The sequence below is a fragment of the Streptomyces sp. NBC_00094 genome, assembly GCF_026343125.1.
Lineage (GTDB): Bacteria > Actinomycetota > Actinomycetes > Streptomycetales > Streptomycetaceae > Streptomyces.
In genome coordinates, this window is record NZ_JAPEMB010000001.1 from 7,955,072 (window position 1) to 8,067,123 (window position 112,052).

The 112,052-nt window shown below is 71.5% G+C and carries 105 protein-coding genes, 1 tRNA gene and 4 pseudogenes (2 of these 110 running past the window's edge); 49 read left to right on the forward strand and 61 right to left on the reverse strand.

Features of this window, described 5'->3' with window-relative positions:
- Positions 1-1,291, reverse strand: the 5' portion of a protein-coding gene (gene katG, locus OG580_RS35070) for a catalase/peroxidase HPI (RefSeq protein WP_267047690.1). Its footprint begins 941 nt before the window's first position; the window shows 1,291 of its 2,232 coding nt (coding positions 1-1,291); the start codon lies at positions 1,289-1,291; its stop codon lies beyond the left edge, outside the window.
- A 289-nt stretch (positions 1,292-1,580) separates the two neighbouring features.
- Between katG and OG580_RS35075 the strand changes: the two genes are divergently transcribed.
- A complete protein-coding gene (locus tag OG580_RS35075) occupies positions 1,581-1,991 on the forward strand; it encodes a Fur family transcriptional regulator (protein WP_267047691.1) in 411 nt (136 codons plus the stop codon).
- 128 nt (positions 1,992-2,119) lie between these two features.
- On the opposite strand, the gene tpx is transcribed toward OG580_RS35075, so the two are convergent.
- Positions 2,120-2,620: a thiol peroxidase gene (gene tpx, locus OG580_RS35080; RefSeq protein ID WP_267047692.1), complete on the reverse strand. Its 501-nt coding sequence runs from the start codon at positions 2,618-2,620 to the stop codon at positions 2,120-2,122.
- 284 nt (positions 2,621-2,904) lie between these two features.
- Here tpx and OG580_RS35085 point away from each other — a divergent pair, with 284 nt between their 5' ends.
- Entirely contained in the window at positions 2,905-4,095 is a 1,191-nt protein-coding gene (locus OG580_RS35085; RefSeq protein WP_267047693.1) for an alginate lyase family protein, read from the forward strand.
- Between the two features lie 58 nt (positions 4,096-4,153).
- Here the strand turns inward: OG580_RS35085 and OG580_RS35090 are convergent, their stop codons facing one another.
- A complete protein-coding gene (locus OG580_RS35090; RefSeq protein WP_267047694.1) occupies positions 4,154-4,933 on the reverse strand; it encodes a helix-turn-helix domain-containing protein in 780 nt (259 codons plus the stop codon).
- A gap of 85 nt (positions 4,934-5,018) precedes the next feature.
- Here OG580_RS35090 and OG580_RS35095 point away from each other — a divergent pair, with 85 nt between their 5' ends.
- Both OG580_RS35095 and OG580_RS35100 read left to right on the forward strand, forming a co-directional pair.
- The gene (locus OG580_RS35095; RefSeq protein WP_267047695.1) at positions 5,019-5,855 is read left to right on the forward strand and encodes a sulfite exporter TauE/SafE family protein; all 837 of its coding nucleotides are present in this window, start codon (positions 5,019-5,021) and stop codon (positions 5,853-5,855) included.
- Between the two features lie 78 nt (positions 5,856-5,933).
- Positions 5,934-8,012 carry a hypothetical protein gene (locus OG580_RS35100; protein ID WP_267047696.1) on the forward strand — a complete coding sequence of 693 codons (2,079 nt, stop codon included), beginning with the start codon at positions 5,934-5,936 and terminating at the stop codon, positions 8,010-8,012.
- Positions 8,013-8,066: 54 nt separating this feature from the next.
- Here OG580_RS35100 and OG580_RS35105 read toward each other — a convergent pair whose 3' ends face one another.
- From OG580_RS35105 to OG580_RS35140, 8 genes are read right to left on the reverse strand one after another with little or no spacing between them, the layout of a single operon-like run.
- The gene (locus OG580_RS35105; RefSeq protein WP_267047697.1) at positions 8,067-9,287 is read right to left on the reverse strand and encodes a hypothetical protein; all 1,221 of its coding nucleotides are present in this window, start codon (positions 9,285-9,287) and stop codon (positions 8,067-8,069) included.
- 5 nt (positions 9,288-9,292) lie between these two features.
- On the reverse strand, positions 9,293-9,862 hold the full coding sequence (locus OG580_RS35110; protein ID WP_267047698.1) for a phage tail protein: 570 nt from the start codon (positions 9,860-9,862) through the stop codon (positions 9,293-9,295).
- The gene (locus OG580_RS35115; RefSeq protein WP_267047699.1) at positions 9,859-11,847 is read right to left on the reverse strand and encodes a putative baseplate assembly protein; all 1,989 of its coding nucleotides are present in this window, start codon (positions 11,845-11,847) and stop codon (positions 9,859-9,861) included. The genes OG580_RS35110 and OG580_RS35115 overlap by 4 nt, the downstream gene beginning before the upstream one ends.
- Positions 11,848-11,857: 10 nt before the next feature.
- Positions 11,858-12,256, reverse strand: coding sequence for a GPW/gp25 family protein (locus tag OG580_RS35120; RefSeq protein ID WP_267047700.1), 399 nt, complete (start codon positions 12,254-12,256; stop codon positions 11,858-11,860).
- Between the two features lie 13 nt (positions 12,257-12,269).
- Positions 12,270-14,084 (reverse strand): VgrG-related protein, encoded by a 1,815-nt coding sequence (locus OG580_RS35125; RefSeq protein ID WP_267047701.1) that lies wholly within the window; start codon positions 14,082-14,084, stop codon positions 12,270-12,272.
- Positions 14,081-14,821, reverse strand: coding sequence for a LysM peptidoglycan-binding domain-containing protein (locus tag OG580_RS35130; protein WP_267047702.1), 741 nt, complete (start codon positions 14,819-14,821; stop codon positions 14,081-14,083). Before OG580_RS35130 ends, OG580_RS35125 begins: the two co-directional genes overlap by 4 nt.
- Before the next feature lies 1 nt (position 14,822).
- Complete coding sequence (locus OG580_RS35135; protein WP_267047703.1) at positions 14,823-15,260, reverse strand: phage tail protein; 438 nt, start codon at positions 15,258-15,260, stop codon at positions 14,823-14,825.
- A gap of 59 nt (positions 15,261-15,319) precedes the next feature.
- Entirely contained in the window at positions 15,320-16,087 is a 768-nt protein-coding gene (locus OG580_RS35140; protein WP_267047704.1) for a hypothetical protein, read from the reverse strand.
- A gap of 379 nt (positions 16,088-16,466) precedes the next feature.
- On the opposite strand from OG580_RS35140, the gene OG580_RS35145 reads away from it, so the two are divergent.
- Positions 16,467-17,465: a hypothetical protein gene (locus OG580_RS35145; protein WP_267047705.1), complete on the forward strand. Its 999-nt coding sequence runs from the start codon at positions 16,467-16,469 to the stop codon at positions 17,463-17,465.
- 974 nt (positions 17,466-18,439) lie between these two features.
- Here OG580_RS35145 and OG580_RS35150 read toward each other — a convergent pair.
- The 4 genes from OG580_RS35150 to OG580_RS35165 form a co-directional block, all read right to left on the reverse strand.
- Entirely contained in the window at positions 18,440-18,592 is a 153-nt protein-coding gene (locus OG580_RS35150) for a DUF6760 family protein (RefSeq protein WP_167346856.1), read from the reverse strand.
- Entirely contained in the window at positions 18,589-19,008 is a 420-nt protein-coding gene (locus tag OG580_RS35155) for a hypothetical protein (RefSeq protein WP_267047706.1), read from the reverse strand. The genes OG580_RS35150 and OG580_RS35155 overlap by 4 nt, the downstream gene beginning before the upstream one ends.
- Entirely contained in the window at positions 19,008-19,451 is a 444-nt protein-coding gene (locus tag OG580_RS35160; RefSeq protein ID WP_267047707.1) for a phage tail protein, read from the reverse strand. Before OG580_RS35160 ends, OG580_RS35155 begins: the two co-directional genes overlap by 1 nt.
- A 119-nt stretch (positions 19,452-19,570) precedes the next feature.
- Positions 19,571-21,151 (reverse strand): phage tail sheath subtilisin-like domain-containing protein, encoded by a 1,581-nt coding sequence (locus tag OG580_RS35165; RefSeq protein WP_267047708.1) that lies wholly within the window; start codon positions 21,149-21,151, stop codon positions 19,571-19,573.
- 420 nt (positions 21,152-21,571) lie between these two features.
- Here OG580_RS35165 and OG580_RS35170 point away from each other — a divergent pair, with 420 nt between their 5' ends.
- Positions 21,572-23,269, forward strand: a complete 1,698-nt coding sequence (locus OG580_RS35170; protein ID WP_267047709.1) for a peptidoglycan-binding protein — start codon at positions 21,572-21,574, stop codon at positions 23,267-23,269.
- Positions 23,270-23,406: 137 nt separating this feature from the next.
- Here the strand turns inward: OG580_RS35170 and OG580_RS35175 are convergent, their stop codons facing one another.
- From OG580_RS35175 to rox, 4 genes are all read right to left on the reverse strand, one after another.
- A complete protein-coding gene (locus OG580_RS35175) occupies positions 23,407-25,449 on the reverse strand; it encodes an ATP-binding protein (protein ID WP_267047710.1) in 2,043 nt (680 codons plus the stop codon).
- On the reverse strand, positions 25,446-26,096 hold the full coding sequence (locus tag OG580_RS35180; protein WP_267047711.1) for a DUF4255 domain-containing protein: 651 nt from the start codon (positions 26,094-26,096) through the stop codon (positions 25,446-25,448). The genes OG580_RS35175 and OG580_RS35180 overlap by 4 nt, the downstream gene beginning before the upstream one ends.
- Positions 26,096-26,746 (reverse strand): response regulator transcription factor, encoded by a 651-nt coding sequence (locus tag OG580_RS35185; protein ID WP_267047712.1) that lies wholly within the window; start codon positions 26,744-26,746, stop codon positions 26,096-26,098. Before OG580_RS35185 ends, OG580_RS35180 begins: the two co-directional genes overlap by 1 nt.
- A 322-nt stretch (positions 26,747-27,068) precedes the next feature.
- Positions 27,069-28,511: a rifampin monooxygenase gene (gene rox, locus OG580_RS35190; RefSeq protein WP_267048231.1), complete on the reverse strand. Its 1,443-nt coding sequence runs from the start codon at positions 28,509-28,511 to the stop codon at positions 27,069-27,071.
- Between the two features lie 160 nt (positions 28,512-28,671).
- Between rox and OG580_RS35195 the strand changes: the two genes are divergently transcribed.
- The 5 genes and pseudogenes from OG580_RS35195 (at position 28,672) to OG580_RS35210 (ending at position 33,134) form a co-directional block, all read left to right on the forward strand.
- Positions 28,672-29,181: a GNAT family N-acetyltransferase gene (locus tag OG580_RS35195; protein ID WP_267047713.1), complete on the forward strand. Its 510-nt coding sequence runs from the start codon at positions 28,672-28,674 to the stop codon at positions 29,179-29,181.
- A 60-nt stretch (positions 29,182-29,241) separates the two neighbouring features.
- A pseudogene (locus tag OG580_RS36300) lies at positions 29,242-29,301 on the forward strand (DUF6221 family protein); the annotation flags it as partial.
- A 102-nt stretch (positions 29,302-29,403) separates the two neighbouring features.
- Positions 29,404-30,570, forward strand: coding sequence for a hypothetical protein (locus OG580_RS35200; protein ID WP_267047714.1), 1,167 nt, complete (start codon positions 29,404-29,406; stop codon positions 30,568-30,570).
- A gap of 532 nt (positions 30,571-31,102) precedes the next feature.
- Entirely contained in the window at positions 31,103-32,827 is a 1,725-nt protein-coding gene (locus OG580_RS35205) for a S8 family serine peptidase (RefSeq protein ID WP_267047715.1), read from the forward strand.
- A gap of 10 nt (positions 32,828-32,837) precedes the next feature.
- Positions 32,838-33,134, forward strand: a complete 297-nt coding sequence (locus tag OG580_RS35210) for a hypothetical protein (RefSeq protein WP_267047716.1) — start codon at positions 32,838-32,840, stop codon at positions 33,132-33,134.
- 261 nt (positions 33,135-33,395) lie between these two features.
- Here the strand turns inward: OG580_RS35210 and OG580_RS35215 are convergent, their stop codons facing one another.
- From OG580_RS35215 to OG580_RS35230, 4 genes are read right to left on the reverse strand one after another with little or no spacing between them, the layout of a single operon-like run.
- Positions 33,396-33,938 (reverse strand): DUF6262 family protein, encoded by a 543-nt coding sequence (locus OG580_RS35215; protein WP_267047717.1) that lies wholly within the window; start codon positions 33,936-33,938, stop codon positions 33,396-33,398.
- A 3-nt stretch (positions 33,939-33,941) separates the two neighbouring features.
- Positions 33,942-34,832, reverse strand: a complete 891-nt coding sequence (locus tag OG580_RS35220) for a hypothetical protein (RefSeq protein WP_267047718.1) — start codon at positions 34,830-34,832, stop codon at positions 33,942-33,944.
- Complete coding sequence (locus OG580_RS35225; protein ID WP_267047719.1) at positions 34,816-36,387, reverse strand: hypothetical protein; 1,572 nt, start codon at positions 36,385-36,387, stop codon at positions 34,816-34,818. The genes OG580_RS35220 and OG580_RS35225 overlap by 17 nt, the downstream gene beginning before the upstream one ends.
- Before the next feature lie 20 nt (positions 36,388-36,407).
- Positions 36,408-37,595 (reverse strand): tyrosine-type recombinase/integrase, encoded by a 1,188-nt coding sequence (locus OG580_RS35230; RefSeq protein ID WP_267047720.1) that lies wholly within the window; start codon positions 37,593-37,595, stop codon positions 36,408-36,410.
- Between the two features lie 127 nt (positions 37,596-37,722).
- On the opposite strand from OG580_RS35230, the gene OG580_RS35235 reads away from it, so the two are divergent.
- From OG580_RS35235 to OG580_RS35245, 3 genes are all read left to right on the forward strand, one after another.
- A complete protein-coding gene (locus OG580_RS35235; protein WP_267048232.1) occupies positions 37,723-38,682 on the forward strand; it encodes a helix-hairpin-helix domain-containing protein in 960 nt (319 codons plus the stop codon).
- 156 nt (positions 38,683-38,838) lie between these two features.
- Entirely contained in the window at positions 38,839-39,486 is a 648-nt protein-coding gene (locus OG580_RS35240) for a TetR/AcrR family transcriptional regulator (RefSeq protein ID WP_267047721.1), read from the forward strand.
- Between the two features lie 309 nt (positions 39,487-39,795).
- A complete protein-coding gene (locus OG580_RS35245) occupies positions 39,796-41,421 on the forward strand; it encodes an MFS transporter (RefSeq protein WP_267047722.1) in 1,626 nt (541 codons plus the stop codon).
- Positions 41,422-41,444: 23 nt separating this feature from the next.
- Here the strand turns inward: OG580_RS35245 and OG580_RS35250 are convergent, their stop codons facing one another.
- Entirely contained in the window at positions 41,445-42,176 is a 732-nt protein-coding gene (locus tag OG580_RS35250) for a TetR/AcrR family transcriptional regulator (RefSeq protein ID WP_267047723.1), read from the reverse strand.
- A 120-nt stretch (positions 42,177-42,296) separates the two neighbouring features.
- Here OG580_RS35250 and OG580_RS35255 point away from each other — a divergent pair, with 120 nt between their 5' ends.
- Together OG580_RS35255 and OG580_RS35260 are read left to right on the forward strand one after the other, a co-directional pair.
- A complete protein-coding gene (locus OG580_RS35255) occupies positions 42,297-43,517 on the forward strand; it encodes a saccharopine dehydrogenase family protein (RefSeq protein WP_267047724.1) in 1,221 nt (406 codons plus the stop codon).
- Between the two features lie 131 nt (positions 43,518-43,648).
- Positions 43,649-44,332 (forward strand): DNA alkylation repair protein, encoded by a 684-nt coding sequence (locus OG580_RS35260; RefSeq protein ID WP_267047725.1) that lies wholly within the window; start codon positions 43,649-43,651, stop codon positions 44,330-44,332.
- A gap of 139 nt (positions 44,333-44,471) precedes the next feature.
- Here OG580_RS35260 and OG580_RS35265 read toward each other — a convergent pair whose 3' ends face one another.
- Together OG580_RS35265 and OG580_RS35270 are read right to left on the reverse strand one after the other, a co-directional pair.
- Complete coding sequence (locus OG580_RS35265) at positions 44,472-45,551, reverse strand: CU044_5270 family protein (RefSeq protein ID WP_267047726.1); 1,080 nt, start codon at positions 45,549-45,551, stop codon at positions 44,472-44,474.
- Positions 45,548-46,183 (reverse strand): RNA polymerase sigma factor, encoded by a 636-nt coding sequence (locus OG580_RS35270; RefSeq protein WP_267047727.1) that lies wholly within the window; start codon positions 46,181-46,183, stop codon positions 45,548-45,550. The genes OG580_RS35265 and OG580_RS35270 overlap by 4 nt, the downstream gene beginning before the upstream one ends.
- An 89-nt stretch (positions 46,184-46,272) precedes the next feature.
- Between OG580_RS35270 and OG580_RS35275 the strand changes: the two are divergent.
- Both OG580_RS35275 and OG580_RS35280 read left to right on the forward strand, forming a co-directional pair.
- Positions 46,273-46,485, forward strand: a pseudogene (locus OG580_RS35275) (alkene reductase); the annotation flags it as partial.
- A gap of 72 nt (positions 46,486-46,557) precedes the next feature.
- A complete protein-coding gene (locus OG580_RS35280) occupies positions 46,558-47,970 on the forward strand; it encodes an amidase (protein WP_267047728.1) in 1,413 nt (470 codons plus the stop codon).
- A gap of 123 nt (positions 47,971-48,093) precedes the next feature.
- Here OG580_RS35280 and OG580_RS35285 read toward each other — a convergent pair whose 3' ends face one another.
- The 3 genes from OG580_RS35285 to OG580_RS35295 form a co-directional block, all read right to left on the reverse strand.
- On the reverse strand, positions 48,094-48,867 hold the full coding sequence (locus tag OG580_RS35285) for a hypothetical protein (protein ID WP_267047729.1): 774 nt from the start codon (positions 48,865-48,867) through the stop codon (positions 48,094-48,096).
- Positions 48,864-49,856, reverse strand: a complete 993-nt coding sequence (locus tag OG580_RS35290) for a DUF6083 domain-containing protein (protein WP_267047730.1) — start codon at positions 49,854-49,856, stop codon at positions 48,864-48,866. Before OG580_RS35290 ends, OG580_RS35285 begins: the two co-directional genes overlap by 4 nt.
- A gap of 141 nt (positions 49,857-49,997) precedes the next feature.
- Positions 49,998-51,233 carry a glycosyltransferase gene (locus OG580_RS35295; protein WP_267047731.1) on the reverse strand — a complete coding sequence of 412 codons (1,236 nt, stop codon included), beginning with the start codon at positions 51,231-51,233 and terminating at the stop codon, positions 49,998-50,000.
- 464 nt (positions 51,234-51,697) lie between these two features.
- On the opposite strand from OG580_RS35295, the gene OG580_RS35300 reads away from it, so the two are divergent.
- From OG580_RS35300 to OG580_RS35310, 3 genes are all read left to right on the forward strand, one after another.
- On the forward strand, positions 51,698-53,686 hold the full coding sequence (locus tag OG580_RS35300) for a SpoIIE family protein phosphatase (RefSeq protein ID WP_267047732.1): 1,989 nt from the start codon (positions 51,698-51,700) through the stop codon (positions 53,684-53,686).
- Positions 53,687-53,829: 143 nt separating this feature from the next.
- Positions 53,830-54,225, forward strand: coding sequence for an SHOCT domain-containing protein (locus tag OG580_RS35305; RefSeq protein ID WP_267047733.1), 396 nt, complete (start codon positions 53,830-53,832; stop codon positions 54,223-54,225).
- A gap of 157 nt (positions 54,226-54,382) precedes the next feature.
- Positions 54,383-55,252, forward strand: coding sequence for a YhjD/YihY/BrkB family envelope integrity protein (locus tag OG580_RS35310; protein WP_267047734.1), 870 nt, complete (start codon positions 54,383-54,385; stop codon positions 55,250-55,252).
- Between the two features lie 95 nt (positions 55,253-55,347).
- On the opposite strand, the gene OG580_RS35315 is transcribed toward OG580_RS35310, so the two are convergent.
- Positions 55,348-56,370 carry a TIGR00341 family protein gene (locus OG580_RS35315; RefSeq protein ID WP_267047735.1) on the reverse strand — a complete coding sequence of 341 codons (1,023 nt, stop codon included), beginning with the start codon at positions 56,368-56,370 and terminating at the stop codon, positions 55,348-55,350.
- 446 nt (positions 56,371-56,816) lie between these two features.
- Between OG580_RS35315 and OG580_RS35320 the strand changes: the two genes are divergently transcribed.
- From OG580_RS35320 to OG580_RS35335, 4 genes are all read left to right on the forward strand, one after another.
- Positions 56,817-57,044 (forward strand): hypothetical protein, encoded by a 228-nt coding sequence (locus OG580_RS35320; protein WP_267047736.1) that lies wholly within the window; start codon positions 56,817-56,819, stop codon positions 57,042-57,044.
- A gap of 13 nt (positions 57,045-57,057) precedes the next feature.
- Positions 57,058-57,429 (forward strand): fic family toxin-antitoxin system, toxin component, encoded by a 372-nt coding sequence (locus OG580_RS35325; RefSeq protein WP_267047737.1) that lies wholly within the window; start codon positions 57,058-57,060, stop codon positions 57,427-57,429.
- Between the two features lie 53 nt (positions 57,430-57,482).
- Complete coding sequence (locus tag OG580_RS35330) at positions 57,483-58,100, forward strand: TOPRIM nucleotidyl transferase/hydrolase domain-containing protein (RefSeq protein WP_267047738.1); 618 nt, start codon at positions 57,483-57,485, stop codon at positions 58,098-58,100.
- A gap of 137 nt (positions 58,101-58,237) precedes the next feature.
- Positions 58,238-58,966, forward strand: coding sequence for a VOC family protein (locus OG580_RS35335; protein WP_267047739.1), 729 nt, complete (start codon positions 58,238-58,240; stop codon positions 58,964-58,966).
- Between the two features lie 65 nt (positions 58,967-59,031).
- On the opposite strand, the gene OG580_RS35340 is transcribed toward OG580_RS35335, so the two are convergent.
- The 3 genes from OG580_RS35340 to OG580_RS35350 all read right to left on the reverse strand — a co-directional run bounded on the left by OG580_RS35340 (position 59,032) and on the right by OG580_RS35350 (position 60,786).
- Complete coding sequence (locus OG580_RS35340; protein ID WP_267047740.1) at positions 59,032-59,193, reverse strand: hypothetical protein; 162 nt, start codon at positions 59,191-59,193, stop codon at positions 59,032-59,034.
- A gap of 32 nt (positions 59,194-59,225) precedes the next feature.
- On the reverse strand, positions 59,226-60,149 hold the full coding sequence (locus tag OG580_RS35345) for an RNA polymerase sigma-70 factor (protein ID WP_267047741.1): 924 nt from the start codon (positions 60,147-60,149) through the stop codon (positions 59,226-59,228).
- A 163-nt stretch (positions 60,150-60,312) separates the two neighbouring features.
- Positions 60,313-60,786, reverse strand: a complete 474-nt coding sequence (locus OG580_RS35350; RefSeq protein WP_267047742.1) for a carboxymuconolactone decarboxylase family protein — start codon at positions 60,784-60,786, stop codon at positions 60,313-60,315.
- Positions 60,787-61,021: 235 nt separating this feature from the next.
- Here OG580_RS35350 and OG580_RS35355 point away from each other — a divergent pair, with 235 nt between their 5' ends.
- Positions 61,022-61,879: an acyl-CoA thioester hydrolase/BAAT C-terminal domain-containing protein gene (locus OG580_RS35355; protein ID WP_267047743.1), complete on the forward strand. Its 858-nt coding sequence runs from the start codon at positions 61,022-61,024 to the stop codon at positions 61,877-61,879.
- A gap of 51 nt (positions 61,880-61,930) precedes the next feature.
- On the opposite strand, the gene OG580_RS35360 is transcribed toward OG580_RS35355, so the two are convergent.
- The 4 genes from OG580_RS35360 to OG580_RS35375 form a co-directional block, all read right to left on the reverse strand.
- Positions 61,931-62,587 carry a response regulator transcription factor gene (locus OG580_RS35360; protein ID WP_267047744.1) on the reverse strand — a complete coding sequence of 219 codons (657 nt, stop codon included), beginning with the start codon at positions 62,585-62,587 and terminating at the stop codon, positions 61,931-61,933.
- Complete coding sequence (locus tag OG580_RS35365) at positions 62,584-63,726, reverse strand: sensor histidine kinase (protein WP_267047745.1); 1,143 nt, start codon at positions 63,724-63,726, stop codon at positions 62,584-62,586. The genes OG580_RS35360 and OG580_RS35365 overlap by 4 nt, the downstream gene beginning before the upstream one ends.
- A gap of 65 nt (positions 63,727-63,791) precedes the next feature.
- Entirely contained in the window at positions 63,792-65,933 is a 2,142-nt protein-coding gene (locus OG580_RS35370) for an MMPL family transporter (protein WP_267047746.1), read from the reverse strand.
- A gap of 224 nt (positions 65,934-66,157) precedes the next feature.
- Positions 66,158-66,730, reverse strand: coding sequence for a HutD family protein (locus OG580_RS35375; RefSeq protein WP_267047747.1), 573 nt, complete (start codon positions 66,728-66,730; stop codon positions 66,158-66,160).
- A gap of 295 nt (positions 66,731-67,025) precedes the next feature.
- On the opposite strand from OG580_RS35375, the gene OG580_RS35380 reads away from it, so the two are divergent.
- From OG580_RS35380 to OG580_RS35390, 3 genes are all read left to right on the forward strand, one after another.
- Entirely contained in the window at positions 67,026-69,284 is a 2,259-nt protein-coding gene (locus OG580_RS35380; protein WP_267047748.1) for a helix-turn-helix transcriptional regulator, read from the forward strand.
- Positions 69,285-69,290: 6 nt separating this feature from the next.
- Entirely contained in the window at positions 69,291-69,851 is a 561-nt protein-coding gene (locus tag OG580_RS35385; RefSeq protein ID WP_267047749.1) for an XRE family transcriptional regulator, read from the forward strand.
- Between the two features lie 310 nt (positions 69,852-70,161).
- A complete protein-coding gene (locus OG580_RS35390; RefSeq protein WP_267047750.1) occupies positions 70,162-70,863 on the forward strand; it encodes a MarR family transcriptional regulator in 702 nt (233 codons plus the stop codon).
- Positions 70,864-71,040: 177 nt separating this feature from the next.
- On the opposite strand, the gene OG580_RS35395 is transcribed toward OG580_RS35390, so the two are convergent.
- From OG580_RS35395 to OG580_RS35420, 6 genes are all read right to left on the reverse strand, one after another.
- Positions 71,041-73,113 carry an ABC transporter ATP-binding protein gene (locus OG580_RS35395; protein ID WP_267047751.1) on the reverse strand — a complete coding sequence of 691 codons (2,073 nt, stop codon included), beginning with the start codon at positions 73,111-73,113 and terminating at the stop codon, positions 71,041-71,043.
- 538 nt (positions 73,114-73,651) lie between these two features.
- Positions 73,652-74,005 (reverse strand): hypothetical protein, encoded by a 354-nt coding sequence (locus OG580_RS35400; protein WP_267047752.1) that lies wholly within the window; start codon positions 74,003-74,005, stop codon positions 73,652-73,654.
- 129 nt (positions 74,006-74,134) lie between these two features.
- Positions 74,135-75,256, reverse strand: a complete 1,122-nt coding sequence (locus OG580_RS35405) for a hypothetical protein (protein ID WP_267047753.1) — start codon at positions 75,254-75,256, stop codon at positions 74,135-74,137.
- On the reverse strand, positions 75,253-76,320 hold the full coding sequence (locus OG580_RS35410; protein ID WP_267047754.1) for a hypothetical protein: 1,068 nt from the start codon (positions 76,318-76,320) through the stop codon (positions 75,253-75,255). The genes OG580_RS35405 and OG580_RS35410 overlap by 4 nt, the downstream gene beginning before the upstream one ends.
- 328 nt (positions 76,321-76,648) lie before the next feature.
- Entirely contained in the window at positions 76,649-77,185 is a 537-nt protein-coding gene (locus OG580_RS35415; protein WP_267047755.1) for a hypothetical protein, read from the reverse strand.
- 233 nt (positions 77,186-77,418) lie between these two features.
- Complete coding sequence (locus OG580_RS35420) at positions 77,419-77,985, reverse strand: hypothetical protein (RefSeq protein WP_267047756.1); 567 nt, start codon at positions 77,983-77,985, stop codon at positions 77,419-77,421.
- A gap of 192 nt (positions 77,986-78,177) precedes the next feature.
- On the opposite strand from OG580_RS35420, the gene OG580_RS35425 reads away from it, so the two are divergent.
- Both OG580_RS35425 and OG580_RS35430 read left to right on the forward strand, forming a co-directional pair.
- Entirely contained in the window at positions 78,178-78,729 is a 552-nt protein-coding gene (locus OG580_RS35425) for a DinB family protein (protein WP_267047757.1), read from the forward strand.
- Positions 78,730-79,013: 284 nt separating this feature from the next.
- Positions 79,014-79,736: a dienelactone hydrolase family protein gene (locus OG580_RS35430; RefSeq protein WP_267047758.1), complete on the forward strand. Its 723-nt coding sequence runs from the start codon at positions 79,014-79,016 to the stop codon at positions 79,734-79,736.
- 243 nt (positions 79,737-79,979) lie between these two features.
- Here the strand turns inward: OG580_RS35430 and OG580_RS35435 are convergent, their stop codons facing one another.
- Positions 79,980-81,896 (reverse strand): transketolase, encoded by a 1,917-nt coding sequence (locus OG580_RS35435; protein ID WP_267047759.1) that lies wholly within the window; start codon positions 81,894-81,896, stop codon positions 79,980-79,982.
- Between the two features lie 147 nt (positions 81,897-82,043).
- A complete protein-coding gene (locus tag OG580_RS35440) occupies positions 82,044-82,340 on the reverse strand; it encodes a hypothetical protein (RefSeq protein ID WP_267047760.1) in 297 nt (98 codons plus the stop codon).
- An 86-nt stretch (positions 82,341-82,426) separates the two neighbouring features.
- Here OG580_RS35440 and OG580_RS35445 point away from each other — a divergent pair, with 86 nt between their 5' ends.
- Together OG580_RS35445 and OG580_RS35450 are read left to right on the forward strand one after the other, a co-directional pair.
- Positions 82,427-82,573: a hypothetical protein gene (locus OG580_RS35445; protein WP_267047761.1), complete on the forward strand. Its 147-nt coding sequence runs from the start codon at positions 82,427-82,429 to the stop codon at positions 82,571-82,573.
- 149 nt (positions 82,574-82,722) lie between these two features.
- Positions 82,723-83,037 (forward strand): hypothetical protein, encoded by a 315-nt coding sequence (locus tag OG580_RS35450; RefSeq protein ID WP_267047762.1) that lies wholly within the window; start codon positions 82,723-82,725, stop codon positions 83,035-83,037.
- Positions 83,038-83,172: 135 nt separating this feature from the next.
- Here OG580_RS35450 and OG580_RS35455 read toward each other — a convergent pair whose 3' ends face one another.
- The gene (locus OG580_RS35455; protein WP_267047763.1) at positions 83,173-83,988 is read right to left on the reverse strand and encodes an alpha/beta fold hydrolase; all 816 of its coding nucleotides are present in this window, start codon (positions 83,986-83,988) and stop codon (positions 83,173-83,175) included.
- A gap of 49 nt (positions 83,989-84,037) precedes the next feature.
- A complete protein-coding gene (locus OG580_RS35460; protein WP_267047764.1) occupies positions 84,038-84,709 on the reverse strand; it encodes a DUF4097 family beta strand repeat-containing protein in 672 nt (223 codons plus the stop codon).
- A gap of 399 nt (positions 84,710-85,108) precedes the next feature.
- On the opposite strand from OG580_RS35460, the gene OG580_RS35465 reads away from it, so the two are divergent.
- A complete protein-coding gene (locus tag OG580_RS35465; RefSeq protein ID WP_267047765.1) occupies positions 85,109-85,672 on the forward strand; it encodes a uridine kinase in 564 nt (187 codons plus the stop codon).
- A gap of 115 nt (positions 85,673-85,787) precedes the next feature.
- Positions 85,788-85,851 (forward strand) — tRNA-Trp (locus OG580_RS35470).
- A gap of 92 nt (positions 85,852-85,943) precedes the next feature.
- Here OG580_RS35470 and OG580_RS35475 read toward each other — a convergent pair.
- Positions 85,944-86,471 (reverse strand): TetR/AcrR family transcriptional regulator, encoded by a 528-nt coding sequence (locus OG580_RS35475; RefSeq protein ID WP_267047766.1) that lies wholly within the window; start codon positions 86,469-86,471, stop codon positions 85,944-85,946.
- Between the two features lie 342 nt (positions 86,472-86,813).
- Here OG580_RS35475 and OG580_RS35480 point away from each other — a divergent pair, with 342 nt between their 5' ends.
- The 6 genes and pseudogenes from OG580_RS35480 to OG580_RS35500 all read left to right on the forward strand — a co-directional run bounded on the left by OG580_RS35480 (position 86,814) and on the right by OG580_RS35500 (position 91,653).
- Positions 86,814-87,755, forward strand: a complete 942-nt coding sequence (locus OG580_RS35480) for an oxidoreductase (protein ID WP_267047767.1) — start codon at positions 86,814-86,816, stop codon at positions 87,753-87,755.
- A gap of 289 nt (positions 87,756-88,044) precedes the next feature.
- Positions 88,045-88,803: a MerR family transcriptional regulator gene (locus OG580_RS35485; protein WP_267047768.1), complete on the forward strand. Its 759-nt coding sequence runs from the start codon at positions 88,045-88,047 to the stop codon at positions 88,801-88,803.
- Positions 88,804-89,063: 260 nt separating this feature from the next.
- Complete coding sequence (locus tag OG580_RS35490; RefSeq protein WP_267047769.1) at positions 89,064-89,363, forward strand: hypothetical protein; 300 nt, start codon at positions 89,064-89,066, stop codon at positions 89,361-89,363.
- A gap of 325 nt (positions 89,364-89,688) precedes the next feature.
- Positions 89,689-89,848, forward strand: a pseudogene (locus tag OG580_RS36220) (IS630 family transposase); the annotation flags it as partial.
- Between the two features lie 364 nt (positions 89,849-90,212).
- Positions 90,213-90,860, forward strand: coding sequence for a DUF4232 domain-containing protein (locus tag OG580_RS35495; RefSeq protein ID WP_267047770.1), 648 nt, complete (start codon positions 90,213-90,215; stop codon positions 90,858-90,860).
- Positions 90,861-91,272: 412 nt separating this feature from the next.
- A complete protein-coding gene (locus OG580_RS35500; protein WP_267047771.1) occupies positions 91,273-91,653 on the forward strand; it encodes a hypothetical protein in 381 nt (126 codons plus the stop codon).
- Between the two features lie 15 nt (positions 91,654-91,668).
- Here OG580_RS35500 and OG580_RS35505 read toward each other — a convergent pair.
- Both OG580_RS35505 and OG580_RS35510 read right to left on the reverse strand, forming a co-directional pair.
- Positions 91,669-91,869, reverse strand: a pseudogene (locus OG580_RS35505) (transposase); the annotation flags it as partial.
- 160 nt (positions 91,870-92,029) lie between these two features.
- Positions 92,030-92,482 carry an Lrp/AsnC family transcriptional regulator gene (locus OG580_RS35510; protein ID WP_267047772.1) on the reverse strand — a complete coding sequence of 151 codons (453 nt, stop codon included), beginning with the start codon at positions 92,480-92,482 and terminating at the stop codon, positions 92,030-92,032.
- A gap of 111 nt (positions 92,483-92,593) precedes the next feature.
- Here OG580_RS35510 and OG580_RS35515 point away from each other — a divergent pair, with 111 nt between their 5' ends.
- Genes OG580_RS35515 through OG580_RS35525 form a run of 3 tightly spaced genes read left to right on the forward strand, consistent with a single transcriptional unit; the run spans position 92,594 to position 94,692 of the window.
- Positions 92,594-93,211, forward strand: coding sequence for a LysE family translocator (locus OG580_RS35515; RefSeq protein WP_267047773.1), 618 nt, complete (start codon positions 92,594-92,596; stop codon positions 93,209-93,211).
- Between the two features lie 48 nt (positions 93,212-93,259).
- A complete protein-coding gene (locus tag OG580_RS35520) occupies positions 93,260-93,718 on the forward strand; it encodes a PaaI family thioesterase (protein WP_267047774.1) in 459 nt (152 codons plus the stop codon).
- Positions 93,715-94,692 (forward strand): MBL fold metallo-hydrolase, encoded by a 978-nt coding sequence (locus OG580_RS35525; protein ID WP_267047775.1) that lies wholly within the window; start codon positions 93,715-93,717, stop codon positions 94,690-94,692. Before OG580_RS35520 ends, OG580_RS35525 begins: the two co-directional genes overlap by 4 nt.
- Before the next feature lie 55 nt (positions 94,693-94,747).
- On the opposite strand, the gene OG580_RS35530 is transcribed toward OG580_RS35525, so the two are convergent.
- Positions 94,748-95,932 (reverse strand): RNA polymerase sigma factor, encoded by a 1,185-nt coding sequence (locus OG580_RS35530; protein ID WP_267048233.1) that lies wholly within the window; start codon positions 95,930-95,932, stop codon positions 94,748-94,750.
- Positions 95,933-95,940: 8 nt separating this feature from the next.
- The gene (locus OG580_RS35535; RefSeq protein ID WP_267047776.1) at positions 95,941-96,348 is read right to left on the reverse strand and encodes a YciI family protein; all 408 of its coding nucleotides are present in this window, start codon (positions 96,346-96,348) and stop codon (positions 95,941-95,943) included.
- Between the two features lie 395 nt (positions 96,349-96,743).
- Between OG580_RS35535 and OG580_RS35540 the strand changes: the two genes are divergently transcribed.
- Entirely contained in the window at positions 96,744-97,172 is a 429-nt protein-coding gene (locus tag OG580_RS35540; RefSeq protein WP_267047777.1) for a hypothetical protein, read from the forward strand.
- 199 nt (positions 97,173-97,371) lie between these two features.
- Here the strand turns inward: OG580_RS35540 and OG580_RS35550 are convergent, their stop codons facing one another.
- On the reverse strand, positions 97,372-100,209 hold the full coding sequence (locus tag OG580_RS35550; protein WP_323182671.1) for a glycoside hydrolase N-terminal domain-containing protein: 2,838 nt from the start codon (positions 100,207-100,209) through the stop codon (positions 97,372-97,374).
- A 335-nt stretch (positions 100,210-100,544) separates the two neighbouring features.
- Here OG580_RS35550 and OG580_RS35555 point away from each other — a divergent pair, with 335 nt between their 5' ends.
- The 4 genes from OG580_RS35555 (at position 100,545) to OG580_RS35570 (ending at position 104,324) form a co-directional block, all read left to right on the forward strand.
- Entirely contained in the window at positions 100,545-101,312 is a 768-nt protein-coding gene (locus OG580_RS35555; RefSeq protein ID WP_267047778.1) for a (Fe-S)-binding protein, read from the forward strand.
- The gene (locus OG580_RS35560; protein WP_267047779.1) at positions 101,309-102,850 is read left to right on the forward strand and encodes a LutB/LldF family L-lactate oxidation iron-sulfur protein; all 1,542 of its coding nucleotides are present in this window, start codon (positions 101,309-101,311) and stop codon (positions 102,848-102,850) included. The genes OG580_RS35555 and OG580_RS35560 overlap by 4 nt, the downstream gene beginning before the upstream one ends.
- Positions 102,847-103,488, forward strand: coding sequence for an LUD domain-containing protein (locus tag OG580_RS35565; protein WP_267047780.1), 642 nt, complete (start codon positions 102,847-102,849; stop codon positions 103,486-103,488). The genes OG580_RS35560 and OG580_RS35565 overlap by 4 nt, the downstream gene beginning before the upstream one ends.
- Positions 103,489-103,610: 122 nt before the next feature.
- Positions 103,611-104,324, forward strand: a complete 714-nt coding sequence (locus tag OG580_RS35570; protein WP_267047781.1) for a GntR family transcriptional regulator — start codon at positions 103,611-103,613, stop codon at positions 104,322-104,324.
- A gap of 60 nt (positions 104,325-104,384) precedes the next feature.
- On the opposite strand, the gene OG580_RS35575 is transcribed toward OG580_RS35570, so the two are convergent.
- The 8 genes from OG580_RS35575 to OG580_RS35610 form a co-directional block, all read right to left on the reverse strand.
- A complete protein-coding gene (locus tag OG580_RS35575; RefSeq protein WP_267047782.1) occupies positions 104,385-105,245 on the reverse strand; it encodes an amidohydrolase in 861 nt (286 codons plus the stop codon).
- Complete coding sequence (locus OG580_RS35580; RefSeq protein ID WP_267047783.1) at positions 105,242-106,270, reverse strand: aldo/keto reductase; 1,029 nt, start codon at positions 106,268-106,270, stop codon at positions 105,242-105,244. Before OG580_RS35580 ends, OG580_RS35575 begins: the two co-directional genes overlap by 4 nt.
- On the reverse strand, positions 106,270-107,025 hold the full coding sequence (locus tag OG580_RS35585; RefSeq protein ID WP_267047784.1) for an SDR family NAD(P)-dependent oxidoreductase: 756 nt from the start codon (positions 107,023-107,025) through the stop codon (positions 106,270-106,272). Before OG580_RS35585 ends, OG580_RS35580 begins: the two co-directional genes overlap by 1 nt.
- Positions 107,022-108,380, reverse strand: a complete 1,359-nt coding sequence (locus OG580_RS35590; RefSeq protein ID WP_267047785.1) for an L-fuconate dehydratase — start codon at positions 108,378-108,380, stop codon at positions 107,022-107,024. Before OG580_RS35590 ends, OG580_RS35585 begins: the two co-directional genes overlap by 4 nt.
- 6 nt (positions 108,381-108,386) lie before the next feature.
- On the reverse strand, positions 108,387-109,238 hold the full coding sequence (locus OG580_RS35595) for a fumarylacetoacetate hydrolase family protein (protein ID WP_267047787.1): 852 nt from the start codon (positions 109,236-109,238) through the stop codon (positions 108,387-108,389).
- A 72-nt stretch (positions 109,239-109,310) separates the two neighbouring features.
- Complete coding sequence (locus tag OG580_RS35600) at positions 109,311-109,634, reverse strand: L-rhamnose mutarotase (protein ID WP_267047788.1); 324 nt, start codon at positions 109,632-109,634, stop codon at positions 109,311-109,313.
- Positions 109,631-111,175 (reverse strand): sugar ABC transporter ATP-binding protein, encoded by a 1,545-nt coding sequence (locus tag OG580_RS35605; protein WP_267047789.1) that lies wholly within the window; start codon positions 111,173-111,175, stop codon positions 109,631-109,633. Before OG580_RS35605 ends, OG580_RS35600 begins: the two co-directional genes overlap by 4 nt.
- Positions 111,172-112,052 carry the 3' portion of an ABC transporter permease gene (locus OG580_RS35610; RefSeq protein ID WP_267047790.1) on the reverse strand. Its footprint extends 202 nt past the window's final position, so only the last 881 of its 1,083 coding nucleotides appear in the window; its start codon lies off the right edge, out of view; its stop codon occupies positions 111,172-111,174. Before OG580_RS35610 ends, OG580_RS35605 begins: the two co-directional genes overlap by 4 nt.

A 112,052-nucleotide genomic window follows, 5' to 3' on the forward strand; every position in this document is an offset into this window, starting at 1 on the left:
CGAGGTAGCGGGCCACCGGGCCCATGTCACGGTGGGTGAGCTTGTACCAGGCACGCGCGAAGGCGTCGGCGAACGCCTCGGGGCTCTCGTGGAAGCGCCGCGAGATCTGCTCGTACGCCGGGTCGAAGCGGAGCGAAAGGTCGGTCGTCAGCATCGTCGGGGCGTGCGTCTTCGACGAGTCGTGGGCGTCCGGGACGGTGCCCGCGCCCGCGCCGTCCTTCGGCCGCCACTGGTGGGCGCCGGCGGGGCTCTTGAACTGCTCCCACTCGTAGCCGAAGAGGATGTCGAAGAAGCTGTTGTCCCAGGCGGTGGGGGTGTCCGTCCAGATGCCCTCGAGCCCGCTGGTGATGGCGTCGCCGCCCTTGCCGGTGCCGAAGGAGTTGCTCCAGCCGAGGCCCTGGGCCTCCAGCGGCGCGGCCTCGGGGTCGGCGCCGACGCTCTCCGCGGGGCCGGCGCCGTGGGTCTTGCCGAAGGTGTGACCGCCCGCGATGAGGGCGACCGTCTCCTCGTCGTTCATCGCCATCCGGCGGAAGGTCTCCCGGATGTCGCGGGCCGCGGCGATCGGGTCCGGAGTGCCGTTGGGGCCCTCGGGGTTGACGTAGATGAGGCCCATCTGGACCGCGCCGAGCGGGTTCTCCAGCTCGCGGTCGCCGGTGTAGCGCTCGTCGTCGAGCCAGGTGGTCTCGGGGCCCCAGTAGACGTCCTCGTCGGGCTCCCACACGTCCGCGCGGCCACCGGCGAAGCCGAAGGTCTCGAAGCCCATCGACTCCAGCGCGACGTTGCCGGCGAGGATCATGAGGTCGGCCCAGGAGATGTTCTGGCCGTACTTCTTCTTGACCGGCCACAGCAGACGGCGGGCCTTGTCCAGATTGCCGTTGTCCGGCCAGCTGTTGAGCGGCGCGAAGCGCTGCTGGCCGGCGCCGGCGCCGCCGCGGCCGTCGCTGATGCGGTACGTGCCCGCGCTGTGCCAGGCCATCCGGACCATGAACGGGCCGTAGTGGCCGAAGTCGGCGGGCCACCAGTCCTGCGAGGTCGTGAGGACCTCGGCGATGTCCCGCTTCACGGCCGGCAGGTCGAGGCTCTGGAACGCCTCCGCGTAGTCGAAGTCCCCGCCCAGCGGGTTGGCGACGGCGGGGTTCTTGGCGAGGATCTTCAGGTTGAGCCGGTTCGGCCACCACTGACTGTTGCCGCCGCCCTGGGTCGGGTGCGCGGCGCGCTCGTGTGCGACCGGGCAGCCGCCGCCGCCCTCCGTCTTCGCGTCTACGACGATTGCATCATGGTTCTCAGACATGGGAATCCTTCCGGACCTCGCGGATCACAGTGCTCAGGAAGTGCGGTCGACGCAGCGGTCGGGCGCCGGGCCCGGGTGCGGCGCCGGCCTCGTCGACGCTATGGACGAATCGTGTGTGCTGTGGACGAATCGCTCGTACGGGAGTCTTCCTGTCCCTTGGCCATCTACGAATCCGATCCTACGATGGACGTAGTCCAAGTCAAGAACCGCGCCAAACGTCCGTCCGACGGGAACCCGAACGTACGTCGCTCCATGCGGGGTCCCGCGCCGATGCCGAAGAGGTGAGTCGATGAGTGACCTGCTGGAGCGACTGCGAGCGCGGGGTTGGCGGATGACGTCCCAGCGGCGTGTCGTCGCGGAGGTCCTGGCCGGCGACCACGTGCACCTCACGGCGGACGAGGTGCACGCCCGGGCCGTGGCGCGGCTGCCGGAGATCGCGCGGGCGACGGTCTACAACACGCTGGGCGAACTGGTCGCGCTGGGCGAGGTGGTGGAGCTCTCCACGGACGGGCGGGCGAAGCGGTACGACCCGAACGCGCACCACCCGCACCAGCATCTGGTCTGCTCGGGCTGCGGCCTCATCCGGGACGTCCACCCGACGGGAGACCCGCTGGCCGTGCTCCCGTCGACGGAGCGGTTCGGCTTCACCGTGTCGAAGGCCGACGTGACGTACCGCGGGCTCTGCCCGGCGTGCTCCTGAGGGTCCCGGTCCCGTTCCCGGGGTGTGACGATCCTGAGAGTCCCGGTCCCGTTCCCGGGTGCGACGAGAGGAGCCCCTCCACCTGTCCGGTGGAGGGGCTCCTCTCGTACGCCGTGGTGCGGCGGTGACTACTTCAGGACCGCGAGGGCCTCGTCGTAGCTGGGCTCGTCGGCGATCTCGCCCACGAGCTGGGCGTGCAGCACGGTGTCGTTCTCGTCGAGGACGACGACGGCGCGCGCGGTCAGGCCGGCCAGCGGCCCGTCCGTGATCTCCACGCCGTAGTTGGTGTGGAACTCGCGGCCGCGGAGCGTCGAGAGGTTCTTGACGTTCTCCAGGCCCTCGGCGCCGCAGAAGCGGGCCTGGGCGAAGGGCAGGTCGGCGGAGATGCAGAGCACGACCGTGTTGTCCAGCTCGCCGGCCTTCTTGTTGAAGGCGCGGACGGAGGAGGCGCACGTCGGGGTGTCGACGCTCGGGAAGATGTTGAGGATCTTGCGCTGGCCGGTGAAGTCCTTCAGCGACTTGTCTGCCAGTCCTTCGGCGACGAGCGTGAAGTCGGGAGCCTGGCTGCCGGGGATCGGCAGAGCGCCGTTGACCTGTACCGGGCTGCCCTTCAGCGTGACCTGGGCCATGGGAGATCTCCTTCGGACGGTGTGAGTGGCAACGCGGGGAATCGTACGGCGTGCGGACCTGCGGGAACGACACGGGCCGCCGGTGGGGGTGGGGGAGGTGGTGAGCGTGGGGGGTGCCCGCATGTTCACGTATGTGAATCGCGAGAAGCTTTCCTGTGTGTGTCGTCGGTGACGGCGATCGCTGCCGAGCTCGAACTCCCGGTCTTGACGCCTTTGGTTCAGACCTTTAGGTTCCCCCCTCGACAGCCATTCCCCGTTCACATACATGAAGATGGGGTAACTCCATGTCTCGAAGGCGCTTCCTGCTCGCCGCACCCCTACTCCTCGCCGCTCTCCTCGCCACACTCCTCGTCGGCCCCACGGGGGGCCGCGCCGAGGCGGCCCCCGCCACCTTCGTCCACCCCGGCGTCCTGGTCTCGCGGGGCCAGCTCGACTTCACCCGAGAGAAGGTCAACTCCGGGGCGCAGCCGTGGAAGGGCGCCTTCGACCAGATGATGGCGAGCAAGTACGCCTCGCTGTCCCGGGTCCCCAAGCCCCGATCGGTCGTGGAGTGCGGCTCGTACTCGAACCCGAACCTCGGCTGCACCGACGAGCGCGAGGACGCCATCGCCGCGTACACGCTCTCCCTGGCCTGGTACATCACGCGCGACGGCCGCTACGCCCAGAAGGCGATCGAGATCATGGACGCCTGGTCCGCCGTGATCACGGACCACACCAACTCCAACGCACCCCTGCAGACAGGCTGGGCCGGCTCCTCCTGGCCGCGCGCCGCCGAGATCATCCGCTACACCTCCACTGCCTGGCCCCAGGCCCGCGTCGACCGCTTCAAGACGATGCTGCGCACCGTCTACCTCCCCGAGGTCACCAACGGCTCCCACTCCAACGGCAACTGGGAGCTCAGCATGACCGAGGCCGCGATCGGCATCGCCGTCTTCCTGGAGGACCGCGCCGCCTACGACAAGGCCGTGGCCACGTTCCGCGGCCGCGTCCCCGCGTACATCTACCTCACGAGCGACGGCGCCCTCCCGAAGGCGGCGCCCGGAAGCGGCCTCGACACCCGTGACGAGCTCGTCCGGTACTGGCAGGGGCAGACCACCTTCGTCGACGGCCTCACCCAGGAGACCTGCCGCGACCTCACCCACACCGGATACGGCCTGGCCGCCATCTCGCACATCGCCGAGACGAGCCGCATCCAGAGCCAGGACCTGTACCCCGAGGTAGCCGACCGGCTGCGCCACGCCCTCGGCCTCCAGGCGAAGTACGAGCTCGGGGAGCCGGTGCCCGGCTGGCTCTGCGGCGGCACCCTCCACGACCACCTCGGGCCGGTCACCGAGGTCGGCTTCAACGCGCTGCACCACCGCATGGGATACGGCATGACGAACACGCAGCGGCTCACCGAGGCCGGCCGGCCCGCGGGCACGAACAACCTCTTCGTCGCCTGGGGGACCCTCACCCACGCGGGCAACCCCGGCTGACCGGAAGAGGCCGGCGCCGACGGCCGGGGCGGGGCCGGATCCGGACCGGCCCCGGCGGTCAGCGCCCGCCGGACGTGCGGCTCGCGGTGAAGCGGGACGGCGGGAGGCCGAACGTCCGGGTGAAAGCGGCGGTGAACGCGGCCGGGGAGGCGTACCCGAGGCGGCCGGAGACCTCGCTGACCGAGGCGGTACGCAACAGGGGGACGGCCGCCAGGAGCCGGGCGCGGGCCCGCCAGACCGCCGGGCTCTCGCCGGTCTCCGCCCGGAAGCGACGGGTGAACGCCCGCTCGCTCAGGGCGGTCCGGGCCGCCCAGTCGGTGTTGGTGACCCCCGCGTCCGGGGCGTCCAGGTACTCCCGGCAGAGCTCCGCGAGAGCGGCGGAGGTGGGGATGTCGACGTGGAACGGGAGCGGGGCACGCGCGGCGATCTCGTGCAGGAGCAGCGTCGTGGCCGCGCCCTCCCGCCCCGAAAGGCTGTAGTCGGGTCCGAACTCGACCGCCGCGAGCAGGAGTTCACGCAGCAGCGGCGGTACGTCCACGACCGTGCACCGGTGCGGCCACCACGGGACGGCACCCGGCTCGACGTACAGGCTGCGTGTGCTCACGCCCAGCATCCGGACCCGGTGCGGGGTGGCGGCCGGGATCAGGACGGCCCGCTCGGGCGGGACGGTCCAGCTGCCGTCGGCGGTGTCGACCACCATGACGCCGGTCGCCCCGTAGAGGAACTGCGCGCGCCGGTGCTCGTGCCAGTCCAGCACCTGCCCGTCCTGATAGTCGGTGCCGATCGGCAGGACGGCCCGGTCGACGTGGTCGACGTCGTCCAGCGGAATGTTCTTCACCGGATCACCCTACTGGCCGAGACGCGAAAGAAGTGTGCCGACCATCGGATGCGGGACACGCTGCTCGGCTGATGGTCTTGACCCCATGGACATGGCGATGTTGGTGGCGATCGGGCTCCTCACCGGAGCGACGACGGTGTTGTTCGGGTTCGGCGGAGGATTCGTGGCGGTCCCGGTCGTGGTGTGGGCGGACACCGCCCTCGGTACGGACGCGATACGGGTGGCCACGGCCACCTCGGCCCTGGTGATGCTGGTGAACGCGGCCTTCGCGACGGCCGTCACCCCGCGGCGGGTGCTCCTCGCCCTGCGCGGCAGCGGCACGCTGCTTCCCCTGCTGGCCGCCGGAGCCTGCGCCGGCGCGTACGCGGCCCGCTTCGCCCCGGCGGCCCTGGCCCGCTGGGCGTTCGTCCTGTACGTCGCCGTGACGGTCCTGGACCTGCTGCTCCGCCCCGGCTTCCTCCGTACCAGGACGCGCCCAGGGACGGACAGGCCGGCCCGGGCCGACCACAGGCGGCCGCTGCCGACCACGGCGGGTGCGCCCATCGGCGCGCTCGCGGCCTTCCTCGGCGTGGGCGGCAGCGTGATGACCGTCCCCGCGATGCGCCGGGCAGGCCACCCCATGAGCGTGGCGACGGCGCTGGCCAACCCCCTCACCCTCGCCATCGCGCTCCCGGCCGCCACCGTCTCCCTCGCCGGCTCCCCGCTCCCGGTCGCCGCGTCGCACGTCGACCTCGTGGGCCTCGTCGACCCCTGGGCCGCCGGGGCGCTGCTCCTCGGAGCCCTCCCCGTCATCGCGGTCCTCCGGCGCCGTCCGCCCCACATCCCGGACCGCGTCCACGCCTGGGCGTACGTCGGCCTGCTCACCGTCGTGGCGCTCGCGATGGCCGTACCGGACCTGGCCCCGACCGTAGGCGGCGTCTGAGCGGGGCGGGCCCTCCTCACCGGCCTGCGCGCCGTATGACAGGGTGAGGCGCCGGAACGACCGTCCAAGGAGCAGCACATGACCAGCCCTCGCGCAGACGCCGCGCCCGACGGGAACCCGGCCGAGGGGCGCTCGGATCTCCACCGCGTACGGGCCTGGTGGCGCACGCTCGGCGGCGACGGGTTCGTGGTGCTTCCGCCGCCGACCCGCAGCCGCTTCACCCAGTCCGACGGTCACGAGGACGCCGCCGAGCTGTTCGCGGTGCGAGGACTCGCCACCGGCACCTCCTTCGCGTACTGGCACTGGCAGGCCCACCAGGCCTTCGACCGCTCCGGCGCCCTGAAGGGCGAGCTGATGCTGTACTGGGGCGGCACCCACGCGGCCGTCGCCGCGGGACTCGGGCCCGGCCCCGACGGCTTCCAGGTCGTCGACGGCGGCCCGCAGGGCGCCTTCCGGCTGGACCGGGTGACATCCCGGGACGGTACGGGGATGCCCGACCCCCGGGACCCCGCCGGGACACGCCAGTTCCTCGCCGCGCTCGACGAACCCGTCGACCGCACCCGACTGCCCTACCGCTACCGGCCGTTGACCGCCCCCGAGGCGGCCTGGCTGCACGACCGGCTGCGCGAACCCGTCGACCTGGCCGAGGCGTCCCGGTTCGTCACCTCGCTGGAGCGTCGGGACGCCCTCACATACGACGAGACCGATGGGCTGCTGCGCGTCTGGCGGGAGGAGTACGCCGGACGTCTCGCCGCCTGGGACGCCTGGCGCGGGCTGCTCCACGCGCTGCTCCGCCACGACCACGCCGACGCCTGGGACGTCGTCACCGCCGTCGGCCCCCAGGCGGCCGGCGTCCTCGGCGAGGTGCCGTCCGAGCGTGGCCTCACGGTCCTGCGTGGACTCGGGCAGGGCGGCGACCGCGCCGCGATCGTCCCGTGGCTGGCCGCGTACCGTGCGGTCCGCGAACCCGACGCGGTACAGGCCGCGGCCTTCCTCGCCGCCGAACTGACCGCGCACGGTGCCCCGGAGAGGGCGATGCGTGCCCTGGCGACCGCCCTCACCGGAGCCGTCACGGCCGACCGGCGGCAGGCGACGGGCGCGGACTACCAGACCGGCCGGCGCTTCTCGGCGCTCGCCGCGGTCCGCTTCAGTACGGACGAACGGCTCCCGCGCGAACTGCGCGTGTGCCTCGCGGAGACCGCGCGGGACGGGCTCGCCCACGTCCGGGAGGACGCCGCCCGGCTCGGACCCGCGTACACCGACGCCACCGGCACCGACCCGGCGGAGGCGCTGGCCGCCGCCGACCGCTACGAGGCCGTCCGCGACGAGCTGCTGGCCGGCACCGGCCCCGACCTGACCCTCGCCGAGGGCGTACTGGGCCGCGAATGGCACCGGTACCGGACCCTCACCGCCGCCGACGTCCGCTGGCTGCGGGCCCAGGTGGCCGACCCGGCCACCGGCGTCCAGGGGCTCGCGTTCTGCCTCGAACTCCTCCTGGCCCACGGGGAGGCCACCGAGGCCGAGGTGGAGGCGCTGCTGCCCCGCTGGAAGAAGGAGCTCACCAAGAAGTACCGGACCACGTACACCGAATGGCGCCACCCGCTCGTCACGCTCACCTGCCTGGCCCTCGACCTGGACCACCCGGCCGCCGACGCCCTGACCGCCTGGTGGGCCAGGCCCCGGCCCGCGTGGAAGGACGCCCTGCGCCCGCTGACCCACCTCGGCGCCCCGGACGAGACCAAGGCGGCCGAACTGTGGGACCTCGTCACCTCCGGCGCCCACGACGACGGCCAGTTGATGACCTGGGTCCTGCTCCGGGCCCGGCTCGACGGGGAGCCCCCGTTGCTCGTCGCCGACCGGCTCCTGGGCACCCCTGGCATCCGCACCCACGTCCTGGAGCAGGTGCTGATCGGCGTGGCCGACCCGGCGCAGCCCCTGTGGCATTACGCCGTGGACCTGCACAGCCGGGACTGGTGGCGGCGCGCGCAGGAGGTCGCGGACCATCCCGGACTGTCGGCGCAGGCCCGTGCGATCGGCCTCCGGACAGCCCGCGAGCACCACCTGATCCGCTACCCGGACCAGCTCCGCCCCGCCCCGACCGAGGCCGAACTCACGGCGGCCCGCGCCTGGCTCGACGGGCACGGCCCGGCGGTGTGAGGGGCTCGCGGGCCCGCGGGCTCAGGCGACCATCCTGCTCGCGGGCTCGCCGGCTCAGGTGACCGACCTGCCGAAGAACTCCAGTTCCGCGACGGCCACCTGCTTCCGCGGGTCGGCCCGCCACGCCGTGCGGAGCACGAGCTGGACCGACAGCGCGTCCCGTACCCGCAGGTCGACGCGCTGGGTGCCGCCGTCGTTGATGCGGTGGTGCGAGACGTGTGTCTCGCCCGAGGAGTCCTTGACCACGAGGTCGAAGGTGCGCGGGGTCGCCTGCCCGTCCGCCTGCGTCGTGTTCTTCGAGCTGCCGGGGGTGATGAGGAGGCTCAGCAGATCCGTCGGCTCGGCGAAGCGGGCCTCCAGGTACTGGCCCGCGGAGTCGCCCGCGTACCCCGTGCCCCACCAGGTGTTGGAGTACCCGTCACCGGCCAGCTTCGGGTCCTGCCTGGGCGCCGCATGAGAGGCGACCCAGGCGACGGGATGCACCGGGACGCGGGTGGCGAAGTGGTCCTGGACCGCGCGGGCGGCGGGCGGGCCGCCGATCACGCCGCCGACCACCACGGTCACGACCGCCGTGGCGATCAGGGCGCGGGCGATCCACCGGCTCCGGTCGCGGGCGAGTCCGGGCCGCCGTCCCGCGTACGGACCCTCGGCCGTGGAGAGCCGCTCGGGGACCATGGGGGTCGCGCAGAAGCGGCAGAAGTGGCGGCCGGGGGTGTTGGCCGTGGAACAGGCGGGGCACGGCGTGCCGCCCGCGACGGGCGCGGGCGCCGCCGCCGCCCTCGACGCGGGACGCGCGGCCTCCGGACGCGCGGGGAGCACGGGGGCGGCGACGGCCGGTTCGGCGGGCCGGTTCCCCGGGACCGGGACGAGGAGGGAGCGTACGACGGTGTCCGCCGGCGCGTCGGACGGCGTCGCACCCGCCTGGGGCGGCGTCCCACTCGCGTCGGACGCGGGCCGCGCCTCCGGGACGGCCACCGGATCGGGCTCCTCGGAGGAGGGGACCACGGCGGGCAGGGGAGCGGTGACCTCTTCGGCGGTGGGCTCGGGGCCCGGGTCCGAGCCGGGCGCGGACCGGTCCTCCGGAACGTCCCCGCTCGGCTCCTCGACGACGGGGGCAGGGCCGGCGGTCGACTCCTCCCGGTCCGGGAGGGGCGTCGTCGTTCCCGGGGTGTCCCAGCGGAGGAAGGCTCCGCAGCTGTCGCAGAACGACTGGTCCGTCGCGCGTACGGGGCTCGCGCAGTCCGGGCACGGACGGGACTGGGGCGCGTCACTCATGGGGGTCAGGCTCCTTCGGATGTACGGGAAGTGGTCACCGCGACCGTGAACGGCAGGTGAGCGGGACGGGCCGCGGCCACGACGGCGCGCAGCCGGTGCGGATCGACCGCGCCGGGGTCCGCGACCCGCAGGACGACCCGCAGCCCCGCCTCCGGCGCCCCGGGGAACGGGCCGAGCGGGCGGGCCGACCAGCTCGCCCCACCGCTCTCGGTGATCTCCGGGGGGACGCCGAAGGCGAGCCGGACCGCCGCCGCGAGACCCTGCCGGGTGCCGCGGACCCGGTGCAGCGCCACGGCCGAGGCGACCGCGTGCCGCCGCAGCGGAAGCGGCTCGGTGCCCTCCAGTTCCGCGCCGACCCAGGTCGCGAGGTAGTCGACGAAGTCGTCGGGGGCCAGCGCGGGCGAGAAGTACGCCTCCAGCGAGTCCAGGACGGTGAAGAGGGGAGCGAGGACGACGTCGAGGCCGGCCACGAATCGCTGCCCGAAGTCGTCCTCGGCGTACACGGCGGGCAGCGCCGCCCCCAGCGGGTACGGGGTCGCGAGCCCGGGGACGGTACCCCGCGCGGACCCGCTCACCGCGCCTCGATCACACGGACACGGTGGTCGAAGGGGAAGAGCAGCGCGGACGGCAGCAGCTCGATCCGGTCCGTCGTGTCGCCCCGCCGGCCGGTCAGCGGATCCGCCGGATGCAGCAGGACCTCGTCCACCAGCTCCACGCCCGGCACCCGCTGGAGCGCGGCGAAGACCTCCCCGGCCCGCAGCGGACGCCCGAACGGCCACCCCTCGCCGTGCGCCCCGCCCGTCAGCGGGTCCAGGTACGCGTACAGCACGTCCAGCGCCTCGGCGCGTACGCGCTCCGCCTCGGCCGCCCGGAAGGAGTGCAGCGTGGCCACCACCGTCACCCCCTGGTAGAACGGCGGCCCGACGGCCAGCCGCGTACCCAACGGGCGCCGCTCGTCGAGGAAACCCGTCACCCGGGACAGCAACTCCTCGCCCGGGACGAGCTGTTCGAACCGCAGCCGTCCACCCCGGTCCGGCACCGCCTGCGGCACCACCAGGACCCGGACCGCGTTGTCGCCCGCCTCCGCCGCATCCGCCGCCAGACAGGCGATGCGCGCGGCCTCCGGCGCGGCCCGCCGCGCCAGCTCCTCGTAGTCGCGGGCGGTGACGGCCCGTTCCTGCGCCCGCAGCGTGATGGGCGCGCGGGCCTTGGCCTCCTCGACGGTCTCCCCGTCGACCCCGCCCCGCGCCGCCTCGCGGTTCTCCACCCGCGCGATGTACGGGATGGAGCTGCGGAGCACGGTGATCGTGGAGCGCGCCACATTGCCGGCCCGGCCACCCCCGGTGCCGTAGCGCGCCGCCCGGATCGCCGCACCCTTCGGCGGCACGGCACCGAACTGGCGCAGGGTGCCGTCCGGTTGGCGCACGCAGGGGCCGAAGGCGATCTCACCCGTCGTCGCGTCCAGCGTGAAGTGCCGGTCACCGGGGCGCGAGGAGGCGAAGTCCCGCACCACGGTCCACTCCTGCCAGCCGGCCTCGGGGTCCGACTCGTCCACGGCGCCGTCCGCCCGCTCGGCGACCTGCACCAGCAGCGGAGGCCGGTCCACGACCGGCGCGTGCGCGAGCCGCACCCGCTGCCCCGGGACACCCTCGGACGCGCCCAACTGCTCGTTCCGCACGGTCTCGGCGTGCGCCGCGCGCACCGTGCCGCCGATCGTGAACGCACCCGCCGCCCGCACGGTCGGCGACTCGCTGTACGACGGCAGTCCGTCGGCGGGCGCCACGACCCGGCAGCGCACCCAACCCGCCGTATGCCCGCCGAGGCGCGACACGGCGTGCCCCGACGGCATGTGCAGCACCACCTCGCCCGGACGGTTGAGTCCACCCGTGGCGTCCTCGTCGACCTCGCACACCGTCCATCCCTCGGCCGCCGTCCACGCCTCCCACACCAGCGGCGGGCGGCGCGGGTCCACGCCCACGCCGTCGACCCGGCTGTCCAGGTCGAGGACCAGGACGCAGTCCGGCACCGCCGCCGACAGGCCGAGGAGCAGCAGGTCGCCGACGCGCGGCAGCGGAGAGAAGACGGAGACGTCCTCGCCGCCCAGCAGGTCCTGGGACCGGTCCTCGGGCGTGCCGCCGGCCTCCTGGCGCAGCAGCCGGGTCAACTCGCAGGGCACGACGGTGAGATCGGAGGTCGTCGCGAACACGACGGCCTCCTCCGTCTCCGTACGCCCGGTGGAGACCTCCGTGCCGGCGGGCAGCAGGACCGGCTCGGCCTGTGGCGCGGAGAGCCGGAACGTGATCTCGGCGCGGGCGGCGGCCGGCGGGAAGAGCGTCACGCCCAGCAGGTCGAGGAAGGCCAGGTGGTTCTTCTCCGGGACCCGGTTGAGGCGGTACACGAGCTGGTCCGCCATGTGCGCGACGGCCTCCACCAACGTGACGCCCGGGTCCGAGACGTTGTGGTCGGTCCACTCGGGGCACGCCTGCTGGATGTAGCGCTTGGCGTCGTCGACGAACTGCTGGAAGCGCCGGTCGTCGAGATGGGGTGCGGGCAGGGCCATGGTGGCTCTTTCAGTCCTCGGAGGGGATGACGTAGAAGGGGAAGACGAGGTTGCGCGGGTTGTTGGCGCCGCGCACCCGGTAGCGGACGTCGATGTACAGCGTGGTCGGATCCGTGGGCGCGGGGGCGACCACGACGTCCTCCACCTCGATGCGCGGTTCCCAGCGGTCGAGCGAGGACATCACCTCGTACCGGACCCGGCCCATCGTCGCGTCGTTGACCGGGGAGAACACCAACTCGTGCACAGCGCAACCGAATTCAGGCCGCATCGGCCGCTCGCCCGGCGCCGTCGCCAGGACGAGCCGCATCGACTCCTCGATCTCGCGGTCGCGCCGGACGAGGGCGATCGAGCCGTTCGGTCCGGTGCGCAGCGGGAACGCCCAGCCCGCGCCGACGAAGTGCTCACTCATGGGGCGGTCCTCCTCAGAACGGCAGGTTCGCTGCGATGGGGTTGGGCATCGGGACGGTCGAGGTGATGAAGGCCGGCGCGTTCACGACGGCCTGCGTCAGCGCCGAGACCTTGAACTTCGCGCCGGCCTTGATGTCCACGCCGAGCCCCGCGTCGAGCCGAATCCGCCCCTTCGCGGAGAGCGTCAGATCGGCCCCCGACTCGACCGTCACCCCCCGGGCCCCCGAGATGGTGACCGTGCCGTCGCTGTCGATCGTCAGCGTGGTGCGGGCCTCGTTCAACTCGACGCTCAGTCCCCCCTTCGCGGTCCGCAGCCGGATGCCGTGCGAGGCACGCATCCGGCCGCCCTCCTCGCGCAGCTCCACGGTGTGGCCCGTACGGGAGGTCAGCGCACGCCACTGGACCCGGCCGCTCGTCGGGTCCACCGGCGGTACGCGATCGGTGGCCGGGGTGTGCCGGTCGACGCCGTTGTAGAGCCCCGCCAGGACGTACGGATGCTCCAGGGAGCCCCGGTCGAAGGCGCACAGCACCTCGTCGTCCACCTCGGGCAGGACGAGACCGCCACCCCCGCGCCCGCCGAGCTGCGCGACCCGGCACCAGCCGCTCTCGTACGTCGCCGACAGCCACGGGAAGCGCAGCCTCACCCGGCCGAGCGAGAGCGGGTCCTTGGTGTTGGTGACCAGCGCCACCGCGACGCCCGGCATGGGCGGCGCGGGCTCGCCGCCGCCCGAGGCCGTCCCGTACAGCGAGCGGAACTGCCGTCCCGACACGGTCAGCCAGGTCGTGAACTGCCGCCCCGACGCGAAGACATGACGGACACCGGTGGCGGTGTAGCGCCCCTCGAAGGGGAAACCCGCGCCCTTCACGGCCACCGGTTGCCCCGGCTTCAGCGCCGGATTGCCGGTGACGGCGACCTCCACCTCCGCGAACGACCCGGTGACGTCGTCGGCGAGCGCCGCGGCCGCCTGCGTCACCTCCGACTGCGTCGTGAACGGGGTTCCCGTCGCCGCGAGTTCGGCCGTGCCGAACGGCGCCGACAGCTGCGCCGGAGTGATGTCCGAGACGATGTCCCGGCTCGCCACGGCGGGAGTCGGAGAGGACAGCGCCTGCTTCGTACGGGGGTCCCAGCCCCGCACGTCGACCTTCCCCACCTGCCCGGCCGCGGTCACGGAGACCCGGCTGTGCAGGGTGTTGGACCCGAAGTCCAGGACGTACGGGCTCTGCGCCGCCGGCGTGGTGTCGGCGGGCGCGGAGGAGGCCGGGGGCAGCGCGGCGAAGACGAGCCGGCCGGCCGGGTCCAGCGAGAGCCGCACGTCGTTCTCGCGCGCCAGCCGGGACAGGAAGTCCCAGTCGGTGATGTTGGGCTGGGTCGCCAGCTCGTACACGGTGGGCGTGGCGTCGATCCGGCCGATGGGGATGCGGTTGAGCGCGGCCAGCTTCCGGACGATGTCGGAGGCCGTCATGTTCGGATAGCCCTCGACGCGCCGGCTGCGCAGGAGCCGGTGGCCCGGGTCGTACCCGCGCACGATCAGGTACCGCCCGTGGCCGGGCGCCGCGTCCACCTCGACGGCGGTGACCTCGCCGGTGAGCATGGGCTCGCCGAGCCGTCCGTCGGTGAAGGGGGACAGCACCGCCATGGCGCCCACCTTGAGGTAGGGGAACTTCGCGGTGAGGGTGCCGTCCTTGTCGCTGAAGGTCAGCTGGAACGCGGAGGGGACGTTGACACTGGCGTCCACCCAGCCCTCCGTGAGACGGACCGCGAGCGGGTCCGGGAGCGGCGTGCCGTCGAGCTGCACGTGCAGGACGGTGGTGAAGGTCTTCTCGCTCATGAGGTGCCCTCGGTCTCCGGCGTTTCGGTGGTGGAAGGGAGCAGCAGTTCCGTGCCGGGGCGCAACCGCATCGGGTCGTCGATGCCGTTCGCCTCGGCGATGACCCGCCAGCGCGTCGCGTCGCCGTACTCCCGCCAGGCGAGCGAGGCGAGGGAGTCACCGGCGACCGTGCGATGCACACGACGGGCCGAGAGCGCGCCCGAGGTCGGGTTCTGCCCCTTGGTCGCGGTGGAGACCTCGGTGAGCGAGAGCGAGCAGGTGGCGCGGATCGGGATGCCGCTGGGGCTGAACAGGGTGTACGTCGCGGACACGGAGGTGACGTACGCGACGAACTGCACGGTCGAGAACGACCCCCAGGAGAACTTCACCCAGGGCGGTGACGGAGCCTTCGCGCTGATGCTCTGCCGGGTCACCTCGCAGCAGGAGAGCAGGAGTTCGACCTGCTGCTGCACGTCGTTGGAGGACGGGTCGTCGGAGCGGTCGAGGAAGACGTCCAGCTGGAGCTGGGCGGGCCGGCTGCCGGTGAACTTCGGGGGCGCGCCGCGGGTGTACGCGACGGCAGGCTCGGTGTGCCAGTCGGCCGACCGGCTGAGCTGCAGCTGGTCGGGGTTGAACTGGAACTTCACCTCACCGAGCCGGCCGCCCATGGAGCCGCCGAGGTCGGTCGGCGGCTGATGGATCGCGAGCGAGGCGCGGGAGAGCCCGCGGGCCGCCAGGGCGCCCAGGATGCCGGCCATCTCAGGCGCCTCCCGCGTCCGTGAAGCCGTGGTGCGCGATCTCCAGCGTCTCGGTGGCGACGGCCGGGTTGGCCGGGTCGAGCGTCGGGCCCGTCCAGCGGACCGGCAGCACCTCCACGAGGCCCCACTGGGCGACGATCGATCCGTCGGCGCGCAGGGCCGCGATCTGCGCCGTCGGACGGGTGATGCCGGTGGCCAGGGACGAGATCCAGGCGGCGACCTTGGCGGTGTCCGGGGTGAGGGGACGGGTGAGGCGGATGGTGGAGAAGGTGACGCGAGTGGGGAGCTGCCAGACGAAGCCGTTGATCCCGCCCTCCTGACGCCGCTCGATCTCCACCTCGGAGGAGAGGCCGTCGCAGCCGTTGAACAGGCCGAGGTCCTGGCCGTCGATGGCGAGCTTGAAGAAGACGGTGGATGCGGGGTCCAGCTGCGTGGGCATGGTGGCGGGTCTCTCGGGTCGTCGGTGTCGGGCGCGGAGGAGGGTGAGCTGGTACTCGGTCAGTGACCGTGGTCGCGGAGGCGGCCCACGCGCTCGCGGTCGGCGCGGAGCTCGGCGCGCAGGAGCCGCGACAGCGGGGTGACGAGCCGACGGGCCAACTCGTCCAGCTGCGTGGGCGATTCGGAATCCCCGAGGGACGGGGTGGCTGCGGCGTCGCCGGTCCGCTGCACGGAGGGCGCACCGCCGGACGCGGTGGTGCGGCTGACCGTGGTGGCGCGGGGGGCCGGCGGGGGCTGGACGGCGGGAGCGGAGGGGGCCGGTATCTGCCGGAGGGGGACGGGCGTGGAGATGACGGCGGGCGCGGTCGACGTCGTGGCCGCCGGGGCGCTCTGCCGCTGGACGACCACCGGACGGTCGACGGGCCGCGCGGCGGCGGGCGGGCCGATCGGGACGACGGGACGGGCGGGACCGGGGGCCGCGTCGGCGCGTCGCTGGACGGCGGCGGTGGCCGTGGCGAGAGGAACGGGCGCCTGGCGGACCGGGATACGGGGGCCGGTGGGCGCGGCCGCGGGGCCGGGACGACCGGGGGTGCCGGGCAGGCTCGGGGTGAGCGGCCGGGTGGTCGCGAGCGGGAGCACGGCCGCCCGCCGCTGCAGTGTGGCCGCGGTCGCCCGGGGGAGGCCGGTGACGGTGACCAGGGGGGTGGGCGCGGGCTGGACGGACTTGGCGGGTGCGGGTGCGGGTGCGGGTGCCGGTGCCGGTGCCGGTGCCGGTGCCGGTGTGGGCATGGGCGAGTCGGCGGGGGCCGGGGGCGTGGTGCGCTGCACGACGGGAAGGGGACCGGCGACGGGCTGGGCCGGCGTCGGGACGGTGGGGCGTGACGCGATGGGAGAGGGGGGCGCGCTGGAGGTGGCGGGTGCGGGTGCGGGTGCCGGTGCCGGTGCGGGTGTCGGTGACGTGACGGTACGGGGCAGGGCCGGGCGCGGCGTCGGGTTCGGCGTCGGGTCCGGCTTCGGGGTGGGTGTGTGAGGGGTCGCGGTGCGCTGGACTGCCGGGGTCTCGGCGGGGCGCGGTGTCGGGCTCGACGTGGTGCGGGGTGCGCGCGGATCGGCGGGTGCGTGCGCGGACGTGGACGTGGTGGGGGTCTTCGGCGCCTGCGGGGGCGTGGCGGTGCGGGGCTCCGAAGCGTTTGGTGGAGTGACAGGTGTGGGTGACGTGGCCGAGGCGGGCGCGTGGGGGACCGCGGTGGGCCGGCCGCCAGGTGTCTTCGGTGCGCCGGGGGCGTGCGACGTCGCCGGGGCGGCCGCAGCAGTGGTGTGCGGCGCGCCCGGGGCCTGGGGCGCCGTCGCCCGCTGGACCGGCGCCTGCTCGGGCACCGCGTTCGGAACCGGTGAGGCCGGCTGCGGTGCGGGCGCCACGGAAGCGCCCGCCGGCGGAACGGACGTGGCCGGGGTCGAGGCCCCGGGAGGCGTCGCCCCGCGCGGGAGCGGCGCACCGATCGGTGACCGTCGCGGTGCGGGGTTGGCGCGCGGGGAGGGTGCTTCGGTGGCGGAGCGCTGTACGGGTGCGCCGAGCCCCGGCCGCACCGGAGAGGTGGGCGTGCCTGCCGGGCCCGGCCGGGTGGCCGGGTTCACGCGGGGCGCGTCGGCGACCGGAGGTGCCGGAGGTACGGGCGAGTCGGCAGGCGCCGGGCTCACCTGGGGTGCCGGCGGCGGAGTGGACGCCGTCGCGCTCCAGTCGGCGCCCGGAGCACGCCGGGAACGGCGTACGGGGGCACGGCGCTGTACCGGAGTGCCGGGCGCGTTGTCGGCGGGAGTGGGCATCCCGGGCCCCGTGGGGGAAACGGGGCCCGGGACGTTCTGGGACCGCCCGGAGGCCGAGGCCCCCGGTGCGGTGGTGGGCGCGGCTCCGGTCGTGGAGGTGGCCGCGTCACTCCCGGGCGTACGCGGAGGGGCCGCCGCCCGCTGGACGTTCGCGCTGCCGGACGTGACGGTGTCACCGGGCCGGTCGGTACCGGCCGGGGTCAGGAGGCGCGGCGGCTGCACGGGCAGGGCGGAGACCAGGGGCGTACGCCGCACGGGGGCGAGCCGGACAGGGGCGCGCCGCGCGGCCCCGGCCGTCGGCGCCTCCGCCGGTGTCCGGGCCTGGCTCCCGAATGCCTCGGAGGCCGTCGACGGAGCGCTCGCGGGCGCGGCGGCACGCTGAACCGCCGGGGATTCGGCCCGAGATGAGGAGGCGGAGGGAGAGGAAGGCCGAGACGCGGACGAGGGCCTGGTCGTGGCCGGTGTCGTGGACCGAGGCGCGGACTCTGTCGCGGACGGGGCAGTGGTCGGGGTCGTGCGTCGGGGCGCGGCCGGAGGACCGGCCTGTGGCGGAGGCGCGGCCGGGGAAGCGGCCGATGGAGTGGGCCGGGGCGTGGATGAGGGCGCGGACCGGGAAGTGGACGGAAGGTCGGCCTGTGGCGTGGGCGGAGGAGTGGCCGGGGAAGCGGCCGATGGAGTGGGCCGGGGCCCGGACGAGGACGCCGACCGGGACGCCGACCCGGGCGAGGTCACAGGCGCAGCCGCCTGCGCCGGAGCCGCGGCCGATCCGGGCGCGCCCGTCGGTCCGCCCCCGCGCGGCGCACCCTCGCTCCGTACCGGAGTGGCCGTGGCCTCCCCCCGTACCGGACGAGTCGTCCCCGCGCGCGCCGCCACCGGCGCGACGGTCTCGCGCTGGACACTCGCCCGCGCGCCGCCACGTGCCCGCGACTCCCCGGCCGCGGGTCCGCCCACATCCGAGCGGGTCGCCGTCCCGGCCGTCGGCAGCCGCAGCCCCGGCAGTTCCGGCGGCTCCGACCCCGCGGGGAGCGGAGCCTCCGGGCGTACGGGCCGTACCGCGTCGAGGAGGACACCCGCCGGCGCGTCCGGTACCGCGCCGTGGCCCAGGTCGCTCTGGAAGGACGGGTTCCAGTGGGTCGCGAGGGACGCCGCGAAGCCGTGCTCCGCGATGGTGCGGGGAGCGTCGAGCACCCGCTGCACGGGCGGCAGTGCCCGCCACGCGTCCCCGGGCGCCGCCGCCGCGCGGGCGACGGGAGCCGCGCCCTCCGCAGGGGCACCGGCCGCCGCTCCGGGCGACTTCCGCGCCCGCCACTTCTCGAACATCCCCACCGTCTCCCGCCTCCCTTCCCGGTACTGCCCTTACGCCTGCGACCGCTCCACCAGCGAGGCCACCTGTGCCACGTACCGCCGCCGGTCCGCGTGCTCCAGGTCGAGGATGTCGTCCATGCCCCAGTGGAAATGGAAGGCGAGGTACGCGGTCTCCTCCTCGATCCGGTCGGCCGCGTACGTCACGATTCCCCCAGGCGGCTCCCGGCCAGCTCGACCTCGAAGGACTCCTCGCAGTGCGGGCACGCGACGGCGGCCCTGGTGTGGCCCTCCGCGTTGATCTGCCGGTAGAAGTCCTGGAGGAACGCCAGGTCGGAGGCGAACATGTTCTCCACCGTCCCGTCGTGGACCGACGGGAGCGTGCCGAGCCGGGTGATGACCCGGCCGAGCAGCACCACGGACAGGTACGCCGGGTTCTCGCGGACCCGGATGTCCCGCAGCGGGAGCAGCTCGTCCCTGGCAGTGGCCAGCCGCATCGCCCCGTCGCGGTGCACGGTGCCCGCCTCGTCGACGAACCCGCGCGGCAGCTCGAACGCGAACTCCGTGCGGAGGGGCTCCTGTTGGCGGTGTTGCTGCGGTCCCGCCGATCCTTCGCGTCGCATTAGCCGAGGGTCAGCTCTTCGAAGGTGATGGTGACCTGCTCCGTCAGGGCGGCGGCGTCGCCGGCCTTGGTCGCGCTCAACTCCACCTTGGTGCACCAGGCGTTGCGCAGGTTGTAGCGCTTCACCTCGCTGAGCTGGTAGTCGAGGAAGATGATGGACGCGTCCTTGCGGGCCGACCCCATGTCACCGGCGATGGAGGACGCGATCCACTCGGTGAACGCGGCGGACTGCGTGGCACCGCGGGTCACCGTGCACTCTCCGGCCTTCTTCACGCCGGGAAGCTTCTTGATGATCGGCTTGCCGTCCGCCGAGACCTGCTGGAACTCGATGACGTCCTGCGCCATCGAGAGGCCGCTGATCTCCTGCAGGGTCTCGACCATCACGCCGTCGATCTGCAGGCCGAAATTGTGGGTGGTGAGGGCGTCGCCGGTGTCGAGGGACATGGGGGATCACTCCTGTTCTTGTGACGGGACCCGCCCGAGGAGTTCGGTGAACTCGCCCGTGAGGCGGGGAGAGCGGGGGAGGGGTGGAGAAGGGGTGGTGCGGTCGGTGCGGCGGAGGGTCACTCCTCCAGGTCGCCGCCACCGCCCTGGAACTGCGCGAGCCGGAAGACCACGAACTCGGCCGGCTTCACCGGGGCGATGCCGATCTCGCAGACCACGCGACCGAGGTCGACCGACTCCGGCGGGTTGGTCTCGGCGTCGCACTTCACGTAGAAGGCGTCCTCGGCGCGCTGGCCGAACAGGGCGCCCTGCCGCCACTCGTTGACGAGGAAGGCCGAGATGTTGCGGCGGATACGGGCCCACAGCGACTGGTCGTTGGGCTCGAAGACGACCCACTGCGTACCGACGAGGACGGACTCCTCCAGGTAGTTGAAGTAGCGGCGGACGTTCAGGTAGCGCCAGGCCGGGTCGGAGGCCAGCGTCCGCGCGCCCCACACCCGGATGCCGCGCCCCGGGAAGGCACGGATGCAGTTCACGCCGATCGGGTTGAGCAGGTCCTGCTCGCCGCGGGTGATCTGGAGCTCCAGGTCGACCGCACCGCGCACGATCTCGTTGGCGGGGGCCTTGTGGACACCGCGCTCGGAGTCGTTGCGGGCCCAGACACCGGCCATGTGGCCGGACGGCGGCACCGTACGCGTCTGGCCGGTGGCCGGGTCGAACGACTTGATCCACGGGTAGTAGAGCGCCGCGTACCGGGAGTCGTAACCGGCCGTCTCCTGGCGCCAGGTGCGGATGTCGCGGGCGTTCAGGGCGGGCGGCGGGTCGAGGATCGCCATCCGGTCGCCCATCAGCTCGCAGTGCGCGATGAGGCCGAGCTGGACGGCCTTGACCTGCTCCAGGTCGATGAGCCCCTGCTGGTAGGCGGCCATCAGGTCGGGCACCGCGACCATGTTGATCTCGTCGTACGCCTCCAGACCGCCGAAGCCGGTGCGGTCGGCGGAGTCGCCGATGAACTGACCGGACTCCAGCGCGGCGGCCCCGCCGGCCTGCGCGGCGACGGGAACCGGTACCTGCGCGGGCGGGGCGAGGGTCACGGCCTGCGCGTCCGGCCTGGCGAGCTGCCCACCCGCCGTCGCCTCCTCCAGCACGATGGTCTTCGAGCGCTGCTTGACCTGCGCGACGACGTAGTTGCGGGCGCTCTTCTTGGCGGAGGCGTCGAAGCTCTCGACGACCTTCTCGCCGTCCTTGACGACCAGCTTGAAGCGCTCCGCGTCGCCCTCGACGTCCTGCACCTCGACGGTGAGCGCCCCGCCGGTCTCGGAACCGGCGGCGATCGCGGCGACGCGGAAGGCGCCGAGCGCGACGGCCTCGCCGGCGACGAGCTGCGGCACGGCGGGAGCGGCCGCGCCGACGGCCTGGGCGGCACCCGCCGCGTCCCCGCCGCCGACGCGCACGACGTACGCCGCGGAGCCGCCGTTGTTGAAGAACCCGTAGACGGAGTGGGCGAGGTAGTACCCGTCCGTGAAGTCGCCGAAGGACGCGACGTACTGCGACCAGTTGGTGACGAGCACCGGCTCGTTGAGCGGCCCGACGGGCGAGAAGCCGACGAACGCGGCGACGGAGGTCCCGACGCCCTCGATGGGACGGGAGCCGCTGGCGACTTCCTCGACGTAGACGCCGGGGGACAGATAGGTGGGCACGGTCGGTTGCTCCTCGCTGGTGGGGTCTGTCGGCCGGTGACCGCGCGGAGGCGGCGGTTCGTGGCTGAGGCGTCGGCGTCGTCGCGGCGCAGCGCTCCGACGAGGTCGACTCTCCCCTGACGGCGTTCGTCCGGGGAGGAGTGAAGGGGCGGGCGCGAGGGCAGGAGGGTGTGCCCGAAAGTCCCGCGCCCGACGGGCCTACCGGCCGGGGGCCGGAGGGCGTCGGTTCCGTGAGGTACGTCTCCAGCCGGTCGTCCCGCGTCAGGCCCGGCCCCCGCCGAACGCCTCGAACCGCCGGGCGCCCCGGTGCGCGACCGCGCGCCCGGTCGTCGGTGTGGTGGCACGGGGGCACGCCATGCTGCCCCCGAACAGGGACTTTCGGGCAGCCGGGCACCCACCCCGCCCCTCTAGCCTTCGCCCATGACCATGTGGACCTCTCTGGACCCGGCCGATGTGACCGTCGAGCCAGGGGCCCGGACCTCCGCCCGCCTGCGGGTACGCAACACCGGGGACACCGTCGAGGAGTACCGGCTCTCGCTCGTCGGCAAACCCTCCGGCTGGTCCCGAGTGGAGCCGGACGTCCTCCGCCTCTACCCGGGCAGCGAGGGGACCGCCGAGATCTCGTTCGCCCCGCCGCGCTCCTCGGACGTGGAGGCCGGACCCGTCGCGTACGGCATCCGCGTCGACCCCCGGGAGAACGCCGCCACCCGCGACGTGGTGGAGGGCCGGCTGACCCTCACGCCCTTCACCGAGACACGCGCCGAACTGCTCCCGCCCGCCCTCTTCGGCCGGTTCCGGGGACGGGCCCGGATCGCCGTGGACAACCTCGGCAACACCCCGCTGACCGCGTCCCTCGTGGTGCGCGACGACGCGAACCGGCTGACCTTCGACGTCAAGCCCAACGCCGTGCAGATAGCCCCGGGCCGCGCGGCCTTCGGCGAACTCGTGGTGCGGCCGCAGGCCGTGCGGTGGACCGGCGCCGAGGAGTCGCACCGGTTCACGGTGGCCGTGCGGCGGGCAGGCGACGACACCGCCCTCGACCTCGACGCCACGTTCGACCAGCGCCCCGTCCTCGGGAACTGGCTCATGGTGGCGGGCGGACTCCTGATGACCGCCCTCATCGCCTTCCTCGTGCTCTGGTTCAACTTCTCCCCGACGATCGTCAGCGCGGCCAAGGAGGCCAGGGCGACGACCGCGCCCCGACCCGCGGAGCAGGGCGGTGGGGGAGAGCTGCCCGAAGCGCCGCCCCCACCCGGCGACGGCGGAGCGCCGACGCCCGGCGCGAACCCGCCCGGCGAATCACCGCCGCCCCTCACGGACGGGGTACCGCCGCCCGCAGACGGCGGCGGCGGCGACGGTGGTGGTGGAGGTGGCGGCTCCGGCGGCGGCACCGGGGGCGGTGGCAGCGCGGGCGAAACCGCGCCGACCGACGCCGGACCGGGCGGAGTCGCGCCGACCCGGCCCCCGCAGGACGGAGCCGCGCCGACCGTCCCCGCACCGGACTCCGGCGGCGGCGCGAGCTCGCAGCCCACGGCCCCGCCCGCTCCGGTGAGGACCGCACCGCCGTGGCGCGCCGGCGACGCGCCGGAACTGGTCGTCGAGTTCGCCCAGGAGCGACTGGCCGCTCTGAACAACGCCTGCACGCTCAAACCGGGTTGGACCAGGGGAGTCATCGACGGAGCCACCCGGACGTCGCTCTCCTGCTACCAGCGAGCCGTCTACAACGACGGCGTCGAGAACGGCAAGAACTCCGCCGCGATCTTCCTCACCGACACGGAGGGCACCCTCGGCAGGGCCACCTTCACCTCGCTGTGGGCCCAGGGAATCACGCCGGACAAGGTGAAGGCGGGCGCCACCACCTGGGAGACCACCCAGCTCATGGCGGCCTTCTGGTGGGCGATCAACAAGGGCTTCGACGCCCACGACATGGACGTGGCACGCACCAACGCCCGTTACGGCATCGACCACTTCCGCTCGGCGCGGGACAAGACCAGCACGTCCAGCACCGAAGTCGCCGCGCACATCAAGGAGTACCAGTCGGCCGTCGGGCTGCAGCCGACCGGCATCGCCGACTGGGCGACCCTCAGGAAGATGATCGGCGGCAGCGTACGGCGATGAGCTGACGAGCGGGACACGCGAACGGACGAGGGGGCCACCCGCACGGGTGGCCCCCTCGACAACTCAGGGGCTCCCGTGCTCCCCGACCCCACGGCGCCCGTGGGAGCCCCCGGGCGGGGGCTCCCACGTCGATGACCTCACGGTGCCCAGGGCACTCCCGCGTCCATGACCAGCCGACCCGCCTTCTGGTACTCGCGCCGCGCCCCGGCCCGTACGTCCGCACCGGTCACGGCCGAGCCGCGCGCCGCCGCCAGGTATCCGGCCGTCACCGCGGCCGACCGGATCGCGCCGCCCGCGAGCGCGAACTCCTTGGCGCAGCGGGCGATCTCCTCGTCGACTCCCGCCGCCTTGGGCGTCCCCGCCAGGCAGGAGTGCCAGAGGGAGACGCGCTGCTCGATGTCCGGGAACGGGAAGTCCACGACCAGGTCGAGCCGGCGCGTGAACGCCTCGTCGATGTTGGCCCGGAGGTTGGTGGTCAGCACCGCGATCCCGGCGAACGCCTCAAGGCGCTGCAGCAGATACGCGCTCTCCAGGTTGGCGTACCGGTCGTGCGAGCTCTTCACCTCCGACCGCTTCCCGAAGACCGCGTCGGCCTCGTCGAACAGGAGCACGCAGTCCGTACGGTCCACCTCGACGAAGATCCGCTCCAGGTTCTTCTCGGTCTCCCCGACGTACTTGTCGACCACCGAGGACAGGTCCACCACGTAGAGGTCCAGGCCCAGTTCGCCCGCGACGACCTCGGCGCCCAGGGTCTTTCCCGTCCCCGACTCCCCGGCGAACAGGGCGACGACTCCGCGTCCCCGCCCGCCGCCGGTCCGCAGCCGCCACTCGCCGAGCACCCGGTCCCGGTTGCGGGCCCGGCCGGTCAGCTCACGCAGCAGCCCCAGCGGCTCCTCCGGCAGGACGAGATCGTCGAATCCGACGGCGGGCCGGATGCGGCGCGCGTGGCTGTCGAGGAGCGGCGCGGAGACGAGCCGGGCGCTGCGCTGCACCTGGGCGAGGGTCGGCGAGGTGCCCTCGAACGCCGCGAGCGCCCGCGCCGAACGGGCCGCCCGGCGGACCTGGTCGCCACTCAGGCGGTACGGTGCCGTGGCCTCGTCCAGATCGAAGTCACCGTCCAGAGAGCCGAGTTCGCGCTCCCACAGATCCTCCGGAGTCGCGGCGTCGCCGGGCGCGTCCAGCGCCAGCAGCTCCGCTTCCGGCGCCCACCGGGGGTCGGGCGCCTCGGTCCCGGCGAGGACCACCGTCGCACCGGCGGACGCCAACACCCGGACCAGAGGCCCGGGGCGCGGCGGCAGCGGCTCGACGACCACGGCGGCGCCACGCAGCCGCGCCTCGCGCAGCAGGGCGCGCGCCACGCCGTCGTCGACCGACTCCGGCCGGTACCGGAGCACGGGCCGCCCGGCGGCGCGCAGCGCGGCGACCACGGAGTCGGTGGCGGCGCCGGGGACACGTTCCCGCAGGTGTACGGTGACGGGCCCGGCGGCGGCGACGCGGTTACCGAGCGTCGTGCCCGCCCCGGCCGCCGCACCCGCCCCGGCAGCCGGGGGCGCCCCGTGGGGTGTCAGCAACTCCACGCCCACACCCGACAGTTCCGCGTCCAGTCGGCTGTCGTCGCCCAGCAGATGCGCCACCAGCCGCTCCGGCACGCGCAGGGCCCGTCCGGGCAGGGGGCGGTCCTCGTCCTCGACGACCAGCAGCCCCCCGGAGCGCAGCGGCGCCGCCGGGTGGAAGCGGTCACGGGCCGTCGGGTCCGCAGGGCCGGTGCCCGCGAGGTCGAGGGCCAGCGCCACGGTGGCGCGGCGCCGTCCGACGTCGTCGTTGAGGTACCCGTACAGCGTCTCGAAGCCCCGGTCCACATCGGGCGCGAGCGCCGCGATGAGGATGTGCGCGTCGAGCGGGGACAGCCCGAAAGCCCGGGCCAGGGTGGCGAGCCGGTCCGATCCGCCGATGTCCGGCAGGGGGACGGCGGTGCCGTGTCCTGCCGTACGCGCCGGATCCGCGGCGATCCGCCGGGCCGTCTCCTCGGTGACGTAGAGGCCGCGCAGCGGATCGCCCGCCGTGGGGTCCCCGGCGCTGCGGGTGTCCACGAGCGCGGCGACCCGGGCCCGGAGCGCGGCGATCAGCTCCGGAACGCCGGGTCCGCGCGTACCGTCACGGCTCTCGCGGTCGTCGCTCATGCCCCGGCCCCGCGCGTCGTGCCGGACGCGGTACCCGTGGTCACCGAGCGCCGCATCATCCGGGGCCTGGAGTCGCCGGGCGAGCCGCCGATCCCGCGCACGACGACCTCCGCGCCCTCGGTGACCGGCGGCGCCACCTCGTACACCGGGGTGACCGGGAACGGAGTGGTCACGACGACGTCGATCGAGGGCTTGAGCTCGCCGCCGAGCGCCGACCAGATGTCCGCGAGCGACCGCGACTCGGCGGGTGGCAGCGCGACGGAGAGCGGAAGGGACGTGGCGATCGGGCGCACCGACTCCGGCACCGCGTCGCCGGCCAGGACCTCGTGGGGGAGCAGCAGCGCCAGCGCGCCCGACAGGAGCCGGTGCTCGTCCTCCGGCCGGGACGTCCAGGCGGTCACCAGGTACGAGAGCCGGAACCAGCGCGGCGGCTGGCGTCGGCGCGTCACCATTCCCTGGGCGTCCCGCTCGGCGTAGGCGCCGCGCTCCCGCCGGGCCACGTCCTCCCGGATGTCGTACAGATAGGCGTTCAGCGTGGGGGCGTTGCGGCGGGCCGCCCAGTCCCGGGTCGGCGCGTCGAAGGCGATGTCGCCCGTGACGGCGGGCGCGAGCAGCCGGCGCAGTGCCTCGTCGATCTCGTGGATCATCAGATGTAACCTTCGCGGAGCGCGTACGCGACGGCATGCGCCCTGTTGGTGAGCTGGAGACGCGTCATCAGCGCGTGCAGGATGTTCTTGACCGTGCGCTCGGAATAGGCGAGCTTCTCGCTGATCTGCCGGGTGTCCAGACCCTCGGCGAGCAGCCGCAGGACGTCCACCTCGCGCGGCGCCATCCCGAACAGCGGCACCGCCCCGCCGGTGGACGTCCCCGCCGTCGTCGCCCGCTGAAGCCGCCCCACCTGGTTCAGCAGACGGCTGACGAGGTCAGGTGGCAGCTCGCCCTCGCCGCGCGCCGCGCTGTGCACGGCGCTCAGCAGCCGCTGCTCGGTGGCCTGGTGCCGCCAGATGATGGCGCGCACGCCGTACTCGACCACCGCGAGCAGGTCGGGCTCGCGGAGCTCGCGTGCGACGAGGACGACGCGCTGCTCCCGGCCGCGCAGCAGACGCCGCAGCTCGGCCGTGGTGGGTTCGTCGATCCGGTCCGCGAGCAGGACGGCGACCGCCGGGGCGTCCCGGCTGCCGTCGTCCTGCTCGGGGACGAAGTCGAGGGTCGGCTGGTGCCGCAAGTGGCTGATGAGGCCGGCCCGGCTGAGCGGGTCGGCTGCGTGGACGGAAACCGTCACCCGCTGGGTGAGCACGTCTGCTACCTGCTCTTTCCCGCGCGCCGCGTCGGTCCGTGAGTGGTCGAGCTCCCGGTCATGGCGATTAAGGCGGCCATGCCGGTGTCTCGCGGCCGCTGGTCGGCGCGCATGGTGGGTCCCCCTGTGCTCTGCTGGTCAGCGGCCGGGACACCGGCCACTGTGGTCCAGTCCAGGTTCCCTCGCGGTGCTGACGTCCCGCTGGCGTCGCGCTAACGTTCCGCTGCCGCCGTTCGGACTCCCCCCATTTCCCCCTGACATCCCTTCTCCCGTGTGGATCACGTCACGTGAGACCGGGCCGACACACCCCCGTACCACCCGCTCAACTTGCGGCGGTACCGAACCACTTCGGCAGGTGGGCGAGGAGATCTCCCTGGTCGTCACCGACCCATGCCACATGACCGTCCGGCCGCAACAGGAGCGCGGGGGCGTCCAGTTCCTCGCCGGTGCCGACGACATCCACGACGTGGTCGACCCGGTCGGCCCAGCCCTCCACGGAGAGCCGACCGCCCGTCTGATCGAGCAGGAGCCCGCGGCCGCCGTGCATCAGCTCGTACAGGCGCCCTCCCTGCTTCAGCTGCAGGTCCCGCATCCGCAGGCCGAGCAGTGCGTGACCCTCTCCGACGTCGTAGCGGACGCTGACCGCGTTGATCGACTCGGTCACGTACCGGTTGACCTCCTCGAAGTCCAGGAGTGTCGAGAACAGCTCCCGCAGCGCCTTCGCGCCCGGACTGTCCTCCAGGAGCACGCCCTGCGCGAGGGTGCTGGTCAGCACACGGTGGCCTTCCGGGTGCCGCTCGGCGTGATAGCTGTCGAGGAGGCCCTCCGGCGCCCAGCCGTTCACCTGGGCCGCCAGCTTCCAGCCGAGGTTGAACGCGTCCTGCACGCCGAGGTTGAGTCCCTGCCCGCCGGTCGGCGGATGGATGTGCGCCGCGTCGCCGGCCAGGAGCACCCGGCCGACCCGGTAGCGCTCCGCCAGCCGGCTCGCGTCGCCGAACCGGGAGAGCCAGTGCGGCGAGTGCGCGCCGAAGTCGGTACCCGCGACCTCCCGGAGCCGCTGCGTGAACTCCTCCAGGGTCGGCGTGGTCGGGCGGTCCTCGCTCACGTCCGCGGCGGGCACGATGACGCGGTACGTCCCGTCCCCGTTGGGGATGGTGCCGAACCGGACCTGGGTCTTGCGGACCTCCGCCGTCACCGCGGCCACCGTCGAGGGGTCCTCGGCGAGCTCCATCTCGCCGAGCAGCGTCTCGTTCCTGGCCGGTTCACCGGGGAAGCCGACGCCGAGCAGCTTGCGGACCGTACTGCGGCCGCCGTCGCAGCCGACGAGGTAGCGGGACCGCAGCCGGGTTCCGTCGGCGAGCTCGGCGGTCACCCCGTCCTCGTCCTGGCTCAGCCCGACCAGCTCGCTCCCGCGCCGGATCTCGACGCCGAGCTCGACGGCGTGCTCGGTGAGAAGCCGCTCGGTCACCGTCTGCGGGAGCAGGAGACCGTACGGGTGCGCCGTGTCCACCTGGTCCGGCCACGGCTTGGTGATGGCGGAGAAGAGCGCGCCGACCGAGAACGGTTCGCCGGCGGCGCGGAACCGGTCGAGCAGGCCGCGCTGGTCCATCACCTCGACGCTGCGCACGTGGATGCCGCGCGCACGCTGCTGCGCGGTCGGTTCGGTCAACTTCTCCAGTACGACGACGTGGACGCCGTGCAGCCGCAGTTCGGCGGCCAGCATCAGTCCGGTCGGTCCGCCGCCGGCAATGAGTACGTCGAGCATCATGAATATCCATTTCCGCAGTCCAGGCTTGGCCCGCTGATTCTGCGTCAGACCCGGGGCCTTGCCGCAAGTCCCCCCGTGGGCTATACCAAGGGCACTGTTAGCGGTTTCACCTCCCCTGATGTGGCCTCGCTCATGCTCATGGGCGAGGCTGGAACCCATGGAGATCAGAACGGGCCGCAGGAGCGATGCGACCGAGGTTGCCGCACTGCATGCCGAGAGTTGGCGTACGGCCTATGCGGGAATCATGCCCAGCAGTTTCTTGACCGGCCCTCTCCTCGAGAATCGACTGGAGCTTTGGCGCGGCCGACTTGACGAGCCGCATCCAGGGGCGGCGCTGTTCGTGATGGAAGGGGCGCCTGAAATAGAGGGTTTCGCGTATGTGATTCCTCAATCCGATGGTCGGCTCTTGTTGGACAACCTGCACGCTAGGCCGGGCCGCACCGGGTCCGGGTTCGGGGGCCGGCTGCTGTCGCACGCCTTGGCGTGGGCGGCCGATGAACACCCAGGCAGCGCGGTCTACCTGGAAGTGCTGCGCGCCAATACTCGCGCCATCGCCTTCTACGAGCGGCATGGTGCCCTTCGTACCGACGAGCGTGTCTGCCGGTTCGAGCAGGGCTTTGAGCTGCCCGAGCTCGAATACACCTGGCCTGTCGCCTCATCCGTGTAGGCGAGCATGGCGTGCACTCCTGGGGAGGGTCAGGGAGCCCTCCCCAGCACTTGACGCTTCCGCGTGCTCGCGCAGTCCTGGGACGAGCATCCGGATTACCGCGAGGAATGGCGCCCTTAGATCCGAGTCGAAGGTCTCCTCGGCCGCCCCGACGGCGACGTGACGGGGTGCCTTCCCCTCGTGGAAGGGGCGTTGTCAGTGCCGTGAGCAAGGATGTTCCTCATGACGACCCCTTCCGCCCTTGAGGCGTTCTCCAGCATGTCCGGCACCTCCGAGGCGTCCGGCCGTGCCGCGTACGAGGCCGCTCTCGACCACCTGCGCGAGGCGTCCCGTACGTACTACGGCGCGGGCTACAGCCTCATGGACGACGTCACGTACGACCGGCTGCGGCTGGAGGTGAAGGCCTGGGAGGAGCGCCACCCCGACGCCGTCGGCCCGGGGTCGCCCACCGACCAGGTCGCGGACGGCGCCGCTCCCACCGGAGACGTCGCGCACACCACGCGGCTGCTCAGCCTCGACAACGTCTTCACCCCCGAGGAACTCGCGGCCTGGGGCGCCTCGCTCAAGCGCCGCCTGGGCCACGAGCCGACGGGCGGCTTCACCGTCGAACCGAAGATGGACGGCGCGGCCATCGCCGCCCGCTACCGCGACGGACGTCTCGTGCAGGTCATCACCCGGGGCGACGGCACGCAGGGCGAGGACGTCAGCCACGTCATCGGCACCATCGTCGGCCTTCCCGAGCAGCTGCCCCTCCCCGTCACCTTCGAGGCCCGGGGCGAAGTCCTCTTCACCCAGCAGCAGTTCGAGGAGGCGAACGAACTGCGTACCGCGCACGGCGGCGCCGTCTTCGCCAACCCGCGCAACGGCGCGGCGGGCACCCTGCGGGCCAAGGACCGTCCGTACCAGCCGACGATGACGTTCTGGGCGTACGGCGCGGTCGAACTCGACGGCGAGGGCGAGGCGTTCCTCCCCGCCGGGGCCACGCACGCCGAGACGCTGGCCGCGGTGGCGCGGGCAGGCGTGGGGACGACGGCCGAGACCCCGGCCGGACTGCACGTCGTCGACACCCTCGACGAGGCACGGCGGAAGGTCGACGAGATCGCCGCCATGCGCGCCCGGCTGCCCTTCGGCATCGACGGCGTCGTCATCAAGGCCGACAGCGTCGCCGAGCAGACGGCCGTGGGAGTCGGCAGCCGCTTCCCGTACTGGGCCGTCGCCTACAAACTCCCCGCCGTCGAGCGGCAGACCGTGCTCCGGGACGTGATCTGGGAGGTGGGCCGGACGGGCGTGCTCGCACCCACCGCCGTGCTCGCCCCGGTGGAGCTCGACGGATCCACGGTCACCCGCGCCACCCTGCTTCTGTCGGGGAGCGCGATTCTGCGCGGCTGAGTGAGTCTCAATCGGTGCAGCTCAGATGCCTTACGCGTCGGAGGTTATCGAGTGCAACAGATGTTGTGCAAGAGTGTCACGCTAACCCCGAGAAGATGGTCGACTGCTCGACTGACGTCACCTCAGCCTCTCTTCCTCTGGTGTAGATTCCATCGGTTGCTGGGGGGCAGCAGGAGGACCGTTGGCGGCTCGACAGGGTGCCCGCTGACCGCGGCTACGACCGCAATAGATCAACGCCTGGTCCAGGCGAAGGGCATCACACCTGTCATCGCCAGGCTGTCCGGACTCGGAGCCCACCGCTGGATGGTCGGGCGGGCCATCGCCTGACTGCCACCTTCGCCGAGGACAACGCGACCCATCCCTGGCCGCCACCTCCAACGTCCTTGCGCGCCCTATCAGACCCTGGCGTGGCGCCCAGCGACGTGAAGATCAGCAGTCACATGGCTACTCTGAGAGGAGAGGGCCGCGAGGTCCTGGAAGTCAGACCGATGGTACGCGGCGCCGCCTTACCAACGGCATCCGAGGCCGAGCCATGGAATATCAAAAGCTAGCTCCGCTGCTTAGGATTGCCTACAAGGAGTACCTTGATGGGGATGTTCAAACTCTAAGAAGGCGATCCAATGCTCTAGGTTTCGCACACGTCGATGAAGCTATCGAGAATTCTCTGATGCTCATTTCTCTGGAGTGCGATCCGGGCGCCTCCCTTGATGAGCTCTGCGACGACTTTGGATTAATCCTACGGCGCGGCAGCGGTGCGTCCATACGCACGGGAATAGCACCCATCAGCTCCATCTCTGCCATTACTGACTCCCCGAGCGTGAGGTACGTCGCCTCTTCGCCGCCGCTGCGATCCAAAATAGATGATGCAGCCAGAACGATTGGGATTAATCCCTTAAGAGGCAGAGGCGATAACCCCGACCTGGATGGATCGAATGTCATCGTCGGGATCATTGACTCGGGGATTGATGCAGGCCACCCGGCCTTTCAGGGGCGAATCGACAGGGTCTGGGATCAGAGCGTCCCCGGGGATGGCGTCCCAGGGGCAGCCTATGGAGTCGAGCTGACAGGACCTCAAATCCACCAGTGCAGGGACGTCGACGGGCACGGGACACATGTGGCTGGAATTGCAGCTGGCGCCGGCCTCTATCTCGGCGTCGCACCTGCTGCGCGGCTTGTGATCGTAAAGTTGCCCGAGGTGAAGTCTGGCAATATGCTGCTAGATGGAGTCGACTACATTTTCAGGTATGCCGACCAGGTCGAGATGCCTGCCGTAGTTAACATAAGCCTCGGTAATCACTTTGGCCCCCACGATGGCACAAGCCACTTCTCAGGGCGAGTCAACGAACTGACCGAGGAGGGGCGAATTATTTGCTGTGCGGCAGGAAATGAGGGCCTCGATGTCATTCATTCTGGGCCGACGCTTGTGGATGGAAAAGTCAGCGACGTATATCTGCACCCAGTTAAGGGCGATACTTATGTTTCCGGGTGGTACTCCGCAGAGGACGACATAGGCGTGTCAGTAGTATCCCCTTCTGGGGGTACCACTGACATCGAGCATGGGCAATACTCTGCCAGCGCCTGGACGTTTCCCGATGGGACGGTGGAAATTTCCCGGGGAGATGGCCCGGGTGGCGATCGTAGTATTGAGCTAGTTTTTAAGAACGTCAGGCCTCACGATTTTATGGGCACGCAAGTCGTTTGGAACATTCGCCTACACGGCCGGGCAATTAGAAAAGGTCGAGTCGATCTTTGGGTGGAAGACGAAGGTGGGTCGCGATTCGCTGGACCTGACGCAAACTCATCCATGACGGTGTGTCAACCTGCTGACGCAAACTCCGCCGTTGCTGTTGCTGCATACACGACGAAAGTTGGGTGGACTAGCGCCAACGGCGCACGAATGAAAGCCAGGTTCAAACTTAACGACGTCTGCGATTTCAGCAGCGAGGGGCCGCGTCGCGATGGTGCTAGCAAGCCAGATGTGACAGCCCCTGGGGCGGTAATAGTTTCTTGCCGTTCGAACCATGCTCAGATGGATGCACATAGCGTGATTGACGCCGAGCATTGCGTTATGTACGGAACCAGCATGGCGGCCCCGTTTGTCTCAGGAGCCGTGGCCCTCATGCTGCAGGCGGACCCAACGCTTGCCCCTGCGGCTGTCATCAGTAAGCTTAGTGCCCTCAGCTCCGTGCCTGCCCATCCATCAGGCACGTTCCACCCTAAGTGGGGGTATGGGCTTGTGGATCTATCCCAAATCTGAGGGGCTAGACGTGAGTCAGGGGAAGCTCAGGGGGCGGCTGCGGCTAGCGTTGATGTCTCCCGCAGATGCCAGCGATGACCGGCTGCTGGTCTACATTGAGCTTGCAGACGTTCCGTCCCCTGAGCAGGTTGCTTTGCTGCGCCAGGTTGGCGCCACCGGAACGATCGAGGGCCACAAGATCATTACCGCGTCGATGAGCAAGGGCGAGATCGAGCCCCTCTCCCGCGAGCCGTGGGTGATATCAATATCACTCTCCGAAATGCTGCGGATGCTTTCTTCCGAGCCGGCCAGTCACTCGGCTACTTGAGAGCCGGGACGTCTCCTGCCCGCTCATTAGGTGGTCTGGCCGCTGCAACTGATCTTCGGGCTCTGGAGACCTGTGGATGGTCACGCATGGCGCGTCCAGTGAATCAGACCACGTAGCTTCGCATAGTAGTCACACACCGTCTCCAGGGCGAAGATGATGTGATCATCGGGCACTGCTGGCCTGGGTCGAGTCGACGGCCGTGGACCTGGGTGGAGAGCTGAGAGGGACGCCTCCCCAATGACGGGAGGCGTCCTCTGGTGGTCAGCCAGCCTGGTTGAGGGCTCGAGTCAGTTCGCGGTTGGTGGACCGGGCTGCGTCCAGATCCTCCACGGCCTCATCGAGCTTGAGCTTGAGGTCTCCCCTTTCCTGCTCAAGTTGGACGATTCTCTGCTGGAGCTTGTCTACGCCGTCGGGGGCACCGAGTCCGGATTCGCTCCAGGTCTGCTCGCCCATGAGCTGCGACAGCCGCTGCTCCAAGAGGCCGATCCGGCCCATCAGTCTTGCGTTGCGCTCATTCGCGGCGGCCAGATCGGCCATCAAGGAGGCCCGTGAGACCCCGGCTCCCTTCACAGCGCCTTCGGCAGGGCTCTGCTCAGCTGTATGGATCTGTGTCAGCAGGTCGCGGTGGCGGTAGAGGAACGTGCGGTCAACGCCCGCGCGTCGGGCCACTGCGGTCACCGATACCTCCTCGCCCGCGGCCTGGAGGTCGCGAAGCGACTGCTCGACCCGAGTGCGGCGGCGCTCGGTGTCGGCCTGCCGGCCGCGGACCATGGCGTCCGTGCGGGGGGAGCCGGTCTTGCTCATCGGTCAGGGCCTCTCCGGTCGAACGTCCGGCAACGGCTGGCGGACGCTGGGCATGCCGAGCATGACAGCCCTACTCTTGCGGATCGTCACCATCGCCTCCTGCACCTGGTCCTGTTCGTCTGGCGCGAGCTCGGCCAGCGTGTCCTTCACGTTCGCGACCAGCCGCCGGACCCGCCGGATCTCCTCGTGCGAGGGCATCGCCTCCGCCTTGGCCCACTCGTCAGCCGTGGTCATCGCGGCGATCCGCTCGCGGGTCTGCAGCAAGCTCGACAGATACGTCTCCAGCTCGGGCAAGTACGACACGTCGGTGCTGAAGTGGTCGCAGCCCGCGCAGCGGAACCGGATCGGGCAGTCGCCCCCGCCCGCCTGGACGTTGGATGGCTCGCTGCATCGGCCGAACGGCACCGCGACCGCTTCCAGGTTCTGCCGCACGTGCTCAGAGTCCAGCAGCTGCTTCGCCTCCCGCCAGATACGGTTGCCGTGGCGGTCGAAGTGGAACCTGGCGACCGCGTCCACCGCCTTGCGAGTCCGCTCCTCGGTGATCCGGTAGTACCGGCGCGTCGACTCCAGAAGATCATGGTTCATGAGCTTGCGGAGCTGGTCGATCGGCACTCCCGCGTCTGCGTGCCGCTGGGCATAGCTGTGCCGGTAGGCGTACATCACGACCTTGGACCGATCGAACTCTGTTTTGCCGTCCTCCAGCAGCAGCAGCGGCGGCATAGCGGCCACCCAGTCGACGTGCCGGTCGCCGACCGTGCCCATCGCGATGGACTTGGTGCCGCGCGGGTTGCGGATCGGCGCCGGCAACAGTGCGAGTTTGGCTGTCGGCGTGTCCGGGAACCGTTCGCGAACCCGCTGCTGTTGGGCTCGGATCAGGTCAGCGGTCGCCTGCACGATGGGCAGTCGCAGACCGAGCCGCTTGCACTTGTATGTTCGTCCAGATCAGCTCGAACTTCCCCGTCGAGTCGGTGACCAGGCAGTCCCACTCCAGTGTGCAGATCTCATCGGGCCGCCGCCCAGTATCGATCATCAAGTCGATGGCCACCCTGACTTCGGGCGAAGACATCTTCTCCAGGACGTCCAGGTATCCACAGACTTGCCGCATCACCCCTGGCGGTAGGTCCCGGGGCTTCTTGCGCTTGTCCTCCTTGGGGATGTCCACAGCGCGCAGGGCGAAGTCCTCTGAGACGCCGGCCATTGGCCCGCCTGGGCGGGTCGCGCCCAGAGCCCGGGTGCCGTTCAGGACTTTGCGCAGCATCCGGCAGGTATTCCGGCGCAGGTTCTCTGTCATGTCGTCGTCCTGGCGGCTCACCTGGAAGGTCAGTCGGCCCAGGAAGTTCTCGATGTCTGCCCGAGCCAGGCCAGTCGCCACGTCACCGCGGTCCTCGCGGTGGGCACGCAGGCTCGTCGACAGCCGCCCGGCCGAGTTGATGTGGGCCTGCAGGAACCGGGTGGCGCTCTTGCCGTGGTGGCGGGGCAGCTCGTCGACGGTCCACATCATCACTGCCTCACGCAGCCACCCCTGGCTGATGCAGGTGAAGTCCAGCACCCCTCGATGCCCCCACGCCCGCGCGTCCCAGCGGTCGGGTTTGCGTCGCTCCACCTCGGGGTCCAGTAGTGCGTGCACCACATGGTCCCGCAGCAACCGAGTGTTGAGCGCTGCGGTGTTCTTCCGGTCCGGGCCGATGTCCTCGGGGAGGCTCATCAGCGACGTCAACTCCTGGCGGCGAATCCAGTTGACCGCCGACCGCAGGATGTGGGGCGGGACCTTGATCTCGTGTCCGATGCGTTCCTGCAGAGCGAACAGCACTTGGGCCACCACCAGTGGAGCCAGCCCCAGCAGGGGCACCTCCCCGGGATACGACGGCGCCGGGGCCTCCGTCCGCACCCACCGTGCTTCGTCGGCTGCCTCCGGCTCGCCGTCCCGCACGAGCCGCTTCCACTTGGTCATGTGTGCCTGGCAGTACGGACTTGTCGTCAGTTCCCGCTCTCGCAGGCACGCGACCACCCCGCAACTCCCCAGCGGAGGCATCGGTTTGACCGACGGATGAGCGAAGAACTCCTCCTGCGGCAAGCCGAGTTTGCGGAACCGGCTGCGATGCGGCCCGCACAGTTTGGCAACTGAACTGGCCCACATCCGCGCGCAGCTGGGAACCGCACAGCGCTGCCGTGGCTGCTTCTTCTCGGCTGCCTGACTGACCAGGAAGTCCTCCATCGAGAGCTTGGATCGGTTCCAGCTCTTCTGGCAGGAGTGGCACAACCCCGACAAAAGGGTCGCCCCCGCCTCGCACTGAGAGTTGACGCACGGAGCCCACGCCAGAAGGGTGTGGCCCGGCTTGATGACCAGCGTCTGCCGGTCCTCGTCCCAGCCAGCCTCGGCCAAGAACTGCGGGTCCAAGCGCGCTCTGAAGCGTTCCAGCTCCGGCGAGGAGGTATACGACGCTTCCACGCCATGAACAGTGCCAGCCCTCATCGCTGCACCTGCGTGTCTGTGTCCAGCAGGCGCGGAGACGGGACCCGCTCGACGGCCGCACGCAGCCGTTGGGGATCCGGATGCAGATAGGGAGCAAGCGATTCGGGCGACTCATGGCCCATCAGCTCCGACAACTCGTCCCACTCCGCGCCCGCATCTCGGGCGTTGCTGGCGAAGGCGTGGCGGAGTTGGTGGGGTCGGACCCTTCGCGCCAGGCCGGCCCGTTCGCTGAGTGCGGTCAGCAGTTCGTTCACGGCCCGCGGTGGCATCGGCGCCCCCAGCGGAGCCCGGAACAGGTTCACGAGCACGAAGTCGCATGCCGCAGCTGCCCGGCAGGCCAGCCGCTCCATGGCGTAGTGGTCGTGAGCCCGCACCAGCAATCCGTCGACGGGCACGACACGCTCGCGTCGGGACTTCGCCCACGCTCCGTTCGGGTTCAACTCCCGCCGCACCACATGCAGGTGGGCTCGGGAGACCTGGCAGCCCAGCGAGGAGGAGTCGAGCAGAAAATGCATGTCCTCCCGCCGCAAGCCCACCAGCTCACCCCGCCGCAGACCGGAACGGGCCATGAGCAGGATCATCAGCCGGTCACGGGCCGACCGACAGGCTCGAAGCAGTGCCACGATCTCCTCATCGCTCGCCCGGTCCACCGGCCGCTTCGGTTCCTTCATGCGATGCCGGGCCCCGAGCCGCAGTTCCGTCCCGGCGTTCTCTCCCCGAGCCACGGCCGGCAAATCCGCCGTCGACGCAAGATCGAACAGCACGGGAAGCACCCATCCCGGGGCGTCCTTGTGCGTGACAGCCTCCGCGACCATCCCCCGCACTGCGGTCAACACTGCATTGACGCGCTTCTCGCTCCGGGCCGGCTTCGCGCCAGGACCGAGCATCAGCGCCGCCCCCAACGACGGCTCGACACCGGAGACTGATTTTGGCGCGTACCGCAGCCACGTCATGAACAGGCCCAGATCCGGCGCCGCGGTCCGCCAGTCGCGATCCGTGCGTGCGCACCAGCGCAGGAACAGTGCAAGCGCGTACGCGTACGTCTCCGTCGTCGACTCGGCCCCGTTCTTCCCGAAGCGCACGTGCCGCAGAAACCTGTCCGCAGCCGCCACCGGGACCAACGACTCGTCCAACACGGTCCAGTACCGCTGCCCTGACGGCAGGGTCACCGCGAATGCTCTCACCTGGTGTTCTCCCTCGCGTGGTGTACGTCTCGCAACGTGAGCTACACCTACACAAAGGTGTTGCGTACAGACCCTGTAGAGACTCCCATGCCACGTCACACCACAGAGCAGTGGCCCCTACAAAACCCTGCACAACCCGGCCGACATCCTGCGGCGCGACCTCCACCTCGGCGACACCGTGACCGTCCACAAGGCCGGCGACATCATCCCGCGTGTCCAGGCCGTCGTCGTCGAACTCCGCCCGCAGGACGCCACGCCGGTCCCGCTGCCCGAGCAGTGCCCCCACTGCGGCGGGGACATCGACAGGAGCCAGGAGCGGTGGCGCTGCGCGAAGGGCACCGCCTGCGCGCTCGCGCCGCTGATCGAATACGCCGCCGGGCGCGACATCCTCGACATCGACGGTCTGGGCAGGAAGTACGTCGACGCACTCATCGCCGGCGGGGACGTGCAGGACGTCGCCGACCTGTTCACCCTCACCGAGCAGCAGCTCACCGCCGCTTCCGGCAGCGCCAAGCGGGGCGCGAAGCTGGCCGAGCAGATCGAGCTCGCCAAGTCCCGCCCCCTCAGCCGGGTCTTCTGCGCACTGGGCATACCCGGCACGGGCCGCAGCATGTCCCGCCGCGTCGCCGCCCACTTCGGCACCATGGAGGCCATCCGGGCGGCCGACGCGGAGACCCTGCAGGACGTCGAGGGCATCGGCACCGAGAAGGCCCCGGTCATCGTCGAGCAGGTCGCCGCACTCGCCCCGGTGATCGACAAGCTGATCGCGGCCGGCGTCACCATGACGGAGCCGCGGCAGCCGGCGTCCGAGCAGTCCGCCGAGGGCCCGCTCACCGGCGCGACGGTCGTCGTCACTGGCAGGATGACCGGACCGCTCGACGGCTGGGGGCGCTCCGAGATGGGCGCGCTCATCGAGAAGGCGGGCGGCCGAGTGGGCAGCGGCGTCAACTCCCGGACCACCTATCTGGTCGCCGCCCCGTCAGCGAGCGGCAAGCCGAGCTCGAAGGCGGTCAAGGCCCAGGAGATCGGCGTCGAGGTCCTCACCCCGGAGGCCTTCGCCGCGCTCACCGCCGCCTACCTGGACTGAGTACGCGGAGCGCGGCCGACGGGCCCGCCCGGCACCGGCGGACGATCACGCACGGCCGAGGGCCCCCATGCCAGAATGAGGACCTCTTCGTTCGTCCCGCGGTCCGTTCGCCCGCCGTCGTGCCCCGGACACCGGCCCCACCCCACCGAGGTTCCCGTGACCAGACCCGTTGCCCGTCAGCCGCTGCGGCGCAATGCGCGGTCCAACCGGGCGCGCATCCTGGCCACGGCCCGGCGGGAGCTCGGACGGAACCCGGACATCACCCTGGAGGAGCTGGCGCGGGCCTCGGGAGTCGTACGGCGCACGCTCTTCGGCCACTTCCCCGGGCGTGAGGCCCTGTTGGAGGCCCTCGCCGAGGAGGCGTCCGAGACGCTGCGGAGTGCGCTGACGGCCGGTGCGCGGCCGGGGGAGCCGGCCGACCGGGCGCTCGGGCACTTCGTGTTCTCGATGTGGCCCGTGGGGGACCGTTACCGGATGCTGCTGGCGCTGGCCCGACGCGACCTGGGCGCCGAGCGTGTGGCCGAGATCCTGGCCCCGGCCCGCGCCGTGTGCACGGCCATCCTGGAGCGGGGCCAGCGGGACGGAGTCTTCCCGGCACACCTTCCGCCCGCCGTGATGAGCGCCGGGCTGGAAGGCCTGATGGTCGCGCTCCTGGAGGCGGTCAACACCGGGGAGCTGACGGACGCGGGGGCCCCGGTCGCCGTTGCCGTACTCGTCGCCGCCGGTGTGCCGGAGGAGAAGGCGCGTGTCGTGGTCGACGACATGGCGCCGGTGGCGCTCCCGGAGATGCCCGCCGCCGAGTGATCCGCGGCCGGCCCGGCCGTGGGATCCGCCCGTTGTCGCCCCAGCCCCGACCCATCCGCCCGCTGTCGACTCTGCCCCGGCCCATCCGCCCACTGTCGACTCAGCCCCGACCCATCCGCCCGCTGTCGCCCCATCCCGGCTCATCCGCACCCAGTCGACTCCCTGCCCCGGCCCATACGGCCGGGGCAGAGTCGTTCTCGGCCGCCTCGGCGAAGGGGAGGAACGCGAGTCACCTTATTTGCACGTCCATGGGCAACGAATTAGTCTGCTCATCAATGGGCAATTAACTCGTGCCGCTAGGAGCCCCCCATGCCACCCTTCCTGAACACCCCCGTCGAGAAATCGGCCGGGCCGTACGCGCGGCGCTGGTGGGCCCTGCTGGTCCTGTGTCTGAGCCTGCTGATCGTCGTCATGGCGAACACGTCGCTGATCGTCGCGGCCCCGGACATGACACGGGACCTCGGTCTCAGCAGCAGCGACCTGCAGTGGGTCATCGACGGATACACCGTCCCGTACGCGGCGCTGATGCTGGTCCTCGGCTCGATCGGCGACAAGTACAGCCGCCGAGGTGCTCTCGTCACCGGCCTCGTGGTCTTCGCGGCCGGTTCCGTGCTGGGCAGCCTCGTCCACGAGACCTCGCTGGTCATCCTCGCCAGGGCGGTCATGGGCATCGGCGCCGCCGTCGTCATGCCGGCGACCCTGTCCCTGCTGGTCGCGACGTTTCCCCGGCGCGAGCGCGCCCGGGCCATCACGGTCTGGACCGCCACCTCGGGACTGGCCATCGCCGTCGGCCCGCTGGTCGCCGGCTGGCTCCTGGAGGACCACGGCTGGGGCTCCACGTTCCTGATCAACGTCCCCATCGCGGTCCTCGCCGTCGTCGGCGCGCTCTTCCTGGTGCCTCCGTCGAAGGCGCAGGGCATGGGACGGATCGACTACGTGGGCGGACTCCTGTCCATCGTCTCCGTCGGGGCCCTGGTCTACGCGACCATCGAGGGCCCGCACTTCGGCTGGGGCGCCGGCCCGGTCACCGCCGCCGCGGTGGCGGCCGTGGGCCTGGTGGCCTTCGTCCGGTGGGAGTTGCGACACCCGCACCCCATGCTCGACGTCCGGAAGTTCCGGACGCGCTCCTTCAGCGGCTCCATGCTGGCGGTGCTGTTCTTCTTCTTCGGCACCTTCGGTGCGATCTACTACGCGACGCAGTTCCTGCAGTTCGTCCTCGGCTACGGAGCGCTCGAAACCGGTGTACGGCTGCTGCCCCTGGCCGGAGCCGTGTTCGTCGGCGCGGCGGCGACCGGCCGCCTGACGCCGAAGCTGGGAATGAAGGTCACGGTCGTGGCCGGCATGGCGATCGGCACGGCGGGCGTCTTCCTGCTCACGGCGATCGACACGGGCTCGACGTACGCCGACTTCCTGGCGCCGATGACGATGCTGGGACTGGCGATCGGACTGAGCGTCTCGCCCGCCACGGACACCATCATGAGCTCCTTCCCCGAGTCGGAGCTGGGGGTCGGCGGGGGAGCCAACGACACCGCGCTGGAGCTCGGCGGCTCACTCGGCATCGCGGTGCTGGGCTCCCTGCTCGGTACGGCCTACCGGGATGAGCTGGCCGACCTGGTCGGCAACCGCCTCCCCGCCGCCGCGCTCCACACGGCCCAGGACTCCGTCGGCGCCGGTCTCGCGGTCGCGGAGCGGGTCGCCCAGGACCCGGCCGCGGGACCTGAGCAGGCCCAGGCCCTCGTCGGCGCGGTGCACGAGTCCTTCGCCCACGGCGTCGCCGCGACCAGCCTCGTCGGCGGGATCATCATGGCCGTCGGCACCTTCATCGTCCTCGCCGTCCTGCCCGGCCGCCGGGGCGCGGCGCAGGACCGGCCCGAGGGCGAGGCGGCGGAGCGGGACGCCGGGCACGTGGACTTCACGGCGCCGGCCGCGCGTTAGCCCTTCGTACGACCGCGCGGAGTTCACGGCGCCGGCCGCGCGCCAGCCCTTCGTACGACCGCGTCGAGCTGGGCGCCTGCGCTGTCCAGGAGCATCTCCAGGGCCGCCGGATAGGCGCTGTGGTTCATGCGCGCGGCCAGCAGGTCGGCGGTGGCGGCGATGTGCGGGTGCGAGGCCTCCGGCACCTGGGCGTAGGCCGATTCCCACATGCGCTCGTCCGCCTCCCGGGCGGCCGCGGGCAGGGCGAGCGAGGCCGCGTCCAGGGCCGCGAAGGCGAGGCTCTGGTCGATGAAGGTGTGGTAGATCCGTACGGCGTCGCGGTCGGGGAACCCCGCGGTACGCAGCACGGCGAGGATGGCCTCGTCCGCGGCGATCTCCTGCTCCCGCCCCGTCACACGGCTGGCGGTCAGCACGGCCGCCTGGGGGTGGGCGAGGTACGCGCGGTGAATGCGCAGGCCGAGCCGGCGCAGGTCCTCGCGCCAGTCACCGGTGGCCTTCCAGCCGTTCAGGGCCCGCCCGATCAGTTCCGCGCCGATGGCCAGGGTCAGGTCGTCCATGCCCGCGAAGTACCGGTACAGGGTGCTGGGATCGGCGCCGAGCGCGAGACCGAGGCGGCGGGCGGTGAGCCCCGCGCCGCCGTGCTCGGCCAGCATCCGCAGGGCCGTCTCCACGATCAGCCGTTCCGAGAGCACGGCGCCGTTCTTCGTCGGACGCCGCCGTCGCCGTGCCGACTCCGGCACCACCTGCTTGCCCATGACATGCCCGCCCTTCCCGTCGGACCCGCACCTTATGCCAACGCCATAGACGTTAGCGAGGGGCGAGGGGTTTCATCACCTGCACCAGAGGTCACAGCCTCGGAGAGGGAGATTCCTGTCATGCGTGTACTGCTCGTCGGCGCCGGTGGAGTGGGCACCGCGATCACCCGGATCGCGGCCCGCCGTACGTTCTTCGACCACATGGTCGTCGCCGACTACGACCTCGCCCGTGCGGAGGCGGCCGTCGCCGCCCTGGAGGACGGCGGATCCCGGTTCAGCGCCTGCCGAACGGACGCCTCCGACGAGGCGGCCGTCGCCGCCCTCCTCCGGGAGCAGCGCTGCGACGTCCTCCTCAACGCCACCGACCCGCGCTTCGTCATGCCCCTGTTCAACGCCGCCGCCTCGGCGGGCGCGCACTACCTCGACATGGCGATGTCGCTGTCGAAGCCGCACGCCGAGCGGCCGTACGAGCTGTGCGGGGTCAAGCTCGGCGACGCGCAGTTCGAGCAGGCCGAGCAGTGGGAGAAGGCCGGCCGGCTCGCGCTGGTCGGCATGGGTGTCGAACCCGGTATGTCGGACGTCTTCGCCCGCTACGCGGCGGACGAGCTCTTCGACACCATCGAGGAGATCGGCATCCGTGACGGCGCCAACCTCACGGTCGAGGGGTACGACTTCGCGCCGTCGTTCAACATCTGGACGACCATCGAGGAATGCCTCAACCCGCCCGTCGTCTACGAGGCCGACCGTGGCTGGTTCACCACCGAGCCGTTCAGCGAGCCCGAGGTCTTCGACTTCCCGGAGGGCATCGGCCCCGTCGAGTGCGTGAACGTCGAACACGAGGAGGTCCTGCTCGTACCGCGCTGGATCGACGCGGCACGGGTCACGTTCAAGTACGGGCTCGGTGAGGACTTCATCGGCAAGCTCAAGACCCTCCGCGCACTGGGCCTGGACGGCACCACCCCCGTCACGGTGGCCACGGACCTCGGCCCGGCGAAGGTCTCGCCCCGCGACCTCGTGGCGGCGGTGCTGCCGGACCCGGCGACCCTGGGCGACCGGATGACGGGCAAGACCTGCGCGGGCACCTGGGTCAAGGGAGTCAAGGACGGCGAGCCCCGCGAGGTCTACCTCTACCACGTCGTCGACAACCAGTGGTCGATGAGCGAGTACGGATGCCAGGCCGTCGTGTGGCAGACCGCGGTCAACCCTGTGGTCGCCCTGGAGCTGCTGGCCTCCGGCGTCTGGTCCCGGTCCGGCGTCCTCGGCCCGGAGGCCTTCGACCCGCGCCCCTTCCTGGAGCTGCTCACCGCGTACGGATCACCCTGGGGCATGCGCGAGCAGTGACACCGGCCGTTCCCTCTTCCCCCGCCCGCGGCCACGACGGACCGGAGCGTCACGCTCCGGTGGTACGTGACGCCGTGGCGGGTGGTCGTAGGCTGAATCCGCACGCGACGCAGACGGGCAGGAGGCCTCAGGTGGCAGGGACGACGGAGGCCGGGACGACGGTCGCCGAGGTGCTGGCCGAACTGGCCGCGCTGGAGGACCCGCGGGCCCGCGAGGTGAACGAGCGGCACGGTGACGATCACGGGGTGAACCTCGGTAAGCTGCGCGCGCTCGCGAAGCGGCTGAAGACCCAGCAGGAGCTCGCGCGCGGGCTCTGGGAGACCGGCGACACCGCGGCGCGCCTGCTCGCGCTCCTGATCTGCCGCCCGAAGGCCTTCGAGCGGGACGAGCTGGACGCCATGGTGCGTGAGGCGCGCACGCCCAAGGTGCACGACTGGCTCGTGAACTACGTGGTGAAGAAGAACCCGCACGCAGAAGAGCTGCGCCTGGCCTGGTCCGCCGATCCGGATCCCGTGGTCGCGAGCGCCGGCTGGACGCTGACCACCGAGCGTGTGGCGAAGAAGCCCGAGGGTCTCGACCTCGAAGGACTGCTCGACGTCATCGAGGCGGAGATGAAGGACGCCCCGGACCGCCTGCAGTGGGCGATGAACCACTGCCTGGCCCGGATCGGGATCGAGCACGCCGAGCACCGCGCCCGCGCGATCGACATCGGCGAGCGCCTGCAGGTACTCAAGGACTACCCGACCTCCCCGGGCTGCACGTCACCGTTCGCTCCCGTCTGGATCAGCGAGATGGTGCGCAGGGGGAGCGCGTAGGACGCGCGGAGCGCCCGGATCGGCCGCTGCGGCGGCCACCCGGGCGCTGGTCAGCGAGCGACGGCCTCCGCCGTGACGCTCGCCGTGACCGCCGTTGCCATGACCTCCGTCGCCATGACCACGGCCACGCCGGCGGCTGTCAGCCGGTGCGGCCGGGGGTCTCGCCGGTCTTGTCCGTGATCCCGCGTGCCAGGATGGCGGTGGTGGCGGTCACCTGGCCGGACGATGCCCACGGCATGTCCTGGACCATGACGCCTCGCTCACCGAGGAATTCCAGGGTCTTCTTGTCGAAGATCCATTCGGTGCGCTCGCCGGCGTGGACGCGGGCGACGGCGACACCGTGGCGGCCGGCCGCGTCCACGGAGTCGTCGACGACGGTGACGCCGGGGATCCTGGCCGCGGCCTTGTACAGGGCGGCACTGACCTTCGGCGGCGCCAGCTGCTCGCGCAGCAGGTCACCGATCGTCACGAACGCCATCTGGTCGGGCCCGGGCCCCGAGCCCTTGGTCTCCGCGTAGATCTTCTCGAGCAGCGCGTCGGGGTCGGTGGGCAGCGACTCCAGGTAGCGGTACGTAGGGCTGTTGAGGGTCGGCGCGGGGTTGCCGACCGGATGGTCGGAGACGGGCCGGCCGGCCTTGTCCACCTCGTCGGCCAGCACGATGTTCTTGCCCCTCTCGCGGAGCAGGCCGGGGACGCTTCCGTCGACCGAGAGCCAGATCTTCCGGCTGTGCGGCGTGTCCAGACGCATGACGGTCTCGTCCGCGCTCTGGCTGGACCAGGCCACCGTGCTGGAGACGTAGACGTACTGGTCGTCGCGGACGGCGGGCGCGGGCCTCGCCGCGGCGACGGTGGCGATGCGGTCCAGCAGCACCGCTGCCGGCGTCGCCTGGCCACCCGTCCTGCCGGAGGCCGAGCCGGAGCTGTCGGGGGTGACGGCGGCGAGCGGGTCGGCGCCGGGCCGCGGGTCGAGCTGACCGCCCGTCGCCAGCGTGACGGCCAGGGCACCCGCGGCGAGCGGGACGGCGGCGATCGTCAGACGGCGGACCCCGAAGCGGGGCTTGGCGGCGGCGGGAGCGGCGTCCTGCCGGAACTCGCGCAGCAGCTGGTCCTTGAGGAGCTGATGGTGGCGGCCGGGCCGTTCCCGCTCGGCCGGGACCGGCAACAGCCGGGCGATCTCGTCGTGTTCGGCCGGGGTGGGCCGGGGCGGGGTGGTGCTCATCGGGCGTCCTCCTGGGTGGGCCGGACCGCGGGGACGCGGTCACCATCTATCTGTCCGCGACCCGGATCCGAGTTCCCGGTCCGTGACGAGAGGCCGGTGGCGGCGGCGTACTTGTGGAGCTTCTTGCGCGCGCGCGAGAGGCGCGAGCGGACGGTTCCCACAGGGATGTCCAGCGCCTCGGCGGCGGCCGCGTAGTCGAGACCGGACCAGATGCAGAGGGCGACCACCTCGCGTTCCGGGCGTCTCAGCCGGGAGAGCGCCCCCTGCAGCGCCGCCACCCGGCCGGCGTCGTCGATCCGGCCGACCAGCTCCTCGGCGAAGTCGGGGAACACCTCCTCGCGCGGCAGGCGGTGCAGGGCGGCCTCGTGGCGACGGGCGGCCCTGCGTGTGTTCCGTACGACGTTGGTCGCGATCCCGAGCAGCCACGGGCGCAGGGACCCTCCGTCAGGGTCCACCGACTGCCGCAGCCGCCAGGCTTCCAGGAACGTCAGCGACAGCACGTCCTCGGCGGCCGACCAGTCGCCGGTCAGTCGGAAGGCGTGGTTGTGCACCGCCCTGGCGTACTCGTCGAAGAGGGACCCGAACGCATCGGAGTCTCCCGCTCGTATTCGGGCCCGCACACTCATCTCCATATCAGCGGACTGTCCGACCGACCCGAAAGGGTTCCCGGAACGTGACGCACGCCACAGCCGCCCCGATGTCGGCCCTGCCGTGGCCCGACCCCCTGCCCGCCGACGGCGGCCGAGGCGCGGGCGAGCGCCTCCTGGCGGCCGGCGCAGACCTGATCTCCCTCGGCCGTTCCTTCCTGGCCAACCCCGATCTCGTCGCCCGGCTGCGCACCGGTGCGCCCCTCAACCCGATCCGCGACGCGCACCTGATGTACGTGGGCGGCGAGACGGGCTACACGGACTACCCGACACTTACCGGGCCCTGAACCCTCGCGTGTTACTTGCTGGTAGGTGATGATGGCGGACAACCATCCATACGGCCGGGGGCTGAGGTAGCGGTGACGACATTCGAGGAACGGACCACGGTGCACGCCTTCCGGGACGACGCGCTGGGGGAGTACGACGCCGTCGGACTCGCCGACGCGATCCGGCGGGGCGAGGTCGGCGCCGCCGAGGCGGCCCGGGACGCCGCCGAACGCGTCCGGGCGGTCGAGGCGCGGCTCCACGCCGTACAGGTGCACGCCGAGACGCCGGCACGCACGACCGGGGGCGGCGGCGCCCTCGCCGGGGTGCCCACGTTCGTCAAGGACAACACCGACCACGCGGGGCTGCCCACCGGTCACGGAAGCGCCGCCTTCACCCCGCGAGCCGCACGGCGCGACGCCCCGTTCACCCGGCAGTTCCTGAGCACCGGCGTCACGGTGCTGGGCAAGACCCGACTTCCCGAGTTCGGGTTCAGCCCGACCACGGAGTACGAGGGCGCCGAGCCCGTGCGCAACCCCTGGAACACGGACTACTCCGCGGGTGGTTCGTCGGGCGGCAGCGCGGCGCTCGTCGCGGCCGGAGCCGTACCGATCGCACACGCCAACGACGGCGGCGGCTCGATACGCATCCCCGCCGCCTGCTGCGGACTCGTCGGCCTCAAGCCGACCCGCGGCCGCGTCGTGGCGAACGACCAGAGCCGTCAACTGCCCCTGGACCTCGTCTCCGACGGCGTCGTGAGCCGATCCGTGCGGGACACCGCCGCGTTCCTCGCCGCCGCCGAGAGGCACCGACGCAACCCGAAGCTGCCGCCCGTCGGCCTGGTCGAGGGCCCCGCCGAGCGGCGCCTGCGCATCGGGTTCCTGCCGGACTCGCCGAGCGGTGTCACCTCCGACACCGCCACCCGGGCGGCCGTCATGGAGACCGTCGCCCGTCTGGAGCGGCTCGGCCACGCCGTGGAGCCGGTGGAGTTCGCCATCGACCCCCGCTTCACCGACGACTTCCTCACCTACTGGGGAATGCTGTCCTTCCTCATCGGCGCCACGGGCAGGACGCTCGGCCCGGGCTTCGACCGCCGCCGCATGGACGGACTGAGCCGGGGGCTGCGGGAGGAGTACGTGCGGAACTGGCACCGCACCCCGGGCGTGCTGCGCCGGCTGAAGCGGACGAAGGAGGCGTACGCGGCGGGGTTCCGCGGCCTCGACCTCGTCCTGTCACCCGTCCTCGCCCACACCACGCCGCGGATCGGCCACCTGAGCCCGGCCGTCCCCTACACGACCCTGATCGAACGGATCCTCGCGTACGTCGCGTTCACGCCCGTCGACAACGTCGTCGGCACACCGTCGATCTCGCTGCCCGCCGCGGCGACGGAGGACGGGCTGCCCGTCGGCGTGATGTTCGCCGGACGACCCGGCAGCGAGCGGACCCTGCTGGAAGTCGCCTTCGAACTGGAGGCGGACCGACCGTTCCGGCGCATCCAGGACGTGTGACGTCGACGCGCCCGGCGGTACGGAAGGGGCCTCGGAGGTGGCGATCCGCGGGGCGACCGACCTCTCCCGCCCGCCCGCTCGTAGCGCAGGAGCATGATCACGAGAGACTCCGGCGGACCCTCCTCACCGGTTGGGCCACTCCAGGGCGACGCGCTGTCCCTGGGGGCCGTGGGCGCCGAGCGCCAGTCGTGCGTCCACGGTCCGCCCGCTCGTGCGGTGCAGGGTGATGACCGGTTTGCAGATCTCGGTGAGGACGACGGCGGGATGGCTGACGTCGAGCCACTGGTCCACGGTCCGCGACACGTCCGGTCGCCTCGCGACGGTGGTGGTGAGCAGCAACGGGACGGTGATCGCGATCTCGCGGAGCGACCAGAGCAACTCGTCCGCCTCGGTGGGCGGTTCGTGGTCCAGGTCGTCGATCGGATCGTCGACCGGGTCGTACTGGTCGGGGATGTACCGCTCCCGTGGCCGCAGCCGCTCGTACCGCTCCATGACCACCAGCCCGAGTCGTCGTCCGCGCGGCGGGTGCGCGACCCGCTCCATGACGTGGCGCGCGGTCGGGTGCGGGATGCCGTCGACGGTGAGCAGGCCGGGCGAGGAGGCGGGCGGACGGGCCGTGTAGAGCAGGGTGGGGATGCCCTGCTCGGCCGCGTGGACGGCCACGTCCCGGCCCACGGCGGCCTCGGCGGTGCCGCGCTGCGCCACGATGCCGACCTTGCGCCGGAAGACCAGGTCGGCGACGGCGGTGAAGGGCTCCCAGGGCGTCGGGATCGGGACCCTCTCGTCCCGTGGGGCGTTCCCGTCCAGGCCGGCCAGGTGGTCACCCGCGTCGGAGGCGAGGTCGAAGCCGTAGCCGTATCCATGGCCGTATCCGTCGTCCCCGAACCGGCCGCTCATCGGGCATCGCGATCGTCGGACGGGTGCTGCCACTGCCGGTGGACCCGGGAGCGGCGCTTCTCCGATCTGTCGCAGCTCCAACACCGCCATCCCTCGGGGTGCTTGCCGATCGTGGAGTGCCAGCAGCCGGGCGAGACACAGACGGTGTAGTCGCCGGTGGGCCCGTCGTGGATCACGATCTCCTGGCCGGTGGGAGTGCGTTCGTACCCCTCGGGACGCCGGGTGAGGATGTAGTCGGCGTGGATGAGCGGGTGGAACTGCACGAGTTCGTACGTCACGTGGTCGGGTGCAGAGGAGCCGTAGTGGTCCACGCAGTGCTGCTTCCACCAGCGGCGCAGGAAGGTGAACTCGTGGATGCCCCACGCCCACATGCGACCCCCCGTCGTCGACAGGATCTGCTGGCCCTGCCGGCCGGGCGCGTGCGGGACGTCCACCTCCTCCCACTTGCCCTCGTCGAGGTCGAAGACCCCGTTCGCGCACCGCTCTCCGCTCCTGGACTCGGTGGCGATGCACCGCAGTTCATGGATCTCGCAGGGTGCGATCCGCAGCGTCCCGTAGTACGAGATGACGTGCCGGACCTCCTCGACCGACTCCGGGTCCGGGCCGGTCACCTCCTCCTCGATCACCGGTGCGACGTACGGGGTGAACTCGCCCCGCTCGATCCGGCCGCGCATCCGCACCGCGAGGCGGTCGACGACGTCCGCGAGCTGCGGAGGGAGGTCCTGGTGGTCGACCGCGGGGCAGACGGCCGGGTGGGGGATGCGGCAGTGCCTCGTGGAGGGGTCCTCGCCGGGGTAGGCGATGCCCTTGTTGACGTGCCACCGCATCTTCGGCGGGACCGGCTTCGCGGGTAACTCCGGTGACAGCGGGATGCGGAGGCTGTCGTAGCGCTCGTACCACTCGATCGGGGTCCCGCAGTACCTGCACCGGTCCACGGCGGTCCGGCGCAGGAGCTTGGTCTGGTTCGAACGGTGCAGAAACAACGACACGGCCGTGCCCCGATCCCTGAAGCCGAAGAAGAATCAGCGAACTAGCAGGATACGGCACGCAGTTCGACGAAATCGGAGGAAAAGGAAGCCGGTGCACCCGTGTATCCATGCCCCGTGCCCCGGCGACCACCCGGCCGGACCTCAACTCCTCACGGGACGCCCTTCACCGACCGTCTCGAAGAGGAGCTTCGCCGCCACCGTCGTCCCGTCGGGCCGGACCGTCCCGGCCACGGCGGCCGCACACGCCCGGGTCTCGGGGGCCAGAGCCGTCCGCAGCGCGGCCGTCAGGGACTCGGTGGTCGGCGTCGGCCCGTCGTGAGCCGCGCCGATGCCCAGGCCGGCCACCCGGCCGGCCCAGTACGGCTGGTCCGCCCCCTGGGGGATCACCACCTGAGGCACGCCGGCCCGGGTCGCGGTCGTCGTGGTGCCCGCGCTTCCGTGGTGGACGACGGCGGCCGCCCGGCGGAACAGCGCCTGGTGGTTGACCTCGCCCACGGTGAGGCAGTCGTCCCGGTCGTCGATCGGGGCGAGTCCGGCCCAGCCGGGGGAGAGGACCGCGCGGTGGCCGTGCGCGCGGATCGCCTCGACGGCCGCCCGCGCGACGGAGGCCGCGTCCCCGAGGGGCGTGCTGCCGAAGCCCACGTACACCGGCGGTGTGCCGGCGCTCAGGAACTCCTCAAGCTCCACGGGGAGGGGGCGTTCGTCCGGCAGGACCCACGCGCCGGTCTGCACCACGTCGAGATCCGTCGGCCGCCACGGGTCCAGGACCGGGTCGGTGGCCAGCCACGGGCGCTCGGTGAACGCGTAGTCGCGGACGCCGTCCAACGGGGGCAGGCCGACCGACGCCCGCCGGGCGTCGAGCTCCTCGCCGAACATCTCGTCGGCGATCCGGGCGTCCAGGTCCCATAGGGCCCGGTTGTCGGTGACGTCCATGGGCAACGGCCGGCCCCGCCGTGCCGGCGGCCGGCGGTACGGCGACGGCAGAATCACCGGCTGGTGGCTCACGTGCACGTACGGGATGCCCAGCTTCTCGGCCGCCGACCGCGCGCCGGCCGTCGCCGGCAGGGGGCCGGTCGCGACCAGGACGTCACAGTCCGCGGCCGCCGCGGCGACCGTGTCGAACTGCGCGGCCATCAGCTCGGCCGCACGCCGCGGCAGGCCCACCGCCGATCCCGGAGTCACCGAGGTCACCAGTCGGCGCACCGGCTGTCCGGTCGGCACCGTCTCCACACCGAGCTGGGCGAGCCGCTCGGCGAACTCCCCGTCCGGAGGCGCGCACACCCGTGCCTCCGCGCCGAGCTCCCCCAGCCGCACCGCGAGCCCCGCCATCGGCTCGATGCTCCCGCGCGATCCGTACGTCGACACCAGCACGCGCATGTCACGACTCCCCTGTCCGCAGCCTCCGCCTCACGCCGCCGATTCTGCGGCACGCCCCGCGATGGCCTCCGCGTGCCCCGGGGCAAAGCCTCCGCCCCGGTCGCTCGCGCGTACGTCTTCCCCGACCGCTCCGTCGACGAGGCCGACCGCTCCGTCGACGAGGCCGACGGCAGAGGTCCGGGTGGTGGGGCTCACTCGACTGGTGCGATTCGCCTCGCCACTCCACCCCCGGAGCCGCAGGCTGGAGACCCCATGGCGGCTCGGGAAGCCGGCCGACAGTTTGCTCCCCGCAGCGACGGGCGTCGCGGATCAGGAGGACGGTGAGTGGAGGGCGCCACCGTGGTGACACCGCACGCCGACCGGGCGCGACGGCCCGTCGGCCGGTGCGGCGCCCGACGGGGGCAGGCCCCGGCGGCGTACGGACGCGCCCGAAGTGCCCGCGTACGCACTGCGGTGACCCCCGGATGAGCCCCCCGCCGCACCTGGACCCGGCGGTCTTCGACGACACCGTCGCCGCCGTCGCGCTGCTCGTGGGTCCCGAGGGGCGCCTCGTCTACACCAACTCGGCGTTCACCAGGATGTTCGGCGCCCGGCAGTGGGGGCTGCCGGCCCGCGAGGCGTTCCCCGACCCCGACGCCGGGCGGTTCCTGTCGGTCCTGGACGAGGTGCGGGCCACCGGGCGGGCCCGCCAGGTCACGGGGGCGCGCGAGCCCGATCGGGGGGCGCCCTCTCAGGCGCGGTACTTCGTCTACTCCTGCAGCCCCGTGACCACCGCCGAGGGCGACGGGATCCTGGTGGTGGCGATGGACACCACCACGGAGACCTTCGCCCTCCAGCGGTACCAGGCCCTCGTCTCCGCCGTGTCGGTGATGGTGTGGGTGCTGCACGCCGACGGCGGCATGGAGGAGATCGTCGCCGGCTGGGAGCAGCTGACCGGCGTGCCCTGGCACCCGCGCGCCGACGTGGACTGGTACGCGCGCATCCACCCCCGCGACCGCGAGAGGCTCAGTGAGGGCTGGCGCGACGCGGCGACGCGCGGCGTGGGAGGCGTCTTCCAGTGCACCTTCCGCGTGCGGGCCGCCGACGGCTCGTACCGCCACATGTCCACGCGCAGCGTTCCCGTGCTGCGGGAGGGCCGGGTCGCCGAGTGGATCGCCGCCACCGTCGACATCGAGGACACCTGGCGCGCGCAGCTGCGGGAGCGGCTCCTCGCCCGGGTCGCGACGGTCACGGGACAGAGTCTGGGGGAGGCGTTCGGCGAGGTCGTGAAGGTGGTCGTCCCCGAACTGACCGACGCCTGCCTCATCCTGCTGCTCTCCCACGACGAGTGGCCGCTGCCCGAGCACGCCAGGGTCACCGCCCGACGCGTGGCCTCCGCCACCCGCCCCGGACTGCACGCGCCACCGGCCCTGCGCGGGCAGAGCGTCACCCTCAGCCGTACGGTCCGCGAGGTCCTGGAGAGCCGCGTCCCCCGTACCTTCGCGGTCCCCGCCGGCGGTCCCGTGCCGGCCGACCTCGTCCCGGCCGTCACGGAGCGGTGGCTCGTCGCCTCCGGAGCCACGAGCCTGACGCTCATCCCGCTGGTCGTCGACGACACCGTCCTCGGATACGCGGCGACGAGCACCAACGGCGACACCCCGGCCCTCGGCCCGACCGAGACCGACCTGCTGCGGGAGGTCCTGCACCACGCGCAGCAGCCGATCCGCAAGGCGCTCGACCTCCAGCGGGCCCGCCGCACGGCGCTCGCGCTCCAGCGGGCCCAGCTCACCCGGCCGCCCACCGTCCACGGGGCGAGTCTGGCCGCCTCGTACCAGCCGGCCAGCTCCGCCAACGAGATCGGCGGGGACTGGTATGACGCGTTCCTCCTGCCCGACGGCACGCTCGTCCTCGACGTCGGCGACGTCGTCGGGCACGACCTCGCCGCCGCCACCGCCATGACCCAGATGCGCAACATGCTCCGCGCGCTGGCCTACAGCCGTGGTTCCGTCCTCGCCCCCGCCGAGGTGCTGGCCCGGTTCGACGAGGTGGCCGAGGGCCTGGGCGCGACGCCCTTCGCGACGGCCGTCCACGCCCAGCTCCGCCGGCTGCCGGACCTCCGGTGGCACGTGACCTGGTCGAACGCGGGTCACCCGCCGCCCCTGTTGATCCCGGCCCATGGCGACCCGGTCTTCCTCACCGGCGCGGAGGAGGACCTGCCGCTCTGCGTCGACCTCGGCCTCCCGCGCAGCACCCACTCCCGCGTCCTCGGTACGGGGGACACCCTCCTGCTCTACACCGACGGGCTCGTCGAGACGCCCGCGGCCTCGCTCACCGACGGGCAGCGGCGGCTCGCGCACGAGGCCGCCCTTCGGCGGCAGGCGCCGTTGCCCGAGCTGTTGCACGGCCTCCAGGACCTCTCCGACCACCGCGACGACACCGCGATGATCGCTTTCCGCGCCGATCCGCCGCTCTGAGCGGGGCCCGCGGCCAACGGCCCCGGAGGCGTGTCAGCCGCCTGTCGCGTCGCGCCCTCATGTGCTGTCGAGTCGCCATAACGTAACAAAGCGCACATACTTCCCGAAATGGCCTAGATCGGGCCCTCGGGACGGAGATGACGATGGATGACTACCCTCTGCTGGAACTCTTCTGGACCATGCTCTGGTTCTTCCTCTGGATCATGTGGCTGTTCCTGCTGTTCAAGATCATCTCGGACATCTTCCGGGACCACGAGCTGAGTGGGTGGGGCAAGGCCGGCTGGCTGATCCTCTGTCTGCTGCTTCCCTTCATCGGCGTCCTCGTCTACGTCATCGTGCGCGGTACGGGCATGACCCAGCGGGAGACGGCGCGCGCCAGGGAGGCGGAAGGGGCCTTCCAGGACTACATCCGCAAGTCGGCGGGCCCGCAGGCCGGCGGATCCGGCGCCGACGAACTCGCGCGGCTCGCCGACCTGAAGGAGAAGGGCGCGCTGACCGAGGAGGAGTTCCAGAAGGCCAAGGCGAAGATCCTGGCCTGAGGGCAGCCGGCCCTGACGGCCGGCGGACGAACGGACGACGGCTCCCCCGACCGCACGCGGCCGGGGGAGCAACCAACGCCCTCCGGCGGGAGTGCTTTTGACGGTCCTCCGGCAGGGCGACCGCAGGGTCAAGGGCGACACAGGGTCAGGAGACCGCATGGAGTGGAAGCTGCGGCTGGAGCGCCTGCGGACCGGCGCCGAGCAACGCTTCCCCGCTCTGACCGAGCTGACGAGTCGGCTGCTGTCCGGGAATCTCCTGGACGCGGGGACCCGGCTTGCCGCACAGGCGTTCCTGGCCTCCGTACCCCTCCTCTTCGCCTTCGCGGCCTTCGCCCCCGACGGAGTGCGCGATCAGTTGGGGGAGTCGCTGCGGGCCATGTTCGGCCTCACCGGGGAGTCGAACAAGGAACTGCAGCAGGTTCTGTCCGGCACGACCAGCGACAGCCTCCGAGAGACGACCGGCCTGGTCGGGGCCGTGGTGGCCCTGGTGTCGGCGACGAGCTTCAGTCGTGCCATGGCCAGGGTCTGCGAGCGCGCGTGGCGGCTCCCCAGGGCCGGGACCCGGATCGCGGCCTGGCGCTGGGTGGCGTGGCTCCTCTTCCTGCTCGTCGTGGTCGTGCTCCAGGGTCCGATCCGGGACGGCTTCGGAGCCGGCGCCCTGGTGGGTGTCGTCCTCACCTTCCTGGTGGGCACCGGCGTCTGGCTGTGGACACAACACCTGCTCCTGGCCAAGCGCATCGCCTGGCTGGCCTTGCTCCCGGGCGCGCTGCTGGCCGCGGCCGCCACCACGGCGCTGAGTCTCACGGCTCGGCTCTACATGCCGGGGGCGCTCAACAGGGCCCTGGACGAGTACGGCTCCTTCGGCCTGGTCCTCGTCGTGCTGTCGTGGCTGATCGTCGTCTGCGGCGCCGTCACGTTCGCGGTGACGATCGGCGCCGTACTGGCGGATGAGCCACCGCTGAACAGATACGTGAGGAGAGAGGGGGCGGGTGCGACCCCTCCCGGCGAGAACGGCGACGTCGCCTGACACGGGCGACGGGCCCGTCCGCACGATGACGACCGGAGGCCGGTGACCGCTCGCCGGTTGCCGGCACGGGTGCTCCGGTCGCCGCACCCCGCCGCTCAGCTGCGCCCGGACTCCCGCGTGGTGCAGGTGACGGAGTCCGCAGGGCACCAGTGCGTCCGGCCGCCGACGAGGTGGAGCTCGAGATCGGCGTCCTGCATGCCGTTGCGGTCGAGTGCGGCGCGGAGGGCCGTCGGTGCGGGCTGCGGCGGCAGGCCGAGGACCCCGATGACGACGATGCCGTTGCGAGCCTCGACCGACGCGATCTGCCAGCTCCGGTCGGCGGCCCACCGCTCCGCGACGGGCTGCGCGTCCGCCGCGAGGGCGCGGTCATTGGCCACCGACAGCGTGCCGGCGGTGAGTGGCACCGCGATGAGGAGGACCACCGCACCGACGGCGACGAGGGTCGCCCCGCGGAACGTGCCGACGGTCATGCCGGCTTCACCTGCCCCGGCGCGGACGCCGTACAGCAGGAAGACGACGGTGCCGGTGGCGACGATGGCGGCCACGTTGGTCGCGAAGAGCAGCGCCGACTCCCCGGCGTCGTGGTACCGGTGCACGGTGATCAGCAGCCCCGTCACGGCGAGCGGCGGTACGAGCGAGATGGCGATGGCGACGCCGGGAAGCGTGTCGGAGATGTCCGTCCGCACGAGGGCGAACGCCCCGACGGTACCGGTGGCCAGCGCGGCGAGGAGATCGATCAGCCGGGGGCTGATGCGCGAGGACACCTGACTGTTCGACGCGAACGCGTCGGGCGGGGAGACGACCCACCCGAGCAGCATCCCGATGAGTACGACCGCCGCGGCCCCGCCGAGGACGAGGAGTGCGCTGCGTACGAGGTGTTCCCGGTCGGCCAGCACCAGGGAGAGCGCGCTGCCGAGGATGGGCGTCATCAGCGGGGCGACGATCATCGCGCCGATCACCGTCGCGGTCGAGTCGCCCACCACACCGGCGCTCGCGATGACCGCCGCCAGTACCAGCAGGACCCAGAACCGGGTCGAACTCCGGCTGCGCCACTTCCTCTCGATGAAGAGGGCGTCCCTCATGCGCCGCGCCGCGTCGGCGTCCACACCACCCGTCATGTTTCCCCGTCCCTTGGAGGCGTTATTGCCCGGTTCCGTAGGTCTGGCAGACGTACGGCAAAAGGGATCATATGACGCAATGCACGCCTAAAGGCCCAAGCTGTCGGCGTATCTCGTCGACCGGGGGACGAGTTCGACGAACGGCCACGGCCACGGCCACGGCCACGGCCACGGCCACGGCCACGGCCACGGCCACGGCCACGGCCACGGCCACGGCCACGGCCACGGTCACGACTACGGCCACGGCCACGGTCACGACTACGGCGACGACTACGACTACGGCACCGGCTCGGCCATCACGGCCGACGGCGGCGGCGACGGGTCGGCGGCGAGTCCGCACGGGAGTTCGTTCACGGGAGGACACCCCGCCCGGGCCAACGGCCGTGCGGCGACAGCCCGCTCACGCGCCTCTGTCGCGCCCGACGGCGTACCGCTACCTTGGTCGCATGGCACGGGAAATCCGCATCGAGATCAGCGACGAGGCGTACGAAGCGCTGGAGCGCGCCGCAGCCGAGAAGCACGTGCCCGCCGAGGACTACGCGGGCCGCGTGCTCGACGCCGACCTGACCCGTACCCGGTTCCTCGAAGGCGCCCGCACCTTCGTCGCCCAGCACGGCCAGGCCTTCGCGGAGCGCTTCGACCGCCCCGGGGGCCCCGCCGTCGGGGCCGCCTGAATCCGGCCGCCGCGTGTTCCTGCAGATCGACCTCTCCTGGCTGCTCGACACCGCCCAGTCCGAGATACCCGGCGACCCGGAGATCTCCGACTGGGGCTCGCTCGAAGCGGCCCGCGCCCGCCACGCCTTCCGCGTGATGGACATCCCCGTGTACGAACAGCCCCACCACCGCGCGGCCGCGCTCCTGGAGCAGCTGGTCCGCGTCCCGGCCCTCGAGCACTCCAACGAGCTGTACGGCGTCGTCGTGGCCGCCGCCTACCTCCACGCCTGCGGGCACCCGGTGAGCGTGACGGCGGAAGAGGCCATCGACCTCGTCGAGCGGGTGGCGGAGTCCCGCATCGACGTCCGGCAGGTCGCCGCGGTGCTCAAGGAGTGGACCGGCTGACGATGATCGAAAATCCCGTGCCGTGAGGTGGGGCGCACGTGCAGACTCGCTCCATGACGGAGATGCAGGCGTTTCGGGACGCGGTCGGCGCGTGGGCGAGCGGGGGTCCCGGCGGGCCGGCGAGTGACCTGGCCGCGCGCCTGGGGGTACGGACGGCGGTCCTGCTGGAAGGGCAGAGCGACTTCGAGGCCGTCGAGGCACTGGCCGCACGGCGCGGCCGGGACCTGGCGGCCGAGGGGGTGTGCGTGGTGCAGATGGGCGGGGCGATGAACGTCGGCCGCTACGCCGGTCTCCTCGGGCCGCCCGGCCTCGGCCTGCGCCTGACAGGACTGTGCGACGAGCGCGAGCAGAGCTACTTCGACCGCGGCCTGGAGCGCGCGGGGGCGCCGCACCAGGACGTCTTCGTGTGCGCGGCGGACCTGGAGGACGAGCTCATCCGCGCGCTGGGCACGGCACGGGTCGAGGAGATCGTACGGACCGAGGGCGACCTCCGTCCCTGGCAGACCTTCCTGCACCAGCCCGCGCAACAGGGCCGCACCCGGGAGCGGCAGCTGCGCCGCTTCCTCGGCACGAAGAAGGGCCGCAAGATCCGCTACGGCCGTCTGCTCGTCGAGGCACTGGAACCCGGCCGCGTACCGGACCCGCTCGACGACCTCCTCGCGAGCCTGTGACGCGCGGGTCGTTAATGAGTTGATCACGCGGCGCCGTCCGGGCAGGCTCGGCCACGACCTGGACGACAGCCTTCATGCCGACGGACCGGCCCACCCGGTCGACGGGGGCGGCGAGTCGGTGGATCGGAGACCGAGGAATGACCGCACGCCTCCACGCACTCTGCTTCGACGCGAACGACCCGACCCGGCTCGCGGCCTTCTGGGCCGACTTCCTGGGCTGGGAGAGGACCGACGACCCCCGTGACGGCATCGTGCTCCTGCCGAGCGACGACACCGGGTTCCGGATGCGGTTCGTCGCGGCCGAAGGGCCCAAGGAGGGCCCGAACCAGATGCACTTCGACCTGACGAGCACGTCGCTCGAAGACCAGCAGCAGGTCGTGGAGCGGGCTCTCGGACTCGGCGGTCGGCACATCGACATCGGCCAGCGCCCGGAGGAGGGGCACGTCGTACTCGCCGACCCCGAGGGCAACGAGTTCTGCGTCATCGCGCCGGGCAACAGCTTCCTCGCCGACTGCGGATTCGTCGGAGCGCTCGCGAGCGACGGTTCGCAGGAGGTCGGCTACTTCTGGAGCAAGGCGCTGGACTGGCCGCTGGTCTGGGACCAGGACGAGGAGACCGCGATCCGTTCCCCGCACGGTGGTCCGAAGGTCACCTGGGGCGGTCCGCCCGTGCGGACGAAGACCGGGAGGAACCGCCTGCACTTCGACCTCGCACCCCCCGCCGACGGCGACCAGCAGGCCGAGGTCGACCGCCTCGTGTCGCTCGGGGCGAAGCGGATCGACACCGGCGCGGACGCGGGCGCGGGCGTCGGGATCGCGATGGTCGACCCCGACGGAAACGAGTTCTGCGTCCTGACCCCCCGCTGAGGGGTGTCCGGCGGACCGAGGCCGGACGCGTGGTCGGCGGGTGTGGTGAGGTGCGGGGGGTGACCTCACACCAGACTGACGGCGAGGCGCCGGCCCCGCCCGGCCGACTCGGTCGCTCGGCGCAGGGTGCCGACCTGGGGATGATGGAAGGTCTTCACCGCGGGCCTGTCGCCGGACACCCTCTTCTTCGACCACAGGGACCCCGCCGTGGTCGACTGGTTGGCCAAGCGCCGCCTCGACGCCTGAGCCGTCCGCCGCGTCAGCGTGTCCGGCGGCGGGCCTGCTTCACCGCGCTGTCGACCGCCCAGGCGTCGCCGACCGGCCCGAGGTGGCCGAGCTTGTCGGGGTTGGTCACCGAGCGGATGGTCTGGATGTGCCCGTCGAGGATGTCGAGAGCCATGATGTGGAGGATCCTGCCGTCCGGGTCCCGGAAGACGGCGCCGGGCTGACCGTTCACCTCGCGGGGCGCGAACGTCACGTCGATCCGCAGGAGCCAGGGGAAGACCGCGCCGAGGAGCCGGGCCACGTTCTGGGAGCCCGTGACGGCCCGGGCCAGCTGCGGAGTCTTGCCGCCACTGTCCCCGACCAGCTGCACGTCGGCGGCCAGCAGATGCTGCAGCCCGCCCACGTCACCGTCCTTCAGCGCGTCGAAGAACCGCGCGGCCAGCTCCTGCCGCTCCTGCCGGTCCGCTTCGAAGCGGGGCCGTCCGGCGTCCATGTGTCGCCGCGCCCGGACGAGCAGCTGCCGGCAGGCGGCCTGGGAACGCCCCACCGCCGTGGCGACCTCCTCGAAGCCGAAGCCGAACACCTCCCGCAGCAGGAAGACCGCCCGCTCCAGCGGGCTGAGGCGCTCCAGGAGCAGCAGCGCCGCCATCGACACCGAGTCGGCGAGCTCCGCCGACCGGGCCGGGTCCTCGTAGGGGTCGTTCAGCAGCGGTTCGGGGAACCAGGGCCCGACGTACTCCTCCCGCCGTACGCGGGCGGACCGCAGCACATCGATCGAGATCCGCGTCACCGTGGCCGACAGGAAGGCCTTGGTGGACGTCGGCAGGGTGGCCGAGCCGTCGAAACGCAGCCATGCCTCCTGGACCGCGTCCTCGGCCTCGCTCACGCTGCCCAGGATCCGGTAGGCGATCGAGAACAGCAGTGGCCGCAGCTCCTCGAACTCCTCGACCTTGCTCATGCCGGGTCCTTTCCCCGTGCCGCTGCCCGGCGGGCAGAATTCCATGATCATCGAACGTCGGCAGGCCGCGACGGCGTTCCCGTACCCGGTTCCGTACGCGGTTCCGGTTCCGGTCCCGGTTTCGTTCCCGGTCCCGTTCCCGTGGCCTGCCGGCCGATGGGCCTCAGTGGAGCTGTCCGACCTTGTAGTCGCCCGCGGGCTGCTGGGTGATGAGGTTCAGCCGGTTCGCCAGGTTCATGAAGGCGACCAGGAGGACCAGGGCGTTGAGCTGCTCCTCGTCGTAGTGGTGGGAGGCGCGTGCCCACACCTCGTCGCCGACCCCGCCGGCCGCGTCCGCCGTCCGGGTCCCCTCCTCCGCCAGCTCCAGCGCGGCCCGCTCGGCCTCGGTGAAGACCTTGGCCTCCCGCCACGCCGCCACCAGGTTGAGCCGCACCGAGGTCTCGCCGGCCGCGGCGGCCTCCTTGGTGTGCATGTCGATGCAGACGGCGCACCCGTTGATCTGGCTGACACGAAGGGACACCAGCTCCTGGGTCGCGGCCGGCAGCGTCGACTCCTTGAGGACCTTGCCCGCAGCCATGAGGTGCTTGAAGGCCTTGCCGGTGATCTGGCTGGCGAAGAGGTTCAGTCGCGCGTCCATGGTCTGCTCCTACGTGGTCGAAAGTGCCTACACCCCTTGAGACGAGGCAGCCCATCCGCCTGTGACACGACCGCGTGTGACCCACGTCTCCTCGGTCCTGTCCGGCGGAACAAGGCCCGACGGGCCCGAGCCGCCGGAGCCGGCTCTGACATCGCCTGTCCCCGAGCGGGGCATCAAGGCCGAATAGGCTGCCCTGGTACCCCAAGCAGCTGAGGACGGACCACAGGGAGAGTGCGTGGAACTGACGGAGCGCGAGCTGATACGTCCGTGGGAAGGCGTTCTGATCACTCCCTCCGCCGGCGCCGACGCCGGCGTCCTGGTCCTGGCGGGATCCAGCGGGCGCATCGAACGTGAGAGAGCGCGCATCCTCGCCGAGAAGGGCTTCGCGGCCTTGGCCATCCGCTGGTTCGGTGGGCTCGGACAGTCGCCGGGACTCTGCGAGATCCCCCTGGAAACCTTCGTCGACGCCGTCGATGTCCTCCGCTCCGGCGGGGCGCGCCGCATCGGCATCCTCGGCGCCTCCAAGGGGGCTGAGGCGGCTCTGCTCACCGCGGTGCACGACCCGCGCGTGGACGTGGTGATCGCGCTGGCGCCGACCTCGCGGGTCTGGTGCAACGTCGGACCGGGCCACGACGGCGAACGGCTGCCCTATCGATCGTCCTGGACATGGAGAGGGCAGCCGTTGCCTTTTGTGCCGATGGACGAGTCCTGGACGGCCACACAACCGTCAAGCGGTCCTGTCGCCATCCGTGAATGGTACGAACTCAGTGAGAAGACCTTTCGCCATCTCATTGCCCCGGCGGAGATACCCGTGGAGAAGGCCCGGGCTGATCTGCTGCTGGTCGCGGGTGGTGACGACGCGATGTGGCCGTCTCTGCCCTTCGCGGAACGCTTGGCGCGACGCCGCCGCTCGGCCGGCGCCCCGGCGAGACTGATCACCCGTCACGATGCCGGCCACCGGCCACGCCTTCCGGGTGAGAGCCGGGCGCCGGCCTCCCCGCACTTTCAGTACGGAGGCACACCCGAAGCCGACGCGCTCCTGGGCGCGGCAGCGTGGCGACACATCCTCGCCATGCTCGGCAGCGGAGGCTGACGGACGGGCCTCTCTGCCGGCGACGACATCGGACGGTGCGGCGGCGCCATCTCAGTGACCCGGGACGACGAGACCGGATTCGTAGGCGACGATGACGAGTTGGGCCCGGTCGCGTGCGGCGAGTTTGCCCATGATGCGGCTGACATGGGTCTTCGCCGTGAGGGGCGAGAGGCCGAGCGTGTCGGCGATCTCGGTGTTGTTCAGGCCGCGGGCGACGAGTGCGAGGACCTGACGCTCGCGGTCCGTGAGCTCTTCCGGGCCGCCGGTCTGCGGGGTCTGGGGGAGTGCGAGGGTACGGGCGATCAGCCGTGCCGTCGGACCGGGGGACAGGAGGGCTTCCCCTGCCGCCACGGTGCGTATCGCGGTGAGGAGTTCGGCGGGCCGGATGTCCTTGACGACGAACCCTGACGCGCCCGCGCGCAGCGCCTCCACCACGTGCTCGTCCGTGTCGTACGTGGTGAGGACCAGCACCTTCACTCCGGCGAGGTCCTCGTCGGCGGCGATGAGACGGGTCGCGCCGATCCCGTCGAGCTCGGGCATCCGGAGGTCCATGACCACGAGGTCCGCCCGTGTCGTACGGGCGAGTTCGACGGCTTCCCTGCCGTTGGCCGCCTCCCCGACGACCTGCATGTCGGGTGCCGTGTCGACGAGCATCGCGAACGACGCGCGGACGAGGTTCTGGTCGTCCGCGAGCAGGACCCGGATCACGCGGTCGCCTCTTTCACCGTGAGCGGCAGCGCCGCTCTGACTTCGAAGCCCCCGCCGTCACGCGGGCCCGCGTCCAGTGTGCCGCCCACGCTCCGGGCCCGCTCCCGCATTCCCAGGATCCCGTATCCGGAACCACCGGTGCCGACGGCAGCGGTGCCCCGGTCGGTCACCCGTACCGTCAGCACTCGCTCGTGGAGGCCGACATCGACCCGTACGTCGGCAGCGGGACCTCCATGACGTACGGCGTTGGTCAGGGACTCCTGCACGATCCGGTACGCCGCCGCGCCCACCGCCGCCGGGACCTTCGTCTGCCCCGTCCGCAGGGTGAGGTCCGCGCCGGAGGACCGTACGAGGTCGGGCAGCGAGGCCAGGTCCGGCAGCGGGCCCTCGGGGGCGGCCCGCAACACGTCCAGCGTCGTGCGCACTTCGGCCCGCGCATCCCGGCAGGTCTCGGCTATCTGGTCGAGCGCCTGGACGAGGGCTCGACGGTCGAGACGGTCCGGATCGGCGACCAGGACGTGCGCGGCGACGGACGTCTGCACACCGATGAGGGTGATGGAGTGCGCGAGGAGATCGTGCAGGTCCCTCGCGATACGCAGCCGCTCCTCGGTGACTCGACGCTCCGCCTCGTGCCGCCCCCGCTCGACGACACCCGCGACGAGCTGGCGGTAGAGGCGGATGCTGGCGCCGAAGACCAGCATGGCGATCACCCAGCCCGAGACCCTCAACAGCTCGACCATCTCGTGCGGGTTGACGAAGAGCTGCATGGTGAGGGTGACGGAGGTGACCGAGAGGCCCACGATCACGGTGTTCCGGGGCCGGCTCGTGGAGGCCACGGAGTACAGCGCGGTCATCGAGGCCGGGATCGGCGCGAGATGCATGTAGTCGAGCGCGTGGTACGGGGCGACGCAGGCCACCACGGCGAGGAGCACCGGCAGAGGGGCCTTGCGCCGCCAGGCGAGCGGGACATGTGCGGCGAGCAGCAGCGCCCAGCCGAGCAGGTCGGGGCGGCGGCCGTCGTCGACGGTGAGGGCGAGCGCGATCGCGACGACCGCGAAGACGGCGGCGGCCGTCGCGTCGCACCGCACCGGGTACGGCGCGGCCTGCGGGTCGCGGGTGAGGGCCGCTGCGAAGTCCATGGTGTCCATCCTCCCTGCGGGCGGGGGCTCCTGACAGTCCGGGATGCCCCCGACCCGCCCCTGATTCAGACCCGTACGGGCGTCGACTCGGACCCGGATCCGGTCCCGGACTCAGACGCAGACCCGGACTCAGACCGGGACTCAACGCCGGCCCCAGCCCCATCACCCGACGCAGCCCCGGCCCCGGCCACACTCTCGGCCCCGTCCTGCTTGGCCAGCGGCCCCGGCCACCACACCGTGCGACCGAGCAGCACGCTCGCGCTCGTCACGAGATACGTACGAACCAGGAAGGTGTCGAGCAGGACACCGATCGCGATGACGAATCCGAGCTCCGCGAGCTGCACCATCGGCATGTTGACGAGGACCGCGAAGGTGGCGGCGAGGACGAGCCCGGCCGAGGCGATCACCCCACCGGTCGTGCGCAGCGCTGTCAGGGCCGCGGTGCCCGTTGCCGTACCGTTCAGGCATTCCTCGCGCATCCGGTGCATCAGGAAGATGCCGTAGTCGACGCCGAGGGCGACGAGGAACACGAAGGAGAGCAGGGCCAGGCCCGGGTCGGTGCCCTCGAATCCGAAGAGCGCCTCGAAGACGAGACCGCCGATGCCGAGGGCCGCACCCCAGACGGCGACGACCGCGGCGACCAGGAGCAGCGGCGCGACGAGGCTGCGCAACAGCAGGGCCAGCACGATCAGTACGACGGCCAGGACGAGCGGGATGACGAGGGTGCGGTCACGCGCGCTGGTATCGGCCATGTCGAGTTGCTCGGCGCTGGGCCCGCCGACGTACACGCCGTCTCCGAGCGCGGAACGCAGCTCTCTGATGGTCGCGGTCTCGCCGGTGGACTGCGGCGGGTGGGAGGCGAGGACGGAGATCTCGGTCCAGCCGTCGCCGGTGCGGCCGAGTTCGGCCTTGGCGACGCCCTCGGTCCGCCGCGCGGTCCGCAGGGCGCTGGACGAGTCGGCTGCCGGGGCGATGACGGTGATGGGCTGGGTACCCGTCTGCGGGTAGGCGGTGGCCAGCGTCTTCATGGCCGCGACGGCCTCGGGGGTGGTGCTGAAGGAGTCCTCCTGCTTGAGAGCCCCGGGCAGGTTCAGCGCCCCGAGGGCGAGAGCGGCCAGAGCGGCGGCGCCCGCGATCAGGACGGCGAGGGGACGCCGCCCGGCGGAGGAGCCCATGGCGGCGAACAGGGAACGGCGCGCGGCCTTCGGCTTGCTCCCGTACGCCGGGATCAGCGGCCAGAACACGCGCCGGCCGAGGACGACGAGAAGGGCGGGGAGCAGCGTCATCATCGCGACGAGTGCGCACACCACGCCGACGGCTGCGGTGGGTCCCATGCCCCGGCTGCTGTTCATGTCGGCGGCGAGCAGGCAGAGCATGCCGAGGGCCACGGTCCCGCAGGAGGCCAGGACGGCGGGCCCGCAGCCGCGCAGGGCGGCGGTCATGGCGTCGTACGGGCGCGGGGTACGGCGCAGTTCCTCGCGGTAGCGGGAGACGAGGAGCAGCGCGTAGTCGGTGCCCGCGCCGAAGACGAGGATCGTCATCACGCCCGTGCTCTGGCCGGAGACGCTGATGTCGAAGCCCTGGTGGAGCGCGTAGGTGACGGCCATGGAGAGGTAGTCGGCGACACCGGCGACGAGCAGCGGGACGAGCCAGAGGAAGGGGCTGCGGTAGATGACGATCAGGAGGATCGCGACGACCGCGACGGTCGTGTAGAGGAGCGGGCCGTCGAGGGAGGCGTAGACCTCGCCGGCGTCGGTGGCGAGCGCGCCGGGGCCGCCGACCTCACCGCTCACACGCTCGCGGACGGCGTGGACGAACGCGTCCCTTGCCGCCTCGTCCGTACCGGGTTCGGTGCTGGACACGGCGTACAGCAGAGTGGTGCCGTCCTCGGAGGGGACGGGCCGCGGGGGCGAAGCGAGCGGGTGCTCGGCGGCGACCTGCGCGACCTCCCGCGCGGCGGTGGCCTCGTCGGCGGGGGTCAGCCCGCCGTCGCGGTGGTAGACGAGCACGAGGTCGGTGGAGTCTCCACCGGGCATCCGCTCGGTGATCTCCGCGACCTGCGTCGAGTCGGCGCTCGCGGGCAGGTAGTCGACGGCGCGGTCACGCTGGACGTCGCCGAGCTTTCCGGCGAGGGGTGCGGCGAGGGCGATCACGATCACCCACAGGGCCAGCACCCCCCAGCCGACGATTCTCCTACGGCCCTCCATCGGGGCCTCCCTCCATCGGTCCTCTTCGGGGTCGATTCCAGACTCCCGTCGCCCGGAGGGGGATTCGTCGCGCTGGAGGCCGAGGTGAGGGCTACTGCCGACGGCGGTGCCGGCCGGCGATTACTCCCGGGGGAGTACGGGAGCGGTGCCGCGTGAAGGGGGATGGACCATGACGTCGGACCGTGACGTGCTGTGGCGCCGCGCTCCACCGGTCGGCGCGGGCGTCACCCCACCGGTGCCGGTGCGATGTCCGCCCACAGGGCAGCGTCGCCGGGCGAGAGCGGTGCGACGACGGCTCCGTCCGACGCGTCGCCGTCCCACCACAGGCCCTGCCCGGATGCCAGGACGTGCCCGTCGGCGCCCGTCTGCCAACGGCCGTTCAGCACGTAGAGCACGCCGCTGTGCCCGGCGGGCGGGACGACGGGGCCGACGACACGCTCCACCCGGGCCGTCCATCGACCGCGCCGCACCATGATGTTGAGCACCCGACAGGCGCCGCCCGGCAGCTCGGCGGTCAGCGAGAGGTCGCCGGAGAAGCCGAACGGTTCTCCGGCGCGTACCAAGGCCTGATCGAACTCCCCAGGACTGACCAGCCGCACACCGTCGCCCGCCAGCAGCGTGAGCGTCCGGTCGACGCCCGGGAACGCCGAGAACGGCCCGTCCCGGTCGATGTCCGCGACACTCGCGCGCCACCCGAACGCGTCGGACCCCACCGGTCGCGAGGCGATCTCTCGCGTCGCACCCCCACCGTTGAGCCACCGGCCCGCGGTCAGCGAATCGACATCGAAGTGGTGCATGGGCGGGCTCCTGACCTGCGCGCGGAACGGGTACGGATCACCCTCGCACGACCGTACCGGTGGACGGAGGCCATAGCCGAACACAACCTCGGAGAAGCACTCGCCTACCTCCCCACGAACCTCCACTGACCCCGGAGCACCTGCTTCCGACGCCCGACGCCCGACGCCCGACGCCACGGAGCCCGGTGGTGAGGCCCGCCCATGCCGAAGATCACCTCATGTGCAATCCACGTGAAATTCAAAGAGCGTTTCAACGCGTGATCGATGTAGGGTATGGGGCATGGAGGTGAGCTCTGTGCCTACTGAGGACGAGCTGTTCAGTGCGGTGGATGCGCTGTTGGGCCAGGTCGCTCAGGACGACCTTCCGGCGCCCGAGGAACGCAAGCGCCTACGGGAGGCCGCGGGGCTGAGCCAGGAGCAGCTCGCGAAGGCGTTGAAGAGCCGGCGCGAGACCATCGGGAACTGGGAGTCAGGCGTCACGGAGCCGCGGCCGCCGAAACGCGCCGCCTATGCCCGGCTCCTGGAAGGGCTCGCCGCACGCTTCCCCGCCGCGATCGACGCGGCCGAGGTCCCGCCACCGGCATTCCCGGAAGCGCCCACCGGCACGGCCACGACCCAGCCCCCGGCACAGGCCCCCACCCCCACCCCCGCCGCGGCTCCCACCCCCACAGCCGCCCCACCCCCCGCCGTCGAACCGTTCCAGCACCCCGCGGACTCCGTACCCCCCTCCCGCCCCCCTGCGCACAACCCCAGCCCGCAGGCCTCGGCGCGGCGGCCGGTCGCGAAGAAGACGGCGTCCCGAAAGCCCCCGACCGCCGCCGCGGACCCCCGCTTCGAGCACGGGCCACTGGCCGTCGTCGACGTCGAGGACGGCGTGGTCTCCGCGTACTGCGTCGGCGGCCTCGTCCTCGACGTCCCCGCCAAGTCCCTGCCGGCCCTGATCGAGTGGACGCTGACCGAGGCCAGGCTCGGCCAAGCCCGCCTGCACCGCAACGGCCGCGACGCCGACCCGGTCCTGGTGCTCACGCAGGCAGCGCTGGAGCGCTACGGCCTGCCCGCCACCCTGTCGGACGAGGAGCGACGCGCCGGACGGCTCCCGGACGCCCACAAGGTGGTCAAGCAGCTCACCAAGGCCGACTGGAAGCTGACCCAGCGCGGATTCGGCGCCTGGGCGAGGATCTACCGCCCGGCCGAAGGGGCGAAGCGCCACTGCGTCCAGCTGTGCATCCCGTCCTGGAACGCTCTGGACGTCCGCGAGTGGGACCGCAAGAGCGACCCGCAGCTGCCGACGATGCACCCGGCGGACCTCGCCCGCTACCTGGGTACGTACGCGGACAGGGTGATGACGCCGCGCGGCACCACGGCGGTCACCGGCCTGGAACTGATGGTCGCGCTGCGCCCGCCGACCCGCGCGGAGAAGGACGGAACGACCGGCGAGTTCAAGCGGGCGTTCAACACCGACGCGCTCACCGCGGTGTACGACGTGGTGGAGTGCGAGGTCCCCGACGAACACCCCCTCCTCAAAGGCAGGTTCGCCCGGCACCACCTGAGGACCCCGGCCGAGATGCTGATGGAGGAGCCGTACGACTGGTGCCGGCAGCTGACCGACGAGGAGTGCATGAACCCGTACCTGGTCGCGGTCGACATCAACATGTCGTTCGCCGCGGCCGCGAACGGGCTCACCGTCGGACTGGACGGCCCGACCCACCTCACCGGCAACCCGGCCTTCGACCCGACGCTGCCCGGCTCGTGGCTGGTCGACCTCTCCCACGTCGACCTCTCGCGCGTGGACGTCGGCGGCCGTACGGTCGACGGCGCCCGGCTCCCGAGCCCGTTCACGCCCAAGGGCGACCACCCGACCGGGCCGGCCTGGTACGCCACCCCCACCGTCCAGTACGCGGTCGAGCTCGGCTTCGGCGTCGCGCCGATCGAGGCGTACGTGCGCACCCGGACCGGCCGCTACCTGGACGGCTGGTACAAGCACCTGCGCGACGCGTACGTGGCGACGATGGCCGACCTCGACGTCACCACCGACCTGTCCGGGAGCGAGTTCCTGGAGGCGATGGCCGACTCCCGTCGGGTCGACCCGACGATGGCGCTGCTGGTGACCGCGATCAAGGCGACCGCGAAGGGCGGCATCGGCAAGCTGCGCCAGCGCAACCGCGGACAGGTCCCGTACTACGAGCCGTGGCCGGCCCTGGCCCGGGAGACGTGGCGCCCCGACATCCGGGCCGCCGTGCTGGCGAACCAGCGGATCGGCCTGCACCGCAAGCTGATGAAGACGGCGGCCGCCGCCGACCTGTACCCGGTCGCGATCGGCACCGACGCCATCGTGTACCCCTCACCCGGCCCGTCCCCGCTGGACGTCCTGCCGCACACCCCGGAGGGCAAGCCCGCACCGGGCACCTTCCGGCTCGGGGTGTCGCCGGGCATGGTCAAGCACCAGGGCACGCAGACCGTGCTGTGGGCCGAGGAGCAGTTCGAGGAGCACGGCGGCGTGTTCAACGTCGCCAACCTCATCAAGACGGACCCGGCTGCCGGAGAAGGGGAGTAACGGACCATGGCGGCGGACTCGTTCGGCGACAGCCTGGACCGCGCACTGGAGGGGGCGTTCACCCGCCCGGCCCCCAAGGGCGCGCAGGCGCAGATGAAGTACCTGGTCAAGCAGCTCAAGGGCACCAAGGCCGTCGCCCAGGCGCTCGGGGTGTCGCAGCGCACGGTGGAGCGGTACGTCGCCGGCAAGCTGAAGCGGCCCCGCCAGGAGCTCCGCGAGCGCATGGAGCGCGAGGTCAGGAAGCGGTGGCAGCCGCAGATCCGCGCGAAGGCCCGGAAGAAGGCGGCGTCCACGGACGGCCTGGTGGTCTCCACCCGAGCCCGCTTCGGCTTCACCGCCGCTCCGGGCACGACGGACGACGCCCGGATCCGCGACATCACCCAGGCCCTGCCGCCCCAGTGGGCGGACCGCCTGTACACGGCCCGCGAGCAGGGAGCCGACGAACGCCGGCTCCAGCGCATCGCCGCGGAGGGCCTGGCGGAGATGTACTTCCGGGCCGACAACACGCGGGCGCACGGCCTGGGCGTGGAGTTCACCGACGTACAGCACATCGAGATCGAGCTGTAGTCACGGCGACGGCCGGACAAGGCTCCGGTCGGCGAGGGAGTCACGGCTACCAGGACCGATCCGCGTCATTGTGCGGGGCGTGAGGTTTGCCGCCGGTAGTTCGGGCACTGGGGCGCAGGTCCTAGGCCCGGAGGCGGACCGTCGCCCGCCCTTCGGTGCCCTCGTGGCCGAACGGTCCGTCAACCTCTCGGCCCGATGGCTCCGGCGTCACCACGGTCAGTAGGGGGCGGCACATCCCTCCCGCGCCGCGCGCGCGACCGAATCAGTGATCGACGACAGTCCCCGTGGCTGTCCCGCTAGGCTCTGGTCGGTGACGAACGACGTGACCTTGATGCCGTTACAGCGGAGCGAGCAGGCAGTTCTCCAGGCGATCCGTGAACACGGTGGCCGACCCGTCAGCGTGGCCGGCCTCGCGCGGGCGACGGGGTACAGCCCGGCCGCGGTCACCCGGGCCCGCCGGTTGCTGCGTGACCGCGGCCTGTTGGAGTACGAGTCGGGGAACGGGCACACGCCCACCCGCTACCGACTCCCCGGGCAGGCGCCCACCCGCACGGGGCCGCCCCAGCCGCCCGCTCGAACGGACCACGAACCGGTGATGCTCGGCGGGTACCACCTCGGCCGCACGGTTTCCTCAGGAACCCTTCACCTTCTCGACGCCGACGGCGAGCTCCCCGAGGTGCCGGACCGGTTCCGCTGCGACACCGTGTGCCGGCCGACACCGGAGACCGCGCCCACGATGGAGATCGCACGCGGCGACGTCGACTGGGACCGGCTGTGCCGCTCCTGTCTGACCGCGATCGGCGCACCGCCCGGAACCGGTCCGACGAGCCGTGTCGAGACGACCTGGCAGGTTCAGGTGTGGCACCCCCAGACCCATCAGTGGCTGCCGATCGGCCGTCCGCACGACAACGAACCGGCCGCCCGTGCCGCTCGCAGGGAACGGGAGGTCCAACACGGCGAACTCCGTTTCCGGCTCGTCGTGCGCACAACCTCGGAGACCGCGGTTCCCTGACGGCCCTCGCCCCGGCGATGCCGACCGAGGAGCCGAGGCTCAGCGCTTGCGTCACCCCCCCCGCGTACGACGTACCCCCTCCTCGACTGGTCCGCCGGGGGAGGGGGCGCGGTGTTCACAGGATGCTCCGCCCGAATCGCCTGCCGCCCCGCCCGCCCTGCCCTCCGTCGGGCCGGACTACCCGCCTGTCGCCCCGCCCGACGTGCCGGCAGACGTGCCGCCCGACGTGCTACCCGTCCAGCCCTCCGCCGCGGCGGACTGCGCCGGCACCGAAGGCGCCGCGAACTGGCGTGCCTGCAGCTCGTACGCCTCCCGGAACGCCCCGGTGCTCGTGGCGGGGTCCATGAGCTGGGCGAACGTACCGTGCTCGACGACCCGGCCCGCATCGAGTACGTAGATCAGATCGGCGTGCCGCACGCTGTGGAGGCGATGCGTGATCAGGACGGTGGTCTGGCCTGTGCCGGCGAGCCGGTGGATCTGGTCGAACACCCGCTGCTCAGCGGCAGGATCCAGAGCACTGGTCGGTTCGTCGACGATCAGCACCTGCCCGTCGCGCGCCTTGGCCCGGGCCAGGCCGATCTTCTGCCACTGTCCGCCGGAAAGCTCCTGTCCGCCCCGGTAGCCCTTGGCCAGCAGGGTGCTCAGGCCGCGGGGGAGTCCCTTGGCCACGTCGTCGGCTCCCGCGTACGCGGCCGCGGCCTCGATGACCGTGTCGTCCATGGCGACGTCGCTGCGCCCGATACCGATGTTCACCCGGGCGGTGAACGGCCACCGCTGGAAGTCCTGCGCGACCATCGCCACCCGCGAGAACAGCCGGGCTCGACACGCCTCGGCGGCGCTGACCTCCCCCCACAGGACCCGTCCGGAAGCGGGCAGGTGCAGGCCGGACAACAGCTTCGCCACGGTCGACTTGCCCGATCCGTTCCTCCCCACCAGAGCCACGGTCCTGCCGCGGGGGATGACGAGGTCCACCTCCCGCAGAGACGGCTTGTCGGCACCGTGGTAGGCGAAGGTGACGTTCTCGAAGCGGATCGCGTCGAAGTCGTCCGGTACGTCCACACCCGCTTCCGGGATCGCCCGCCGCTCCGCCTCGGTGCACAGCCGCTCCAGGTCCGCGACGAACAGCGACTCCTCCTGGATGTCGGTGACCCGCAGCACCAGGTCGGTGATGCTCGACGACCCGGCCCGGATCGCGAGCACCGCGGTACCGCCGACCGCGAGCGCCATCTGCCCGTTCCACAGCAGCAGACCGAGCACCCCGTACGCGGCCACCGTGGCGACACCACGAGCCCCGTCAGCGACCAGCCCCGTACGTGCCGCTACCCACGCGAGCCGGGTCTGTTCCCGCTCGCTCGTCTCCGCCATGCCCCGGAAGTGCTCCAGCAGGAACGGACCCACATCGTGGACCCGGACCTCACCCGCCGCCTGCTGGTCGATCAGCAGCCGGCTGATCAACTGCGCCGCACGCGCGTGCTGGACGAACCGGTGCCAGCTCGTGTACCGCGCCCGGGCCATCGTCAGCGAGCCCCACGCGCTCGGCAACGCCATCGCCACCAGCAGAGGCAGAAGCGCCCAGTGCAGGACGGTCAGCACGCTCGCGGCGGCGATCAGCGAGATCCCCGAGGCGACCACGGCCGTGCAGTAGCCCACCATCCGCCGGGCCCCGTCGGCGCCCCACTGCGCCGAGTCCATCAGCTTGTGGAAGGCGTCGTCCTCGATCGCGTCCATCTCCACCCGGGCGACGAGCCCCAGGTACCGCTCGGTGGCGACCCGTTGGACCTTGGGCTCGAGCACCCCCGTCGAGGCGGTCGAGGCGGACTTCAGCAGCGAGGCGACGACCGCCATCACCGACACGAGCACGAGCGCCGGCACGGATGCCCTCAGCCGGTCGGCGAGGGTTCCCGAGGCCAGCAACTCGGCGAGCAGCGCGTTCACCGCCACCAGGGTGAAGGCCTGCGCCACGCCTCGGCCGACCTCGCTGAACGCGACCGTGTACAGGGCCCGCCGGTCGGCCTGACGCGCCAGTCGTACGGCGACGGCGACCTGCCGCGGAAAGCTCACGGCCATGCTCCACATGCCGAGCTTCACCCAGGTGCCGCGGTACTGGTTCCAGCCCTGGTCGTAGTCGAGCCGGCCGCCGAACAGCAGCTGCTCGGACGCCGAATGAGTGCCCGTCCCGGCTTCGGGCGACGAGCCGTCCGAGGCGGTCGTCTTGTCCGAAGCGCTCGTCTTGTCCGAAGTGCTCGTCATGCCCCCCACCTCGTATCCGGCCGTGCTGAACGGAACGCGCCCGCGCCACGGCGACGGCCCATGACGTGGATCGGGGCCCCGAGGGGCTTCGGAGGCCGGGCGGGAACAGGAAGGGGAGCGGCAAGACGATGAGGCAGGGGGTACATGGCGTTCTCCAGGAGGAGGCGAGTCGATGTGTCGGAAAGCTCAACGACGACACCGGTCCTGTCGAACACATGTGTTTCGGACGCCGTACGAACCCCGTGGCAGAGCGAAAGTCCGTTCGTGCCGGGTACACCGACCGTTGCGGGGCCGGGCCGGGGCCGGGACGCGTGGGTGGCCGAATCGCCGATACCGATCCCATGGAGGATCCTTCGGCCGGTCGGACCGTACGGGTCGTACTCAGCGGCGGAGGGAGTGACAGCCCTTCCGGGCCGGCTCGGCGGACAGCCGTGGGGAAGGGCCGCCATGAAGCACCGTCGGGGACGCCCCGGCGTCCGGCGGCAGACCCGACGGCCGCCCGCGGCCGCGCCAGGTGGCGCCGACGGTCCGACCCGTCTCAGCGGAACTCGTGGACCACCTGGATCTCGCCGACGATGTGGGCGTTGAAGGCGTCCAACTCCTCGGCAGGCACCCAGAGCTCGAGGATCGTGCGCCCGCCGGCCTGCTGGACGGGATAGCGGCCCAGGAACTCCGACTCGACCTCGAAGCGGGTGACGAACCCGGCGCCGTTGTGCTTCACGTTCCAGTCCCGAGCGATCTTGATCGCGTAGTCCTCGTCGAGGACCGGGTAGAAGATCGGCTGCTCGGGGAGCCGGGGCGGCCACGCACGCCAGTTCAGCGCACGGACCAGATCCAGCTCCTGCGGGCCGGTGGGGCGCCACAGGGTCGTCGTGGCCGGCTGACTGGTCATCTGATCGCTCTCTCGACGGGGGAACCGCGGGCGCGGCTGGTCGGAGGCCGGACGTTACCGGCACCGCGCCCTCACCCGCACGCGGTTTCCCGCCCCCAGCGTCCTCATGGCCACGACCATGACCCAGCCTTAACCCGCACTTGTCCCGGCACCGGCACCGGCCGTGGTGAGCGTGCATCCATGCGCCTTCGCCGACCGCTCGGCGAAGGCCGAAAGGGCGGTGCGGAGGCCGGCGTGGTCGAGGACGAGATCGGAGGCGCGGCCGAGTTCGCTGTCGTCAGGGGCGACGACGTAGGCGGCCCGTTCCGCCGCACCGGGGCAGTCGGCCCACCGTACGTAGCGGCCGTCGGCGGCATCACCTGTGGGCCGGCCGGTCAGGTCCTCCAGACGTTCCCGCTCGCTCCAGTTCAGCGCAGGGCCGTACGACGCGGTGAAGGTGTACAGAGGCGCGCCCCGCAGGCCGCCCAGCGTGCAGCCCTCGACCGGTTTCGGTCCCGATGCGGTCTCCACCACCGTACGGACGCCCCAGCGGGCGGCGGTCCGCGCGTCCACGATTCCGGCGCAGCTGCCCGACGCCGAGGCGAAGGGCCTGTAGTCCCAGGCGTTCACGGAGGTGTCGACCTTCCGCACGGGCTCGCCCTCGGTGGCCTGGCACCCCGTCTGCCGGGCGTAGGCGGTCGCCGTGCGGGTCAGTACGGAGGTGAGCCCCGCCCGGTCCTCCGGGCGACCGAAGTCGGCCCGGTCGATCCGGGCGCGGACCTCGGCGACGACTCCGCTGTCGGCCTCGCCGTCGCAGTCGAGCATGACGGTGGCGGTCGCCTGGCCTCGCCGTTCCTGGTCGGGATCGAACGCGAAGCCGCCGGTCCAGCCGTGGCCCAGTGGCGCGTCGGTGCGTGCGGCTTCCAGGGAGGCGAGGTGGTCCCGCGCGTCGCTGATCGTCACCCGCAGGTCGATCCGGCCGCCCTCCTCGTCGTCGACCTCGCTCACCATGCACTGCCAGAAGCTCCTGCCCAGCCGTGTCTCCGCAGTCACCTCCGCCCCGCCCGACAGCTCCCGCACCGGGTCGGCCGCCAGGGTGCCGTCGCACGCCGAGTCCAGCGCCCGGTCGTGGCGCCAGGCCCCCCAGCCACCCGACAGCCAGAACAGTCCGCCCGCCACCACGACCGCACCGGCCGTCAGCCCCGCTGCCAGCCGGATCCGCCGCCGACGGCGGACCCGGTCCAGTCCCTGGTCCACGGTTACGTCGCTCATCCCCACACCTTCCCGAGGACCTTCGTGTCATGGCAGTCGTCCGACGCGTCGAGGTAGCGCGCGAGGAGCGAGTCGGCGCGGGCGAGGAGCAGCTCGCGGTCCGCGCCCTCCAGGCTCACCCGGTGCAGAGTCCGCCCGCCCGCGCACCGGCCCTCGGCCCAGACGGCGAGCTCGTGGTTCTTCCGCCGCGTGGTGGGCGGTGCGCCGTGCCCGGCCTGCGCGAGCTCGCGCCCGTACTCGGTGCGCACCTCCGGCAGGACCTCGCCCCACCAGCTCGCGGAGCTCACCGTCACGCCTCCTCCCGGCTTCGAGAGGGTGGTGGAACAGGCCCTGGCCCAGGCGTGGGTGGCCCCGTGGGCGGACTGCTCGGCGCCCTTCAGAGCGGTGCCGAGCAGCACCGGGCGGAACCAGCCACACTCCGCCTGGGATGTGTCCGGCTCGTTGTCCTGCGGGGACGGCGACACCGTCTGTACGTCGGTCTCCCGCACGGAGGTCCCGCCGCAGTGCCGGCTCGTGCGTACGTTCTCGGCGACGGCGGCGACGAGCGCCCCGACCCGCTCGATCGCGGGGCTGTCCGTCGAGGCGTGCACCCGGAAGGACGTGACAGGGCGGGCGTACCCCGGCAGGCCGTTGGGGCAGGGAACCGTGACGAGCTCGTCCGCCCGCTCGTGCTCCTCCGCCCAGTCCGGCACTTTCTCGTACGGCGTCCGGTTCACGACGTGCTCCACCCGGACGCCCTTCAGCGGCGGGTCCAGGACCGGCTCCGCCGTCACGGTGAACCACGGGTCTCCCTCGCCGTCGCCGCCGAGGGTGCACGACACCAGTGCCCGCGGCGCCGGTCCGGTCCGCAGCGTCCACCAGGCGTCGTCGGCCAGCAGCTTCGCCGCGTCCTCCCGGGGGAGCGCCCCGCCGCAAGCCCGGGCCAGCGCGTCCTCGTTGTGGCGGTCGCGCTGCCCGCTCCGTACCAGGACGAAGCCCGCTGTCAGCGCCACGAGGAGCAGGGCCACCGTCGCTTGAGGCAGCCACCGGTGCCGCCGGTAGCGCGCCCACGCCGAATCGCTCATCCCCGCTCCCGTTCCCGCCCTCGTACAGGCATCGCATCTGCGAACCAAACACCGCACGCTATCTCACCGGCCGTGCGGGCCTTCCGTCGACGTCGGCTGTGACCGCGTGCACGAGCGAAGAGGCCGTCAACCGACCCTGTGTAGCGGGCCGGGCGGCACTTGGCAGCGCGCGGCGACCGATGGCCCAAGCGGTCGTGGATGGGGGCCGGCGCATGTGCGGGGTGCGGGCGCGGGTCACGGCGTACGTACGCGACCGGCGGCTCCCCATTCGGGAGCCGCCGGTCCGTGAGCATGGTGCTCCTCGGGTGCTCCCCGAAGACGTATCAGGTCAGGCGTGGTCCACGCTGGACAGAGCGTCGGTGACCAGTCGGGTGGCGAAGTCGCGGTCGTCGGTGAGCCGGTTGATGTGCTCGGCGAGCAGGAGGGCCGTGGCCTCGAGGGAGTTCATCTCCCCCTCGGTCCAGTCCCCGTACTGCCGGCGCCACAGGCTGGGGCTCAGACCGGTGCCTGCTGCGATGACCAGGCCGGACATGGTGGGAATGGCCTCTGGCCGCACGCTCCTGGTCATCATGCGCATCGTGGCCACGAGGCTGGGCACCACGTACTCGATGACGTCCTTGTCGTGGTCCTCGTACGCGGCCCGCAGCCAGTTCATGAACATGAAGATGAGCGTGCACGCACCGTCCAGCAGGTCGTCGATCCCCTTGGGGCCCAAGCCCGCGGTGAACTGTTCGATCATCCGCTGCTTCTCGGGATCGGGCCCGGTCTTGCCGTCGTAGATGGCTTTGAGCTGGGAGTCGATCACCATGAGCGCCGCGCCCACGTCACCGACGGGAGCGTATTTGGGGTCACAGGGTGATGACACGGCATTCCTCCTCATGTGACCGCGGCAGGCATCGCGGCATGTGCGTACGGTAGACCGCGGGCCGGAGGGGAATCGGGTGAATCCGACGAAGGATCGGGGGACCGTTCCCAGTCCGCCGCAAGGTGGCCCGTAGCACTCAAAAGGCGACGTCACATGCTCAAGATCTGGCGCCGGACACCGGGCGCAACTCTGCACGGGCGGCCGGGCGGCCGGGTGGTCAGGCGGCCGGGTGGTCAGGTGCCGAGATGTGCCCCGTCGCCGGTGCCGAGGATGGGCAGCCTGAGCTTGCGTTCGAGGGCGTTGGGCAGTGACCACAGTTCCGTACGCAGCCTCCGGTCCGCCGAGCCCTGGACATCCGCGCGACGGATCCCGGGCACGGCGAGGGCCAGGGCGGCGAGGGACGCGGCCAGCCCGGCGCCGAGGAGGACACCGGCGAGGACGGCTCCGTCGGCGAGAGCGAACGGAAACGCGACCCCGAGGCAGAGGGTGCCGAGACCACCGAGCACGGCCACCATCCACCACAGCGGGGTGAGCGGGTGCTCGTCGCGCAGGTGGTCGAGCAACTGCCGGTCGGTGGGACGTCGCCGGGGGTACTCCCCGGCGGCGGCGAACAACTCGGCCCGCCCGCGCAGCGCCCACACAGCGTGCACTCTCACCCACGCGACGGGCAGCACGAACAGAGTCACCAGCACCAGGGCCGTCTGAACCGCTCGTGGCACCGGCACCCAGCCGGAGGCATCGGCCACCACGGATGCCACGGTCGCTCCGACGACGACGGCACCCGTCACGGTCGTGGCCACGAGCCATCGCCGGGCCCGGCGCACCCGAGGGCTGAGGGGAAACTCGACCGTGTCCAACGTCTTCTCCGTTCGATGACCGCAGGTACTCTACGCAGCCCGCTGGGATGGAGGGTTCGCATTCGACCGGGAGGTCCACCGGCGACGCAACCCGCTGGACCGCACCATCAGCTCCGTTCGCTAAGGTCTGCGGCCATGACGGAGACCACAGCCGAAGCATGGCCCGAACCCCCACTCGCCGGCACCGAGGCAGCAGCCGTACTCGGCGCCCTCGAACGCCAGCGGGCTACGCTGGCCTGGAAGTGCTCCGGCCTGGACGCTTCAGGGCTTCAAGCGACAGTCGGCGCATCCACCATCACCCTCGGCGGCCTGCTCAAACACCTGGCGCACGTGGAAGACAGCCACTTCGCCCGGCTGTGGCTCGCCTCTGCCGTCGGCGCTCCCTGGAACACGGTCGACTGGGAAACCACCCCCGACTGGGACTACCGCTCCGCTGCCGAGGACACCCCCGAGGGCCTGCTCGCTCTCTGGCAGGAGTCGGTCGCCCGATCCCGTGCCATCGTCGACGAAGCACTCGGCGCGGGCGGCCTGGACCAGCTCGGTGCCTATGTCACCCGTGGCGGCGAACGCCCCAACCTCCGTCGTATTCTCCTGGACCTCATCGAGGAGTACGCCCGTCATGCCGGTCACGCCGACATCATCCGCGAATCCGTCGACGGCCTTACGGGCGAGGACCCGCCAAGGTGAACCGAGGAACCTGGTGGCGGGACGGTCTGCCGTTCCCGCTGGTCCGTCGAGGCGACGCTGACCTCTGCGTTGGCTCTCCGCCGCATCTGGCCGCGGAGCTTCCGTAGAAATCTGCTTGGCGGACCACGGCGGCACTGTTACGTTGCCGGAGGCCGTGCGAGAGAACGAGGAGGTGGTACCCGTGAACGCAGTATCGACATGGGTGCTCCCCTCCGGGGTCACGGTCGGACGATAGGCAGGTCGTCCGGGAGCGCCGTTCGCGAGCACTCCCGAAAGGCACGACCATGCACTTCACTTCCGAACAGCGTCTCGACGACGGTGTCCTCGAACGCGAGTTCACTCTCGGCGAGATCCCCGGCACCCTGTGGACGCCGGATTCCGCCGTACCGGTCCCGCTGATTCTGATGGCCCACAACAATGGCCTGCCCAAGGGTGCAGCCCGGCTGGTGGCCCGGGCACGGAACTCTGCGGCGTACGGCTACGCGGTGGCCACCATCGACGCTTCCGGGTGCGGCGACCGGCCCCGTTCCGCCGCAGACGAGCAGGCTCGCGCCGACCTTGGCCGGGCGATGCAGGCCGGTGAGCCGGTCGACGAGATCTTCGAGTCCTTCGTCGGCCCGCTGGTCGAGAAGGCGGTCCCGGAATGGCGGACCACCCTGGACGCCCTCCTTGCGCTGCCCGAGATCGGCGGCCCGGTCGGGTACTCGGGGTGGACCGCCCTCGGCATCCACCTTGCGGTGGTCGAGCCGCGCATCGCGGCCGCCGGTTTCTTCGCCGGGGGCTACGTGCCCCGCACCCAGCGCGAGGAGGCCCGGAAGGTCACCATTCCGCTGCTGTTCCTGCTGCAGTGGGACGACGAAGGGAACCCCCGGCAACGGGCCCTGGACCTGTTCGACGCCTTCGGCGCCACGGAGAAGACGCTGCACGCCAATCTGGGCGGACACACCGGTACCCCGTGGTTCGAGGTGGAGGACGGGAACCGGTTCTTCGGCCGGCACCTGACGTGAGGCCGGTCCGCGAGGCCGTCGGCAGACGGTAAGCGGTACCTGCCGGATGCCACTCTCCACGTACGGGTCCCGGCACGCCGCAACTCTCCGCACGGACGGAGGAGACCGAGCGAGCGGCGCGGTTCCTCGCCTCTCCCCCCGAAGTACCGCTGCTGCGAGGGGAAGACGAGCTCCCGGAGCCGTGTGAAAGAAGCCAGGCGCAACCGCGCCCGCGTCACCGCACGGCGTCACGGCGTCACCGCGTCACCGCGCCGCGACGAGCGCGCGGGCGGCCCGTGCGATGTGCGCGCGGGAGATACCGGCCGCGTCGAGGAGTTCGGCGGTCGTGCCGGAGCCCGGCAGCTCGGTGACGGAGAGATGGGCGAAGGCGGGGTGCTCTCCGCCTTCGGCGAGGGCGGAGAGGACGGCCTCGCCGATGCCGCCTTCGGGGTGGTGGTCCTCGGCGACGACAAGGGCACCGGTCTCCCGGGCGGCGCGAGTGAGGGCACCGGCATCGATGGGCTTGACCGAGTACAGGTCGATGACGCGGGCCCGCAGGCCCTCGTCGGCCAGCTGATCGGCGGCGGCGAGGCACTCGTGGAGGGTGACCCCGGCACCGATGAGGGTGACCTGGTCGTCCTCTCCGTGGCGGAGGGTCTTGGAGCCTCCCACGGGGAAGGTCTCGCCGTGGGCGTAGAGGACCGGGTAGGCCCCGCGCGTGGCGCGCAGGTACGAGATGCCCTCCACGTCGGCCATCGCCGCGGTCAGCGCGGCAGCTGACGTGGCGTCACTGGGATACAGGACGGTGGAGCCCAGGACGGCACGCATCATGGCGAGATCCTCGACGCCCATCTGGGAAGGGCCGTCGGCACCGATCTCGACACCGCTGTGGGTTCCGCACAGGGCGATGGTGACCTGCGAGACGGCAGCCATGCGGATGAAGTCGTGGGCGCGGGTGAGGAACGCGGCGAACGTGGTGGCGTACGGGTGGAACCCGCGCACCGCCATGCCGACCGCGTCCGCGACCATCTGCTGCTCGGCGATGTAGGTCTGGAAGTAACGCTCGGGATGGACCTTGCCGAACTCCTCGGCATGCGTCGAGTTGCCGACCTCGGCATCCAGGGCGACGACGTCGGGGCGAGCGCCGAGGGCGGCCAGGGCTCGCCCGAAGGCGACTCGGGTGGCCACGTCGTCCCCCACGTCGAAGCGGGGGAGCTCCACGGTCCCGGTCGCCGACGGTGTGCGGACGGCCTGGACGGCCTGGACGGCCTGGACGGCATGGACGGCATGGACGGCAGGCGGCTTCGGGCCGCACGCTCTGAGAGCGGCGTGGCCGCCGGACAGTTCGGCGACCGCACGCTCGGCGATGTCCTTCGGCAGCGGTTTGCCGTGCCAGCCTTCCTGGTCGGCCACCTCCGGCACTCCGCGGCCCTTGACGGTCCTGGCGACGATGACCGTGGGTGCCATTCCGTCGGCGGCCGTGGTCATGGCCCGGTCGATCGCTTCGAGGTCGTGGCCGTCGATCACGATCGCCCGGCATCCGAAGGCCTCGACACGGCGGGCGTAGGTGTCGGTGTCCCACTCCAGCTCGGTCGGCCCGCACTGTCCGAGACGATTCACGTCGATCAGGGCCGTGAAGTTGGCCAGCCGGCGGTGGCCCGCCTTGTCGAGGGCCTCCCACACGGACCCCTCGGCCGTCTCGCTGTCACCGCACAGCACCCACACCCGGTAGGGAAGTCGTTCCAGATCCCGGCCGGTCAGCGCGATGCCGACGCCGTAGCCGACGCCTTGCCCGAGGGATCCGGTCGCCACGTCTACCCAGGGCAGTACGGGGGTGGGATGGCCCTGCAGACGGTGGCCGAAGCGGCGGTACGTCGTCATCAGCTCGTCGTCACCGATCGCGCCCGCGGCTTTGAACATCGCGTACAAGAGGGGCGACGCGTGCCCTTTGGAGAAGATCAGGTGGTCGGAAGCCGGGTTGTCGGGTGCGTCCCACTCGTAGCGCAGATGGCGGGTCATGAGGACCGCCATGAGGTCGGCCGCCGACAGGCTGGAGGTGGGATGTCCGGACCCCGCCGCGGTACTGGCACGTACGGAATCGGCCCGCAACTGCTGCGCGAGCCCGAAGACCTCCGACAGCTCGCTTGCGGGGCCGACGTCGATGCTGGGCCGTGCTGTCATGAGCGAACTCCCTTCACCCGGGGCGCGAGGCGTTCGTACCCTCGGCGTCACACGCCTGCCCAGGTGTACGTCACCCCGCAGGTCGCCGCCGCGTCCCGGAGACGTACGCCGGGATCGCGCGCGATGGCGAGAAGGACGCGGGCCCGCCTACACCTCACGCACGGGCGAAAGGCGGTCCGCACGACGGCCGCGCAGCTCCGGTGGGCCGACGACGGCCAGCGGGATTCCTCGGCGGCCGCACAGTCGACGGGCGCGGGCGAGGACACTGAGGGAGGCCGGCGAAGGGTCGCAGGTGGGCAGCTGCACCCTGACCCGACTGTAGGGGCGGTGGGTGAAGAGGAGCATCTCGATCTCCAGCGTGGCTGCGGCCCGGCTGGAGATGTCGAGGTCGCGAAGGATTTCCAGGTGCAGGACGCCGTCCTCCACGTTGTGCCCGATCAGCATGACGCCTCCCGTACTCACAAGTCGTCCCCGGCCGCGGACGCTCCGTCGGGAGCGCGGCAGGGGGCGGTAGAAGCATTATCCCCCGGATGAGAGGAAGCGCCTGGTCAGGAGAGCGGGCGAAGAAGGGATGCGGTACGGGCAAGGGCAAGGGCAAGGGCAAGGGCAAGGGCAAGGGCAAGGGCACGAGTACGGGCACAGGTACAGGTACAGGTACGGGTTCGGGTTCGGCCTAGGAGGGGTGCCGACGCCGGGTGCTCGGGGCGGGCCGATCGGGGTGTGGCTTGCCGCCGGCTCCTGGACGGAGGAGCGGCTCGCCGTTTTCGACTCCCCGCAGCGACGTCTTCCGCGCGTCCACGCCCCCGCTTCCTCCTACGCTCGACACATGACCAAGAACGACATTCAGCTCAAGGCCATTGCCGCGCTGACGGCCCTGCGCGGTGGTGTCGGAGCGGATTACGTCTCCGAACTGCTTGGCGAGGTCATCCCGACGCAGTTCGTCGTCCCCGACACCGACGATCCGGCGGAAGTCGGCGCGGCCATGCTCAACCAGCTCGCCGACCCGCTGAGTGCGCTGATCAACGGCTTTGTGCTCGCCTTCGAGACAGTGGCCGTCGCGTACGACCAGACGGATCCCGAAACATCCACCGACGCGATCCTGCAGGCTCTCGCCCTGAGCATCGCGCGCGACGCGGATTGATCGCCGCGCGTCGTCATGCCGTACGGGCGAGCGGGCGAGGGAGGCCCGGGTCCATCCGTGCGGTGACCGCACGGAGACAGTCCTCGGGGTCGAGGTGGGGTGCTGGGTGCCTGGCGTCCACCCGTCCGTCACGGCTCATGCGGTCTGGTGGTCGGGGGTGGTGGTGAGTTCGCGGACGGCGGTGGCGATGGCTCGGTAGTCCTTGCGGAGGATCTTGGAGTGGTTGCTGGGGACCTTGGCGCTGAGCTGGATGTGGGGGTTGCGGGCGATGACGGGGGTGAGGTTGCCGCGGATCTTCTCCATGAGGACCGGGTCGCCGCCGAGGTTGCCGCCGGTGGCCAGGACGTAGCGGGTGGGCACGGTGACGCGGTCGAAGACCGGGTCGAGGGCGGCGGGTGCGCAGAGTTCGTTGACCTCGATGTTGATCTCGGCGTGTTCGGCGGCGCTCATCCGGGCGGCCATGCCGAGCCGGCGGGCGACGGGGAAGACCGGGCTGAGGCGGCGGAACAGCTTGCGGATCTGGACCTTGGCGGCGTCGTCGAGCCAGTCGTGGGGCAGGGCGCCGTCGACGGAGACCACGCCCAGGACCCGGCCGGGGTTCCGTGCGGCCCAGTGGACGGCGAGCATCGCGCCGTAGGACCAGCCGACCAGGATCGGGCGCTCCACGCCCCTGGCGGTGAGGACGGCGTCGAGGTCGCGCAGGCACGCTTCGAAGGAGTAGTCCGTGGCGAGGTCGGACTTGCCGCGGGCCCGCTCGTCGTAGCTGATGTGGCGGTAGTCGCCGCCGAGTTCGGTGATGACGCGCCGCCAGTGCTTCTGGTCGGCGTAGGAGCCGTTGAGGTAGACCACGGGGCGGCCGGTGCCGCCGGTGTCGGTCACCGCGAGCGCGGTGTCGTCGACCGGGACCATGCCGGTCCAGGCGGCGGGCTGCGTGCGGGCGGTCATGGTCATGGTGGGCCTTCTTTCAGTGCGGAGGGAGAGGGGGGTGTGGGTGAGGGGGTTAGAGGCTGTGGGCGGTGATGTCGCCGGCGGCGGTGGTGGCGTGGATGGTCAGGCCGGCGTCCGGGCCGTCGGTGTTCTTGAGCGCGTTGTCGATGCGGCCGTGGGTGGTGGCGGCGTTGAGGGAGGCGGAGACGCCGCGGGCGGCGCCGATCGTCAGGTTCCCGGCCGCGGTGGTCAGGGTGACGGTGCCGGAGTGGGCCTCGGTGATGTGGATGTCGCCCTGCTGGGTGCTGATGTCCGCCGCGCCGCCCAGGCGGCCGACGGTGATGCCACCGGCCTGCAGGGTCAGACGGGCGCTCGCGGCCTCATCCAGCTTGACCGTGCCCTGCGCACCCTCGAAGGTGACGTCGCCCAGGCGTCCGACGCCCCGGAGTTCGGCGGCGGCCGTCGTGGCCTCGACGCGGGAGCCTGCGGGGAGCTGGACGGTGACCTCGACCGAGCCGGAGTTGCCCACGATCCGGTTCTTCGCCGGGGCGGCCTCGATCCGCAGGACGCCGTCGGTGTAGTCGACCGTGACCTGCTCGGCGGCCTTCACGTCGCTGCTCTTCGCGGCGTTGGCCGGGAGGACCTCGACGGTGGTGTCGGTGCGGTCGGCGGCGATGAGCCGGATACGGCCGGCGGGGATGTCGAGGACGGTGACGATCGCGGCGGTGGTGGCGAAGTTCTGCATGGTGTGTCTCCTCGAAGCGTTTCGCTGCTTGTTTCTGACAACGCAAACGCTACGTTGCGTTCAAGGATCGAGCAACATGCTCGTTGCGACAGATCCACATACACGCAGTTCGCAGCCCCTAAATCGTTGCAACCGTCCTGGCGTTTAACGCAACATCCCTCATCCGCATGTTGCAATGAAATGGAAGTGAATGCGATGGCGGCGAGGCGTGTGCCGTGCCCCCGGCCTCGAAGGCGGCCTCCAGTGGCGCTGCACGATGGTGTTGCCGATGATGGTCGGTGCGCTGGTGGCGGTCGGGGTGCGCGAGTACGGTGCCGGCTCACCGAAACACCCACCCTCGTTGCCGAGCCGGCCCTAGAGTTCTTGGTTCCGTTCCCGCATCACGGAGTGAGGTGCCGCATGAACTCCCGGCACGCGCCCCCCATCCTGCTCATCGGCGGCGGCGCCGGATCGGGGAAGACTGACCTGGCGCGCTCCCTGGCCAAGGAGATCCCCGGTGCGGGCGTGGTCCATCTCGACCTCTGCTACCACACCGATCCGGCCCTGGCGCCGACCGTTCCGCGCTTCGACGGGGAGGGCCGCGTCGTCGACTTCAGCAACCCGGAGGCCCTCGACACCGCTCGTATCGAGGCCGCTGTGTCTGCCGTCGACGAAGCCTCGCTGATCGTCGTGGAAGGCATCTTCGCCTTTGCCCTGTCCGAGCTGGAGCGCCGGGCGGCCTGGACCGTCTACGTCGACGCCCCGGCCGACATCCGCCTCACCCGCAAACTGCTGCGCAAGGCCGAAGAGGGAAAAGATCTCCGCACCACCCTCCGCGGCTACGACCGCACCCGCCAGGCTCACGAGACACACGTCGCCCCGGCCAGGGGTCGGGCCCAGCTCGTCGTCGACGGCACCCTCCCACCCTCGACGATTCTCCGCGAAGTCCGGGAGTTCCTGGCCGTTCACCCGTTCACGCCCTGACCCTCGCGGGCGGACCGAGTGCGTCCGCGGTGTCGGGGCAGGTCCCGCACGCATGCGGGGCGCGGAAACGGCCTCAAGGGCACCCGTCCTGCCGGGTGTTCGTGACGACCGTACGAGCGCAGAGGTCGACGCGCGCGGTCTCCAGAACCGAGAGAACGCCGGTACGACTCCGGCAGGTTCCGCCCCTCGGGCAGAGGTAGCCGGACGGCCTCTGCAATACCGGGTGCCATCAGGTCTGCCGACAGTGTGATCGTGTGGCAGGCCACCTCGTTCATGCCGGCAGCGCGCGGGCGTGCGCCGCGGCGAGTGCAACGCGCACCGCACGGTCTGCGGTCCCCTCATCGACCGGCTCGCCGGTGAACACCAGCCGGAAGTAGATCGGCGCGGCGAGGGTCTTGAGGAGTTCGGTCGGGTCGGTATCCGGGGGAAGTTCGCCGCGCTCAATGGCGCGGGTGACAACGGGTTCCGCTCGCCGGAACCGGTCGTTGAAGAGCGTGTGCTTGACTTCGGCGAGCTGCGGGATGCGCACGGCGTCCGAAAGGACGGTGGCAAGCAAGGCCCGCCCTGCCTGTGTGGTCATGGTGGCGATGAGCGAGCGGGCCAGTGCTTGCAAGTCGCTCTCCACCGCCCCGGTGTCGGGGATCGGGATGTCCCCGGCGAAGTGCCTCGCCAACGCGTCGGCGACAAGGCGGTCCGAGTCCTTCCAGTTCCGGTAGATCGTCGTCTTGTGCACGCCCGCCCGCTGGGCTACGCGCTCGACGGTCAGCGCGGCGTACCCGTTCTCCGTGAGCTCGGCCATGGTCGCCTCCAGTACGGCGGCACGCATCTTGCTGCCTCGCCCGACAGCGGGAGCGCGTCGGGAGGGCGAATCGGCAGACTCCATTGCAACTCCTAGTTGCGTTGATGGTGAAACGTACGACAGGATCAGGCTATCGCAACTTTGGGTTGCAATACGGTTGCGCTCTTTCAAGGCCGTAGACACTCCTCACCGCCACGAATCGAGGTCCCCATGCCCCGTGATTCCCGTACGGGCGCCCGAGTTCCGCTGCCCGACCGTCACGGCGAAGGCACGGGCAGCGCCGAGCGCCGCCGCCTGGCCGGTCGGCGCTCTGCTGACTCGACGCCGCAGACGGCTCCGCGCATGAACTGGACACCGGAGGCCATCCCTGACCAGTCGGGACGCCTGGTTGTCGTCACCGGCGCCAACAGCGGCATCGGGTACGCCACCGCTCGTGAACTCGCCCACCGCGGCGCCCATGTCGTCCTGGCCTGCCGCAGCCACGAACGCGGGCGGGACGCAGTGGAACGACTGCGAACCGAGGTGCCCGGTGCCCGCACCGAACTGCGCATGCTCGACCTCGCCGACTTGGAATCCATCCGCGGCTTCGCCGAGGGCTGGGATCACGACCGACTCGATCTCCTGGTCAACAACGCCGGGGTCGCCATGGTGCCCTTCTCCCGGACCGTCGACGGCTTCGAGTCCCAGTTCGGCATCAACCACCTCGGTACGTTCGCACTCACCGGCCTGCTCATGCCGCACCTGCTGGCCGCTGCCGACCCGCGCGTGGTCACCGTCAGCAGCGAGGGCCAGCGATTCGCTCGCTTCGACATGGCCAACCTCAACGCCGAGCGTCGCTACCGAGCAGCCTTCGCCTACGTACAGTCCAAGCGGGCGAACCTCTACTTCGCCATGGAACTGCAGCGAAGGGCCGACGCGGCCGGGCTGAGGCTGCGCAGCATGGCCGTCGCCCCCGGACTCACGCGGTCCAACGTGCTCACCGGAGGCGCCAACGGCGCACGGGGCCGCGCATACGGGATCCTCACGACCCTGCTCCTGCGTATCGCTTTTCGCCCCACACCGGATGGCGCCAAGACCTCCCTGTACGCCTCAACCGTCCCCGACCTGCCTGGGGGGAGCTACGTCGCGCCCGATGGGCCGTTCCAACTCCGAGGCGAGCCCGCCCTGCGTGACCGGGAACGTGCCATCCAGGACTCCGCCACCGCCCACCGACTCTGGGTGCTCTCGGAACAGCTCACCGGCGTGCACTACGCGTTGCCCACCGAACCGCCCACTCGGAATTGAGTTCCCTTGCGCGCACCTTGCCGACCAGTCACGGTCGGGCCGAGTGATGGCCGATGACGCGCCTCGGGCCCGCGGCACCCAGGGGTAGGTGCTGGGCGACGTGGAAAATGCCGACTGGCGCGGCACTGAGTGCGCCGATGAGTGAAAGCGTGATCGCCCTGCAGGTGTGGTCCCGGCAGGGCGGTCGTCGGCGAGGGGCTCGGGGTTGAAGTTGCCGTTGCGGCAGCTTCTACCGTCGTGACCAGGGCCGGAGACACCGGCCCGGCGATACACACGTGCAGGAGTCGTGATGGACTGGTCGATCGCGGAGGTGGCCCGGATGTCGAGCGTTACCGCCCGGACACTGCGCCACTATGACGAGACAGGCCTGCTGCCGCCCGCCCGGATCGGCGCCAATGGACGCCGCTACTACGAGGAGCGCCAGCTCCTGCGGTTGCAACAGATCCTCGTGTTGCGGGCGCTGGGCGTCGGGGTGCCGGAGATCGGCCGGATCCTGTCTGAACAGGTCGACGAGGTGGATGCCCTGCGGGGCCACCACCAGCGCCTCCTCGCGGAACGGGACCGGCTCGACGCGCTGGCCGGCACGGGTTCCCGCACGATCGCCGAACTGGAGCAGTCCAGGAAGGACGGCAACCCCATGACCATCAACCGACCGGAGAACCTCTTCGAGGGCGTGACGCCCTCCCAGTACGAGGAGAACATGCGTGACTTCCCCGAACTCGCCGAAGAGGTCGCACGACGCGCCGGCGCGATGAGCCAGGCCGACGCCGACGCCGGACACCGTGAGCGCACCGCGCAGATGATCCGGCTGGCTGAACTCATGGCCGCGGGCCACCCGGCCGACGCCGACCCGGTCCAGGCCGAGATCGACGCCCAGTACCGGGCACTGGCCGAACTGCACGCTGTCTCCGCCGAGGACTACCGGGCCATCGGGCGCTCCATCGTCGACAACGAGACGTGGCGCGCCGCATACGAGGCCATCGTTCCTGGCCTGGCCGCGTACCAGCGCGACGCCATCGAGGCCTACGCCACCACCCGGCTGAACTGAGACACAGCGCAGCCGCCATCGAGGAAGGGCGGCTGCGCCGTGTCGCGGCGGGCCGGCGATGTTCGATCCCGAGGACTGGCCGCGCCCGCCTCAGCAGGGCGCTGCCCGTTCTCATGAACAACGACTTCCCTCACGAAAGACCGCCCCCCAACAAGCTGAACAATTGCTGACGGAAGTCATGAGCAAAGCCACGCCACGTTGAGAGAGTGCCAAGATCGTGACGGTCATTGACCAGCAGACCGAGAGAGTGGGGCTCAGCTATGTCCCGGTGGATAGTCCTTGCCACCCCCGTTGGAGGGGTCGCCGCTGAAGCGTCCAGCGTTCGTACGCTCGCCGAGTTTGAAGGCAGCGTGGAGGAGGCGTTGACGGAGTTCGCGAAGAGGGTGAACACCTATGACCGTGACGTCACGAAGGTCAAGCGGCGCGAGGTGTTCAGGTGCTCGGACCGGTCCTACTTCGTTCGGGTCAATGGGCGTCTCTCCGAGTTCGAGTACTTCTTCCAGCTGGCCGAGCTGGTGGCCGACACGAAGTCTCCTGAGCTTCCTGACACGATCAACTAGTGTCGCATCAGGCGACGTTCGCCCTGTCGCCGCGTCAGCGTTGCGGCTGGACGACGATCTCCGACTCCCGCATGGGGGTGGTTCATGAACCAGCAGGTGAACCTGGTGACATTGGGTGTCAGGGATGTGAAGGCCGGCCGCCAGTTCTACAGTCATAGTTTGGGCTGGACACCCCTGCTCGACTTGGACGGGCCACCGCTGGGAGGTGTGCCACAGCCCCGGCTGGTCGGTCGCGGACGACGGCACCGTGACGCTGGCAGCTGTTGACGCGCAGGATGCCGAGGACTGACGCTGCTTCAGCCCACGTGACCGCCACCCTGGTCGGGTGGCGGAACGAGTACGGGTGCGCGAGTTTGATCACGACGAGGGGCAGCGCCTGCTGCGGAATCATCCGGCGAGGCAGCGGGCCGGTAGTGGCCTGGCGGCGAGCCCAGATGGACCTGTTGTCCACGCAGGGCAAGCCGGTGGCGAAGCCAGCGACACTCGCGCAGCCCTCTGAGACCCCCTACCGGCTACCGGCTACCGGCTATAGGCCCCGTCCGGCTTTCTAGCGCTCTTCGCGCCGCTCGTCGCTACTCTGCGGCCTGGGTCGCAGAGCAACGACCTCGTCCCTCCAGGGTCATCTCCATAGGGGTTCCGCAGGCTTCGTGGCTCGACCCCACATACAGCCCTTCACCGAGCGGGTCGTGACCTCGTGGGGAAGGAGCCCGCGGCGGCTGGGGCGAGGCGGCGTCGTGGGGTGAACCGTGGTGAATTCGGCAAGGCGCTGTCACCGAACTGTGAAGCGCGCGCGGGAGCCTGGTGTCCACCGCAGTGCGGTTCGTGTGTTGTCATCGAGGGGGTACCACCATGAGCGCCGTTCGCAGATCCGCCGTCCTCGTCGCCGTTTCCGTACTGGCCCTGAGTGCATGTGGGCCCTCCGAGGAAGGCGCTGTGGGTGGGAGCGGTGTGCCGTCCTCGGCTCCCACCGCCTCCACCTCCCCGTCTGCCTCTCCGTCCGCGCCGGTCAAGCCGTCGAAGCCGGTCAAGCCTTCGGCGCCGACGACGCCTGCAAAGCCCGCGTCGCCGTCGACCGATCCGGACTACGACGTCTTTCCCTGCAGCACCTACGACGTGACGTTCACCGCGAGTCTGGCCGAGCCCACGACCAGCAGCTACCTGCTGAAGATCACCAACAAGTCCGGCAAGCCGTGCCGGGTGCTCGGCCACCCGGTCGTGACCTTCGGCGACCTGGACGGGCAGGCGACGGAGCGCGGCACGGCACCCGGCATCGAGGAGGCGATCCGGCTCGCACCGGGGCAGTCTGCCTACGCGGGGCTCATGGGCGGTCTGAAAGGCGTCGGGAGCGACACGGTCTCTTCGATCGCGATGACCATGAACACGGAGTCCGACCTGAAGCAGGTGCCGCTCAAGGCCTCGACGCCCGGTCTGAACGTCTCCGACGACAACTCCGTCACCGCCTGGATGGATGACGCCGAGGACGCGCTGAGCCTGTAGGCAGCCTCCTCCGGCACCTTCGAACGCGAGGCGCGGGCACCCAGCGCGCTCCAAGCCGGCGAGGCCTGCCCCGTCCGCGCTACGCACCCGCGGGGAGGGTCTGGGCCCGCAGGTCGGGGGAGTGGGCAGGCTGAAGCGCGACGGGGCTGCGGTCGTCGCAAGACAAGATCAACGACGTCTGCAGGCGTGTAGCTCGATGGGCCCGGTTGAGATGCCTAAGCCGGGCACGCCGGGGTGCAGGACGGGATGCGCCCCACCCCAGCCGGGAGTCGGCTGACGGAGTGGATCTCTTCCACCACATGAGCGTGTTTCGAAATGTCGTCCGAAGATTCGTTCCGGTATGGCGATAGAGCTGAGACGTCACACCGGGTGTGACGTCTCTTCCTGACACCGAGCGAAAGCAGGGCATCTCGTGCTGAAGAAGTGTCTCGTAGCCGCCGCATCCGCGGCGCTGGTGATGGGGCCGGCCGCTGTGGCGCAGGCCGACGACATCGTGCGCGTCGTGGAGGAAACGGTGACCATTCCGGTCGCCTCCGGCGGCTACCCCGGCAGGGCTTCGGCCATGGCCTCCTGCCCGCCCGGCGAAACCCGGACCGGTGGAGGCGCCAGCGTGATCGCGGGCAACTCGCACGCCGACCGGTACCTGCTGCACTCGACCCAGCCGATCAGCGGTGAGGCCTGGTGGGCCTTCGCGTCGAACACGGACACCACCAACCCGGGAACCCTGAAGGTCTACGCCATCTGCGCGAGGGTGGTCAGCACCCCGGCCCTCACCACGCCCATCAAGACCTGACCCAGGTGTCCACTCTCATGTGGCGGTGAGAAGTCCGTGCAGGCGCTCGGCTGGGGTGTCCCAGCCGAGCGTCTTGCGCGGCCTGTGGTTCAGCTCGGCAGCGACGGCGTCCGGGTGTTCGCGCCAGTGCCGGGACAGGTCGGTTCCCTTCGGGAAGTACTGGCGGAGCAGGCCGTTGGTGTTGCCGTTCGTTCGCCGTTGCCAGGGGCTGTCCGGCCGGCGGTCCACTCCGTAGCCCAGGCCCCGGCGTTCGGCGGCTCCATCCGTAGCGCCCGGAGGCCAAGGCCATTCCTGCGTAACCCCGGCGTGGGCCGTCCACGACAACCCGCACGCCCTCCTGATGCGCGTCCGCAACCGTGACAGCCTGCGAAGGCGGCTACTCGGGCAGAGGGCGATCGTCGATGACGTTCTTCATGACGAGTGTGGAGGTCAGGCGCTGGACCCCGGGCAGACGTGCGAGCTGCCGGTCGTACAGCTCCTGGAACGCGGCCAGGTCCGCGGTCGCGATCCGCAGGAGGTAGTCGGGCTCGCCGAACAGGCGCTGTGCCTGAAGCACGTGCGGGATGGCGGCCACGGCTTCCTCGAAGGCCGTGACGGTGTCCGCGTCCTCCCAGCGCAGGGTGGCGAACACGAGGGCCTCGAAGTTCAGGCCGACGGCGGCCGGGTCGACTACGGCGCGGTAGCCGCGGATCGCGCCCTCGCGTTCGAGGTCGCGCAGCCGGCGGTGGCAGGGCGAGACGCTGAGCTTCACGCGGGCGGCCAGCTCGGTGATGGTCAGGCGGCCGTCGAGCTGCAGCTCGGTAAGAATCTTCCGGTCCAGGGCGTCCATGGAGAAGATTCTCCCTCACATGGCGCGATCATGAAGTAAAGACGCAAACACCTTCGGGCGTAACCGGCCTAGCCTTCCCTCCAGAGCAAGAAATGCGAGAGGGAACGAACGATGGATACGACGACACTGGCAGCCTTCCTGGTGGTGGATCTGTTGCTGGTGTTCACTCCGGGCGCGGACTGGGCCTACGCGATCTCCGCCGGACTGCGGGAACGCTCCGTCGTCCCGGCCGTCACAGGGCTGATCGCCGGACACGCGGCCTACGCGCTGGTGGCCGTCGCGGGCCTGGCGGTGATCGTGGCGAGCTCCCCGGCCGTGCTCACCGCCCTGACCTTGGCGGGCGCCGGCTACCTGCTGTGGCTGGGCTGGGGTGTTCTGAGGCAGCCGGCCGTACCGGCGGCCGCCGGAGAGAGCACGGACGCCTCCCGTATGCAGGTCATGCTCAAAGGAGCCGGGATCAGCGGCCTGAACCCGAAGGCGCTGTTGCTGTACTTCTCGCTGTTCCCGCAGTTCATCGACACCGCCGACGGCTGGCCGGCCGCCGCGCAGACCGGTCTGCTCAGCACCGTGCACCTGACCGCGTGCGCCGTCGTCTACCTCGCCGTCGGCGTCCTGGCCCGCACGGTCCTCAGGACCCGGCCCTCGGCCGCCCGGGTCGTCACCCGCATCAGTGGTGCCATGATGATCGCCATCGGCGCCTTCCTGCTGGTGGAACGCCTGGCCGGCTGAAGACCCCGTCCCGCTCCACCCGACACGGTCCCGAAGGAGGGCATGCACGTGGAAGACCAGACGCGGCAGGAACAGGCGAGCCCCGCAGCCCGGAAACGCATCCAGGACAGCTTCGATCTGCAGGGCCTCATGGCCCACCTCGGCGCGCGCCTCGCCCATATCGGCCCCGGTCGCGTCCACATCGTGCTCCCGGCCCGTCCCGAGGTGACCCAACAGCACGGCTACGTCCATGCCGGTGCCACCAGCGCCATCGCGGACAGCGCCGGTGGCTACGCGGCGCTCACGCTGTTCGACGAGGACTCCGAGGTCCTCACCGTCGAGTACAAGATCAACCTCCTCGCGCCCGCCGCCGGCGACCACCTCGAAGCGATCGGCACCGTCCTGAAGACCGGACGCACCCTGACCGTCTGCCAGTTGGAGGTGTACGGCGTCCAGGGCGACGGCGAGCGGAAGCTCGTCGCCAACGGCCAGCAGACCCTGATCCGCGTCGACAGGCCCGTCGAGTGAACCCGCAGCCCTCTCTGCCGTCCTGGCTGACGTGGTGGCAGCGCCCCTTCCCCGACGCCAACACCCTGCTGCTGCACGGACGGCAACCAGCCCTGATCGACACCGGGTTCGTCGGTCACGCGGAGGAGACCGTCGCCTGGGCTCGCGCGCACGCCGGCGGCGTCGACCTGGTCGTCAACACCCACTGGCACTCCGACCACGTCGGCGGCAACGCACTCCTCCAGGCCAGGGGCGCCGCCGTCGCCGCCGGAGCCCCGGAGGCCGAGGCCGTCTCCCGCCGCGACCCCGGATGCTGCGCGGCCGAGTACCTCGACCAGCCCGTCGCCCCGTACACCGTCGACCTCGCGCTCGACGACGGGCAGGTCCTCCGCCTCGGGGACACCGACTGGGAAGTCGTACGCACCCCCGGCCACACCCCGGGCCACCTCGCCCTGTGGCAGCCGGAGGAACGGCTCCTCGTCGTCGGGGACGCGCTGTCGGACTACGACGTCGGCTGGGTCAACCTCGCGCTCGACGGCCTCGATGCCACCACCACGGCCCTCGTCTCCCTCAAGCGGTTGGCCGACCTCGCTCCGCGCGTGATCCTCCCCTCCCACGGGCCGATCGTCGCCGACCCGGCCGCCGCCTTCGCGGCCGCCCTGCGACGTGCCCAGCGCCTCGTCGACGACCCCGACGGAGCGGTCTGGTACGGCGCGCGCAGGATCCTCGCCTTCGCCCTGATGATCCGCGACGGCATGCCGGCCGACGCGATCGAGCCGTACCTCCACGCCCGCGCCTGGGTCACCGATGCCGCACGCCTCCTGGACGTGACTTCCGAGGCCCTCGCCACAGAACTGGTCACGACGATGCTCGCCGGCGGTGCGATCGTCCTGCGCGACGGACGCCTGCGCGCCGCCGCCGACCACACCACAGTGGCGGCCGAAGCGTTGCGCGTGCCCTACCCACGAGCCTGGCCGGCGACCGGGCCGCGCTGACCTGCGGTGGAACGAGGGGCGGGCCGCGGAGGCGGGGTAATCCGAGCGCGTCCCGTCAGTGGTGTCGGTGGGCGTTGAGCCGGGCGGCCTGGCGTGTCAGGTGGTCGCGTTCGGCGAGGTTGGGTGCTGTGTGGGCCGCCTCGGCGTACAGCCGTGCCGCTGTCACGAGGTCGCCGTCGCGCTCATGGAGGTACGCCGCCACCGCGGCGTGGCGGGGCAGTGAGGCGTCCAGCGCCGCGAGTACCGCCAGGCCGGCGCGCGGCCCGTCGGCCTGCCCGACGGCGACCGCGCGGTTGAGCCGGACGACGGGGCTGTCGGTCAGGCGCGTGAGCTCGTCGTACCACTCGACGATCTGCACCCAGTCGGTCTCCTCTGCGGTGGGCGCGTCGGCGTGGAGTGCCGCGATGGCGGCCTGGGCCTGGAACTCGCCCAGCCGGTCGCGGGCGAGGGCCGCCTGGAGGATCTCGACGCCCTCGGCGATCAACGCGGTGTCCCAGCGGCCGCGGTCCTGCTCGGCGAGCGGCACGAGGCTGCCGTCGGGCGCGGTCCGGGCGGCCCGCCGGGCGTGGTGGAGCAGTATGAGGGCGAGTAGCCCCGCCGCCTCGGGGTGGTCTACACGGGCCGCGAGCTGCCGGGTGAGCCGGATCGCCTCGGCGGCGAGGTCGACGTCGCCGGAGTAGCCCTCGTTGAACACGAGGTAGAGGACGCGCAGGACGGTGGCGACGTCGCCGGGCTGGTCGAAGCGCACTCCGGAGACGGTGCGCTTGGCCCGGCTGATGCGCTGCGCCATGGTCGCCTCGGGCACCAGGTAGGCCTGGGCGATCTGGCGCGTGGTCAGCCCGCCGACGGCACGCAGCGTGAGCGCGACCGCCGACGCCGGGGTCAGCGACGGGTGAGCGCACAGGAAGTAGAGCTGGAGCGTGTCGTCCAGCGCGGGCGCGGGCCCGGGTGCCGGCTCCTCCTCGACGCGGTCCTCACGCCGGCGGCGGGCGGCGTCGGCGCGTGTCGTGTCGAGGAACTTGCGCCAGGCCACGGTGATGAGCCAGCCCTTGGCATCCCGAAGGGGCTCTCCCGCGCTCGAGCGGACCCGTGAGCTCGGGGACGGGTCGGCCGGCCAGATCCGGAGCGCTTCGACCAGAGCGTCCTGCACGGCGTCCTCCGCCGCCGCGAAGTCGGCTCCGCGGCGGACGAGGACGGTGAGCACACTCGGTGTGAGGCTCCTGAGCAGGGCCTCGTCCATCGGTGACGTCACTCCGTGATGGTGGGCGGCGCGGCCAGGAACGGGCGTACCTCCAGCCATTCGTGGATCGGCTTGCCGCCCGCCCCGGGGGCGGCCGACAGCTCTCCGGCCAGCTCGACGGCGCGCTCGTAGCTGTCGACGTCGATGATCATCCAGCCGGCGATGAGATCCTTGGTCTCCGCGAACGGTCCGTCGGTGACCGGCGGGCGGCCCTCGCCGTCGTAGCGGACCCACGCTCCCTCGGGGGCGAGCGCCTGACCGGCGACGAACTCGCCTGTCTTCTCCAGCCGGGCCGCGAAGTCGTTCATGTACTGCATATGGGCCGAGATCTCCTCCGGGCTCCACTGGTCCATCGGTACGTCGTTGACCGGAGCCGGGGCGCCGCGGTAGTGCTTCAGCAGCAGGTACTTGGCCATCGTGGTTCTCCTCGGTGCGGGTGCGGCCCATTGTGGTCGCGTTCACCTCGGGGACGGAGCCCGACGCGGGTTCTCGACATCGCCGTCCGAATTTCTTTCGGGCTTTCGCGGATGAGCCCGGGAGGGCCGTCTGGCTACCGGCCTGGGCGAGGCGCCCGGGCCATACGGACCGCCGAGCTGGAGGCCGCGCCCGGCCGATGGTCCGAGGCTGCCCCTCATCGCTCCTCCCGGGCGCCGCCCCAGTGCTCGGAGCCTGGCCGGTGCTCCTCTTCCCTTGCCTGCCAAGGGTGTTGGAGGATCCACGCATGAACCCGCATGCGACCGAACCGACCGCCGACGCGTCGGCCACGTACCTCACAGCGCTACACGAACGGCTGACGGCCGACGGTTGCACCGTGACCTTGCCTCACTGGAACGACCGCCGGGTGGTGACAGGCTGCCGCGCCGACCGCAAGGTCCGCTGGTTCGGGACGAAGGCCGAGCTGTTCGTCTTCGCGACCACCGTCCCCGAGATCGATGCGGCCACCCTGGGGGATTTCACCGCCTGGGCCATGAGCTACGCCAAGAGCCTGCGCGGCGGCATACCCGGTGCCCGTAACGCGGCACTGGTGCTCCCCGCCCTGGTGAGCGCGCGCGTCCAGCCCCAGGCGGCCCAGTGGGCCGCCCAGGACGCCCGGATCCTCGACGCGACGCTGATCAGCCGCCCCCTCACGGTCGAGACCACCCCGGACACGGTCCGGACCACGATGTACCGGGGCCGGGTCGTCTGGGGCGGCATGTTCACGGGCCATGTACTGGAGAAGGCCGCCCTGTACTTCCCGTGATCTCGGGCGGCGGGTCTCCTGAGGGCCTCCGCCACCTGCAACGACGCTGAGGTGGTCCGTCGACCACCGCGGCGACCCCGCCGGACCCCACACCGAGCTCTACGCCGACATCGCAGCAGGCCGACGCCGAAGCCCCCCACGGACCGGCCCTGGGCGGACCCGCTCCTGGAGTCCGAGCGCCCCGGATCCCCGACAGAACCTAGTGGCCGATCCGCCGCCACTGCTGGCCGGTGCCGCCGTCGGCCGTCTGCTGCTCGATCGTCGCGAGGTCGGCCGTCGAGTCGCCGGTCACGCCCAGCACCTTGCCGCTGCGGGCGCAGGTGATGACGACGTGTCCGTCGCCCGTGTCGGTGATCTCCCACTGCTGGTTGGTGGCGTGCGACGTGTGCCACTGGAGGAGCGGCGCGCCGTCGGCCGACGAGCCGCCGCCGATGTCCCACGCCAGCGGGGTGCCGCCGTGCGTGGTGGAGATCTCGTAGAGCCCGCCTCCGACCGGGATGAAGCGGAACTGCTGGTTGGCGGACGAGCTCGGGGTGTACTGGATCAGTACCGTGCCGGCCGAGGTGGAGGCGTTGGGGACGTCGATCGCCCGTCCCGAGTTGCGGTTGATCAACTGGAAGACGTCGTACTGCGCGGGCGGCGTGACGGTGACTGAGCCCGCCGAAGGGATGGTCACGGTCTGGCTCCACGAACCGAAGACCACCTTCGTCGAACGGCCGGCCGTGCCGCGCAGCGTGGCGCTGGTGACCTGCCCCGAAGACCAGCTCAGGTCGACGGTGAGACCGCCCCGCACCCCGATGCCGGTGACCGAGCCGGAGGCCGCCCACGCCTTCGGCAGGGCGGGCAGCAGCTCGACCCGGCCCGGGCGGGACTGGACCAGCATCTCGACCATCGCGGCCGGTGTGCCGTAGTTGCCGTCGATCTGGAAGATGTAGCCGCTGCCGTAGCGGTACATGTCGAACATGTTGATCGCGGTGCCGGCGGCCGCGCTCCCCGTCGGCTGCAGCACGGAGAGCATGAGGTCGTACGCCTTCTCGGCGTGCTTCAGCCGCGCCCAGCACAAGGCACGCCAGGCGCTGGCCCAGCCGTAGCTCGCGAGGCCCCGGGCCTCCAGCAGCTTGGTGGCGCCCGTGACGAGAGCGGCGGGGGAGTCCTGGAGGTTGATGCGGTCGCCCGGGAAGAGGCCCATGTGCGCGGAGAGGTGACGGTGGGTGGTGTCGCCGAGGTTGTCATCGCTCATCCACTCCTCGAGCCAACCGCTCGTGGCGCTGACCTGCGGCATGTAGAGCTTGTCCTGGAGCCCCCCGATGGTGGAGGCGTACGCGGCGTCGTTGCCGAGCAGGGCGGCCGCGGCACGGAAGTTCGCGAACAGCTGCCAGACCAGTTCCTGGGCGTAGGTGTTGCCACGGGTGTCCTCCGGACCGTGCTCCGGCGACCAGTCGTGGTCGTCGACCAGGACCTCGCGCCCCGCCACGGTCATCGTGACCAGTCGCGCCTCCCAGAACTCGCAGGCGCCCTTGAGCAGCGGGTAGATCCTGGCGAGGTGCGCGGTGTCCTGGGTGTACTCGTAGTGCTCGTAGAGCGAGTTGCAGATCCAGGCGTTGCCGGCCGGGTGCCACCACCAGCCGTTGCCGCCCCAGACGTTGGTCGAGAAGGCCAGGGTCCACCCGGCCACCCGGCCGGAGGTGTTGCGGTACCGGTTGCGAGGGTCCTGGAAGAGGTTCGTGGTGGCCGCCCGCCACCCCGGCAGCTGGGCGACACAGTAGTCGGTGAGCGCGTCGAAGCACTCGGGCAGGCCGACCCGGTCGGGCAGCCAGTAGTTCATCTCGATGTTGACGTCGTTGTGGTAGTCGGAGAACCACGGGGGCTCGTTGCTGTCGACCCACAGGCCCTGGAGGTTGGTCGGCAGGCTGCCGCGCGATCCGGTGATCGTCAGGTAGCGGCCGAACTGCAGGTAGGAGGCTTCCAGCTCGGGGTCCGGGGTCGCACCGGCCGCACGCGCGGCGAGCCGGGCGGGGGTGTCCAGGGCCCGCTGCGCCGCCGTGGAGACGCCCAGGTTCACCGCCATCCGCTGCTGGAGGTCCTGGAAGTCGGCGACGTGCGTGGCGAGCAGGGTCGAGCCCGCGACCGCGGCGGCCCGCGAGGCCTTGGCGCGGGCGACGGTCAGCGGTACGAGGGAGGTGTTCTTGTACGCGACGGAGTGGTCGGCCTTGTAGTTGGTGCCGCCGGAGAGCACGAGCACGACCTCGGTGCAGTTGCCGAACGTCACCTTGGCGCCGGTGGCCGACACGGTGCCGCCGGTGCCGACGGCCTTGACCAGGGTCGCGTACGTGAGTGTGTTCGGCAGAGCGGTCGCGAACGACACCTCCGCGGCCTGGGCGTTCCGGGAGACCGTCTCGCCGCGGGTGCCCGCGAGCGTCATCGAGCCGGTGTAGGAACCGCCGCCGCTCTGGGTCAGGCGGACGATGATCACGTCGTCCGGGTGGCTCGAGAACACCTCCCGCCGATAGGTCACGCCACCCAGCTTGTACGAGGCCGTGACCAGGCCGTTGCTCATGTCCAGCGTGCGACGGTAGTCGGTGATCGCCGTCGTGGTGTGGGCCGGGATGTCGAGGTAGGCCTTGGCGAGCATGCCGAACGTGCCGAAGCCGCCCGCGTCGTACGAGAACTGACCGTCGGACTGCAGGACGGCGTTGGCGTGACCGGTCCACAGGGTCGCGTCCGCGAGGACCAGGCAGTCGTGTGAGGGGTCGCCGGTCACCAGGGCTCCGAGTCGGCCGTTGCCGACGGGCAGACCCTCCTCGATCACCTCGGCCTCGGTGCCGGGCTGTGCGTACCAGAGCGTGACCGCCTCGCTTTCGGGCACCAGCGCCAGGCTGCCGGCGGTGCGCGCGGCGGCGGCGGCCGGCGCGGTGAACTCGGGCAGCGACGAGAGCGCGAACACCGCGCCGAGGGAAGCGGCTGCGCGCAGCAGTCCGCGACGGGACACGTCCGCCGGCTCTTCGGCGGCGGAGTGGGCACGGGGGTGGGAGGTCATGGCCTGACGGCTCCTTCTAGGGGGTGCGGGCCGGAGTCGGCGACAGGGCAGAAGTGCACGCCAGTCAGGAAGGGACGTCAAGAGATTCGACGAAAATCCCTATAGGAAAAATCGCCATGCGCGGCGGGCGAACTCGAATGCTCCGCCAAGAGGGGTGGTTTGCTGGTGTATCTGCCGAAAGATAAGAGGTGGTGACCTCGCGGTGGCTGCCGGTAGAGGGTGCTTTCCTATGGGATGCAGATGGCTCGCGAGTATGACCGCTCCGTGGCGGGCTCCTGGTGATTTCGGTTCGACCCCCGTAAGGTCGGACCATACTTTTCCCTGAGGAGGACCACATGCGCATCGGACTCTTCGCCACCTGCCTGGGGGACACCCTGTTTCCCGACGCGGTGCGGGCGACGGCTCTGCTGCTGAGCCGCCTCGGCCACGAACTGGTCTTCCCACCGGACCAGACCTGCTGCGGACAGATGCACCTCAACACCGGCTACCAGCGCGAACCCGTGCCGCTGATCAGGAACTTCGCGGAGCAGTTCGGCGACACCTCCATCGACGCCGTCGTCATGCCCTCCGGTTCCTGCGCCGGGTGCGTCCGGCACCAGCACATGACCGTGGCCGACCGCTACGGCGACGCGGCGCTGCGCGCCGGGGTCGCGGCGGTGAAGGACAAGACGTACGAGCTCTCCGAGTTCCTGGTCGACGTCGCCGGTACCGTCGACGTCGGCGCGTACTTCCCCCACCGCGTCACCTACCACCCCACATGCCACTCCCTTCGGATGCTGCGGGTGGGCGACAAACCGCTGCGACTGCTGCGCGAGGTCGAAGGCATCGACCTCGTCGAACTCCCCGAGGCCGACGCCTGCTGCGGCTTCGGAGGCACCTTCGCCGTCAAGAACGCCGCCACCTCCTCCGCCATGCTGGCCGACAAACTCGACCATGTGACCTCCACGGGCGCCGCCGTGTGCACCGCGGGCGACTCCTCCTGCCTCATGCACATCGGCGGCGGCCTGTCCCGGATCAGTTCCGGGACACGCACGCTGCACCTCGCCGAGATCCTCGCGGCCACCCACACCGCGCCCCACGCCCTGACGGAGGCCGCACGATGAGCAGCACGTTCCTCGGGATGCCGGCCAGGCCGCCCCGTTCCCCGTACGGCGAGGGCCATCTGCGCGGCGACCAGGCGTTCCCGCAGGCCGCCGCGCGCGAACTGGGCAACCGGCAACTGCGCGACAACCTCCACAAGGCGACGCGCACCATCCGCGCCAAGCGGCTCGCCGTCACCGCCGAACTCCCCGACTGGGAGGAACTGCGCTCCGCCGGAGCCGCCCTCAAGAACGAGGCCATGAGCCGGCTGCCCGAACTCCTCGAACAGCTGGAGGCGAAGGTCACCGAGGCCGGCGGCACCGTGCACTGGGCCCGGGATGCCGCGGAGGCGAACGCCCTCGTCGCCGAGCTGGTCGCCGCCACCGGCAGCCGGGAGGTCATCAAGGTCAAGTCGATGGCCACCCAGGAGATCGGCCTCAACGAGTACCTGGAGAGCCAGGGCGTCACCGCTCACGAGACCGACCTCGCCGAACTGATCGTGCAGCTCGCCGACGACCGCCCCTCCCACATCCTCGTTCCCGCGATCCACCGCAACCGCGAGGAGATCCGCCGCATCTTCCTCGAACGGATCCCGGGTGTCGACCCCGACCTGACCTCCGTCCCCGCCGAACTCGCCGCCGCCGCGCGGGCGTACCTGCGCGAGAAGTTCATGACCGTCCCCGTGGCCGTCTCGGGCGCCAACTTCGGCATCGCCGAGACCGGCACCCTGTCCGTCGTGGAGTCCGAGGGCAACGGCCGGATGTGTCTGACCCTCCCGAAGACGCTGATCACCGTCATGGGCATCGAGAAGGTCCTGCCCCGCTACGCCGACCTGGAGGTCTTCCTCCAGCTGCTGCCCCGCTCCTCCACCGGCGAGCGCATGAACCCGTACACCACGCTGTGGACCGGAGTGACCCCCGGCGACGGGCCGCAGGAGTTCCACCTGGTCCTCCTCGACAACGGACGCACCGCCGCGCTCGCCGACGCCGTCGGCCGGGAGGCCCTCAACTGCATCCGCTGCTCGGCCTGCCTCAACGTCTGCCCGGTCTACGAACGGGTCGGAGGACACGCGTACGGCTCGACCTACCCCGGCCCGATCGGTGCCGTCCTCACCCCGCAGCTCGCCGGCACCCACGCCGCGAAGGACGACCCCAACGCCTCGCTGCCGTACGCCTCGACGCTGTGCGGAGCCTGCTACGACGCCTGCCCCGTCAAGATCGACATCCCGTCCCTGCTCGTGGAACTGCGCCACCAGACCACCGAGCGGACAGGACGCGGCGCCGAACAGCTCGCGATGAAGGCAGTGGCCGCCGTCATGGGCCGCCCGAAGCTCTACCGGGCGGCGCAGAAGGCCGCCGCGATCGGTCGGATCGCCGCCGGGCGTGACGGGACGATCTCGCGTCTCCCACCACCGCTGAGCGGCTGGAGCGAGAGCCGGGACACCCCCGCCCCGCCTCGCCGGACCTTCCGCGACTGGTACGCCTCCGAGGAGGGACGGCGCGCCCTCGCGGCCGCCGCCGAACACCAGGACCTCGACGAGACCCCCGAGGGGGAACGATGACCACACGCGACACCGCACGCGACACCGTGCTCGGCCGTGTCCACGACGCGCTGGGCCTGGCCCCCCGGAGCCCCGTCGCCGTGCCCCGCGACTACCGGCGGGGCCGCACCCTGCCGGACGACGAGCGGCTCGGTCTGTTCACCGACCGACTCGTCGACTACCAGGCCCAGGTGCACACCTGCACGTCCGCCGAGACCCCGGCCACCCTCGCCTCCGTCCTCACCCGCCTCTCCGCCTCCCGCGTCGGCTTCCCCGCCGGACTGGACCCCGCCTGGCTCGTCGACTGGCACGGCGAAGCGGTCGAGGACCGGGCCGACGTACCCGCCCCGGACCTCTCGGCACTCGACGCCGTGGTGACGGCCTCGGCGGCGGGCTGTGCCGAGACCGGGACGATCTTCCTCGACGGCTCGGCCGACCAGGGCCGCCGCGCGCTGACCCTCGTACCCGATGCCCACGTGTGCGTGGTGGACCTCTCCCAGGTCGCCGTCGGCGTCCCGGAGGCCCTGGCCCGGCTGGTGCCCGAACGGCCGACCACGTTGATCAGCGGACCGTCCGCCACCTCCGACATCGAGCTGGAGCGTGTGGAGGGCGTCCACGGCCCCCGCACCCTGATCGTGGTCGTCCGTACCGACGCCTGAGCCGACGCCCGAACCGAGGCGGGTGTCGGCGCCCGTCGCGGTCGGCCCGCCACCGTCGTACGTGATCACGCCCCGGGTAAACTGGCCCCGCCCCGACACGTCGTACCACGGAGGAGTCCCGGATGCCGGCAGACGACCCGTCCGTCTCCGCGTCCGGGAGGACCGGCCGCCCGGCGCCGCCGCCCGCCCGCCAGGTCCTCTCCGACAGCGTGTACGAGCGGATCAAGGCGATGGTCATGGACCACGAGATCGCCCCCGGCGCCCGCGTGGGTATCGAGGCCCTGGCGCGCGGCCTCGATGTCTCGCCGACTCCCATCCGTGAAGCACTGGCCCGCCTGGAGGCCGACGGCCTCGTCGTCAAGCGCTCGCTCTCCGGATACCGGGCGACCGAGCTGCTGACGAGGGACGGCGTCGAGGAGCTCTTCGAGATGCGCATGCTCCTGGAACCGCACGCGGCGGCGCTGGCCGCGCTCAACGCCGACGAGGGCCAGCTGGACGTCCTGGAGGCGATCCAGGAGGACATGCAGTCCCACCCGGGACCGAGCGGTCCCTACGCCGCCTACCGCGACTTCGCCGGGCTGGACCAGCGCTTCCACGACGCCGTCGCCCAAGCGGCCCACCGGCCCCTGCTCGCGGACGCGGTCGAACGGCTCCACTCGCATCTGCACATCTTCCGCCTCAGCAGCCTGCCCCACGCCGACGACCCGACCGCGACGGAGCACGATCGGGTCGTCCGGGCCATACTGCGCCGCAGCGCCGACCGGGCTGCCGAGGCGATGAGGGACCACCTCACCCGCAGCCTGGAGCGCCAGCTCAGCCGGTTCGACGAGGAGTGACCGAGCCGGCCCGGCACCCAGGAGGACCGAGGAGGCAGCGGGATCGCGCTGCCGGCAGCGTCACTCGGAGGCCGTCCTCGGCATCCGGTACACCCTCCGCGCGGTCCCGGACCACACCGCGTCCCGCTCGGCGGCGGAGAGCGCCGCGATCAGCTCCCCGGTGAGGTCGACGACCTCGCCGTAGCTCGCCGCGAGCGTGCACACCGGCCAGTCCGAGCCGAACATCACGCGCCGCGGGCCGAAGAGATCGAGCACCGTGTCGGCGTACGGCGCGAGACCGGCCACGGTCCAGGACCGCCAGTCCGCCTCGGTCACAAGCCCGGACAGCTTGCACACGGTGTTCGGCAGGGCGGCCAGCTCCCGCACCCGGTCCGACCACGGCCCGAGCCGCCCGGACGCGACCGGTGGCTTGCCGAGATGGTCCAGGACGAAGGTGAGCCCCGGAACCGCCGCAGCCGCCCGCGTCGCGGCCGGCAGTTGGTGCGGCAGCACGACCAGGTCGTACGCGAGCCCGGCCGCGGCCACCGCGCGCAACCCCCGCATCACCTCGGGCCGGGTCAGCCACTCCGGGTCGGCCTCGCCCTGGACCTGGTGGCGGATCGAGCGGAGGAACCCGCCGCCGGGCAGCGACCGCAGCCGGGCCAGTTCGTCCGCGACACCGGGGGAGGTGAGGTCGGTCCAGCCGACCACCGCCCCGACGAGTGCGCTCCGGGCGGCCAGGGCGAGGAATTCCGGGGTCTCCTCGGCGACGGTGACCGTCTGGACCAGGACCGTCGCCGTCACCCCGGCGGCCCGGGCCTCCGCCTCCAGCTCCGGAAGGAGGAACGAACGCCGCAACGGGGCGAGTTCCGGCCCGGTGATCCAGGTCTGGTCGCGAACCCCGAGGTCCCACAGGTGGTGATGGGCGTCGACGAGGGTCACGGCGCCCGCCTCTCCGGCACCGGCACACCGGCCGGCAGCAGCCCCTCGGCGCGCAGGTCCTCCCACACGTCGGCGGGCAGGAGGCGGCCGAACTGCTCCGCCGCGTCGCGGACCTGGTCCGCCGAGCGCGCCCCGACCAGCACCGAGGCGACCGCCGGGTGTCCGAAGGGGAAGCGGAGTGCCGCCGCCCGCAGCGGCACCCCGGCCGCCTCCGTGACGTTCCCCATCCGCAGGGCCCGGCCGACGAGTTCGTCGGAGGCTTCGGCGTAGTCGTAGGTGACACCCGGAGCGGGCGCCGCCAACAGGCCGGAGTTGAACACCCCTCCGATGATCACGCTCTTCCCCGCCGCCTCGGCGGCGGGGAGCAGGTCCTCCGACGCCCCCTGTTCGAGCAGGGTGTACCGACCCGCGCACAGCACCGCGTCGACATCGGTGTCCCGCACGAACCGCGTCAGCATCCCCGTCCGGTTCATCCCGACACCGATGGCCCCCACGACCCCCTGGGAGCGGAGCTCCTCGAGAGCCGGGTACGCCTCGCCGAACGCCTGCTCCGCGTGGTCGTCGGGGTCGTGGAGGAGGACCAGGTCGATCCGGTCGAGGCCAAGACGGGTGAGGCTGTCCTCCAGGGACCGGCGGACACCGTCGGCGCTGAAGTCCCAGCGGCGCCGGTGGGTGGCCGGGACGGCGAAGCCGTTGGCCCGGTCGTCGCCCCCGCCGTCGTACGGTTCGAGGACCCGGCCCACTTTGGTGGACAGGGTGTACGCGTGACGGGGCCGGTTCCGCAGTGCCGCGCCGAGTCGGCGTTCCGACAGGCCGAGGCCGTAGTGCGGAGCGGTGTCGAAGTAGCGGATACCGGCGTCCCAGGCCGCTTCCACGGCAGCGGCCGCCTCCTCCTCGCCCACGTCCTCGTACAGCCCCGCGACCGCCGCGCCGCCGAAACCGAGGGCCGTGACCAGGACCCCGCTGTCGCCGAGGGGACGGCAGGGCAGCACGGCCCCCGTACCGTTCTCCCCGGCGGGGGTCATCACCTGGCCTCCGGGCGCAACCGCAGCCCCTGCATCCCGCCGTCGACCGCCAGCGCGGTCCCCGTGACGGAGGCGGCGGCCGGGCTCGCCAGGTACACGATCGCGGCGGCGACCTCCTCGGCGGAGACGAGCCGGCCCATGGGCTGGCGCGCGTTCAGGGCGGCCCGCTCGGCGGTCGGATCCGCGGCCTGGTCGAGGAGGCGGCCCACCCACGGGGTGTCCGCCGTGCCCGGGTTGACGCAGTTGACCCGGATGCCCTCCCGCACGTGGTCCGCCGCCATCGCCAGCGTCAGGGACAGCACCGCGCCCTTGCTCGCGCTGTACAGGGCGCGCTGCTGGAGACCGGCGGTCGCCGCGATCGAGCAGGTGTTGACGACGGCGGCGTGCGCGGACGCCCGCAGATGCGGCAGCGCCGCGCGGGTCGTGCGGACCATGCCGACCACGTTGACGTCGAGGACCCACTGCCACAGTTCGTCGTCGTTGTCCTCGACCGTCCCCACCGCGCCGATCCCGGCGTTGTTGACGAGGATGTCGAGCCCGCCGAGGTCCTCGGCCGCGGCGGCCACCGCGGCGCGTACGGACACGTCGTCGGACACGTCGGCCTTGTACCCGCGCAGCGGCTCGCCGACAGCGGTCGGGTCGAGGTCCAGTACGGCGACGTCGGCGCCGCGCTCGGCCAGCAGGTCGGCGGTCGCCCGGCCGATGCCGGACGCGCCACCCGTCACCAGCGCCTTCAGTCCGGACAGTTCACTCATCGGTTCGTCTCCCTCGGCTGATCGGACGCCTGTGCGGCGAGGTCGGCGGCCCAGAAGCCGCCGTCCGGGTAGCGGTAGGTGGCGAGCGACCCGGCGTGCATCTCGGACGAGAAGCCGGGGAGCGTCGGGGCCGTGTAGTGCCCGTCCACGATCGTCACCGGGTCCATGAAGTGCTCGTGCAGGTGGTCCACGTACTCGATCACACGGTTCTCCGTCGTTCCCGACAGGGCGACGAAGTCGAACATGGACAGATGGCGGACCAGTTCGCACAGACCGACGCCGCCCGCGTGCGGGCAGACCGGCACGCCGTACTTCGCCGCCAGCAGCAGGATGGCGAGGTTCTCGTTGACCCCGCCGACGCGGGCGGCGTCGATCTGGAGCACGTCGATCGCGCCGACCTGGAGGAGCTGCTTGAAAACGATGCGGTTCTGGACGTGCTCGCCGGTGGCGACCTTGACCGGGGCCACGCTCTCGCGGACGGTGGCGTGGCCGAGGATGTCGTCGGGGCTCGTCGGTTCCTCGATCCAGTACGGGTCGAACTCCGTGAGGGCCTTGGTCCACGCGACGGCCTCGGCGATGTTCCAGCGCTGGTTGGCGTCGATCGCGATGCGGATGTCCGGGCCGACGGCCTCGCGCGCCGTACGCATCCGGCGGATGTCGTCCGCGAGGTCGGCGCCGACCTTCAGCTTGATCTGGGTGAAGCCGTCGGCGACGGCCTCGCGGGCGAGGCGGGTGAGCTTCTCGTCGGAGTAGCCGAGCCACCCGGGCGAGGTGGTGTAGCCGGGGTAGCCCCGGTCCAGCAGCTGCGCCTCCCGCTCGGCCGCGCCCTTCCTGCCCTCGCGCAGCAGGGCCACCGCCTCGTCGGGGCGCAGGGCGTCCTCGATGTACCGGTAGTCGACCTGACGGGCGAGCCATTCCGGTGAGGCGTCGGCGAGGAGCTTCCAGACCGGCTTGCCCGCCCGCTTCGCCGCCAGGTCCCAGACGGCGTTGACCACGGCGCCGATCGCCATGTGGATCACGCCCTTCTCGGGCCCCAGCCAGCGCAGCTGGCTGTCCTCGTTCAGGGCGCGGCTGACCAGTCCCGGGTCGGCGCACACCGCGTCGACCGACAGACCCACGACGTGCGGGCGCAGTGCGGCGATCGCCGCCGCCTGCACCTCGTTGCCGCGGCCGATGGTGAACGCGAAGGCATGGCCCTCCAGCCCGTCGCCCGCGTCGGTCCGCAGGATGACGTAGGCCGCCGAGTAGTCGGGATCGGGGTTCATCGCGTCGGAGCCGTCGAGCTCCCGCGAGGTGGGGAAGCGGACGTCGATCACGTCGACGTCGGTGAGACGTGCCGTGGTGTCGTTGCTCATGTCGCCTCACGCGTCCCGGAACGTCTGCCGCTGGCGGCCGAGTCCGTCGATCTCGAGCTCGACCGTGTCGCCGGCTCGCAGGTAGGGGTTGCCCGGCAGCCCGAGGGCGACACCGGCGGGGGTTCCCGTGTTGATGACGTCACCGGGCTCCAGGACCATGTACTGACTCAGGTACCAGACCAGATAGGCCACCGGGAAGATCATGTTCGCGGTGGTGCCGTCCTGCCGGGACACACCGTTGACGCTCAGCCGCAGACCGAGGGCCTGCGGGTCGGGCACCTCGTCGGACGTCACCAGCCACGGGCCGAGCGGGTTGAAGGTCTCGCAGGACTTGCCGAGATCCCACTGCGGGGACAGCTCCAGCTGGAAGGCGCGTTCGGAGACGTCATGGCTGAGCGCGTACCCCGCGATCACCGCCGCGGCGTCGGACGGGCCGTCCAGGTAGCGGGCCCGCCGCCCGATCACCACCGCGAGCTCCACCTCCCAGTCGGTCTTGACCGAACCACGGGGGACGAGGACGGGGTCGCGGGGACCGACGACGGTGCCGGGGTCCTTCATGAAGACCACCGGGCGCTCCGGCACGGCGGCTCCCGTCTCCTCGGCGTGGTCGCGGTAGTTGAGGCCGACGCACACCACCTTGCCGGGCCGGGCGACGGGCGCGCCGACGCGCGAGTCCGTCGCGTCCACGACGGGCAGCGAGCCGGCCAGCAGGGCGGCGGCCACCCGGTCGACGCCGCCGCCGGCCAGGAACGGCCCGTCGATGTCGTCGGTCAGGGCGCTGAGGTCGTGGACGCGTCCGTCGTCGGCGAGGACGGCCGGGCGCTCCTCGCCCGGAGCTCCGAGGCGCAGCAGTTTCACGTGGTTCTCCTTGCGGGCGCGGCGCCGTGGCGCCGCGGGGCGGTTCGGGATCGTCGGGGTGGCGGGCGGAGGTCATTCCATGAGGAACACCTGCTCCATGGCGGCCCACCACTCGCCGGGCGCGGCCTCGTCGACGGGCTGCTGGCAGGGGGAGGTGAGCCGCCACCAGTCGTGGGTGGCGGGGTCGGCGGCCATCGCGGCGAGGTCGGCCGCCAGGTCCTCGCCGTGGTACTCGAAGTAGCCGAACAGGCGGTCCCCGAGCAGGTGGATCGAGTAGTTGGCGATGTGGCAGCGCCGCAGCCGGTCGAGGACGGCCTCGGGTACCTCGCGGTGCAGCCGCCGGTAGTCCTCCGCCTTCTCGGGCAGGACGTGGACGACCTGGGCGACGCGTCTCACGCGGCCCCGCCCTTCGCCGGTTCGGCCTCGTCCGCGCGGTCGTGGATGACGCGGATGATCCGGCCGCTCATCCGCTCGTAGTCGTGGTCGTTGGCCACCTCGCCGCGGATCCGGTGGCCGGCCATCACGACGACCCGGTCGGCCAGCGTCACCATCTCGGCCAGGTCACTGCTGATCAACAGGATCGGCAGACCGCCGCGGGCCAGTTCCCAGATCAGCTCGTGGAAGGCGTGCTTGGTCCGTACGTCCACCCCGACGGTCGGCTCGTCCACGACCAGCAGCCGGGTGTCGGCCGCCAGCCACTTCGACAGGCTGACCTTCTGCTGGTTCCCGCCCGACAACTCACCGGCGTTCTGCCCGAGACCGGAGATCCTGATGCCGAGGCGCTCGACGAGGTCCTCGGCGGTCTCGCGTTCACGGCGGGAGGGGACGTACCCGAAGGCGTTCGCCAGCCTCCTCCACACCGTCACGGTGATGTTGCGGAGGATGGGCTGCTCGAGGAAGACACCCTCCTCCTTGCGGTTCTCCGTCAGATAGCCGATCCCGTACTCGTGCAGTGCCTGCCGAGGCGAGCCGATCCGCACGGGCTCTCCGTACACGCGGATCTCACCGCCGGTGACACGGTCCAGACCGAGCACCGCCTTGACGAGTTCACTGCGCCCCGCGCCGACCAGCCCGTACAGCCCGACGATCTCCCCGGGCCGTACGTCGAGCGAGATGTCCCGGTGCCCCGAGGCCGTCGAGAGCCCGGTGAGGGAGAGCGCGGGCGCCGCCGACATGTCCACGGGACGCGGGGTCATCGCGGTCACCGCGTGGGCACGTCCGACCATCAGGGTCACGACGTCGTCCTGGGTGTGCTCCGCGAGCGGCGCCGACTCCAGTACGGACCGGCCGTCGCGCAGGACGGTGACGGTGTCGCAGACCGCGAAGACCTCCTCCAGTTTGTGACTGACGAAGACCACGCACGTACCGCGCGCGGTGAGCCGCCGGACGACGTCGAAGAGGCGCTCGGCCTCCTGCGGCGAGAGCGAGGCGGTCGGTTCGTCGAGCAGGAGGACCCGGCTCTCGGTGTGGAGCGCCTTGGCGATCTCCACCAACTGCTGCTGGGCTACCGAGAGTTCGCTCACCGACAGGTGGGGATCGATGTCGAGTCCGAGCTCGGCCAGGCACCGCAGGGCCGGAGCCGTCATGGCCTCCCGGTCGACCAGGCCGCGGCGCGAGGGCGGGTTCTGCAGAGTGATGTTCTCGGCCACGGAGAACCCGGGGATCAGGTTGCGTTCCTGGTGGACGACGCCGATGCCGGCGCGCGTGGCGTCCAGGGGGGAGCGCGGGTGGATCTCCCGGCCGCCCCGGAGCAGCCTGCCGCCCTCGGGCGCGTGCACGCCGGTGATCACCTTGATGAGCGTGGACTTGCCCGCCCCGTTCTCGCCCAGCAGGGCGTGCACGGAGCCGGCCGTGAGCCGCAGACCGACACCGTCGAGCGCGCGGACACCGGGGAAGACCTTGACGATCCGATCGCATTCCAGCAGGACTTCGCTCATCGTGCCTCTCCCGTCGGCGTCGGCGTCGGTACGGCCGTCGGCCGGGGTGTCCCCTCAGGTGGTGCCGTGGGAGCGCAGCCGGGCGTCCTGCCCTTCCTGTCGAGATGGTTCTGGTGGACCCGGCCGCCGACGACCGTGCCGAGGACGACCACCCCGATGAGGAAGTTGACCCAGCTCGGGTCGAGGGAGAACTGTGCCCGCGCGGTGTCGATCAGACGCATCACGAAGGCCGCGAGAACGGTCCCCAGGACCGCGACGGAGCCGCCGGTCAGGGCCACCCCGCCGATGATGGGTGCGGCGAAGCTGGGCAGCAGCCAGTCGCCGCCGACGCTGCGGTTGACCCCCGGCAGCGAGGCGGTGGCGGTCATCGCGGCGATGCCCACGAGCAGCCCGGACAGGGTGTGCGCGAGCACGATCTGCCGGTCGGTGGAGATGCCCGACAGCCTGGCGGCCAGTGGGTTCCCGCCGGACGCCAGCAGCCGCCGCCCCGCGACGGTGCGGTACATGAACCCGGCGAGGAGGACGGCCGCGGCCAGGGCCGTGACGAAGACCAGCGGGATGTTCAGCGGCGCGGCGCGGCCGAGGTCGCGCAGCGTCGCGGAGTACCCGTCGATCGTGCGGGTCCCCGAGAGGCGGTACTGCGCCCCCAGCAGGATGGTCATGGTGCCCAGCGTCACGATGAAGCCGTTGATGCGCGTGACGACGATGAACACGCCGGTCAGCAGGCCGATCAGGGTCGCGCCCAGGACGCCGATCAGCACGGCGAGCCCGGCCGGGACGCCCGCGTCGGCCATCAGGACGCCCATCAGGCAGGCGCTGAACCCGCCCAGCGCCCCGACCGCCAGGTTGAGCTGCCCCACGCACAGGGCGACCATCT

What these genes read in the sequence shown, in the direction of transcription:
- OG580_RS35510 (WP_267047772.1), bottom strand. Translation starts at nt 92,482, where the DNA reads ATGGACGCCCTGGACCGGAAGATTCTTACCGAGCTGCAGCTCGACGGC.
- OG580_RS35095 (WP_267047695.1), top strand. Translation starts at nt 5,019, where the DNA reads ATGGACATGGCGATGTTGGTGGCGATCGGGCTCCTCACCGGAGCGACG.
- OG580_RS35170 (WP_267047709.1), top strand. Translation starts at nt 21,572, where the DNA reads ATGACCATGTGGACCTCTCTGGACCCGGCCGATGTGACCGTCGAGCCA.
- OG580_RS35270 (WP_267047727.1), bottom strand. Translation starts at nt 46,183, where the DNA reads ATGGAGATGAGTGTGCGGGCCCGAATACGAGCGGGAGACTCCGATGCG.
- OG580_RS35195 (WP_267047713.1), top strand. Translation starts at nt 28,672, where the DNA reads ATGGAGATCAGAACGGGCCGCAGGAGCGATGCGACCGAGGTTGCCGCA.
- OG580_RS35590 (WP_267047785.1), bottom strand. Translation starts at nt 108,380, where the DNA reads ATGAGCAACGACACCACGGCACGTCTCACCGACGTCGACGTGATCGAC.
- OG580_RS35085 (WP_267047693.1), top strand. Translation starts at nt 2,905, where the DNA reads ATGTCTCGAAGGCGCTTCCTGCTCGCCGCACCCCTACTCCTCGCCGCT.
- OG580_RS35180 (WP_267047711.1), bottom strand. Translation starts at nt 26,096, where the DNA reads ATGATCCACGAGATCGACGAGGCACTGCGCCGGCTGCTCGCGCCCGCC.
- OG580_RS35425 (WP_267047757.1), top strand. Translation starts at nt 78,178, where the DNA reads ATGACGGAGACCACAGCCGAAGCATGGCCCGAACCCCCACTCGCCGGC.
- OG580_RS35350 (WP_267047742.1), bottom strand. Translation starts at nt 60,786, where the DNA reads ATGGACGCGCGACTGAACCTCTTCGCCAGCCAGATCACCGGCAAGGCC.
- OG580_RS35285 (WP_267047729.1), bottom strand. Translation starts at nt 48,867, where the DNA reads ATGAGCGGCCGGTTCGGGGACGACGGATACGGCCATGGATACGGCTAC.
- OG580_RS35395 (WP_267047751.1), bottom strand. Translation starts at nt 73,113, where the DNA reads ATGACGAGCACTTCGGACAAGACGAGCGCTTCGGACAAGACGACCGCC.
- OG580_RS35490 (WP_267047769.1), top strand. Translation starts at nt 89,064, where the DNA reads ATGTCCCGGTGGATAGTCCTTGCCACCCCCGTTGGAGGGGTCGCCGCT.
- OG580_RS35465 (WP_267047765.1), top strand. Translation starts at nt 85,109, where the DNA reads ATGAACTCCCGGCACGCGCCCCCCATCCTGCTCATCGGCGGCGGCGCC.
- OG580_RS35435 (WP_267047759.1), bottom strand. Translation starts at nt 81,896, where the DNA reads ATGACAGCACGGCCCAGCATCGACGTCGGCCCCGCAAGCGAGCTGTCG.
- OG580_RS35305 (WP_267047733.1), top strand. Translation starts at nt 53,830, where the DNA reads ATGGATGACTACCCTCTGCTGGAACTCTTCTGGACCATGCTCTGGTTC.
- OG580_RS35485 (WP_267047768.1), top strand. Translation starts at nt 88,045, where the DNA reads ATGGACTGGTCGATCGCGGAGGTGGCCCGGATGTCGAGCGTTACCGCC.
- OG580_RS35400 (WP_267047752.1), bottom strand. Translation starts at nt 74,005, where the DNA reads ATGACCAGTCAGCCGGCCACGACGACCCTGTGGCGCCCCACCGGCCCG.
- OG580_RS35365 (WP_267047745.1), bottom strand. Translation starts at nt 63,726, where the DNA reads ATGGACTTCGCAGCGGCCCTCACCCGCGACCCGCAGGCCGCGCCGTAC.
- OG580_RS35115 (WP_267047699.1), bottom strand. Translation starts at nt 11,847, where the DNA reads ATGGCCCTGCCCGCACCCCATCTCGACGACCGGCGCTTCCAGCAGTTC.
- OG580_RS35550 (WP_323182671.1), bottom strand. Translation starts at nt 100,209, where the DNA reads ATGACCTCCCACCCCCGTGCCCACTCCGCCGCCGAAGAGCCGGCGGAC.
- OG580_RS35130 (WP_267047702.1), bottom strand. Translation starts at nt 14,821, where the DNA reads ATGGCCGGCATCCTGGGCGCCCTGGCGGCCCGCGGGCTCTCCCGCGCC.
- OG580_RS35175 (WP_267047710.1), bottom strand. Translation starts at nt 25,449, where the DNA reads ATGAGCGACGACCGCGAGAGCCGTGACGGTACGCGCGGACCCGGCGTT.
- OG580_RS35440 (WP_267047760.1), bottom strand. Translation starts at nt 82,340, where the DNA reads ATGCTGATCGGGCACAACGTGGAGGACGGCGTCCTGCACCTGGAAATC.
- OG580_RS35315 (WP_267047735.1), bottom strand. Translation starts at nt 56,370, where the DNA reads ATGACGGGTGGTGTGGACGCCGACGCGGCGCGGCGCATGAGGGACGCC.
- OG580_RS35430 (WP_267047758.1), top strand. Translation starts at nt 79,014, where the DNA reads ATGCACTTCACTTCCGAACAGCGTCTCGACGACGGTGTCCTCGAACGC.
- OG580_RS35120 (WP_267047700.1), bottom strand. Translation starts at nt 12,256, where the DNA reads ATGAGTGAGCACTTCGTCGGCGCGGGCTGGGCGTTCCCGCTGCGCACC.
- OG580_RS35460 (WP_267047764.1), bottom strand. Translation starts at nt 84,709, where the DNA reads ATGCAGAACTTCGCCACCACCGCCGCGATCGTCACCGTCCTCGACATC.
- OG580_RS35155 (WP_267047706.1), bottom strand. Translation starts at nt 19,008, where the DNA reads ATGCGACGCGAAGGATCGGCGGGACCGCAGCAACACCGCCAACAGGAG.
- OG580_RS35335 (WP_267047739.1), top strand. Translation starts at nt 58,238, where the DNA reads ATGACCGCACGCCTCCACGCACTCTGCTTCGACGCGAACGACCCGACC.
- OG580_RS35135 (WP_267047703.1), bottom strand. Translation starts at nt 15,260, where the DNA reads ATGCCCACGCAGCTGGACCCCGCATCCACCGTCTTCTTCAAGCTCGCC.
- OG580_RS35215 (WP_267047717.1), bottom strand. Translation starts at nt 33,938, where the DNA reads ATGAGCAAGACCGGCTCCCCCCGCACGGACGCCATGGTCCGCGGCCGG.
- OG580_RS35450 (WP_267047762.1), top strand. Translation starts at nt 82,723, where the DNA reads ATGACCAAGAACGACATTCAGCTCAAGGCCATTGCCGCGCTGACGGCC.
- OG580_RS35100 (WP_267047696.1), top strand. Translation starts at nt 5,934, where the DNA reads ATGACCAGCCCTCGCGCAGACGCCGCGCCCGACGGGAACCCGGCCGAG.
- OG580_RS35200 (WP_267047714.1), top strand. Translation starts at nt 29,404, where the DNA reads ATGACGACCCCTTCCGCCCTTGAGGCGTTCTCCAGCATGTCCGGCACC.
- OG580_RS35445 (WP_267047761.1), top strand. Translation starts at nt 82,427, where the DNA reads ATGAGAGGAAGCGCCTGGTCAGGAGAGCGGGCGAAGAAGGGATGCGGT.
- OG580_RS35310 (WP_267047734.1), top strand. Translation starts at nt 54,383, where the DNA reads ATGGAGTGGAAGCTGCGGCTGGAGCGCCTGCGGACCGGCGCCGAGCAA.
- OG580_RS35320 (WP_267047736.1), top strand. Translation starts at nt 56,817, where the DNA reads ATGGCACGGGAAATCCGCATCGAGATCAGCGACGAGGCGTACGAAGCG.
- OG580_RS35560 (WP_267047779.1), top strand. Translation starts at nt 101,309, where the DNA reads ATGAGCAGCACGTTCCTCGGGATGCCGGCCAGGCCGCCCCGTTCCCCG.
- OG580_RS35205 (WP_267047715.1), top strand. Translation starts at nt 31,103, where the DNA reads ATGGAATATCAAAAGCTAGCTCCGCTGCTTAGGATTGCCTACAAGGAG.
- OG580_RS35255 (WP_267047724.1), top strand. Translation starts at nt 42,297, where the DNA reads ATGCGTGTACTGCTCGTCGGCGCCGGTGGAGTGGGCACCGCGATCACC.
- OG580_RS35580 (WP_267047783.1), bottom strand. Translation starts at nt 106,270, where the DNA reads ATGACCCCCGCCGGGGAGAACGGTACGGGGGCCGTGCTGCCCTGCCGT.
- OG580_RS35370 (WP_267047746.1), bottom strand. Translation starts at nt 65,933, where the DNA reads ATGGAGGGCCGTAGGAGAATCGTCGGCTGGGGGGTGCTGGCCCTGTGG.
- OG580_RS35475 (WP_267047766.1), bottom strand. Translation starts at nt 86,471, where the DNA reads ATGGCCGAGCTCACGGAGAACGGGTACGCCGCGCTGACCGTCGAGCGC.
- OG580_RS35555 (WP_267047778.1), top strand. Translation starts at nt 100,545, where the DNA reads ATGCGCATCGGACTCTTCGCCACCTGCCTGGGGGACACCCTGTTTCCC.
- OG580_RS35565 (WP_267047780.1), top strand. Translation starts at nt 102,847, where the DNA reads ATGACCACACGCGACACCGCACGCGACACCGTGCTCGGCCGTGTCCAC.
- OG580_RS35515 (WP_267047773.1), top strand. Translation starts at nt 92,594, where the DNA reads ATGGATACGACGACACTGGCAGCCTTCCTGGTGGTGGATCTGTTGCTG.
- tpx (WP_267047692.1), bottom strand. Translation starts at nt 2,620, where the DNA reads ATGGCCCAGGTCACGCTGAAGGGCAGCCCGGTACAGGTCAACGGCGCT.
- OG580_RS35455 (WP_267047763.1), bottom strand. Translation starts at nt 83,988, where the DNA reads ATGACCATGACCGCCCGCACGCAGCCCGCCGCCTGGACCGGCATGGTC.
- OG580_RS35405 (WP_267047753.1), bottom strand. Translation starts at nt 75,256, where the DNA reads ATGAGCGACGTAACCGTGGACCAGGGACTGGACCGGGTCCGCCGTCGG.
- OG580_RS35605 (WP_267047789.1), bottom strand. Translation starts at nt 111,175, where the DNA reads ATGAGCGAAGTCCTGCTGGAATGCGATCGGATCGTCAAGGTCTTCCCC.
- OG580_RS35245 (WP_267047722.1), top strand. Translation starts at nt 39,796, where the DNA reads ATGCCACCCTTCCTGAACACCCCCGTCGAGAAATCGGCCGGGCCGTAC.
- OG580_RS35495 (WP_267047770.1), top strand. Translation starts at nt 90,213, where the DNA reads ATGAGCGCCGTTCGCAGATCCGCCGTCCTCGTCGCCGTTTCCGTACTG.
- OG580_RS35345 (WP_267047741.1), bottom strand. Translation starts at nt 60,149, where the DNA reads ATGAGCAAGGTCGAGGAGTTCGAGGAGCTGCGGCCACTGCTGTTCTCG.
- OG580_RS35570 (WP_267047781.1), top strand. Translation starts at nt 103,611, where the DNA reads ATGCCGGCAGACGACCCGTCCGTCTCCGCGTCCGGGAGGACCGGCCGC.
- OG580_RS35160 (WP_267047707.1), bottom strand. Translation starts at nt 19,451, where the DNA reads ATGTCCCTCGACACCGGCGACGCCCTCACCACCCACAATTTCGGCCTG.
- OG580_RS35585 (WP_267047784.1), bottom strand. Translation starts at nt 107,025, where the DNA reads ATGAGTGAACTGTCCGGACTGAAGGCGCTGGTGACGGGTGGCGCGTCC.
- OG580_RS35480 (WP_267047767.1), top strand. Translation starts at nt 86,814, where the DNA reads ATGAACTGGACACCGGAGGCCATCCCTGACCAGTCGGGACGCCTGGTT.
- OG580_RS35250 (WP_267047723.1), bottom strand. Translation starts at nt 42,176, where the DNA reads ATGGGCAAGCAGGTGGTGCCGGAGTCGGCACGGCGACGGCGGCGTCCG.
- OG580_RS35530 (WP_267048233.1), bottom strand. Translation starts at nt 95,932, where the DNA reads ATGGACGAGGCCCTGCTCAGGAGCCTCACACCGAGTGTGCTCACCGTC.
- OG580_RS35300 (WP_267047732.1), top strand. Translation starts at nt 51,698, where the DNA reads ATGAGCCCCCCGCCGCACCTGGACCCGGCGGTCTTCGACGACACCGTC.
- OG580_RS35385 (WP_267047749.1), top strand. Translation starts at nt 69,291, where the DNA reads ATGGCGGCGGACTCGTTCGGCGACAGCCTGGACCGCGCACTGGAGGGG.
- OG580_RS35125 (WP_267047701.1), bottom strand. Translation starts at nt 14,084, where the DNA reads ATGAGCGAGAAGACCTTCACCACCGTCCTGCACGTGCAGCTCGACGGC.
- OG580_RS35295 (WP_267047731.1), bottom strand. Translation starts at nt 51,233, where the DNA reads ATGCGCGTGCTGGTGTCGACGTACGGATCGCGCGGGAGCATCGAGCCG.
- rox (WP_267048231.1), bottom strand. Translation starts at nt 28,511, where the DNA reads ATGCTCGACGTACTCATTGCCGGCGGCGGACCGACCGGACTGATGCTG.
- OG580_RS35330 (WP_267047738.1), top strand. Translation starts at nt 57,483, where the DNA reads ATGACGGAGATGCAGGCGTTTCGGGACGCGGTCGGCGCGTGGGCGAGC.
- OG580_RS35535 (WP_267047776.1), bottom strand. Translation starts at nt 96,348, where the DNA reads ATGGCCAAGTACCTGCTGCTGAAGCACTACCGCGGCGCCCCGGCTCCG.
- OG580_RS35375 (WP_267047747.1), bottom strand. Translation starts at nt 66,730, where the DNA reads ATGCACCACTTCGATGTCGATTCGCTGACCGCGGGCCGGTGGCTCAAC.
- OG580_RS35075 (WP_267047691.1), top strand. Translation starts at nt 1,581, where the DNA reads ATGAGTGACCTGCTGGAGCGACTGCGAGCGCGGGGTTGGCGGATGACG.
- OG580_RS35265 (WP_267047726.1), bottom strand. Translation starts at nt 45,551, where the DNA reads ATGAGCACCACCCCGCCCCGGCCCACCCCGGCCGAACACGACGAGATC.
- OG580_RS35105 (WP_267047697.1), bottom strand. Translation starts at nt 9,287, where the DNA reads ATGAGTGACGCGCCCCAGTCCCGTCCGTGCCCGGACTGCGCGAGCCCC.
- OG580_RS35410 (WP_267047754.1), bottom strand. Translation starts at nt 76,320, where the DNA reads ATGAGCGATTCGGCGTGGGCGCGCTACCGGCGGCACCGGTGGCTGCCT.